This is a genomic window from Caballeronia sp. LP006 (assembly GCF_031450995.1).
Classification (GTDB): Bacteria; Pseudomonadota; Gammaproteobacteria; order Burkholderiales; family Burkholderiaceae; genus Caballeronia.
The window spans coordinates 459,732-575,074 of sequence record NZ_JARTVW010000002.1 but is presented as its reverse complement, the minus strand read 5'-3'; the positions used below and the strand labels follow the sequence as shown (position 1 = coordinate 575,074).

Annotated in this window: 98 protein-coding genes, 1 pseudogene and 1 riboswitch (1 of these 100 only partly in view); of the genes and pseudogenes, 37 read left to right on the top strand and 62 right to left on the bottom strand. The window is 62.4% G+C overall.

The window, feature by feature from the left end:
- Positions 1-277 precede the first annotated feature (277 nt).
- The 3 genes from P9250_RS03310 to P9250_RS03300 form a co-directional block, all read right to left on the bottom strand.
- Positions 278-1,000, bottom strand: coding sequence for an OmpW/AlkL family protein (locus P9250_RS03310; protein WP_409014804.1), 723 nt, complete (start codon positions 998-1,000; stop codon positions 278-280).
- A gap of 102 nt (positions 1,001-1,102) precedes the next feature.
- Positions 1,103-1,837 (bottom strand): iron-containing redox enzyme family protein, encoded by a 735-nt coding sequence (locus P9250_RS03305; protein ID WP_310391078.1) that lies wholly within the window; start codon positions 1,835-1,837, stop codon positions 1,103-1,105.
- 8 nt (positions 1,838-1,845) lie between these two features.
- Positions 1,846-4,200, bottom strand: coding sequence for an EAL domain-containing protein (locus tag P9250_RS03300; RefSeq protein WP_244831055.1), 2,355 nt, complete (start codon positions 4,198-4,200; stop codon positions 1,846-1,848).
- Between the two features lie 523 nt (positions 4,201-4,723).
- Here P9250_RS03300 and P9250_RS32580 point away from each other — a divergent pair.
- The 4 genes from P9250_RS32580 (at position 4,724) to P9250_RS03275 (ending at position 11,983) form a co-directional block, all read left to right on the top strand.
- Positions 4,724-5,533 (top strand): H-NS family nucleoid-associated regulatory protein, encoded by an 810-nt coding sequence (locus P9250_RS32580; RefSeq protein ID WP_284509405.1) that lies wholly within the window; start codon positions 4,724-4,726, stop codon positions 5,531-5,533.
- 198 nt (positions 5,534-5,731) lie between these two features.
- Positions 5,732-7,006, top strand: a complete 1,275-nt coding sequence (locus tag P9250_RS03285) for an extracellular solute-binding protein (protein ID WP_310391076.1) — start codon at positions 5,732-5,734, stop codon at positions 7,004-7,006.
- Positions 7,003-9,921: an EAL domain-containing protein gene (locus P9250_RS03280; RefSeq protein ID WP_310391074.1), complete on the top strand. Its 2,919-nt coding sequence runs from the start codon at positions 7,003-7,005 to the stop codon at positions 9,919-9,921. Before P9250_RS03285 ends, P9250_RS03280 begins: the two co-directional genes overlap by 4 nt.
- 226 nt (positions 9,922-10,147) lie before the next feature.
- A complete protein-coding gene (locus tag P9250_RS03275) occupies positions 10,148-11,983 on the top strand; it encodes a diguanylate cyclase domain-containing protein (RefSeq protein WP_250467771.1) in 1,836 nt (611 codons plus the stop codon).
- Between the two features lie 4 nt (positions 11,984-11,987).
- On the opposite strand, the gene P9250_RS03270 is transcribed toward P9250_RS03275, so the two are convergent.
- From P9250_RS03270 to P9250_RS03220, 11 genes are all read right to left on the bottom strand, one after another.
- A complete protein-coding gene (locus tag P9250_RS03270; RefSeq protein WP_244831924.1) occupies positions 11,988-12,737 on the bottom strand; it encodes a lipopolysaccharide assembly protein LapB in 750 nt (249 codons plus the stop codon).
- Positions 12,738-12,766: 29 nt separating this feature from the next.
- On the bottom strand, positions 12,767-13,741 hold the full coding sequence (locus P9250_RS03265) for a type II secretion system F family protein (RefSeq protein WP_244831923.1): 975 nt from the start codon (positions 13,739-13,741) through the stop codon (positions 12,767-12,769).
- Between the two features lie 8 nt (positions 13,742-13,749).
- A complete protein-coding gene (locus P9250_RS03260; protein ID WP_250467770.1) occupies positions 13,750-14,736 on the bottom strand; it encodes a type II secretion system F family protein in 987 nt (328 codons plus the stop codon).
- A complete protein-coding gene (locus P9250_RS03255; protein ID WP_250467769.1) occupies positions 14,729-16,111 on the bottom strand; it encodes a CpaF family protein in 1,383 nt (460 codons plus the stop codon). Before P9250_RS03255 ends, P9250_RS03260 begins: the two co-directional genes overlap by 8 nt.
- Before the next feature lie 3 nt (positions 16,112-16,114).
- Positions 16,115-17,407, bottom strand: a complete 1,293-nt coding sequence (locus P9250_RS03250) for a fimbrial protein (protein ID WP_250527103.1) — start codon at positions 17,405-17,407, stop codon at positions 16,115-16,117.
- Positions 17,404-18,816: a type II and III secretion system protein family protein gene (locus P9250_RS03245; RefSeq protein WP_310391068.1), complete on the bottom strand. Its 1,413-nt coding sequence runs from the start codon at positions 18,814-18,816 to the stop codon at positions 17,404-17,406. The genes P9250_RS03250 and P9250_RS03245 overlap by 4 nt, the downstream gene beginning before the upstream one ends.
- A 15-nt stretch (positions 18,817-18,831) precedes the next feature.
- Entirely contained in the window at positions 18,832-19,794 is a 963-nt protein-coding gene (cpaB, locus tag P9250_RS03240; RefSeq protein WP_310391066.1) for a Flp pilus assembly protein CpaB, read from the bottom strand.
- A 29-nt stretch (positions 19,795-19,823) separates the two neighbouring features.
- A complete protein-coding gene (locus P9250_RS03235) occupies positions 19,824-20,330 on the bottom strand; it encodes a pilus assembly protein (RefSeq protein WP_310391064.1) in 507 nt (168 codons plus the stop codon).
- Between the two features lie 109 nt (positions 20,331-20,439).
- A complete protein-coding gene (locus P9250_RS03230) occupies positions 20,440-22,155 on the bottom strand; it encodes a ShlB/FhaC/HecB family hemolysin secretion/activation protein (protein ID WP_409014803.1) in 1,716 nt (571 codons plus the stop codon).
- Between the two features lie 111 nt (positions 22,156-22,266).
- Complete coding sequence (locus tag P9250_RS03225) at positions 22,267-23,748, bottom strand: collagen-like triple helix repeat-containing protein (protein WP_310391060.1); 1,482 nt, start codon at positions 23,746-23,748, stop codon at positions 22,267-22,269.
- A gap of 255 nt (positions 23,749-24,003) precedes the next feature.
- Positions 24,004-24,177: a Flp family type IVb pilin gene (locus tag P9250_RS03220; protein ID WP_244831914.1), complete on the bottom strand. Its 174-nt coding sequence runs from the start codon at positions 24,175-24,177 to the stop codon at positions 24,004-24,006.
- Positions 24,178-24,551: 374 nt separating this feature from the next.
- Between P9250_RS03220 and P9250_RS03215 the strand changes: the two genes are divergently transcribed.
- Positions 24,552-24,908, top strand: coding sequence for a DUF3613 domain-containing protein (locus tag P9250_RS03215; RefSeq protein ID WP_310391057.1), 357 nt, complete (start codon positions 24,552-24,554; stop codon positions 24,906-24,908).
- 3 nt (positions 24,909-24,911) lie between these two features.
- On the opposite strand, the gene P9250_RS03210 is transcribed toward P9250_RS03215, so the two are convergent.
- Entirely contained in the window at positions 24,912-25,361 is a 450-nt protein-coding gene (locus P9250_RS03210) for a response regulator (RefSeq protein WP_310391428.1), read from the bottom strand.
- A gap of 293 nt (positions 25,362-25,654) precedes the next feature.
- Here P9250_RS03210 and P9250_RS03205 point away from each other — a divergent pair, with 293 nt between their 5' ends.
- Complete coding sequence (locus tag P9250_RS03205) at positions 25,655-26,089, top strand: NUDIX domain-containing protein (RefSeq protein ID WP_250493819.1); 435 nt, start codon at positions 25,655-25,657, stop codon at positions 26,087-26,089.
- A 28-nt stretch (positions 26,090-26,117) separates the two neighbouring features.
- Here P9250_RS03205 and P9250_RS03200 read toward each other — a convergent pair whose 3' ends face one another.
- A complete protein-coding gene (locus P9250_RS03200) occupies positions 26,118-27,209 on the bottom strand; it encodes a lipopolysaccharide biosynthesis protein (RefSeq protein WP_244831910.1) in 1,092 nt (363 codons plus the stop codon).
- A 744-nt stretch (positions 27,210-27,953) separates the two neighbouring features.
- Here P9250_RS03200 and P9250_RS03195 point away from each other — a divergent pair.
- From P9250_RS03195 to P9250_RS03180, 4 genes are all read left to right on the top strand, one after another.
- Positions 27,954-28,238, top strand: a complete 285-nt coding sequence (locus P9250_RS03195; RefSeq protein WP_250467763.1) for a hypothetical protein — start codon at positions 27,954-27,956, stop codon at positions 28,236-28,238.
- 27 nt (positions 28,239-28,265) lie between these two features.
- On the top strand, positions 28,266-30,377 hold the full coding sequence (locus P9250_RS03190) for a phosphocholine-specific phospholipase C (RefSeq protein WP_310391054.1): 2,112 nt from the start codon (positions 28,266-28,268) through the stop codon (positions 30,375-30,377).
- A gap of 88 nt (positions 30,378-30,465) precedes the next feature.
- Complete coding sequence (locus P9250_RS03185) at positions 30,466-31,278, top strand: AraC family transcriptional regulator (RefSeq protein WP_310391052.1); 813 nt, start codon at positions 30,466-30,468, stop codon at positions 31,276-31,278.
- 77 nt (positions 31,279-31,355) lie between these two features.
- Complete coding sequence (locus P9250_RS03180; protein ID WP_244831906.1) at positions 31,356-31,757, top strand: cupin domain-containing protein; 402 nt, start codon at positions 31,356-31,358, stop codon at positions 31,755-31,757.
- A 12-nt stretch (positions 31,758-31,769) separates the two neighbouring features.
- Here P9250_RS03180 and P9250_RS03175 read toward each other — a convergent pair whose 3' ends face one another.
- The gene (locus P9250_RS03175; RefSeq protein ID WP_244831905.1) at positions 31,770-32,423 is read right to left on the bottom strand and encodes a hypothetical protein; all 654 of its coding nucleotides are present in this window, start codon (positions 32,421-32,423) and stop codon (positions 31,770-31,772) included.
- 155 nt (positions 32,424-32,578) lie between these two features.
- Positions 32,579-34,903 (bottom strand): transglycosylase domain-containing protein, encoded by a 2,325-nt coding sequence (locus tag P9250_RS03170; protein WP_310391050.1) that lies wholly within the window; start codon positions 34,901-34,903, stop codon positions 32,579-32,581.
- 101 nt (positions 34,904-35,004) lie between these two features.
- On the opposite strand from P9250_RS03170, the gene P9250_RS03165 reads away from it, so the two are divergent.
- The 3 genes from P9250_RS03165 to P9250_RS03155 all read left to right on the top strand — a co-directional run bounded on the left by P9250_RS03165 (position 35,005) and on the right by P9250_RS03155 (position 37,384).
- Complete coding sequence (locus P9250_RS03165) at positions 35,005-35,463, top strand: cupin domain-containing protein (protein ID WP_244831903.1); 459 nt, start codon at positions 35,005-35,007, stop codon at positions 35,461-35,463.
- Between the two features lie 83 nt (positions 35,464-35,546).
- Positions 35,547-36,662 carry a nucleoside hydrolase gene (locus P9250_RS03160; RefSeq protein ID WP_310391048.1) on the top strand — a complete coding sequence of 372 codons (1,116 nt, stop codon included), beginning with the start codon at positions 35,547-35,549 and terminating at the stop codon, positions 36,660-36,662.
- A gap of 272 nt (positions 36,663-36,934) precedes the next feature.
- A complete protein-coding gene (locus P9250_RS03155; RefSeq protein ID WP_250511414.1) occupies positions 36,935-37,384 on the top strand; it encodes a DUF2628 domain-containing protein in 450 nt (149 codons plus the stop codon).
- 69 nt (positions 37,385-37,453) lie between these two features.
- Here the strand turns inward: P9250_RS03155 and P9250_RS03150 are convergent, their stop codons facing one another.
- The 5 genes from P9250_RS03150 to P9250_RS03130 all read right to left on the bottom strand — a co-directional run bounded on the left by P9250_RS03150 (position 37,454) and on the right by P9250_RS03130 (position 40,785).
- On the bottom strand, positions 37,454-37,774 hold the full coding sequence (locus P9250_RS03150) for a pyrimidine/purine nucleoside phosphorylase (protein WP_250467757.1): 321 nt from the start codon (positions 37,772-37,774) through the stop codon (positions 37,454-37,456).
- A gap of 61 nt (positions 37,775-37,835) precedes the next feature.
- Positions 37,836-38,375: a cytochrome b gene (locus P9250_RS03145; RefSeq protein WP_244831899.1), complete on the bottom strand. Its 540-nt coding sequence runs from the start codon at positions 38,373-38,375 to the stop codon at positions 37,836-37,838.
- Positions 38,372-39,424 carry a catalase family peroxidase gene (locus tag P9250_RS03140; protein ID WP_250467756.1) on the bottom strand — a complete coding sequence of 351 codons (1,053 nt, stop codon included), beginning with the start codon at positions 39,422-39,424 and terminating at the stop codon, positions 38,372-38,374. Before P9250_RS03140 ends, P9250_RS03145 begins: the two co-directional genes overlap by 4 nt.
- Before the next feature lie 158 nt (positions 39,425-39,582).
- Complete coding sequence (locus P9250_RS03135; RefSeq protein WP_310391046.1) at positions 39,583-40,362, bottom strand: alpha/beta hydrolase; 780 nt, start codon at positions 40,360-40,362, stop codon at positions 39,583-39,585.
- Between the two features lie 75 nt (positions 40,363-40,437).
- Entirely contained in the window at positions 40,438-40,785 is a 348-nt protein-coding gene (locus P9250_RS03130; protein ID WP_244831897.1) for a DUF4148 domain-containing protein, read from the bottom strand.
- A gap of 465 nt (positions 40,786-41,250) precedes the next feature.
- Between P9250_RS03130 and P9250_RS03125 the strand changes: the two genes are divergently transcribed.
- From P9250_RS03125 to P9250_RS03100, 6 genes are all read left to right on the top strand, one after another.
- On the top strand, positions 41,251-41,637 hold the full coding sequence (locus tag P9250_RS03125; protein ID WP_244831896.1) for a response regulator transcription factor: 387 nt from the start codon (positions 41,251-41,253) through the stop codon (positions 41,635-41,637).
- 125 nt (positions 41,638-41,762) lie between these two features.
- Positions 41,763-43,592 (top strand): PAS domain S-box protein, encoded by a 1,830-nt coding sequence (locus P9250_RS03120; protein ID WP_310391044.1) that lies wholly within the window; start codon positions 41,763-41,765, stop codon positions 43,590-43,592.
- Positions 43,576-44,250, top strand: a complete 675-nt coding sequence (locus tag P9250_RS03115) for a response regulator (protein ID WP_310391042.1) — start codon at positions 43,576-43,578, stop codon at positions 44,248-44,250. Before P9250_RS03120 ends, P9250_RS03115 begins: the two co-directional genes overlap by 17 nt.
- A 163-nt stretch (positions 44,251-44,413) precedes the next feature.
- Positions 44,414-44,653, top strand: coding sequence for a hypothetical protein (locus P9250_RS03110; protein WP_310391040.1), 240 nt, complete (start codon positions 44,414-44,416; stop codon positions 44,651-44,653).
- Between the two features lie 64 nt (positions 44,654-44,717).
- The gene (locus P9250_RS03105) at positions 44,718-45,110 is read left to right on the top strand and encodes a DUF3331 domain-containing protein (RefSeq protein WP_250493806.1); all 393 of its coding nucleotides are present in this window, start codon (positions 44,718-44,720) and stop codon (positions 45,108-45,110) included.
- A 745-nt stretch (positions 45,111-45,855) separates the two neighbouring features.
- Positions 45,856-46,596 (top strand): Crp/Fnr family transcriptional regulator, encoded by a 741-nt coding sequence (locus tag P9250_RS03100; RefSeq protein WP_244831892.1) that lies wholly within the window; start codon positions 45,856-45,858, stop codon positions 46,594-46,596.
- A gap of 18 nt (positions 46,597-46,614) precedes the next feature.
- On the opposite strand, the gene P9250_RS03095 is transcribed toward P9250_RS03100, so the two are convergent.
- Positions 46,615-47,676, bottom strand: coding sequence for an Ldh family oxidoreductase (locus tag P9250_RS03095; protein ID WP_310391037.1), 1,062 nt, complete (start codon positions 47,674-47,676; stop codon positions 46,615-46,617).
- Between the two features lie 363 nt (positions 47,677-48,039).
- On the opposite strand from P9250_RS03095, the gene P9250_RS03090 reads away from it, so the two are divergent.
- The 10 genes from P9250_RS03090 to P9250_RS03045 all read left to right on the top strand — a co-directional run bounded on the left by P9250_RS03090 (position 48,040) and on the right by P9250_RS03045 (position 59,335).
- Positions 48,040-49,134, top strand: coding sequence for a sugar ABC transporter substrate-binding protein (locus P9250_RS03090; RefSeq protein WP_244831890.1), 1,095 nt, complete (start codon positions 48,040-48,042; stop codon positions 49,132-49,134).
- Between the two features lie 72 nt (positions 49,135-49,206).
- Positions 49,207-50,781: a sugar ABC transporter ATP-binding protein gene (locus P9250_RS03085; RefSeq protein ID WP_250468123.1), complete on the top strand. Its 1,575-nt coding sequence runs from the start codon at positions 49,207-49,209 to the stop codon at positions 50,779-50,781.
- A gap of 11 nt (positions 50,782-50,792) precedes the next feature.
- Positions 50,793-51,812, top strand: coding sequence for an ABC transporter permease (locus P9250_RS03080; RefSeq protein ID WP_250468124.1), 1,020 nt, complete (start codon positions 50,793-50,795; stop codon positions 51,810-51,812).
- A gap of 22 nt (positions 51,813-51,834) precedes the next feature.
- Entirely contained in the window at positions 51,835-53,286 is a 1,452-nt protein-coding gene (locus P9250_RS03075) for an aldehyde dehydrogenase family protein (protein WP_310391034.1), read from the top strand.
- Between the two features lie 13 nt (positions 53,287-53,299).
- Positions 53,300-54,829, top strand: a complete 1,530-nt coding sequence (gene xylB / locus P9250_RS03070) for a xylulokinase (RefSeq protein WP_310391033.1) — start codon at positions 53,300-53,302, stop codon at positions 54,827-54,829.
- Entirely contained in the window at positions 54,826-55,527 is a 702-nt protein-coding gene (locus tag P9250_RS03065; protein ID WP_250468127.1) for an HAD-IA family hydrolase, read from the top strand. Before xylB ends, P9250_RS03065 begins: the two co-directional genes overlap by 4 nt.
- Positions 55,527-56,372 (top strand): MurR/RpiR family transcriptional regulator, encoded by an 846-nt coding sequence (locus P9250_RS03060; RefSeq protein WP_244831884.1) that lies wholly within the window; start codon positions 55,527-55,529, stop codon positions 56,370-56,372. Before P9250_RS03065 ends, P9250_RS03060 begins: the two co-directional genes overlap by 1 nt.
- A 20-nt stretch (positions 56,373-56,392) precedes the next feature.
- Complete coding sequence (gene rpiA / locus P9250_RS03055) at positions 56,393-57,157, top strand: ribose-5-phosphate isomerase RpiA (RefSeq protein WP_250468128.1); 765 nt, start codon at positions 56,393-56,395, stop codon at positions 57,155-57,157.
- Positions 57,154-57,915: an SDR family oxidoreductase gene (locus tag P9250_RS03050; protein ID WP_310391030.1), complete on the top strand. Its 762-nt coding sequence runs from the start codon at positions 57,154-57,156 to the stop codon at positions 57,913-57,915. The genes rpiA and P9250_RS03050 overlap by 4 nt, the downstream gene beginning before the upstream one ends.
- 31 nt (positions 57,916-57,946) lie before the next feature.
- A complete protein-coding gene (locus P9250_RS03045; RefSeq protein WP_310391028.1) occupies positions 57,947-59,335 on the top strand; it encodes an FAD-binding oxidoreductase in 1,389 nt (462 codons plus the stop codon).
- Between the two features lie 403 nt (positions 59,336-59,738).
- On the opposite strand, the gene P9250_RS03040 is transcribed toward P9250_RS03045, so the two are convergent.
- The gene (locus P9250_RS03040) at positions 59,739-59,999 is read right to left on the bottom strand and encodes a PAAR domain-containing protein (protein ID WP_250468131.1); all 261 of its coding nucleotides are present in this window, start codon (positions 59,997-59,999) and stop codon (positions 59,739-59,741) included.
- A gap of 224 nt (positions 60,000-60,223) precedes the next feature.
- Here P9250_RS03040 and P9250_RS32575 point away from each other — a divergent pair, with 224 nt between their 5' ends.
- Complete coding sequence (locus tag P9250_RS32575) at positions 60,224-60,304, top strand: SymE family type I addiction module toxin (protein ID WP_409014802.1); 81 nt, start codon at positions 60,224-60,226, stop codon at positions 60,302-60,304.
- Positions 60,305-60,337: 33 nt separating this feature from the next.
- Here the strand turns inward: P9250_RS32575 and P9250_RS03035 are convergent, their stop codons facing one another.
- The 5 genes and pseudogenes from P9250_RS03035 to P9250_RS03015 all read right to left on the bottom strand — a co-directional run bounded on the left by P9250_RS03035 (position 60,338) and on the right by P9250_RS03015 (position 69,561).
- Positions 60,338-60,862, bottom strand: a complete 525-nt coding sequence (locus P9250_RS03035; RefSeq protein WP_310391026.1) for a TNT domain-containing protein — start codon at positions 60,860-60,862, stop codon at positions 60,338-60,340.
- A gap of 46 nt (positions 60,863-60,908) precedes the next feature.
- Positions 60,909-61,079, bottom strand: a pseudogene (locus P9250_RS32570) (RHS repeat-associated core domain-containing protein); the annotation flags it as partial.
- A 173-nt stretch (positions 61,080-61,252) separates the two neighbouring features.
- The gene (locus P9250_RS03025) at positions 61,253-61,921 is read right to left on the bottom strand and encodes a hypothetical protein (RefSeq protein ID WP_310391022.1); all 669 of its coding nucleotides are present in this window, start codon (positions 61,919-61,921) and stop codon (positions 61,253-61,255) included.
- Positions 61,911-66,737: an RHS repeat-associated core domain-containing protein gene (locus P9250_RS03020; RefSeq protein WP_310391020.1), complete on the bottom strand. Its 4,827-nt coding sequence runs from the start codon at positions 66,735-66,737 to the stop codon at positions 61,911-61,913. Before P9250_RS03020 ends, P9250_RS03025 begins: the two co-directional genes overlap by 11 nt.
- A 46-nt stretch (positions 66,738-66,783) precedes the next feature.
- Complete coding sequence (locus P9250_RS03015; protein ID WP_310391018.1) at positions 66,784-69,561, bottom strand: type VI secretion system tip protein VgrG; 2,778 nt, start codon at positions 69,559-69,561, stop codon at positions 66,784-66,786.
- Between the two features lie 574 nt (positions 69,562-70,135).
- On the opposite strand from P9250_RS03015, the gene P9250_RS03010 reads away from it, so the two are divergent.
- Complete coding sequence (locus P9250_RS03010; protein ID WP_409014801.1) at positions 70,136-72,127, top strand: hypothetical protein; 1,992 nt, start codon at positions 70,136-70,138, stop codon at positions 72,125-72,127.
- A 50-nt stretch (positions 72,128-72,177) separates the two neighbouring features.
- Here P9250_RS03010 and P9250_RS03005 read toward each other — a convergent pair whose 3' ends face one another.
- The 17 genes from P9250_RS03005 to P9250_RS02925 all read right to left on the bottom strand — a co-directional run bounded on the left by P9250_RS03005 (position 72,178) and on the right by P9250_RS02925 (position 92,115).
- A complete protein-coding gene (locus P9250_RS03005; protein WP_309846353.1) occupies positions 72,178-73,290 on the bottom strand; it encodes a serine hydrolase in 1,113 nt (370 codons plus the stop codon).
- A 41-nt stretch (positions 73,291-73,331) separates the two neighbouring features.
- Entirely contained in the window at positions 73,332-73,724 is a 393-nt protein-coding gene (locus P9250_RS03000; RefSeq protein ID WP_250511750.1) for a DUF4150 domain-containing protein, read from the bottom strand.
- Positions 73,725-73,780: 56 nt separating this feature from the next.
- Complete coding sequence (locus tag P9250_RS02995; protein WP_250469931.1) at positions 73,781-74,482, bottom strand: DUF3540 domain-containing protein; 702 nt, start codon at positions 74,480-74,482, stop codon at positions 73,781-73,783.
- Between the two features lie 23 nt (positions 74,483-74,505).
- Positions 74,506-75,546 carry a pentapeptide repeat-containing protein gene (locus tag P9250_RS02990; RefSeq protein WP_250469932.1) on the bottom strand — a complete coding sequence of 347 codons (1,041 nt, stop codon included), beginning with the start codon at positions 75,544-75,546 and terminating at the stop codon, positions 74,506-74,508.
- On the bottom strand, positions 75,543-78,260 hold the full coding sequence (locus P9250_RS02985) for a DUF2169 domain-containing protein (RefSeq protein WP_310391013.1): 2,718 nt from the start codon (positions 78,258-78,260) through the stop codon (positions 75,543-75,545). Before P9250_RS02985 ends, P9250_RS02990 begins: the two co-directional genes overlap by 4 nt.
- A gap of 13 nt (positions 78,261-78,273) precedes the next feature.
- Entirely contained in the window at positions 78,274-79,317 is a 1,044-nt protein-coding gene (locus P9250_RS02980) for a hypothetical protein (RefSeq protein ID WP_250469934.1), read from the bottom strand.
- A gap of 78 nt (positions 79,318-79,395) precedes the next feature.
- A complete protein-coding gene (locus P9250_RS02975) occupies positions 79,396-80,973 on the bottom strand; it encodes a type VI secretion system Vgr family protein (RefSeq protein WP_250469935.1) in 1,578 nt (525 codons plus the stop codon).
- Positions 80,974-81,037: 64 nt separating this feature from the next.
- Positions 81,038-81,526 (bottom strand): Hcp family type VI secretion system effector, encoded by a 489-nt coding sequence (locus P9250_RS02970; protein WP_244831870.1) that lies wholly within the window; start codon positions 81,524-81,526, stop codon positions 81,038-81,040.
- Positions 81,527-81,688: 162 nt separating this feature from the next.
- Positions 81,689-82,468 carry a toll/interleukin-1 receptor domain-containing protein gene (locus P9250_RS02965; protein WP_250511756.1) on the bottom strand — a complete coding sequence of 260 codons (780 nt, stop codon included), beginning with the start codon at positions 82,466-82,468 and terminating at the stop codon, positions 81,689-81,691.
- A complete protein-coding gene (tssH, locus tag P9250_RS02960) occupies positions 82,465-85,149 on the bottom strand; it encodes a type VI secretion system ATPase TssH (protein ID WP_310391009.1) in 2,685 nt (894 codons plus the stop codon). Before tssH ends, P9250_RS02965 begins: the two co-directional genes overlap by 4 nt.
- 37 nt (positions 85,150-85,186) lie before the next feature.
- A complete protein-coding gene (gene tssG / locus P9250_RS02955) occupies positions 85,187-86,212 on the bottom strand; it encodes a type VI secretion system baseplate subunit TssG (RefSeq protein ID WP_310391008.1) in 1,026 nt (341 codons plus the stop codon).
- Positions 86,176-87,921 (bottom strand): type VI secretion system baseplate subunit TssF, encoded by a 1,746-nt coding sequence (tssF, locus tag P9250_RS02950; RefSeq protein ID WP_244831866.1) that lies wholly within the window; start codon positions 87,919-87,921, stop codon positions 86,176-86,178. The genes tssG and tssF overlap by 37 nt, the downstream gene beginning before the upstream one ends.
- Positions 87,922-87,951: 30 nt before the next feature.
- A complete protein-coding gene (tssE, locus tag P9250_RS02945) occupies positions 87,952-88,365 on the bottom strand; it encodes a type VI secretion system baseplate subunit TssE (protein WP_244831865.1) in 414 nt (137 codons plus the stop codon).
- Between the two features lie 63 nt (positions 88,366-88,428).
- The gene (locus P9250_RS02940; protein ID WP_244831864.1) at positions 88,429-88,917 is read right to left on the bottom strand and encodes an Hcp family type VI secretion system effector; all 489 of its coding nucleotides are present in this window, start codon (positions 88,915-88,917) and stop codon (positions 88,429-88,431) included.
- Positions 88,918-89,134: 217 nt separating this feature from the next.
- Positions 89,135-90,640, bottom strand: a complete 1,506-nt coding sequence (tssC, locus tag P9250_RS02935; protein WP_370652288.1) for a type VI secretion system contractile sheath large subunit — start codon at positions 90,638-90,640, stop codon at positions 89,135-89,137.
- 21 nt (positions 90,641-90,661) lie between these two features.
- Positions 90,662-91,156 carry a type VI secretion system contractile sheath small subunit gene (gene tssB / locus P9250_RS02930; RefSeq protein WP_244831862.1) on the bottom strand — a complete coding sequence of 165 codons (495 nt, stop codon included), beginning with the start codon at positions 91,154-91,156 and terminating at the stop codon, positions 90,662-90,664.
- 470 nt (positions 91,157-91,626) lie between these two features.
- Positions 91,627-92,115: an Hcp family type VI secretion system effector gene (locus P9250_RS02925; protein WP_250527492.1), complete on the bottom strand. Its 489-nt coding sequence runs from the start codon at positions 92,113-92,115 to the stop codon at positions 91,627-91,629.
- Between the two features lie 294 nt (positions 92,116-92,409).
- Between P9250_RS02925 and P9250_RS02920 the strand changes: the two genes are divergently transcribed.
- From P9250_RS02920 to tssA, 3 genes are read left to right on the top strand one after another with little or no spacing between them, the layout of a single operon-like run.
- Positions 92,410-94,701 carry an ATP-binding protein gene (locus P9250_RS02920; RefSeq protein WP_310391004.1) on the top strand — a complete coding sequence of 764 codons (2,292 nt, stop codon included), beginning with the start codon at positions 92,410-92,412 and terminating at the stop codon, positions 94,699-94,701.
- 4 nt (positions 94,702-94,705) lie between these two features.
- A complete protein-coding gene (locus P9250_RS02915) occupies positions 94,706-95,446 on the top strand; it encodes a response regulator transcription factor (RefSeq protein ID WP_244831859.1) in 741 nt (246 codons plus the stop codon).
- Positions 95,447-95,489: 43 nt separating this feature from the next.
- Positions 95,490-97,067 carry a type VI secretion system protein TssA gene (gene tssA, locus P9250_RS02910; protein ID WP_310391002.1) on the top strand — a complete coding sequence of 526 codons (1,578 nt, stop codon included), beginning with the start codon at positions 95,490-95,492 and terminating at the stop codon, positions 97,065-97,067.
- 355 nt (positions 97,068-97,422) lie between these two features.
- Here the strand turns inward: tssA and P9250_RS02905 are convergent, their stop codons facing one another.
- The gene (locus P9250_RS02905; protein ID WP_310391000.1) at positions 97,423-97,590 is read right to left on the bottom strand and encodes a hypothetical protein; all 168 of its coding nucleotides are present in this window, start codon (positions 97,588-97,590) and stop codon (positions 97,423-97,425) included.
- Between the two features lie 66 nt (positions 97,591-97,656).
- Between P9250_RS02905 and P9250_RS02900 the strand changes: the two genes are divergently transcribed.
- On the top strand, positions 97,657-97,803 hold the full coding sequence (locus P9250_RS02900) for a hypothetical protein (RefSeq protein WP_250527488.1): 147 nt from the start codon (positions 97,657-97,659) through the stop codon (positions 97,801-97,803).
- A 460-nt stretch (positions 97,804-98,263) separates the two neighbouring features.
- Here the strand turns inward: P9250_RS02900 and P9250_RS02895 are convergent, their stop codons facing one another.
- The 4 genes from P9250_RS02895 to P9250_RS02880 are packed head-to-tail and all read right to left on the bottom strand — an operon-like array spanning position 98,264 to position 105,479.
- Entirely contained in the window at positions 98,264-102,331 is a 4,068-nt protein-coding gene (locus tag P9250_RS02895) for a type VI secretion protein IcmF/TssM N-terminal domain-containing protein (RefSeq protein ID WP_310390997.1), read from the bottom strand.
- Positions 102,328-103,296, bottom strand: a complete 969-nt coding sequence (locus P9250_RS02890) for a DotU family type IV/VI secretion system protein (RefSeq protein ID WP_310390996.1) — start codon at positions 103,294-103,296, stop codon at positions 102,328-102,330. The genes P9250_RS02895 and P9250_RS02890 overlap by 4 nt, the downstream gene beginning before the upstream one ends.
- A gap of 1 nt (position 103,297) precedes the next feature.
- Positions 103,298-104,683 (bottom strand): type VI secretion system baseplate subunit TssK, encoded by a 1,386-nt coding sequence (tssK, locus tag P9250_RS02885; protein WP_310390994.1) that lies wholly within the window; start codon positions 104,681-104,683, stop codon positions 103,298-103,300.
- Between the two features lie 10 nt (positions 104,684-104,693).
- On the bottom strand, positions 104,694-105,479 hold the full coding sequence (locus P9250_RS02880) for a type VI secretion lipoprotein TssJ (RefSeq protein WP_244831854.1): 786 nt from the start codon (positions 105,477-105,479) through the stop codon (positions 104,694-104,696).
- Positions 105,480-105,639: 160 nt separating this feature from the next.
- Here P9250_RS02880 and P9250_RS02875 point away from each other — a divergent pair, with 160 nt between their 5' ends.
- The gene (locus P9250_RS02875) at positions 105,640-106,350 is read left to right on the top strand and encodes a hypothetical protein (RefSeq protein ID WP_244831853.1); all 711 of its coding nucleotides are present in this window, start codon (positions 105,640-105,642) and stop codon (positions 106,348-106,350) included.
- 279 nt (positions 106,351-106,629) lie between these two features.
- Positions 106,630-106,812, top strand: a complete 183-nt coding sequence (locus tag P9250_RS02870; protein WP_250495318.1) for a hypothetical protein — start codon at positions 106,630-106,632, stop codon at positions 106,810-106,812.
- A 232-nt stretch (positions 106,813-107,044) separates the two neighbouring features.
- Here the strand turns inward: P9250_RS02870 and P9250_RS02865 are convergent, their stop codons facing one another.
- From P9250_RS02865 to P9250_RS02820, 10 genes are all read right to left on the bottom strand, one after another.
- Entirely contained in the window at positions 107,045-107,548 is a 504-nt protein-coding gene (locus tag P9250_RS02865; RefSeq protein ID WP_310390991.1) for a 6,7-dimethyl-8-ribityllumazine synthase, read from the bottom strand.
- Between the two features lie 100 nt (positions 107,549-107,648).
- Positions 107,649-107,817: riboswitch (FMN riboswitch) on the bottom strand.
- A gap of 110 nt (positions 107,818-107,927) precedes the next feature.
- Complete coding sequence (locus P9250_RS02860) at positions 107,928-108,281, bottom strand: RidA family protein (protein ID WP_250468066.1); 354 nt, start codon at positions 108,279-108,281, stop codon at positions 107,928-107,930.
- A 59-nt stretch (positions 108,282-108,340) separates the two neighbouring features.
- Positions 108,341-109,516: an FAD-binding oxidoreductase gene (locus P9250_RS02855; protein WP_309846325.1), complete on the bottom strand. Its 1,176-nt coding sequence runs from the start codon at positions 109,514-109,516 to the stop codon at positions 108,341-108,343.
- On the bottom strand, positions 109,509-110,915 hold the full coding sequence (locus P9250_RS02850) for an FAD-dependent oxidoreductase (protein ID WP_310390987.1): 1,407 nt from the start codon (positions 110,913-110,915) through the stop codon (positions 109,509-109,511). The genes P9250_RS02855 and P9250_RS02850 overlap by 8 nt, the downstream gene beginning before the upstream one ends.
- Entirely contained in the window at positions 110,905-111,267 is a 363-nt protein-coding gene (locus P9250_RS02845; RefSeq protein WP_244831846.1) for a (2Fe-2S)-binding protein, read from the bottom strand. Before P9250_RS02845 ends, P9250_RS02850 begins: the two co-directional genes overlap by 11 nt.
- Before the next feature lie 7 nt (positions 111,268-111,274).
- On the bottom strand, positions 111,275-112,417 hold the full coding sequence (locus P9250_RS02840) for an FAD-binding oxidoreductase (RefSeq protein WP_244831845.1): 1,143 nt from the start codon (positions 112,415-112,417) through the stop codon (positions 111,275-111,277).
- Positions 112,414-113,211 carry an ABC transporter permease gene (locus tag P9250_RS02835; RefSeq protein WP_250468062.1) on the bottom strand — a complete coding sequence of 266 codons (798 nt, stop codon included), beginning with the start codon at positions 113,209-113,211 and terminating at the stop codon, positions 112,414-112,416. Before P9250_RS02835 ends, P9250_RS02840 begins: the two co-directional genes overlap by 4 nt.
- 14 nt (positions 113,212-113,225) lie before the next feature.
- Positions 113,226-114,098: an ABC transporter permease gene (locus tag P9250_RS02830; protein WP_244831844.1), complete on the bottom strand. Its 873-nt coding sequence runs from the start codon at positions 114,096-114,098 to the stop codon at positions 113,226-113,228.
- Positions 114,085-115,164, bottom strand: coding sequence for an ABC transporter ATP-binding protein (locus P9250_RS02825; protein WP_310390984.1), 1,080 nt, complete (start codon positions 115,162-115,164; stop codon positions 114,085-114,087). The genes P9250_RS02830 and P9250_RS02825 overlap by 14 nt, the downstream gene beginning before the upstream one ends.
- Positions 115,165-115,194: 30 nt before the next feature.
- Positions 115,195-115,343, bottom strand: partial view of an ABC transporter substrate-binding protein gene (locus tag P9250_RS02820; protein ID WP_244831842.1) — the 3' portion only. 907 nt of this gene lie beyond the right edge of the window; 149 of the gene's 1,056 nt are visible here — the last part of the coding sequence; its start codon lies off the right edge, out of view; it ends in the stop codon at positions 115,195-115,197.

Below are 115,343 nucleotides of genomic sequence, written 5' to 3'. Positions count from 1 at the left end.
CTCGGTCCTTCGGAAAGTTGGACACCAACAGCGACACACGCATCGGGTTTATTCAAAAAGTTCGTCGCAATACAAAGCCCTCGCGCGACGCTGATAAACCGTCGCTCATACCCAAGCACCCGCCGAACCCAATTTGACCCACGAAGAATCAAAGTCCCTAACCGAAGCGTCAACCATATCCACGAACAGCAACAACGCACTCACCCCGTCGCTAGATCGCCACCCGCGCATACGCCATCAACCAACACGACATCAAACACGACAAACAACGAACCCATCAAAACCGATACCCCACCGAAAGAAACGTCACGATTGGATCGAGCTTGATCTTCGATTCACTCCGCACCGTCCCCACCGCTGAATTCGTCGTCAACGTCGCTCGTGCCGACAGCCACATATAAGACACCGAAAACGCCGCCGACCAATGCTGCGTGAAGTTATAGGCGAAGCCCGCATTCACCACCGGCGCAAACGAACTGCTGATATGCGCCGTCGTCGGTCCAGTCAGCGCGGTTCCAAATTGCGGCGAGTAAAGAAACGCGCCATTTGACATCGCCGAACTGAGCTTTACATCCGAGAACCACACATAAGACGCGCCCGCGCCGACATAAGGCCGGAATTTGCTCTGCGCGCTCATGAAGTAGTACTTCAGCAAGAGGGTAGGACTCCACTCGCGCGCCGTGCCGAGTTCGCCCAGGCGTCCGAGGGTGCCCTTGCCATCGAGATGAAATTTCGGCGCCACGCCGGCGACTCCCTCGACCGCAATGTGATCGGTGAAGAAGTAAGCCGCCGTGAGTCCGAGCGTGTCCGAGTTACTGACGGAAGCGCCCGCGCCCGGCGATGTCATCGATTGTCCGAGCGCCGAGATGTTGAACGGATCGCTCGAATCCTGCGGCGCAAAGTGCATCCAGCCGGCGTTGAGCTGAATATCCCCGGCGGCCTGTGCGTGTGCACCCGTCGCGCAAAGCGCCGCCATTGCCGCACATGCCATCAATTTGATCTTCATTCTGCTGTTCCAGATTCGGTTCGGATTACGGCCGAGCGCATCCGAACCGCTCAGGCAGCGCCTGCGGAACCGGAGCACCACAAAGGAAAGCAAGCCTCAAAAACAGCAGTCGAGGCTCACCTTGAAATACTCGTAACTCATCTCGATGCTGCGCTTGACCGCATGCACTTCATCGACGCCTGGCGCATTGCCGAGCAACGTCGCCACGATCTCCAGCGCTTCCCACGGATGCGCATCGTCGTAATGGGCGTGCAGGCTGAGCCAGCGCATCGCCTTGCGACGCATCGACGGCGCAAAGCTCATCGCGTAGGTATCGGTGCTGCAAACCAGCGTGGACCATTCGCCCGTAACGCCTTCGATAGCGAAATTCGTCGCGGCGATGCTCGCAGCCAGCGCATCCGTGCTGCTGCTTTTCCAGCACCAGTGGCTGAGCGCATAAGCGAGCGACGGGCCATTGCCCTTCATCAACGCGCGCTTGCTGACATCGTGAGCCGCGGCCCAATCGACCCAATAATCCGCATGGTTTTGCTCGACGCGAATGTTGCGCGTCAGATAGCGACGCGCCAGATCTTCGCCGCGCGAATGTCCATAGCGCACCTTCTGCAGATTCATCGCCATGTATTGCGGAAACTGCTCGACGACCGGCCAGCCGTTCACGAGGAACGCTTCGGCCTGACGCGGTTCAAGACGCGCTTCACGCATCGCCGCGAAAATGGGATGGTCGACGACCCGTTGCTTGGCCGCATGTGTTTCAGCCAGGACATGCGCGAGCCATGCCGGATAGCTGGCAATGTCCTTGAGGTCACCAACCCGCTGAAAAGTGGGATCCAAAACTCCTCCTAGTTGATCGCAAGGAACTCGACGTTCTGCGCCCAGAGAGCCGGGCGGCCGACGTGAAAGCCCTGAACGAAATCGACGCCCATCGCGGCGAGTGCGCGCAAGATCGCTTCGCTCTCGACGTATTCCGCAATGGTCAAGCGTCCCATCGAATGGCCGATATCGTTGATTGCCGCCACCATGTCTCGGTTAACGGCATCCTTCAACATGTCCTTAATGAATCCTCCGTCGATCTTGATGTAGTCGACCGGAAGATGCTTCAAATAGCCGAACGAGGACATGCCCGCGCCGAAGTCGTCGAGCGAGAACTTGCAGCCGCGGCTCTTGAGTTCGCGGATAAAACGCGCGGCCGTCGCGAGGTTGGCCACGGCCGTCGTTTCCGTCACTTCGAAGCAGATCGACGAAGGCGCGATATGGCTGACCGCGAACTGATCGTTCAAGAACTGCAGGAAGCGCTCGTCGCCAATGGAGGCGCCCGAAAGATTGATCGCGTACTGCACGCCCTCGTGATTTCCGGTCTTCGCGAGCACCGCGAACACGGCGCGCACGACCCATCGATCGATGGCGGACATGAGGCCATAGCGCTCGGCCGCTGGCATGAAGAAGTTCGGCGGAATGATCTTGCCGCCTTCGCCCACCATGCGCAGCAGCACTTCCACATGCCGTGGATGCGACTCGCAGTGCTCGGGCGCAATCGCCCGAATCTCTTGCGCGTAGAGGCAAAAGCGATTGTTGGCGAGCGCGTCCTTGATGCGCCCGCACCACGACATCGCGCTTGCATGGCGCGTGAGTTCCGCGTCGCCGCGCAGCGCGAGATGAACGCGATCGCGTCCGCGTTCCTTCGCGAGATAGCAGGCAATATCGCCGAATCGCATGGCGGTTTCGACATCGAGTCCCTTGAGATCGACGAGGCCGATGCTCACGCTCGTCGATAACGTGTGCGTCTCGCACGACCACTCGAAAGCGGCTATTTCGCTGCGCAGACGTTCGGCGATCTGCAAGGCGTGGTTTTCGTGGCAGTCGAACATGAGCGCGGCGAATTCGTCGCCGCCCAGACGCGCGAGCGAATCTTCGTCGCGCAGACATTTTTTGATGAGCGCGGCCACTTCGCGCAGCATGGTGTCGCCGGCTGCGTGACCGTAGGTGTCGTTGACGACTTTGAACTGATCGAGATCGAGCATCATCAGCATGCAGGCGCGTTCGGTTGCGCTGTCCGCTTGCGGATCGAGCGATGCCGCGAGACGCCGTTCGAATTCCGTGCGGTTGAGCAGCCCCGTCAAGCCATCGTGCGATGCCTGCCACGAAAGGCTCGACACGTACTCGCGCTCGCGCGTCATGTTGCGCAAGAGCAGCACGACGCCGGTGATCGTTTCGGACGTATCGTGCACGAGCGACGTAATGGCCTGCACGACGGTTTCGACGCCATGCACGTTAGTCAGAATGAGATCGCCGCCCGGTTCTTCGCGATCCGCGCCGCGCAGCGCCTTCTCGATGAGATCGACAGGCCGTCTGTCCCATTCCCTGACGATGGTTACGAGATCCGTGAGCGGGCGCTTCACGCAAGCGGCGGCCTCGCGGCAAAGCAGGCGTTCGGCGGCGGGATTGATGAACTCGACCAGTCCCATCGGGCCGACTGAAATGACCGCTTCGCCAATCGACCCGAGTGTCGCTTTTGCGCGTGCCTCGCTTCGACGCAAGGCGTTTTCGGTGGCGATGCGTCCGGTGATGAAGCGCCGCGCGTACCACACCGACAGCGACACCAGAATGACGGCGACCAGCAGATTCAAGACGAACAAAAGCAGCGCGGTTTGCCGGAACGCGGCACCGAGAACATCGGCGAAAGCGCGCGAGATTGGCGCGATGGACGCGTTGATGTTCCACACTTCGCCCGTCAAATAGTCCACTTCATTGCGCGCCGAAACGCCCGCCGCCTTTGCGGTGCGCAACTCGCGCGCGGCGACGGTCAACCGTTCGACGTAAAGATCGCCGCTCGTCCAGTAGCCGACGGCCTGCTCGAAGTAACTCGCGCGGCGAAACGTGCGAAAGACCCAGATCACCGAACCGACATCCGCGGGATAGACGCCGCTTTCAAGCAGCGCGGCGCGCGCCGTTTCGACATCGGGATGAGCACGGTCGAGCGCGAGCCGCGCGCGCTTCAAATTGAGCGGGATTGCAATCGAGCTTTCATATTGCCGATATGCCTCTTCGTCGCCCGTTTGCGCGTAGCGGATGAGATAGAACACGGCGTCTTTCTGGCCTTTCGACCAAGTGCTTTCGCCACCGATATACGCGCGCACCGACGACATGATCGAAAGGCTCGTCGCCACGAGCGTGAGCAACGAGACCACCACGGCCACGAAGGGCCATGTCGTTCTGAACAGCTGTCGATTGGTTCGGGAGGCCGCAGGCATATCGAGCCTTTCTTTTCCGTTTTATTCCGGGGTGGGGCGATGCAGGTTTTGCCGCATGGCAGCCTTCTTGACCTCCGGCTAAGACTTTCTGCGCAGGAAAGGTCCTGTCGCTTCGAGTACTAACGGCACTTTCGGCGCAGAGTTGAGGCTCTATTTCGCAAGAAGCATGAATGGGAATAATAGCCGCGAAGCTAGCGGTTTTTTTAATTCGTAAGAAGAAATAGTGGCAACCGTTTTATCAGGCGGTAAGCCTTGCGAGGCGCGTCGTCCACGAGTGCGCGCTAAAAATGCTTCGTCCTCTTTAGCGAAAACACGCTTTGGTTCGCGCAACATTCACGTAAGCGAATCTTTATATGCGTGACGGGCAAGCTTAAAGTCCGGCGCCGCGTCTTGGACTTTATGAAGCGAGCTTTTATGCGTCCCGATTTGATGGCATAGTTCAGCACAAACATTCCAAAGGAACTGCGCCATGACGACCATCAAGCAGATTCAATCGAGAATACAAAAGCTGCAAAAGCAGGCCGATGCCATCATCGCAAAGCAGGCGCAGAAGGTGGTCGACCAGATTCGCAATCTCATGCTCGAGCATGGGCTCACAACATCCGACATTGGAAACGCCGCGCGCAAACGCAGACAGGGCACGGCGCTCGCATCGAAGGACACGGGCGATCAAACCGGGTCGGCTGGCAATAGCAAAGTCGCGGTCAAATATCGCAATCCGAAAACCGGTGAAACATGGAGCGGCCGCGCAAGACCGCCGAAATGGATTGCGAGCGTGAAGAATCGCAGCAAATTTCTGATCGATAAAAGCGAGGCTTTAGCAAGCAGTGTCGTCAAGACGGGCGCCAAAAAGCGCGCTTCCAGCAAAAACGCAGGCGTCGCGCAATATAGAGATCCCGAGAGCGGCGCGACTTGGACCGGACATGGCCGCGCACCTGGCTGGATCGCAAGCGCAAGCGATCGTTCTGTTTATCTAATCGGCAAAGCGGCTAAGACTGCTAAAAAAGCCGTGGAAAAGAAAGCGGCCGTCAAGAAAACCGCAGCAAAGAAAGCGGCTGTTAAAAAAACCGCCGTAAAGAAAACAGCGGCAAAGAAAACAGCGGCAAAGAAAACCAAAGCCAACGCGGCAAGCAAGACGGCACGCAAGGCGCCGACCGCGACAAAGCGCGTCGCGGTACCGCGAAAGAAATCGGCCGCGAGCAAACCGACTGGCGCGCTCGATCCGCAAAACGGCGCCGCATCGTCCACGCCCGAGAGCAACCAGGCGTCCGCGGCCTGAAGTCAACGAGCATCGCTGTCGCGCAATAGCGGCGCGCAGTCACTAAAGAACTGAAATTGTTTGCCGATAAGCAGTGCTGGTGCTGCATCGGCAAATTGCGTCGCGACACCGCTGCCGATCCGGTCCAACAACAACACAAACACAACGAGCGAAGCGCAAGTGCGACGAATCGGGCTTGCTTCCCTGCTGGCGGGTTTCTTGAGCCTGATACTGCTGTCCTTCGCGGGCTGCCGTCAGGACGACCGCGCCACGTCCGCTGATCCCGCGAATGACGCGGCGGCCGCGCACGAGGTCACGACGATCTCCGCGCTCGTCTGGGCGCCCGACTGGACGGAAGAAATGCTCCAGATCGCGGCGCAATTCAACAAGTTGAATCCCGATATCCGCGTGAACGTGCAGTTCATGATCGGCAATTCGGTCGAAGAAAATATCAAGCCGCGCGTGGCATCGGGCAATCTGCCGGATTTCGTGAGCGTCAATCCAAACGCTTACGCCGCCGAATTGGCCGATCAAGGCATTCTCGCGGATGTCGGGAATACGGCGGCTTGGAAAGCCATGCTCACGCCGCTCAAGAGCGATTGGACGAGCCGTCAAGGCCGGCACTTCGGCATATCCGGCGGCGTGGCGACGACGCTCATCTATTACAACGAGGCGATGTTCGCACTCGCCGGCATAAAACAGCCGCCGACCAATTTCCGCGAGTTTCTCGCCGCCTGCGCACAACTCAAACGCGCGGGATTCACACCGATCATGTGGAACGGCGGTTTTCCGAACATGCTCGGTAATGGTCCTTTCGGCTCCGGCTTCGCGGATAACGTCGTAGCCCGCGATCCGGCATGGAAAGCGAGAATCGCGGACGGTACGCTCGATCTGAATACGCCCGAAGTCGCCGATATCTTCTCGAAGATTCTTTTATTGCCCGCGCGTCACTACGTGCAGGACGGTTATATGGCAACCGATTACGACGAAGGCATCCGTCTATTCAAGGACGGCGAAGTCGCGATGGCGTTTCATGGAAGCTGGGCCGCCGGTCTTTTGCTGCACGGCAATCCCTTCGAAGTCGGCGTATTCGTGCCGCCGTGGAATGCGCCGGGCAAGGAAGCGGTGCCGGTCGTCGGCAGCGAGACGGGCTTCGCGGTTTGCGAAACGGCGAATAAAGCGGCTGCCACGCGTTTCCTGGATTTCATCGCGGGCAGGGGCTTTTCGGTGATGCAGAGAAAACGCCGCAATATCGCGCCATTCACGCAGGCGTCGGACGCCAGTCTGAGCGATCCGAAAATTGCCGAATACACCGTCATGGTCAGTCATTACCCCGTGACATCCAGCCCGTATTATTCGGTGCTGCCGTCCAATTCGATCGAGCGGCTGCATCGTCTGATGCAGGATGTGCTGCTCGGAAAGATCACGCCCCGGCAGGCCGCGCGCCTCCTGGATGAGTCCGTCAAGAACGAAGCAAAGATGCATTACAAATGAGCTCAATCCTTGGTTCGCTACGACGCGCGTTCGAATTGCTGTCTCTAGATCTTCTGAGACGCGTCGAGATTCGCTATCGCCTTATCGCGGCATTCATTCTGGTTGCGCTGCTGCCCATTCTGATTTCGGGCTATATCTCCTACGTGGAATCGACGGCCGCGATCAAACAGAATGCGGAGATGTTTTCGAAGGAAGTGGTGAAGCAGGTATCGCGCAATATCGCGCTGCGCATGGAGCAACTGGAAACGGAAAGTGCATTGCTCGTGTTGTCGGATCGCGTGCAGGGTGCATTGACCAAGGCTGCGAATGGCAGCGCAAAGGAACGCAGCGAAGCGCGGCAGGACATGACGCGCCTCTTGCTGGATCACTATGGTTCGCTCGGTTATATCAACCAGAAGTATTTGCTGGATCAGCATAACCGCATCATGGATACACAGGCGTTCGCGCAATTGTCGCGCGGCGTCACGCGTCTAGTCGCTCAGGTGCCCGATCGTAACGGACGCCCTTATTGGGGCAGTTATGACGACGGCGTCGGCCAGCAAAATCTCGGCATGGTGCGCGCGATCTTTGGCAAGAACAACAATCGGCAAATCGGGAATCTCGTGCTGGTGATTCGCCCCGAGCATTTCTCGACGATCTTCTCCGACGTCGCGCTCGGCAACAAGACCGAAATCTATGTACTCGATGCCGGCAACAACAAGGTGATCGTGCGCGCGGAAGGCGGCGCAAGCACCGATGCATCCGCCGCGAAAGACCTCGTCGAGAAGATCGCGCACACGCGGGATGGCGCGCAGCCGAACGGTTTCGTGCCCTTTGAAGGCACGCGGCAGGACCGCTATTTCGCGGCTTACACGCGCATTCCCGGCACCAACTGGTTCGTGGTCAGCACCATTCCCGAGGAGAAACTGACCGCGCAAGTGCAGTCCGTGCGCAACCAGATCATGCTGGTCGGTATCTCGGGCTTTCTGCTTTCGATCATCCTCGCGTACTTCATCTCTTACAGCATCTCGGCGCCGCTCAAGGACCTCGTGCGCAAGATGAACGATGCCGGCACCGACGCAGGCGCGCCTTCGCAAGACCATACGGACGACGCGAAAGACGAACTCGGCCGGCTCGCGCAACGCTTCGAGAAAATGCGCGAAGCGATCAAGCAGAAGATCCAGAAGATCAACGAGATCAACACGACGCTCGAACAGGCTGTCATCGAACGCACGGCGGAACTGGTGACGCGCGAACAGGAATCGCGCACGCTCATCACGAACTCGCCGGACACGATCACGCGATACGACCGCAATCTGAGGCGTATCTATGCCAATCCGGCGTTCTGTGCGTGGACCGGGCGCAATCCTGGCGAACTGCTCGGCAGGCGGCCTTCCGAAATTCCGGGCGGTCCGAACGCGCAACTCTACGAGGAACGCGTACGCGAAGTGATTGCGAGCGCACGAAGCGCGCAATTCGAACTGCGCGCGGTGACGAGCGACGGCGAGGAGCAGTGCACGCACTTTCGCCTGACGCCGGAAATCGACTGGTCGGGCAAGGTAATCTCCGTGCTCGTGGTGGGCCGCGATATCTCCGAACGCGTGGCTTTCGAAGCGACCATCTGGAAGCAGGCCAACTTCGATGCGCTCACGCATCTTCCAAACCGGCAGATGTTCCTGAGCCGGCTGGAATACGAAGCGCGCATGTCGCGTCTGTCGGGGCGGCGCATGGCGCTGATGTTGATCGACCTCGACCGCTTCAAGGAAGTGAACGACTCGCTTGGTCACGACACGGGCGATGTCCTGCTGATCGAAGCCGCGCGCCGCATCACGTCCTGCGTGCGCGGCACCGATACGGTCGCCCGTCTGGGCGGCGACGAATTCACGGTAATCGTGCCGAACGTGGATGACGACAGCGAAAGCATCGAAGAGATGGCGCGCACGATCATCGACACCTTGGCGGAGCCGTTCACGCTCGGTCCCGACGAGGCGTTCATTTCCGCAAGCGTGGGTGTGACGTTTTATCCGGACGACGCGGGCGAACTCGACGTGCTCTTCAAGAATGCCGATCAAGCGATGTACGCGGCCAAGAACGCCGGGCGCAATCGCTTCAGCTACTTCACGCCCGACCTGCAAGTGGCAGCGGAAAAGCGCCTGCGGCTTACGAGCGATCTGCGCACCGCCTTGGCCGAAGAGCAATTCCGCGTCTATTACCAACCGATCGTCGATCTCGCGACCGGGGAAATTCATAAGGCCGAGGCGCTGATTCGCTGGCTGCATCCGGAACGCGGCACCATCAGCCCGCTGGAGTTCATTCCGCTTGCCGAGGATACGGGGCTGATCGTGCCCATCGGCGACTGGGTGTTCAGGCAGGCGGCGCATCAGGCGAGCGACTGGCGCGAGCGCTTTCATCAAGACTTCCAGATCAGTATCAACATGTCGCCGGTGCAGATTCGGCACGACAGCCAGATTTGCACGGAGTGGTCCGACTATCTCGCCCGCCACGGCATGTCTGCGCAAAGCGTCGCGGTGGAGATCACCGAAGGTCTGTTGCTGCATGCCGAAGCAAACATCGACGAAAAGCTGCTGGCTTTCCGCGATGCGGGCATCCGCATTTCCATCGACGACTTCGGCACCGGCTATTCATCGCTGGCTTACCTGACGCGCTTCGACATCGATTATCTGAAGATCGACCGCTCGTTCGTGCACAACCTCGATTCCGACCGGGACAACCAGGCGCTTTGCGAAGCGATGGTCGGACTCGCGCACAAGCTCGGCCTGAAGGTGATTGCCGAAGGCGTGGAGACGATCGAGCAACGCGATTTCCTCGCGGCCGTGGGCTGCGATTTCGCGCAAGGTTTCCTATATTCGGAGCCCGTGCCGCCCGCGCAGTTCGAGCTGCTGATGTGGCCCGACGCGGTGATCGTCGACGTTTGAACTTCACGAAGCGCCGGATAAACGGCGTGAAAAAGCCCCTAATCGGCGAATTGGTTTTCATTCGAGAACGTTAGAGTGCGATGCAAGAAACCCCCGTTGCGTCGCCAGACAGCGCAACGGTTCATCGCAACCGTAACGAGCATTCGACCGATCGTGAATACATGGCATGTAGCGCCGCTGCCCGCGAACGAAAAAAAAGAGGCTGCGATTATTGCGGAGTATCGACGTGCTCGATACGCCGCCAGAAGAAGTATTCGACCGCATTACGCGCGTCGTCGCGGAGCTGTTGCAGGTGCCTATCGTGCTGGTGTCGCTCGTCGATGAACACCGGCAGTGGTTCAAGTCGCGAGTAGGGCTCGACGTGTGCGAAACCGCGCGCGACGTATCGTTCTGTTCGCATGCGGTGCATTCCGAGGCGCTTCTCGTCGTCGATGATGCCCTCGCGGATGAACGCTTCGCGAGCAATCCGCTCGTCACGGGCGAGCCCTTCGTGCGCTTTTATGCGGGCGTGCCGCTGCGTTCGGCCGAAGGTCTCGTGCTCGGCACACTCTGCGCCATCGATACGAAGCCGCGCACGTTGTCCGCCAATCTGCGTGCCGCGCTGTGCGATCTGGCGGCGACAGTCGAGCGCGAACTCGTGCAACGCGAAGCGGCCCGCGATACGCGCGAAGTCCAGGAGAACGACCGCCGCCGTTTGAGGCTTTCGGAAACGCGCTTCCATACGATCTTCCAGCAGACGCCGACGGGCAAGGCTATCGTCGATCTCGACGGGCGCTTCATCGAAGTGAATCCGAAGCTGTGCGAGATCACCGGCTACAGCGCGAGCGAACTCGTGCACATGACCTTCCAGGAGATCACGGAAGAAGCGGACCTTGCCGCCGACTTGCAACTCGTCGCGGAACTGCTGAGTGGTGCGCGTCAAACGTATTCGCTTGAAAAACGCTATCGCAAACGAGATGGCGGCACCGTGTGGATTCACCTGAGCGTCGCGCTATTGCGTGATCACGACGGCACGCCGAGCCACTTCGTGAGTGTCATGCAGGACATCACGAGCCGCAAACATAGTGAGCAGCTTTTGCGCGACTATCAGCAGGAACTCGAACGCCGCGTACTCGAACGCACCTGCGAACTGACGAGCAGCCGCATGGCGTTGCAGACGATCACGGACAACCTGCCGATTCTGATCGCTCACGTCGATGCGAATCTCTGCTACCGCTTCAACAACGAGGTGTATCGCGATGTATTCGGCTTCGATCCCATGGCGCTGCGCGGCAAGTCTGTTCGCGAGACCGTGGGCGATGAAGTTTTCGAGCGCAGTTATCCGCTGTTCCAGCGCGTGCTGGCAGGCGAGCGCGTGACGCATGAGGATATCGTCTACAACGTGGAATCCGGACGTGTGTGGAGCGCGACTTATATTCCCGACATGGAGCGCGGCAAGGTGGTCGGCTTCTATGTGATGTCGCAGGACATCACGGAGCGCAAGCAGCGCGAGAATCAAATGCATTCGGAAATCATGCTCGATGCATTGACCGGCCTGCCGAACCGCCGCGCGTTACAAGAGCAGCTGTCGCTGGCGGTGCACTCCGCGCGCGATGAGGAAATTCCGTTTGCGCTCTTCTTCATGGACCTCGACGGTTTTAAAGCCATCAACGACCAGTACGGTCACGACGCGGGCGATGCCTTGCTGAGACAAGTCGCGCACCGCCTGAAGAAAGCGACGCGCGCGACCGATCTGGTCTGCCGCCTCGCGGGCGACGAGTTTGTCTTGCTGGCGCGCGACATTGCATCGGCGAGTGCTTGCAGCCGTATCGCGCAGGATATTTGCCGCGCTATCGGCAAGACGTTCGATCTGGGTCAGCGCGAGGCGCAGCTCGGCACGAGCGTGGGTATCGCGATGTGCGCGGCGGGTTATGCGACATCCACGGAAACGATGCTCGCGGAAGCCGACCGCGCCATGTACGAAGCCAAGCGCAAGGGCCGCAACGGCTTTCGCTTCGCGCCCATATCGGCCGAAGCCGAACTCGCGGCGCGGCGCGTGGCGGCCGTCAGCGCCGCGGCGTAGTTCCTCACAGCGCTGCGCTGGCCATGCTTGCCGGGCGATGCGAGCGCGCCGCATCCGCGACGCGTTTTGCATCGTCGGCAATAGCCTGCTGCGCGTTCGGCGAAAATTTCTGCTGCGTCATCAGGCTCTGCGCATTCGCGGCCTGACCGCTCGCGAGCAGATACAACGCCACATTGCTCATGGTCTTCGTGCTGTTCGGCGCGAGTTCGGACGCCTTCATCAGCGGCACGCGCGCGCCCTCCACATCGCCTGCACGCAGCAGTGCATAACCGAGATCGGAAAGAATCGGCGCATCGGTCGGGGCGAGATCGGAGGCGTGCGCGAATTGCGCGGCGGCCGCGTCGAAATCGCCTGACTGACCCGACAGCAAGCCCAGTCCGCGATAGCCACGCGCGGCGAGCGGCGTCGACAAAAGCGCTTCGTACGCGGTGCGGCTCGCGGCCGCTTGTCCCGTCTGCCGCAATGCATCGGCGCGGCGCAAGGTGGAATCGGCGGAGCGGTTGAAGCGCTTCTCGTAAGCGTCGATATGCGCGAGCGATGCATAGAACATCCCTTCGCTCTGCATCTTGTCGATCAACGCCAGATACATGCCGGGCGTGTCGGGCAACGCGCTCTCACGGTTCGTGCGTTCGAGCGTTGCTTCGTGCTCGGCCTGCGCGCCGAGACCATAGCCGCGATCCTGCTTCGAGGCGCATGCGCCAAGCAAGGCACAGAGAAGAATGGCGCCGATGCGCGCGTGGGTCGTGAAGTTCATGTCTGATCTCGTTGAAAAGGTTGGCCGCGTTACCTGTGCAAGCCGGCCAGCGAATGGAATACGGCGATGAAGCCCGGCCCCGCCGTCATGATGAGAAGCGCGGGCAAGAGCGTCAGCACCATCACGCCCGTCATCTTCACGGTCAATTTGCCGATGCGTTCGCGCAGGCCCGTGCGGCGCATTTCGCGCAGCCGGTCGCCGAATTGCCGCAGCGGTTCCTGCACCGCGCCGCCATGCTGTTCGATTTGAATCATGAGGCGCAGCACGGCGGCGAGATCGTCGCTTTCGTAGCTCGTGGCAAGGCGTTTCATGGCCTGCTCACGCGTGCGGCCCGTCGCGTATTGCCGTTGCGCGAGCGCGAGTTCCTGCGTGAGAATCGGCATCACCTTGGCAAAGTCGCTGACGATGACCGAGATGCTCTGATCGAGCGAAAGTCCCACGCCCTGAAGGATGCGCAACAGGTCGACGAACATTGGCAATTCACCGATGATCGACCGTTGCCGCTTCGTTGCCTTGCGCTTCACATACCACTTCGGCGCCATGAAGCCTACGAGGAGCGCGGCGAAGCACGTCAGCATGAAGCGCGAGCCGTGCACATTGCCGTGCGATGCGAACACGACGAAGGCCGGTAGCACGATCGATGCAACGAGCCGCGCGGCGAGAAAGCGGGCGCGGGAGCTTGCATCGGTATGGCCGCAGCGGTCGAGCAGGCGGCGGTCTTCGTCGGCGACGATCATCCGTCCGAGCCGCGATTCGAGCCACTTCGAGCCGACGACATGAGCCATTCCCGTGAGCGAGAAAAAGCGCGGAAATGGTCGCCGATTTGCGTCGTCTTTTTGCACGGGCGCACTCTGACGGTCGAGCGCGCGTTCGAGCACGCCGGACGCGCGGCGCGAGCGTAAGGTCCGCGAGAACGCGTTCACGCCGATAAGCACGCAACCGAGTGCGGCGGCGACGGCGGCAAGCGCGATAACGAATTGAGCGGGCACGATGCTGTTGTCCATGTGTTGTTTCAATCGCGCAGACGCGCGAGGCGATACAGCAGGAACGCGCCGAGCGTCTGCAGAGCGAACGCGCCGTAGACGAGCTTCTTGCCGAGCACGTCCGTCCACATTGCATCGAAATAGGCGGGGTTCAGCAGGATGATCGCGGCGCCGAGTCCGACCGGCAGCGAGCCGAGTACCCACGACGAAAGCCGCGTCTCGGTGGATAGCGCGACGAGTTCACGATCCGCCTGTTCGAGATCGCGCATGAACGCGGCCATGCGTTCGAGCATTACGTCCGAACGGCCACCGAATTTGACCGAGATGCGCAACACCGAGCCGATCAGTTCGAACTGCTCCACGCGATACATGCGCGCGACGGCCGTCAACGCCTGATCGATATCCGCGCCGCCCTTCAGACGCGGCATGACCTGTTCGAGGCACTCGCGCAATGGATCGTCGGCGGATGCGGCCGCGCCTTGAAAAGCCGCCGGAACGCTATTGCCGATGGTCACGAGCCGCACGATGCCTTCGAGAAACGAAGGCAACTGGCGCACGATGCGCTGATTGCGTTTCTGCGCGCGCCACGTGAGGATCGCGTAGAAGCCGACCGCCGACATCGCGATGGCAACGAGCGCCATCACCATGCCGATACGCGTCCAGCATACGAGCGCCGCCACGCCAGTGAACGCCGCCCACATGGTGAGCGCCGCGCGCGGCTTGCGCACGCTTGCGCGATGAAAGAGCGCGCCGAGTTCGCCCATGACGCGCTCTATCGCGCGATGAACGTCGCTGCGCGGCGCGACGGCTTCACCCGCTTGCCGATGCTGCGCTTGCGCCACGCGCGCGGAAAGCGGCGGCAACGGTGTCTGCGTACCTGCCGTTTGCATCTGACGCGTGAAGAAATGCTGCGCGAGGCGTGCGTCGCGTTTTTGCAAGCCGCGCATCCACAGCAGCATGCCGCTTGCGGCGCACAGCACGGCGATCATGCAGACGAGTGCGATTCCGCTAGACACCGAAGCCTCCGCTGAAATTGAAGCGGCCTTCCTGCGGTGGGAAGTCTTCGGCGCGCGTCAAGGCGGCAAGCGACTGACGGAACTTCGCGAGCTTCGGTGAATGCGGTTGCAGTCCGAGCGAGGCCCAGTTGTCCGTATCGACGCCATCCGCCGACGTGACCGCTTCATAGTGATAAAGCTCTTGCGTCGCGATGATGTCGTCTGACAGGCCGGTCACTTCCGTCACCGAGAGAATGCGCCGCTTGCCGTTCGAGAGCCGCCCGATTTGCACGATGAAGTCGATGGCATTGGCGATCTGCCGGCGCAAGCTGGCTTCGGTGCCCTGAAAGCCGGCAAAACCCGCAAGCATCTCCAGTCGATAAAGACACTCGCGCGGCGAACTCGCGTGCACGGTTCCCATCGAGCCATCGTGGCCGGTGTTCATCGCCTGAAGCATTTCGAGCACTTCGCCGCCGCGCACTTCGCCCACGATGATGCGGTCCGGCCGCATCCGCAACGTATTGCGCAAGAGATCGCGGATAGCGACGACGCCCGCGCCATCGAAGCCGCCCGGACGGCTTTCGAGCCGCACCACATGCGGATGATTGAGCGACAACTCGGCCGTGTCCTCGATAGTCACGACGCGTTCGTGCTTCGGAATGAAGAACGCGAGCGCGTTGAGCAGCGATGTCTTGCCCGAACTCGTGCCGCCCGAGACCAAAATATTGCAGCGCGCTTCGACGGCAGCCTTCAGCACCGCCGAGATGTTTTCATCGAACGTGCCGTTGGCTAGCAGATCGTCGGGACGCAAAGGGTCGCGGCGAAACTTGCGGATGGAGATTACTGGTCCGTCTATCGACAACGGTTCGATGATCACGTTCAGGCGGCCGCCATCGGGCAGACGCGCGTCGACCATCGGGTTCGACTCGTCGAGCCGTCTGCCGATAGGCGCGAGAATGCGCCGCACGATACGCAGCAAATGCGCATTGTCCGCGAAACGCACGGGCACTTTTTCGAGCATGCCGTGACGCGAAACGTACACGTCGCTATAGCCGTTGATGAGGATGTCTTCCACGGCGGCATCGGCGAGCAAGTCTTCTATCGGACCGAAACCTGCGAGCTCTTTAGTCAACGCGGCGGCGACCAGGCGCACTTCGCTTTCGTTGAGCGGTATGCGCCGTTGCCGCACGAAGCTGTCCATTTCCGTATCGACGAACTGTTGAATCGCCTGACGCGACCAGCGGCCGAACTCGGCGCCCAATTCCTCGATGCGCGTAAGCAGATGCTCGTGCGCGGCGCTCGCCACATCCTGGAACTGTTGCGAGTGAGCGAAGGCCACGGTTTCGGGGCCTGCTTCGCTCGCGAAGGCAACATCCTGATCGAAGGAAGAGATCATCGCTTAGGCTCGCTTGAAAAGTCTGGCCGACAAACGGGCGAGGCTTGCGGGCGCGACATCGTTCGACGCGCGCACGGGCTCTCCCGCGAGTTGCGCGGCGAGGGCATCGACGGCGCGGACGTAGGGATCGGCGGGCGCGGTATCGCCGAGCAATTGACCTTGATTCACCGCGCGCACGAGTGCTTGCGCACGCGCGGGCAACGTCGCCACGAGCGGCAGCCCAAGACGCGCGGCGAGCGCCTCGGGTCCGAGATTGCAGGCCGGATCGTGCTTGTTGACGATGAGTTCCGGCTTGCGATGACTCGTGCTTTCGGCATCGCGCGCGCTTTCGAGCGCCGTGCAAAGACTCGCCGCCGATACCGCCGACGCGATGTTGGCATCGCAGACGAGCCAGAGCGTGTCGGCGGCTTCGATCAGATGGCTCACGAATTCGAGATTCGAGAAGCCACCGAGATCGACGACCTGATGATCGAAGAACGCGCGCAAGCGTTCGAGCGTTTTGACCGCGGCCGCGTAAGAGACGGTGCGCATCTCGGCGAGATCGGCGGGCAGCGTCATCAACGCAAGGCCGCTCGCGTGACGCGCGAATGCGGTATGCACGAAGGTTTCATCGAAGCGGCGCAGGTTGTGCACTGCGTCGTGAAAATGCAGTTCGCTGCGCGTGTCGAGCAGCAGCGTGCTGTCGGCGGCGGGCAGGCCGAGGTCGAGCAGCGCCGCGCCCTGGTTGCGTTTGCCAAGGCGTTTTTGCAGCAGCACCGAAAGGTTTGCCGCGAGCGTGCTGACGCCCGCGCCCGTGCGTGCGCCGAGCAGTACCGTGAGCTTGCCGCGCCTTGCAGGCGCGCTCATTGCCGATGCTTGCGCCATGATGCGGCTCACCATGTCGAGCGCGCGCAAGGCGGCGATCTGCATGGCTTCGGGCGTCGCGTGGCGGGGTTCGATGTCGAGCAGATCGCGTGCGCCCGCGCGCATTGCGGCAAGCGCGATTTCACCGACGGCTTCCGAACCGAGCGCGATCACGGGCAGCAATGGAAACGCGCGATGAACCTCGGCGACGAGCATCGTGGCTTCCGCGGGCGTATCGAAGTCGATGAACACGAGCGCGGGCGCGGCCGATGCAATCTCTTGCACGAGTTGCGCGGCATCGGTCGAGGCGAGCATGACTTCGCCTACCGTGGCGAGCGCGGCGGCGAGACGCGCGATGCGTCCGGGTTGCGCGCTTGCACACAAAAGTCGAGGGCGTGCGCGCTCATCCGCCGATACGGCTTCAGGCGCGAAGCTTTGCGTGGCTGCGGTCATTTGGAGAATCCCGGTGCTTCGTCATCGGATGCCGCGCCTGCCGCGAAGCTGCGCCACACGTTGCCGTCGCGTTGCTCGGACGCGCCCGGCAACGGCGGCACGACTGCGCCCTTGGCGATAGGCGTGACGAGATGCGGCGTGACGAGAATCACGAGTTCGCGATCCGTCTGCGAGTACTGCAAAGTCTTGAAAAACGTGCCGATGATCGGCAGATCGCCGAGCAGCGGCACCTTGCTCACGTTCGATGCGGTCTCGCGATCCACGAGTCCGCCGATCACGAAGCTCTCGCCATCGCCGAGTTCGACGGTGGTTTCGGCGCGGCGCGTGGTGAGCGCCGGCACCGAGACGCCATCCAGCGTGATGGCGTGTGCGAAGTCGAGCTGGCTTGCTTCGGGCGCGACCTTGAGCGCAATGCGATGCGGTCCGAGCACGGTCGGTGTCAACGTGAGACCCACGCCATACGGCTTGTACGTGATGGTCGTGGTGCCGAGCGACTGCGGCACCGGCACGGGAATTTCACCGCCTGCGAGGAAGTTGGCGCTTTGTCCGGAGAGCGCGACGAGCGTCGGTTGCGCGAGCACGCGCGCGAGATTATTGCTTTCCAGAAGGCTCAAATTGGCGAACAGACCACGCGAACTCGAATTGAGCAGCAGGTTGAACGCGGCGCCGATGGGCGAGGCGGACGTGACATCGAGTGTGCCGCCCGCATTGCGCGACGCGCTGCCGAGTGAACTCGGCGCGAACGTACCGAACGCAAAGCCCGCGTTGTTCTGCGAGAACAGGTTGAAGCCCGCTTCCTTTAACACCGACTTGCTGAACTCGACCACTTTGACATCGACCTGAACGACGCTCTTGGTGGCAACGATGGAGGTATCGACGACCGCGCCGTCCTTGCCCACCGATGCCTTCGCCGCCGCGACCGCGCGTTCATGCGTTTCCATCGTCGCGGCCGAGCCTTGCACGAGCGCCGTGTTGCCGAGCACGTTGACGGTGGGCGTCGCGCCATCGACGAGTGCCGCGCTTGCTTGAGACTCGACTTGCACATGCCAGGTGAGCGGCGTCTTGCGGCCTGGTTCCCACAGCATGACGTCGGTGTTGCCGGGCGCTTTGCCGACCAGCATCACGCCGTCGTTGCCCTTCAGCACGAGCACGTCCGCGACGGCTGGATCGCCCACGGCGACGCGTTGCAACGCGCGTCCCAGCATGAGCGGCTTCTGTGCGCCGCTGGTCAGTTTGATGGCTTCGGCTTGCGCGGGCGACTGGTTTGGCGTCGTCTGCGGCTTCTGTGCGTTCGGCTTCTTCGAGGACGCGTGCGAATGACGCGCTTCTGCGGGCGTGGCCGCAAGCATCGAGAGTGCGCAGGCGAATGCGATACGACGCGCGGCGCGGGAAAGAGGAAGTTGATACATGATCTCGATGGCCAATCAGGGGTTCGACACGGTTTCGCTATGCGAGCCGCGAATGACTTCGATGCCGCTCGCCGACGCGACCTTGCGCGACGCAACTGCACCGCCGGTTGCGAGCGCGGCGGGAAGCGGCGGGAGCATCGGCGCGGCGGCGAGCATCGCGGAAGCTGGTGGCGCAGGGCGCGATGTGCCGCCCGAAAGTGTCGCGAGCGAGACGCCCGCCGCGGCGCGCGCTATCGGCGACTGAGCGGATGCATTGCGTGCCTGCGAGTCCGTGCTGGCCGTATCGGCGGGGTTACGCAGCGCGAGCAAGAGACGGCCGCTGTTTTCTGCAAGCGTGAGCGTGTCGATGTCATCCACGCGCACGCCGAGCACGGCGGTACGCGCGGCCGTTGCATGGTTCGTTGCGTTGGTGGCATTAGCGGCATTAGTGGCCGCATCGCCCGCGATGACGCTGTCGCCAAAGCCGAGCACGCGCACTTTCGAAAGCAGCAAGCGTGCGTGGCTCGCGGGGATTTCTCCGTCCGTCACGGAATCGCGCTTGAACACGACGAAGACATCGACGGCATCGCCCGGCTTCACGAGATCGTTCACCGCGTTCGATTCGTCGACGCGAATCGCGATTGCGCGCTCGCCCGGTTCTATAGCCGCCGTGAGTCCGCCCGCGAGCACACCATCGGTCAACGCGCTGCCAGCCGGGACGCGTACAACCGGCACACGGCCAAGCAATATGGATGCCGAACTAAATGCATCCGTGGGCAGAACGGCTTGCGCCTGCATGGTGAGATCGTCGGCGGTGAGCGCCTTGCCGGGCAAGAGATCGTGCGCCGCGACGATCACCGTCACCGCGGGCGAAGCAGCCGGCATGACGAGTGGCGCGCGTGGCGCGGGCGCGGCGCGCGTCAACGTGACGGCATAGAGGCCGAGCAGTGCAGCCAGCGCGAACAGTGCGATTGCAATGATGCGGGAAACGTTGGCCATGACATCGGTTCTTCAAAAAAAGTCAGCGTTCAAAGCACGCTGTCGGGATTGAGTTGCACGCTCGCGTTCGCCGTGAGTTTCGCCGGCAACGCTAGCGATAAAAGCGGCAGCGTCGGTACGAGCGGATTCGATGCGTAGTCGTAAGACAGCGCGACGGCGACGCATTGCATCGTCGTGTCGTAGGTGCACGGCGCGCGGCTCGCCGTACACGTCGATGCAGAGCCGAGCCAGTTCTTCAGGCCGTTAGCCGTGGTGCAGGTTGCAGCGGTGCGTAGATCGAGCGCTTGCGCCGCGGTGGTCGCGCCACGCTGATAACGCAACGCGGCGCGCGCACCTTCTTCCGCCGAGAGCGTGAGCGACTGCTGCGCGACGAAGATGAGGCTATACGTGACGATCGCGTAGAAGATGAGAAAGAAGAGCGGAAACACGATCGCGAATTCGAGGGCCGTGGCGCCTGCTTCATCACGCGCGAAACGCGGCACGAAGCGACTTGCGGTCGATTCGTCGTGCGTGTTTCGGATCGTGGTGTCGTTCATGGTTCTCTGCTCGCCAATGCTCTGTTATGTGCGACTGCTCATAAGTACTTAACGGTACTGAGTACCTGTCCTTGAGCGCGATAAACGCCGTAAAAACAGGCCTTCTCGCTCAATTCAACTGGTACGAGAATGTTGCGTTGACACGCGGACTACGCGATGAACTTTCGATGGGCGCATCGCCTATGGCACGCGCCACCGAGAGGTCGATGTTGTAGTGCTTCGCATCCGAAATGCGGAAGCCGATGCCCACTGAAGACAAGCGACGCGGCGTCGGCGTACCGCCATGCAGGAAGATGCGCGCCATGTCGACGGATGCATACGGCGTGAGCGATTTCAAATACGCCCATTCGAGCGGCAGCGGCCGGTTCACTTCGAAGGACGCGCCCCAGCCCGAATCGCCCGACACTTCGCCCGGTTGATAACCCAGCGCGAAGCGCTGTGCACCGAACGAAATCTGTTCGGAGGTCGGCAAGGTATCTGGCGAGAACTGCCCCGTCATGGCGACCACCGTGCCGATCTTGAACGGCCAGTCGTTGGTCTGCGTGTAGGTGGCGCCCGTGCGCAGGAAGGTCAGCGAAACCGGGTTCTGCAGTTGCAGGCCGGCGATGTTGCTTTCCGCCGTCTTAGATGCGCCGAGCACATCGAATGCCTTCGCTATCTGAACATTCACGCGACGCGTGACGCCTGTCTGAATGCCGGTGTAGTCGAGCGACAACTGCGCGACGCGAATTTGCGAACGTTGCGTAAGTTGCGGATTGCCCGCGACAATCATGTTCTTCAAGCGGTCTTCGTCATGCGTGGCATACACGGTCGCCGTGCCGAGCAGACTCTTCGAGTTGCTCAAAATGAACGGATAGATCGCTGACAGCGCGAGCTTGTCGTTCACCACGGTGCGCTCGATATACGAAGGCAGGCCGGGGTTATCGACTGGATGGCCGTAGTAATGCGAGGCATCGACTTTCATTGCGAAGCCATCGGAACCGACGGGCGCCATCGCATTGATGCCGTAGTAAGTCGAATCGTTGCGGCCCTTCGGTGCGAGCGCGGATGCCGTGATCGATTCGCCGAGTCCCAGCAGCCCGTTCTCCGTCGCACTGAAAATGCCCTGCAGCCCCGGATGATTCACGTCGATACCCGTGCTCACGTTGAAGCGTTTGCGCGTGACGTTGAGCTCCATCGTCGTGGCGCCGTTGGTGTTCTGCGGCGGCGCGACGGTGGCATCGATCTTCGCGCCGGGAATCATGCCGAGCACGTTGATATAGCGCTCGAAAGTGGCTTGACGCAAGGGACGGTCGGCGGCAATGCGCTCTGCGATCGCACGAATGCGCTTCTCGAGATTGCCGGGCTCGCCCTTGATCTTGATGTCCGATACGTAGCCCTCGACGATCGTCACGCGCACGACGCCTTTCTCGAAGGTCTGCGCCGGCACGAACGCGAACGAGAGTGCGTAGCCGCGTTCCTTGTAGAGCGCGGTCACGCCGTTCGCGGTTTCCACCAGTTGCCCGATGGTGATGTCGGTGCCCACGAACGACGTGAAACGTTTGGCGACTTCATCGAAGGGAATCGACTTCACACCTTCGATCTGAATCGACGATGGCGTGATGTGCCGCGCGAGCAGCTCCTGAAGCTGTTGTTGCGGCGCCTTGACTTCGACTTCGACCGAGGGCGGTCGCGCCGGAGCGTTCACTTGCGGTAAAGCGTCGAGCGGGTTGCTGCCGACGCTCGAGCGCGGCGCGGCGGCCGGTGTCTGGGCGTGCGCAATCTGCGTCATTGCGAGTGCGGCCACGAGTGCGGTCGTTTTCCAGGTACCCATTTCAGTTCCGATTCTCTTCGTATGTCGTCTGACTGTTGATCGCGCGACGCACGCCTCGCGAAGTTGCGGTGATTTGCAGGATCGCGAGGCTGCGTGTCTTGCTTCGTGCTTCGTTGCTTCGACTTAGCGACGCAGGCCGCCGAGCGCGCCGCCGAGCGTCGTGGTGACGCCCGTCAGCAGGCCGCCCACGACGCCGCCGTTGGTCGAACCCGTGCTCGCCGTTGCGCCCACGCCAGCAGTGACAGTTGCCGTCGTGGTCGTGGCGGCGGCTGCGGGCGCGGTCGTCGTCGCGGGCGCGGTTCTTACGCCGCTCGTGACCGGCGCGAGCACCGTGCTGACCACGGTCGTGACCGGAGCCAGCAGCGAGGTCGTCGCAGGCGATGACGTCACGGTGTTGACGGTGCCCGCCACGGTGGATACGACACCGCTCACGACGCCCGCGACCGGTGTGGTGCCGGTTGCAGTCGTCACGCCGGTGACGGTGTTGCCAAGCGAAGTGCCGAGCGTCGTTGCCGGTTTGCCGCCGACGAGCGTGCCCGTGGTCGCGACCGTCGTACCGACAGCCGAAACCAGCGTGCCCGTGCCGGACGTGACCGGATTCGAGCTCGCGGTCAGCTTCTGGCCGCCCGCGGCGAGGTTCGAACCGAGCGCAGTCAAAAGACCAGCGGCAGGTGCGCCGACACCGGTTGCCGTGCCGACGGTCTGCGTCGCGGTGCCGATCATCGAGGTGATCGGAGCGATGGCGGTCGTCGCTTGCGTCGTCAGTTGCTGGACAGGTGCGCTGGACAACGCGGCCGTCAGATTGCCGCCGGTTTGCGAGACCACGCCGCCGACACCGCTCGTGAGCGCGCCAACGGGCGTCGTGATGGCGGCGAGCGGAGCAAGCGGGCCGCTGCCGAGGCTCGTGACGGCGTTACCGCCGCTCGTGACGGCATCGCCGAGTTTTTGCACCACGCCGCCGACGCTTGTCACGGTCGTGCCGACTGCGTTCGGGTTGGAGCCGAGCGAGCCGATGCCATTGCCCACGCCGTCGCCGAGCGTCGAGACCGCCGCGCCCACGTTTTGCACGACGCCGCCGAGGTTCTTGGTGGTGCCGTCGGAGAGGCCGGGCACTTTTGCACCGCCAACAGCCGTGCCGAGACCGGTGACGGTTTCGCCTGCGGCGGTCACGATGTTGCTAGCCTTGTCGACCACTTGCGCGACCGGCTGCGGCGTGACGGTGGGCGTGCCGCCGTTGCCACCATTGCCGCCGCCACCGCCTCCGCCGCCGTTACCACCACCGCCATTACCGTTACCGCCACCGCCGTTACCGCCGCCCGTACCGGTCTTGACCGTCGCGCCGACAGTACCGCCTGCGCTGGCTTCGATTGTCGTGGCGTTTGCGTCGGTGTTCGACGCGGTGCTGGTATCGCGTGCGCCCGTCGTGGGATGCTCCTGCTGCGTGCCGTCGGTCGAAGCGGTGGCAGCCGGATGGCTGGCTGCTCCGCCCGTCGATTTGTTGACCGAGCCCGAGCCCCCGCAGGCGCTCAACGCCAGAAGCAGGGCCACGGCCGCGGCTGCCCCGGTCATGCGAATGGTTTCGCCTTTGAGACTGGATGTCTTCATTTTTCTCTCAGATATATATTTTTGATTCGACGGCGATCCGTGGTAATTGCATCGAGCAATTACCGGTTTGAATGCCGCTTTTTAAAAGCACGTCATTTGCGCGCGGATGAAATCGGAGATTCGATTGCGCGTAAATAAACGCGCGCCGGCCTGCGGAATGGCTACAGGCGTGCACGGACCACCGCGACTTGTGATCGCGGTTCATCGACGGCAAGGCGCTTCCCGACGGAAATGGCGGGAGTACGACGTCCGGACTTAATGGACGGTCGCTAGCTTGGCCGTGATGCTGTTGAAAGTGGTCTCGAGTTGACCGGCAAGGCCGCCGACAGCGGTCATGATGCCAAGCGCAAGTACGCCGGCGATCAAGCCGTATTCGATGGCGGTAATGCCGCGCGTATCCTTGAGATAGCGCTTGAAGAAGTGCGTCATGATGATCCTCGGGTTCTACGTTTTGCTGTCTTCTGCCCGGTGCACGGGAGTCTTCGTCTGCATCGGTAGCCGCCTCTCTCAGTTGACGGATCCGAAGTTTGTGTGTGCGCAGACGCTTCGTCTAATGCCCAGGCCTCTCTAAGGCTCTGGTATTACTCTCGCCCGTTATGTCGGACGACTAGAAGTAACGGTTATCGAGTTCGGCATGCTGCTGGCGGAACCGCAACCTGACTTCATATTTTTGATTACGGCCGTCAACTTGAGGACATTAGGTTTTTTGTGGAAATTTTTGGACCGCACGGTTAACGCTTACTTCGTTTTTACCGATTAGCCGTTTTTAAAGACTTGTCTCGTTGTAAATCCTGTCTTTTGGCTTGAATCAGCCGATAAAACATATGTCGGCGCGCGTTGATTTGGCACGTGCGTCCGGATTCATGTTTAACGCGGATATTCAAAAAATGAAACGGCTTATATTCAGCTTGATGGGCGCTGCGCTGGTAACGAACGCGGGCGCTGTCTTTTCGGAAGAGCAAGAAGCGAGAATAGGCGATGCCGCCAGCGCGTGGTTTGCCATGCAGGCGCAGGGAAGCGCGTCGGCACCATATGAACCGATGCTCGGTGTCGAGGCGAGCGCCGCCCGTGCGCGCTACCTCAAAACCTTCGAAAAAGAGATTCCAGATCGGTTCGGATCGACGGTGAAAGACAGCGGCGCGTCGAACGGCGGAGGTTGAGCCTTATGGTTCGCGGCGGGGAGAACCGGGCGGCGTCTCGTTGAGCACGGCCCAGAACATCCCCAGATCGCTGATCGCGCGGAAGAACTCGGCAAGCTCGACCGGCTTCACGACGTAGGCGTTCACGCCGAGTTCATAGCTGCGGATGAGATCGCGTTCTTCGCGCGACGAAGTCAGCATGACGACGGGAATGGTTTTCAGCGACGCGTTCGCGCGGATCATCTGCAGCAATTCGAGTCCGTCGATTTTCGGCAGCTTCAGATCGAGCAGGATGACGGCGGGATTGCCCGGCACGCGTTCGCGCCACTCGCCATCGCCAAGAAGATAGTCGAGGCCTTCCTGGCCGTCACGCGCCACCACGATGTCGTTGGCGAGATGGGTCTTTGCAAGCGCAAGCAGCGTGAGTTCGAGATCATTCGGGTTGTCCTCGACGAGCAGGATCGGCTTGAACATCATGGTCTCTGCGGTGGCGGCTCGTGAGGGTGCGCGCATTATGGCGCAAGTGGCGTGTGCTTCAAACCGTTGTGCAACGTTCCGCCCGCCGTGTTTGCATAACAAGCCGCAAGACCCGGCAAATACGCCTCATATCAAGTTACTTTCGGTCAATATGACGGCCATAGCGGCGTCACGGGTTGCATCGCATGCACGTTCTGCGTTAAAAGAAACGATGCCCGCCGAATCTGGAATCATTCTCAGACGAGCGCGGCCAAAGCAAGCATGCAAATCACGACTGGGAGACGGGGACAATGAGGGTTCGCGCAACTGTGCTGGTGGTTCGCCATGACGCGGTGTTGCTCGTCAGACAACGCGGTGGCCCGTGGTATCTGCCGGGCGGTGAAGTAAGGCATAACGAGTTGGTGATGGCCGCGGCGATCCGCGAACTGCACGAGGGAACCGGCGCCGAGGCGAGCGCGGCGGCCTTTATGTGGCAGCACGTATCCGCGCAGCATCTGCATCATGTTTTTCGCGTCGCCATTCCAGCGGATGCTCGGCTGTTCACGAATCCGGGGCAGGGCGTCGACGAGGTGCGCTGGGTCAACATCCCCCTGCTGCACACCATGCCGGTTACGCCCGGCACCAAGGCGATCCTTGCACGCGCCGCCGGTATCAACGGCAGCGTGGGCCGTGCACCGCCGTGGGCGAACAAGGGTTTCGGCGCGGGCAGACCGGCCGACTTCTGAAGCCGGCGCGGTCCGCCCGCTCTCTGCATCACCTCGGGTTGCTCTGCACGAAGCTCCGGTAGGCCCAGTACGCGTCCTTCTGCGTCTTGCCGTCCGCTTGCAGCATGCCGTAGTTGCCTTCGCTGTCGTCGTATAGCTCGTACGCCTGGATCGACTGGATGTTGTATTTCGACGCCACGCTTACGAACTGCGCCATCATGTCATTGCCCGTCAGATACGACGCGATCTGCTGATCCGAGCCATAGTTCGGACGCACGCCAAACTCGTTGATCCAGATCGGTTTGCCCATGTTGTGAAGCACGGCGAGCACATCGTGACAGCCCGTGCCGCCGCATGCGTTCGTGATGTCGCCTTCGTTCGAATACCAGTGCCATGCGGTGATGTCCCAGCTGACTGTCGGATGGCCCCATGTGCCGTCAGGCTGCGAGCCGTCCGCAAGCATCTGGTAGAACGAGTAGTGCAGCCACGTTCCGCCAAGCACGATCTGTCCGCCGCTATCCACCGAGCGCACGCCCGCAATCAGGCCGCGAATGACACCGCGTGCAACCTGATACTGGTGGTTGTTGTACTGCTGCCAGAAAACGCCGTCGACGTTGCCATTCAGCGTATTGGCTTCGAGTTCGTTGGAGATCTCGTAGTACGGGTAGTGATACGCGTTGGCCGTTTGCTGGCCGAGCGTGAACGCGGCGTTGTAGGCGTCGTCTTCGCTGTTGAAGTCGATACCCATCATCATCACGGGATACACCGTCACGCCGCCGTCGGCCATCGTCTTTGCAATGCCGGCGAGCTTAGTCGCGGATGCCTGGTTGTACACCTCGTTGCGATAAATCTTCGCGCCCAAATCCTGCAATTGCGACAACTGTTGCTGCGGGCTGGATGCGTCGTAGGCGCCGCCGCCGTTGTTGTGGCCGTTCATGCCGTAGAAAATCGAACCATTGTTCGCGGCTTTCGACGTGGCTTTGAGCTCGGACGCGCTCTTGCCCGTGGCGGCATCCACTGCGCTGTCGCTGCTGCCGCCGCATGCCGCGAGCAACAAGCTCGTTGCGACGGCGGCAGCGATAACCGTGGCCTTAGGCGTGGCGAAGTAAGGAAAAACCGGAAGCGATGTAAGTTTCTTCATAAGATTTCGGCGTACTAATGAAAGTATGGGCGTCCATACGCGAAAAGGCGCTTGTCGATGCTGCATGCGGCAGGATGGATGCCTCGACGACCGCCAACTACATGTCCCATTACTACGGGATGCGAACGGTCGTTAGCAGAACGAACCATTCGTTTCTGCAGTTGAAAAGGGGCTGACCTGCGCCAGACGGATAAACGTTGGCGGGCAACCGCGGCGGCAATACGTATGTGCTGATGCGGCTCATGCCTGCCGCTGCCCGACGGATGACAGCCTGTGAAGCGCATGTCTTCAAAGGCTCGTCGAAGGTCGTGCAAGACGGTCGAGGAGATACGCGCGGAGTCCGCCAGTCATGGCAGCCCGCCCGTGTACCGCACTGCAAAACAGCAATCTTGCTGTTGAAGATTTACCGATTTTTCCGCTGCTTCGGCAAGGCTTGCCGAAACTCCTGCAGCGGTCGAAAGAGTACTGCCTCCGGAACTCGATGTAAACCGATGTCACATTTTTTACGCATTATTCCGTCACCGACCAGCCATTTTTGCTTGGTCATATCATCAGTTGGAATCTGTTAAATCCGGTAATTAATAAATCGGAAAACTAATCAATTTACCAAATGGCCGAGATGTATCGACATCGTTACATTTGAGAATTGAATGATGCGGGAAAGAATCGTCATATTGCTTACATAAGCGACCGATAAGCTTCCCGGCGCTGTGAGACCTTCACGCGCTTTGCGGGAGCCAGATCATGTCGACTTCATCACGTCGCTACTTCAGCGTGGCGCGCTTCGCTATTTGCGCCTGCGCAATCGTTGGCCTGAGTGCCTGCGGCGATTCGAACTCGACCGACATCAAGCCGCCGGCATCCGTCTCAGCAGCCAGCAGCGAAGCGCCCACGACAAACGCAACGAGCGATCTCGAGGACTGGGCGAAACAAGCCACGTCCGGTGCTCCGGTGCAAGCCGAGCAAAGAGGTATTGCGCGGGCTTCATCGGAAGTGCTCGCAACCCCGGTGATCCATACGGTCGACTAGCATCCCTTCTACTTCCCCACTACTCAAATGACGAAGAACCGACGTGAATTTCTGCGCACGGCGATGGAGGCCGCAGGCGCAGCGGCAGCGCTCAACGTAATGCCGCTCGGCATTCGCCAGGCGCTTGCCATTCCAGCGAATCAGCGACATGGCTCGATCGAGGATATCGAGCATATCGTCGTGTTGATGCAGGAGAACCGCTCGTTCGATCATTACTTCGGAACCTTGCGCGGCGTGCGCGGATTCGGCGATAAAGCCGCCGTCACGCTGCCGAACGGCAAGCCGGTTTATCACCAGCCTATCGCGGCGGGTGCGGGCGAAGTACTGCCGTTTCATCCGGGCGCATCGAATCTCGGCTTGCAGTTTCTGCAGGACTTGCCGCATGACTGGGTAAGCGGACAGGGCGCGTTCCATAACGGTCTTTACGATCAGTGGGTGCCGTACAAGGGCACGACGACAATGGCGCATCTGCGTCGCGACGACATTCCGTTCCACTATCAACTCGCCGACGCCTTCACGATCTGCGACGCGTATCACTGCTCGACGAATACATCCACCGATCCGAATCGCTATTACATGTGGACCGGTTATGTGGGCAACGACGGCACGGGCGGCGGGCCGGTGGTCGATAACGCAGAAGCGGGCTACGGCTGGTCCACGTTTCCCGAAGTGTTGGAACGTGCGGGCATCTCGTGGAAGGTCTATCAGGATCAGGGCACGGGACTGGATTCGAAAGGTTCGTGGGGCTGGACCGACGACGCCTATATCGGCAACTACGGCGACAACTCGCTTCTCTACTTCACGCAATATCAGAACGCGCAGCCCGGCAATCCGCTCTATGAAAAGGCGCGGCGCGGCACGAATGCCGCCGCGGGCGACGACTATTTCTCCATTCTGAAAAACGACGTGCAGAGCGGCTCGCTGCCGCAAGTCTCGTGGATCGTCGCGCCCGAAGCCTTCTCCGAGCATCCGAACTGGCCCGCAAACTATGGTGCGTGGTACATCGATCAAGTGCTGCAAGTGCTGACGGCGAATCCGGAGGTGTGGAGCAAGACGGCGCTGCTCATCAACTACGACGAGAACGATGGTTTCTTCGACCATATCGTCCCGCCGTTCCCGCCTTCATCGAACGCGAACGGTCTTTCCACTGTCGATACGAGTCTCGAGATTTTCCCCGGCAGCGCGAAGTATGCGAGCGGCCCGTATGGCCTCGGCGCACGCGTGCCGATGCTCGTCGTCTCGCCGTGGTCCAGAGGCGGCTGGGTGTGTTCGGAGACGTTCGACCACACGTCGGTGATCCGCTTCATTCAGAAGCGCTTCGGCCGCGCGCATGGACTGGCCGAGCCGAATATCTCGCCGTGGCGTCGCGCGATTTGCGGCGATCTGACCTCCGCGTTCGACTTCCGCAATCCCAACAGCAAGCTGCCGACGCTGCCTGCCACGACCTCTTACGTTCCGCCCGACAAGGCGCGTCATCCGGATTACGTGCCGCTGCCGCCCGTCGATCAGAAATTGCCCGTGCAAGAGCCCGGCGTGCGTCCGTCGCGTGCATTGCCTTACGAATTGTTCGTGCGCTCGAAGCCGGATGCATCGAAGGGCGCGGTGTCGTTCGACTTCATCAACACGGGCGATGCAGGCGCGGTCTTTTTGCTGTATCGCAATGCCAGTACTGCTGTTCCGCACACTTACACGGTCGAAGCGCACAAGCGCCTGTCGGATCGTATCGATGCAAACGCGGATGGCAGCTTCGACTTCGTCGTGCATGGGCCGAACGGTTTCTTGCGCCGTGTCGCGGGCAAGGCGAAGGCGCAACATGGCGGCTGGTGGTCGCACGATGACGCCGCGCCGGAAGTCGCGGAAGGCTACGACGTCGCTAACGGCAACCTGCAATTGAGGCTGGAAAACAAGGGCTCGGGCGCGTGCACCTTCAGTATCGTGAATGCCTACGATGCCGCGAAGACCATCACCAAGCGTGTGCGAGGCGGCGACACCGCGCAGCTGTATCTCGACTTGCGCAGCGCGCACGGCTGGTACGACATCGAGGTCAAGGCGGACACGGACAGCGCCTTTCTGCGCCGCTTTGCGGGCCACGTCGAAACGGGCAAGGACAGCCTGAGCGATCCGGCACTGGGCGGCTGATCGCGCCGCCGCGCCGCGCGAACAGTCTCGCGCGGCGTTTTTCACATTCGGGCATATCATTGCGTATCGTCTCTGCGATACCGCAACCATGAACCGACGCGCCGCTCCACAGAATTCCGACTGGGTCCGCCATGCCGAATCATCGGCGGGCATCGAACGGATCGAAGCCTTTTTCGGCGGCAAGGCATACGGCTGGCATCGGCACGACACCTATGCCATCGGCCGCACCATGACGGGCGTGCAGAGCTTCAATTACCGGCGCAAATTGCGTCACAGCTTGCCCGGCCAGACGATGGTGCTTCATCCCGACGAAGCACATGACGGCCACGCGGGCACCGGCGATGGCTTTCGGTATCGCATGCTCTATGTGGAACCCGCGATGATCCAGGCCGCGCTCGGCGGTCGCGCGTTGCCGTTCATCTCCGGTGGAACGACGATGGATGCGCGCGTCAGCGCCGCCACCGAAGCGCTGCTCGCACAGACGCTGCGCGAACCGCTCGCACAAAACGATGCACTTGCCGAACTCGCATTCGCGCTGGCGCAAGCAGCGGGCGTGACCACCTCGCGCGACACGGGCGACTACGCAAGCGCCGTGCTGGCGAAAGACTTTCTGCACGCCAATTGCGATCGTATCGTCACGATGGAGGAACTCGAACGCGCGACGGGACGCGACCGCTACAGCTTGTCGCGCGACTTCAGGCTCTTTTTTGGCACGAGCCCTTACCGCTATCTGACGATGCGCCGTCTCGATGTCGCGCGCCGTCTCGTGCTCACGGGCGCATCGTTGGCAGATGTCGCCGCGAGCGCCGGTTTCGCCGATCAGAGCCATATGACGCGGCAATTCACACGCACCTTCGGCATGCCGCCCGCGCGTTGGCGGGCCTGCGTTAGTACGCGTTAGAGCTTGCACGATCGTTCAAGACCCTTTACGTGTGACAGCGGTAGCCTTGAACGAATTCATCGTCAGGGAGCCGCATCATGCAAACACACGCAGCGACAGCCGAAGCTACACGTGGCCAGCGCGCCGCCATCGATCCATTAAAAAAAGCGCGTTTGATCGACGGCTTCTGGCAGCAACGCGTGATCGCTGAGATGAACGACTATCAGTTCAAGGTCGCGCGTCTGGAAGGCGAGTTTCTGTGGCACGCGCACGCCGATACCGACGAGACGTTCATCGTGCTGGAAGGCGAATTGCGCATCGACTTTCGCGATGGCGAGATGGTGCTGAGAGCAGGGGAGATGGGAATCGTGCCGAAGGGCGTCGAGCACAAACCCCATGCCGCGCGCGAAGTGAAGATCATGCTGATCGAGCCGCGCGGCGTCGTCAACACCGGCGACTCGCGAAACGAGCGCACGGTGCCGAACGACTTGTGGATCTGAAGCGAAAGCCGCTTAGAAGCGATACGTCACGCCGACCTTGACGATCGGATAAAAGCGCAACTTGTCGGCCTTGTCCTGCAAGTCCTGCTTTTCCTGATCGACGAAAGCCTGACCAGTGATCGCGACGACTTCGGCGGGCACGTCGTAATCGACATGCGGACGGCCAAAAGCCACACCTGCATCGAAGAACGCGGAGAAGCCTTTCTGCGCCACCGGCGTGTGACCGAAGCCGATGCCGACATACGGGCGCACGGTCGGGAATCGCGCCTTCGCGTGGATCTGCTCGCCGGCCACGTTGTAGGTCGTGCCGTGATACGTGTAGGTGTCGGTCGGGCTCGTCGCGACGGCGTCCACGTTGTCGCCGCCGATCAGCGCGCCAGCGGTCAGGCGGAAGGCCACCGTGTTCGGTGCGGGAAAGAAGTCGAGATAAAGACCGCCGTGATAGATGTGCGCGGTGCCGTCGTAATGCAGCCCGCCCGCATTGAAGTTGTGCGAGAAGGCGATGCCGTTGAATTCGGCGCGCACGTTATCGCGCGTGCCAAGCGGTTCCGAATAGCCGATACCCACGCCTTCGGTGCCGACTTGTCCATAGATTTCGCGTGCGTGCGCGAGAGGGGCGGAAAGCGCGGCGATACCCGCCGCAAGCGCGACCAACGTTTTCATCATTGCAAGAATTCCTTGAGGATAAGACCCGAGCGCGTCTGTGCGATATGGCAAGAATTGCCGCCGGAGAGGCGGACGCCATGATTCACGCGGTCATGTCAGGAGACATCCGAGTTAACGGAGCGGTACAAGGAAACTTTAGAAAACGTTTGCTAACCTTATTCCTGACGTGTCGACGAGGCCGGTTCCGCAGGCGCGGGAAGTATCGGCGGCAATGTGTCGAAGACGGGCGGCTGCGCTTTTTCTTCCGTGACTTCAGCAGCGGGCGCGGTACGCGTGGCGGGTGAACGACGCGCGCGCGGTGCGTGCTGAGGCGTCTGCGCGGGTTTCGGCGCTTTCGAAAACGTCTCGGCAAACCACGTCTTCACACGCGTCGCCATGATGTCCCACATGCCCGGCACTTCCTGCGTATCGAAGCGCGCACGGGCATCGATCAGATGCGAACGCATCGCCCGTTGCGTGAAGTCGCCGATCATCGGCAATGCGCTGTGTGCGCCTTGTCCCCAGTAATCGCTACGCAAGGTCACGCGGCTGTCGTTGAAGCCGACCCAAGCGCCCGCCACGAGTTGCGGTTGCATCAGGATGAACCAGCCGTCCGCGTTGTCTTGCGTCGTGCCGGTCTTTCCCGCGACGTCGCCGCGAATGCCGAAGCGCGTGCGGATCAGCGTGCCCGTGCCGCGATTGATGACATCCCGCATGACGTCGACGAGCTTGCGCGTGGCATCGACCGACAGCGCGCGTTCCGGCTTGCTTTCGAATTGCGCGAGCACCTCGCCATCCTTGTTCTCGATGCGCGTCACGAGCAGCGGCTCCATGTAGTTGCCGTCGTTGGCGATGGTGCCGTAAGCCGCCACCATCTCCTTGAGCGTCACCGGACTCGTGCCGAGCGCAAGCGAAGGCACCACGTCGAGATGACTTTCGCGCACGCCCATGTCGCGCGCGAGTCGCGCCACGCGCGCCGGACCCACTTGCTGCATCAGTTGCGCGGTGATGCGGTTCTTCGAATACGCGATGCCGTCGCGCAGACTCACCGGCCGGCCGCTTGGCGGCGAATCGTCGGTGGGACGCCAGGTCTCCTCGCCCTTGATGGGAATCTCCACCGCCTGATCGATGATCGTATCCGTGGGCTTCGAGCCGCGCGCGAAGGCCGCGCCGTACACGAACGGCTTGAATGTCGAGCCCGGCTGACGGCGCGCCTGTTGCACATGATCGAACGGGTCTTGCGTGAAGTCGCGGCTGCCGACCCACGCCTTGATCTGCCCGTTGCGCGGATCTAGCGCTAAAAAGCCGGCCTGCACGCGCGTCTTGTTCTCGCATAACGCCTGCATGAACGTGCGATTCGCGCTAAGGCTCTTGATGACGTCGGCGTCGTTCGCGCCGCCATCGCGCGCCACGCGATACTCGCTCGTCTCGCGGATGAACGCATGTGCAAGGTCCGCGTTCGCATTCGCGCAGCCACCGCGCCCGCCCCAAGCCGCATTGGCGATGGACTGCAACTGATTGCCTTGCCACGTAAGCGATTGTGTGGCCATCGTCTGCAAACGCGAGTCGAGCGTCGTGCGCACGACGAGACCATCGGAATAGATGTTGAAGTCGTTGTCGTCGGCCCACGCGATCAGCCACTTGCGTAACTGTTGCGCGAAATGCGGCGCGCGTCCCGGCTCCTCGGTCTGACGTTCGAAGTCGATGCGCAACGGCTTCTTCTGCAACGCTTCGAGCTTCGCAGGCGCGAGATGGCCGAAGCGCACCATCTGCCCGAGCACGATATTGCGTCTGTCGAGCGCGCGTTCAGGGTTGATCACAGGGTTGTAGTAGCTGTTGCCCTTCAGCATGCCGATAAGCGTCGCGCTTTCGAGCACGTCGAGTTCGCTCGCGGATTTATCGAAGTAAGTGCGTGCGGCCATCTCGATGCCATACGCGTTATACAAGAACGGCACCGTGTTCAGATACGTTTCGAGAATCTCTTCCTTCGAATAGACCGCTTCGATCTTGAACGCGGTGATGGCCTCCTTCACTTTGCGCGTGAGCGTCTGCGAGCGGCCGATGTCATCGGGATAAAGATTGCGCGCGAGCTGCTGCGTAAGCGTGGAACCGCCCTGTTTCTGGCCTTTGAACGTATGCAGCGCGGCCGATGCCGTGCGTCGCCAGTCAATACCATGATGCTCATGAAATCGCCTGTCTTCAGTTGCGATGAGCGCGTCGATCACTTGCGGCGAGACGTCTTTGAGGCTCACCCATTCGCGATGCGTTGGCTTGAATTCGGCGAGCAGCTTGCCATCGGCGGAATAGATTTGCGCGGGTTGATCCACCTTCGCGCGGCGCAGGTCGCGAATGCCGGGCGTAAAGGGAATCAGCACCAGCACATAGAGCACGAAAAGCGCGGGCAATAGCAGCAGCGTGCGCACACGCGCATGCGGGCGAAGCTTGACGGCAAGGCGAACGAGGAATGCGCGCGCCAGGGCTTTGAATTCAGAAGCGGTCACGAAGATACGGCGGGCTTGCGAAGAAAACGTGCATCGTAGCGTATTCTTTCTACACCCTTGCACAAGCGCTTTTTCCGCGACTTTCCAGAACGAGCCGCATCATGCCGAAAATCGATCTTGCCAATGTGCCCGAGCACCAAGGCTCCGGCTATCCACCGCCTTACGATCAACCATGCGCCGCGCGCATCCGTCGGCGTCTTGGCGATGCTGGCGGCTTGACGGACTTCGGCGTGAATCTGATGCACTTGCCGCCGGGAAGCTGGTCGAGTCAGCGTCACTGGCATTCGCACGAGGACGAGTTCGTATATGTGCTGCAGGGCGAACTCGTGCTGATCGAAGACGAAGGCGAAACCATGTTGCGTGCGGGCGATTGCGCCGCGTTCGCTAAAGGCACGGGCAACGGGCATCACATGATCAACCGGTCGCGGGAAATGGCGGTGTATCTCGAAGTCGGCTCGCGCGCGTGGCCCGATCTCACCACGTGTTCCGACATCGACATGATGAGTGCCAACGCCGATGGCCGGTTCGTGCGCAAGGACGGCTCGCCGATCGAAGCGTAGTCGTATCTGCTCAAACGGTCGTAGAATGAATCACCGTCCGCGATGACGTGATCACTCGAATATAACGATCCGGAGACAGCATCATGCGACGTTGCACTGCAGCAGGCTTGACTCTTTCCCTTTGTGTCGTCGCGGTGCTTGCCGCTTGCGGCGGCTCATCCGACGACCACAACGCATACACGAACGCGCCGAAGATCGTGATCGACTCCGACTTCAACACCATGGGCGACGACGGCCAGCTCTTCGCCATGACCACGCAGTTGATGGGACAGGGCAAGGTGAATCTGCTCGGCCTGTGCGTGGTGACGGGCAACGACTGGTTGCTGCAAGAAGAAGCCGATGCGTTGAAGGCCGTCGAACGCATGGGCGTGCAGAACGAGGTCGGCGTGTACGGCGGCGCGGATTATCCGCTGCAATACGATGTGACGAGCATCCGCGCGCAGCAGGCCGCGAATCCGAACGGATACTTCGGCGCGTGGTCGCGTCCCGAGCCGACTTCGCAAGCGCAGCTCACCGCGCCGCCGGACGGCTTCGCAACTTCGACCAAGATACAGACGCAAGCCGCCGCCGACTTTCTCATCGACACGATCAAACGTTATCCGCATGAAGTGACGATTCTCGAAGTCGGGCCGCCCACCAATCTCGCGACGGCGGTGCAGAAGGCGCCGGAGATCGTGCCGCTCATCAAGCAGATCGTCTACATGGGCGGCGCGATGAACGTGCCGGGCAACGCCAATGCAGTCGGCGAGCTCAACTGGTGGTTCGATCCGCTCGCGGTGCGCACGCTCTTGCAGACGTCGATTCCGCAAACCGTCATTCCGCTCGATGTGACCAACACCGTGCCGTTGACCGAGAGCATCTACAACCAGATCGTCAACCCGCCGACCGGGCAGACGGCCGTGACGAAGGCGTATGCAACCGTGAATGCGGGTGCGTTCGCATCGAGCACGGATCTCTACGACACGCTGACCATCGCTTACTTCAGCGATCCAACTTACGCGACGCAGACTCAGAGCGCGTACCTGGATATCGACACGACGCCCGGCGAGGACCAGGGCCATGTGCGGGTGTATCCGGACACGCCTGCTGCGGGGGCATCGCCGCAAAAGATCACGTATGTCACGAAGTTCGATAATGATCGATTCTTCAAGCTGTACGTGGACTTGCTGACGAGGCCGGTGCCCGTGGTGTTTCAGTGAGCGGTCTGGCTTCGAAGCTCGCCTGAACACGGCGACAAGCAAGCGCAAATTTTTGTAAGGCTCGCGCGTCCTGACTTTTCAAGTGCGGGTCGCGCGTGTATTGTCTGCTGCCCGAATTAAACGCGTTCTAAACGTCGTTCGCATTCGGTAATTCGAGTCCGCTTCCATGCGGACAGATGCAACAGCAACTAAAGCAAGACATGGAATTCGATAACAACGAAGGCATCAAGGGAACGGTTACGACTGCGGCAGCGGCTGGCTTGGATAAGGATATGGCCGCTTTTGTCGGAAAGAACGTGGAGTATTACGCGGGGAAGTGGTCAGCCAAGGACAAGAATGGAAACATTAAGCCGACGTGGAATGTCGCGGCGTTCTTTGGCGGTCCCGTATGGTTTGCGTATCGCAAGATGTACTGGCAGGCGGTCGCGGTCTTCGTTGGCGGCACGTTGCTGAACCTGCTGCTCGGCTTGATGAGCGATTCGCTTGGCGAGGTGTCGAGTTATGCATTGATGTTCGCGTGGGCTTTTTCAGGCAACTTGATTTATCGCGCGCATGTCGAGAAAGCAGTCGAACGGATCAAGGCTGAGGTGTTGCTGCCGGGCGAGCGCGCAGAGCAACTGAAGCTGCGCGGCGGAACGAGCGCGATGGCCGGCTGGATAGCGTCGGCAGTCTCTCTCGCGATTCTCATCTTCAGCGTCTGGTCGATGATCGGTGCTGTCTGACCGCAGCCGCCGAAAAAGAACGGCCAATCACGCCGGATCAGCCGCTTCGCCCCTAGCCTCTAAACCAGGTCAAAGATAACTGCAAACATAATCCAGCGTCTCGACCACTTCTATATCGAAGCGGCTCTTCCCCGGCACCGAGAAAGACTCGCCGGCGCCGTAGGTCTTCCATTCATCGCTACCTTGAAGACGGATACGGCATTGGCCCGCCTGCACTTCCATCAGTTCCGGCGCATCGGTGCCGAAGTCGAGCGTGCCGGGCAGAATCACGCCAAGCGTCTTCTTCGAGCCGTCGGCGAAAAGCACCGTATGCGAGACGCACTTGCCATCGAAATAAACGTTCGCGCGCTTGATGACGGAAACCTGATCGAATTGCGATGCTGCGCTCATGGCGATGAATCCTCGAATGATGGTGGTCCGCCATCATACAGAAGCGCCGCCTGTGTACGCGTCAGCGATCGCTCCACGGCGCCATTGCCTGAAACACGCCGTCGCGCCGGACGAGCGCATGAAACAGCGCCGCCGCGAGATGCACGACGATCAGCGCGAAGAAGCAAAGCGCCAGGTATTTGTGCGCGTCCCAAAGCAGCGAATGCAGCGAGTTGCTATGCGGAAGAATGGAGGGCAATCGCACGCCGAACACCACGACCGGATAATCCGCCGCCGACAACATGCCATAGCCGATGAGCGGCAAGCCGATCATCAGCGCATAAAACGCGAGATGCGAGAGGTGGGCGGCGAGCTTCATCGGCTCCGGCATATTGGCGGGCAACGGTGGCGCGCCGCGCACGAGCCGCACGACCAGCCGGATCAGTGCGAGCACGAGAATCGTCACGCCGAGCGGCTTGTGGATCGACACCAGCGTGAGATAGTCGGGCCGCACGGTGGACACCATGCCGACGCCGATGAACAGCATTGCCAGAATGCAAATCGCCATGAGCCAGTGCAGCGCGCGTTGCAGGGGCGAGAAGCGTGTGTGGATCGTGCTCATTGATTCGCTCCTTGCGCCGGTTGATGCGGATAGTCCTTGTCCTCGGCGGTTCTCCGGTTGAACGACACCGAGTAGGCAGCCGAACGCGCGGCAGGGAACGGATCGTCGGAAACGTGCATGCCGGGCGGAAGCACCACCGGATCGAAATTCAGATCGCGGCATGGGCCATCCGGTTCGGCCTCGATCGCGGTAACGACCAGCGTGCCCGCTTCGACCTTCTGGCGATCGTCCGGCCACGCCTTGCTCGGGTCCGCCGTGGGGTCGCCGGGATTGGCCACCGTCACGACCATGGTCCAGCGTTGCGGCCCGCTCTGCACGCGCTGCGTGATGTCGGCATCGAGAAAGTTCGCGCCTTTCTGCTTCAGCTGATCGCCCGTCAAGGTCTCGGGCTTGGCCACCGGCACGAACGACCAGCGCACGACGCGGTCTTGCCCGGAGGCGTCCGTGAAGACGAAGCTATTGAGGCTGTTGTACTGATCGTCCGCGAAGGAGCCGGTGAACGGCGCGCTCGACGCCCATTTGCCGAATGCGCCGATCTCCGGATGCGCGGCGGCGAACTGCTTCATCGCGTCAGGATCGTCCTTGCGGGCGGATGCGCGCTGCAGTTCATAGAACGCTTCCGGCGTGGCGACGGGGAAGAAGGGCGCGTCGATCATCGCGGAGCGCCACTCGCTGTGGTCCGGCATGACGATTCGCAAGCTCAGTCCGCGCACGCGCGCCGATGAATCGGCGGTCTTCGGGTCGGGCGTCGCAAGGTTGAATCGGCCGGTCACGGGGTAATTGCCAGGCGCGAAAAGCTGCGCCTTGGATAGCGAAGCCGCGCCGCCATTCGACTCGAAGTTGCCCGTGAAGCAGACGCCCTTCGCATGGTTGCGTCTGAAGCCGAGCGCGGGTCCGCCCGGTGGCGCGAGGCTATTGACGATCTTCGCAGGCGTGAGTCGCGTAGGCGACAGCCAGCCGGCGGTGTACGCGAACGCGGCGACCACGACGGCCACGACGATAGCGATAAGAATGAGCGGGCGTATTGGGGATGCGGGTTGTTCAGCCATCGGATTCTCTCGATCGGTGGTTTGGCTGGCCCCTAATTTAACAGCAGAAGAAAAACCGCGCCTGAATCCTGCACAGTCGCGGCTCGAGCGCCATGCAAAAGACATCGGCACCTTTGAAGTGTCGATGTCTCGTCTATCCAAGGTCGCGTTATTGTGCGTTATTGCGCTTGCTTCGCGGCGTCCTCGATCACGGCGGCCACCTTAACCGGCTGCGATTCGTACACCGAGTGGCTCGCGCCCGGAATCACGGTCATGTGGCTATGCGCGCGCTCGTAGTACCAGCGCTCCAGATCCGGATTGATAATCTTGTCCGCGCCCGCGACGATGCCCCAGCTCGGCTTCGTGGTCCACGCAGCGGACGTGAGCGGCTCCGAGAAGACTTTCGCTGCGGTCAGCATTTGCGAATGCGCTTCGAAGGTCGCTTCCTTTGGAGAAAGATCGGCGGCAAAGTCCTTGGGAAACGCAGAAGGATTCAGGAACGTATAACCGTCGCTCGTCTTCTCGATCGCGCCGGCCTGCTTCGAGGTGAAGCTCGGCTTGCCCTTGCCGAGCGTGCTTTCGTCCTCGCCGACATTCGGCGCATGCGCGGCCACGTACACGAGTCCGACCACATCCGGATGCTCGCCTGCCTCGGTGATCACCGAACCGCCATAACTGTGTCCGACGAGGATCGTCGGTCCGTGCTGCAAGTCGAGCACGCGCTTGGTGGCGGCGACGTCGTCATCGAGCGAAGTCAGCGGCTCCTGCACGATGCTGACGTGGTAGCCGTCCTTCTTGAGAATGTCGTAGACCGGCTGCCAGCCGGAACCGTCGACCCAGGCGCCGTGCACGAGCACGATGTTCTTCACGGGCTTTTCGCCTTGCGCCATGACGGGCGCCGAGGTGAGAAAAGCGGCGGATACCGCGAACATCGCGGCAGAGAGCAACAGGTTTTTCATGTGGAACTCCGAGTGGCATTCAGTACGCGTGTGCGGTCCGGCATGCCGCAGTGACCGGCGCCGGACCGCTTGGCTTTAGCTGCCGAAATACGGCACGCAGTAGTCCGCGGGGCCGACGCAGTTTCTGGAAGCGGCGGACACCTTCGAGCCGCTGGCGGACGCACCGGTCAATGCCACGCCGCCTACATCGCTCGTGCCGTGCGTGGCCGCGTAGCTCGCCGCGACCTTGGCTTCGGCTGCCTGGATGTCTGCGGGGTAAGTTGCGTCGTCGTTCACTGCGGGCTTGTACCCGGCCTTCTCCAGGCGCACGAGATCGGCGCGCACTTCGGCGCGCGTCACCGGCTGATTCGACTGCGCATACGACATGGCGGGAGCGGCAACGGCGCTGACTGCGAAAGCGAGACTGACGAGAAACTTGTTCATTGTGATACTCCTTTAAAGGCTCGGCGTTTCCGTGTGGAGCCGAATGACGTAATGGACAGATGGCATTACTTAGGAAACCGATTCACTGGCTTCGCATACGATGAGGTCGTCTGCTTGAGCGGTGGAGCTTTCGTTGCTGCGACCTTGGAGTAACTTTATGTCCGGATGCGCGGTGAGCCTATCCCTACGTGCGTTCGCTCATGCGGCCGTTAGAGATGACGCGCCTAAACCTTTGCATGAGTAGTCGGCACGGCGTCGTTGCCTGCGCCGAATGGTTAGGCCGCGCGTATGAAGCGGTATGAGACGCAAGGTTAAACGGCTCATACGAAGGTATTAGACCGGCTTCGTCTCATACATAAATATGATTTTCACGTCCGATGCTTTTACTTAACATGGCATCACGGTCGACGGCCCGCCGCCTGGTTTATCGCCGCCACCGCACACTAGGCCCGAGGACTTTGTTGCGTGTTCAATAACCCAGTCGTTTCGATCATCGACGATGACGAATCCGTCCGCATCGCGACCTCAAGCCTGGTTCGCTCGCTTGGCTGGGAGGTTCGGCTCTACGACTCCGGCGAAGCGTTCCTGAATTCGGGTTCGATCGCGGATGTCGCGTGTATCATTTCGGATGTCCAGATGCCAGGCATCTCGGGCGTGGAGATGTACCGCAGACTCGTCGATCGCGGCGTCGCGCCACCTATCATCTTCATCTCCGCGTTCGCTTCGGACGCCATGCGCAAACAGGCGCTGGACGTCGGCGCGCTGTGCGTGCTCGGCAAGCCTGTCGACGGCGCACAGGTAATGCACTGTCTCGACGACATCCGGGCCAGCGGCGCTGGCGCTCATCCTTGAAGTGGCCCGCTTTCCGGGCTCAGGCTCTCTCGTCCTATGAAAGATCCGCGCAATGTGAATCTGGGCAGTCCGTTACTCGGGCCAGCGGGCATGAATGAGCGGCCGCTTTCCGCAATGAGGCCGCGATGAAGCTCGACCAAGCAGCCGAGCAGTCTTTCCTCGGCAATCCCACCACCCTCAAGGCGATGGCCACGGTAGTCGGCCTCGCGGTGTTTCTCATCGACGCATTCACGCCGCTCGATATCGCCATTGCCGTGCTGTATGTCGTAGTGGTGCTGCTCGTGGCTTCGGTCGCATCGCGGCCTGTCACGATTGCAGTCGCGTGGGCCTGCGTCGCGGCGACGGTGCTCGGCTTCATGCTCTCGCACAACGCGCAGGACCCTGGCAGTTCCATCGCGCGTTGCGGTGTGAGTCTCATCGCCATTCTGACCGTGTCGTTTCTCGCGCTGCGCAATCAGACGAGCACCGCCACCTTGCGCAAGCAGGTCGAACTGCTCAATCTCACGCACGACGCGGTGGTCGTGTACGACATGGACGACCGCATCACGTTCTGGAATCAGGGCGCGGAACGGCTGTACGGATGGACTTCCGAGCAGGCTATCGGCCAGCCCATTCACGGACTCACGCAGACGGATGCGGCCATGCCCGTGGACGACATTCGCCGCGAAACGCTTACGCGTGGGAGCTGGCAAGGTGAACTCAAGCGCGTGAAGAAGAGCGGCGAGACGGTGGTCGTGTCGAGCCGCTGGACGCTTTCGCGCGACAAATGGGGCAAGCCGCTCGCCATTCTCGCGACGAACAACGACATCACCGACGCCAAGCGCATGGAAGGCGAGCTGTTGCGCCAGAAGAACGAACTGCGCGCGACCATCGACGCCATTCCCGGCATGGTGTGGAGTTCATCGAACGATGGCCGCCTCATTTATCTCAACCGCCGCTGGAACGAGTACGGCGTGAAGCTCGCGGACGACGGCCACGACATCTGGCAGGAGATCGTGCATGCGGAAGACTTCGCCGCGTTGCAGGCCGCGTGGCGCGAAGCGCTCGCCACCAGCAGCGGCTTCGAAGTGACGGCGCGCATCCGGCGCGGCGACGGCGTGTTTCGCTGGATGCACATCGGTGCCGCGCCGCTGCGCGATTCCGAAGGCAATCTCGTGCGCTGGTATGGCGTGAACACCGACATCGAGGAACGCAAGCGCGCGGAACAGGCGCTCGACCGCTCGCGCTCGGAACTCGCGCATGTCACGCGCGTGACGACGCTCGGTGAGATGGCCGCGTCGATTGCGCACGAAGTCACGCAGCCGCTCGCCGCCATCGTAACCGCGGGCGACGCCGCGTTGCGCTGGCTCAACCGTCAGCCGCCGAATGTACACGAGGCGGTGCAGTCGATCAGTCAGATGACGAGCGACGCCAAGCGCGCGACGGACATCATTCGCCAGATTCGTTCCATGGCGCAAAAGCGCGATCCGCAACCCGCGCTGGTCGATCTGAATATGATCGTGAGAGAATCGGTCGAACTCGTGCGGCGCGAATTGCAAAGCCAGCGCGTCGAGCTTTCCGCTGCGTTTGCCGAGCCCGCGCCAGTGGTTTGCGGCGACCGCGTGCAGCTTCAGCAAGTCGTCATCAATCTGCTGATGAACGGCGTGCAGGCCATGTCCGGCGTGAGCGGACGCAAGCGCCTCATGCGCGTCGCCACCCGGCTCGCGGACGAGCGTCACGCGCAGCTTTCGGTCGAAGATTCGGGCATTGGCATCAGCGAGAAAGATGCGGGCTCGCTCTTCAACCCGTTTTTCACCACCAAGAAAGATGGCATGGGCATGGGGCTGTCGATCTGCCGATCCATCGTCGAGGCACACGGCGGCCGCATCTGGGCCGAATCGCAGGAAGGTCAGGGCGCGTCGATGCAGTTCGTCTTGCCGCTCGAAGAGGAGACATGCAGTGAGCCACGAAACTGAGGAAGGCGCGAGCCAGTCGATCGCCTACGTGGTCGACGACGACGACTCCATGCGCACCGCGCTCACCATGCTGCTGCGCTCGGTCGGCCTGCAGGTGCAGGCGTTCGCGTCCGCGCAGGAGTTCATGGCCTTCGACATGCCGGACGTTCCGAGCTGCCTCATTCTCGACGTGCGCCTCAAAGGGCAGAGCGGGCTTGCCGTGCAGGAGCAGATTGCGGCGGGCGACCTGTCCGTGCCGATCATCTTCATCACGGCGCACGGCGATATCGCCATGTCGGTGAAGGCGATGAAAGGCGGCGCCATCGACTTTCTCGCCAAGCCGTTCCGCGATCAGGACATGCTCGACGCCGTGGCGAACGCGCTCTCGAAAGACGAAGTGCGGCGCAACGAAGACCGCTCCGTGGCGGACTTGCGCCGCTGCTACGCTCGCCTTACGCCGCGTGAACGCGAGGTGATGGCATTCGTCGCGAGTGGTCTGATGAACAAGCAGATCGCCGCCGAGATGAACCTGAGCGAGATCACGGTGAAGATTCATCGCGGCGCGGCGATGAAGAAGATGGAGTCGCGCTCGCTCGCCGACTTCGTGCTCAAGGCCGAAGCGCTCGGCGTGAAGCCATCCGCGTCCGCGACCACGCCGTCGCGCGTGCAGCGCACCTGAGCATCAACCACACTAAACCTTGATATAGGTTGTCCAAACCTTTCAGCGACGCCGGCAACCCAAGGTACGGCTAGTCGCAGCGGGTTCGTTTGATTAACTTTGATGCATGGGTTCCGGTCTTCCGACCGAGCCGGCAAGCCTCAAGGAAACGAACGGATTCGCCATGATTCTCTTCCAGGAAACTTCAGGCAGCGGCGATTTGCGTCACCGCATCGCGAAGCGCGCACGTCATTCGGTGCGGTGCATCGAACAGGCGCGAGAACTGCTCTTCTTATCGCAGCACATCATCGATATCGCGCTTTCGTGCGGTATTCGTTTTCAGCCTCGTCACACCTCGGCATTCAAGCGAACGAACGGTCAGCGCCACATCAGCGGGCGCGTGAAGACGCGCGCTCTGGTCTGACGTTTCATACGCCATTTGCAAATTCTTAATCGAGCAGGTTCATCCATTTTTGAGGAGTCAGACCATGCAGGCAAGCGCGAAGATCATGGACCCGTGGGCACGGACCATTTTCATGCTGGGCGTGAAGACAGAAGATGCGAGTTTGAGCGGCATCTTGAAGAAGCCGCCCGAGCGTCTGACCAAAAGCGATCTGCTGGAAAAGCGCGGGTTGTCGATCAGCCTGATCGAACGTCCTTCGTCGACGACGGCGATCATCGCGTGGCGCGATTCCACGCACTGCTGTTATGGCGATCAAATGTGGCGCGTCTCGCATGCACGCACCACCGGCGTCTGCGCAATGAGCGGCCAGCCGGTATTGATCGGCGACGCGGTGTATCGGCCGAGTCGGCGCACCGCGCCACGCAACGCCCACGCGATGATTCTGGCATCGGTTCTCGAAGGCGAACTGGTGGAGTAAGCAACATGGACGCGCGATGCCGATTGGACCTTCGCGCTTCGACAAAACCTTGCTCTCTCAAAAGTGGTTCAGTCTTGAACACTTTCTGCCGATATCGCGGAAGAGCCGCAGCGCTCTTGTGCGCGATGCAACACTTTCAGCAATTTCGCTTGCGGGCCGCCTGGCATCGTTCACAACCCGCCAGGCAAACGGTCGAAGTCGCGCCGAGCGCGCCTCACCGGGCTACTGGCCACATTCTTGCTCGTGCTCCGCGACTCGCGCCTTCGCGGAATGAACAGGTTTGCAACATTTTTGGCCGTTCCCGCTGACGCGTGCTTCCAGGCACGTTTGCATCGCGCGCAATCTACGTTTGATAAGGTGAAACGCGCCGGAAACCTAAGCCCGGCAAGGCATCCCACAGACAAAAGCCATTTCGGCCGGTCGTGCCCCGCCATTTGCGCCCCTTCAGCAAATGTTCAGAATTGAATCAAAAATGCATCGCGCGCTTGGCCGCCGGCCGCGCATCTTCCGTGCATCGCCGTCTATGCCTTATCGGACATAGATCGGACACTTCCTGGCACGTCTCTCGCTTATGTACGACAAAGCACGAACATCACTGTAGCCGATGACGGCACGAAGCGGCGATGCAAGGCTCACGGGGCTGGCCCCACATGTTTCGATGTACGCCACCAGATGCGCTCACGAAACCTGCGAGCGGACCAGATAAAAGTACGGCGCGAAAGCGCTCTTATAAAGCGAATAAAAAATGTTGACCCTTCAATCCGATCTGCATGGCAACCATCTGCTGGCCGCACTTCCGACTCAGGAATGGCAGGCTCTCGCTCCCCATCTGGAACTCGTCCAGTTGCGCACGGAGCAGTTGCTTTGCGATTCCGGACAACGCATTCACCACGTGTACTTCCCGACCACGGCTATCGTCTCGCTTCTGCATACGATGGAAGACGGCGGCTCGGTGGAAGTCGCGGCAGTGGGCCGTGAAGGCATGACGGGTGTTCCGGTGCTCACGGGCGGCGACACCATGCCGACGCGCGTTCAAGTGCAGTGCGCGGGTTTTGCGTATCGCATGAGCGCGGGCGCATTGCGTGAACACTTCGGCAAGTCGGACTTTCTGCGTCGTGTGATGCTGCTGTATATGCAAGCCCTGCTGACGCAAGTCGCGCAAACGGCCGCTTGCAATCGTCACCATTCGCTCTCGAAGCAACTGTGCCGCTGGCTCCTGATTCAAACGGACCGCACCCCGTCGGATCAACTGCGCGTGACGCAGCAAATGATCGCGGACATGCTCGGCGTGCGTCGCGAAGGCGTGACGGAAGCCGCAGGCAAGCTGCACGACGCGGGTCTGATCCATCACAGCCGTGGCTGTATCAAGGTGCTCGACCGCGCCGGTCTGGAAGAGCGTGCGTGCGAATGCTACGGCATCGTCAAGCGTGAGTTCGACCGGATGCTGCCGCGCGCCGCTCGCCAGAACGAAGCGACGTTTGCCTGAACGACGCGTCTCACGCGGTCAGTCGCGCGCCACGATCTTCACGTTGGCTTCGGCGGCGACCGCGTCCAGCCCGGCGATGGTATCGGCGGGCAGCCACAATCCTTCTTCGAGTTGAGTCTGCTGGGCGCGCGTTTCCTTCTCGCCCGGATAGAACACTTCGTCGACACCCTCGGCGAGCGGCGCGGCCTTGAGCGCTTCCACATAGCGCTCCATACGCGCGTTGAACTCGGCGAGCGGCTGAAATGCGGCGACATTCAGCGCGATCATCAGATGCCCCGCGCGGCTGCGATTCACCGGATCGTACGGACCGTGCACGTCCGTCAGACACCCGCTGCCCGAGAGGACGCCGGAAAGCACGTCGACCATCGTTCCGATCGCATACCCTTTGTGCTCTGCCATCGGCAGGATGAAACCCTTGAGGCCTTCCACAGGGTCGGTCGTCGGGCGGCCGCGTGAATCCACGGCCCAGCCGAGTGGAATCGGTTCGTGACGCATCTGCGCGAGAAAGATTTTGCCGCGCGCGACGCCCGAGTTCGCCACGTCCATCACCATCGGTTCATAACGTCCGGCGGGCGCGGCCACGGACCACGGATTGGTGCCGATCATCTTCTTGAGCCCGCCCCACGGCGCCATGTTCGGGCCGCCGTTGGTCATGCACAGCATGATGCAGCCGTCGTTCGCCGCCATCCGCGTGAAATACATGCACGTGCCGAAATGATTCGAGTTGCGCACCGATACCGCGCCGATGCCATGCGCCTTCGCGCGGCGGATTGCGTCGAGCGTCGCCGCGCGTCCCACCACCGGACCTATGCTGTCGCCGCCGTCCATGACCGCGACGGCGCCTGCATCGACGGGAAAACTCAGGCTGGTCGACGCCTTCATGGCGCCCGAACGCAACCGCGCGTAGTACCAGCCGAGCCGCAACACCCCATGCGACTGATGACCCCAGAGGTCGGCCTGCACCATTGCATCGGCGGCGATGTGCGCGTCCTCGGCGTTCGCGCCCACGCTTCTATAAACCTCGGCGACGAACGCGCGCAAGGCGTCCGGATTCACGCGATAACGCGTGGCGTCGTTCATGTGGTGTCTCCTTGAGTGAGCAAGCGTGCTGGTCTTATCTCTACCAGCTTCAGCTTTCGCGCGCCCTGATGCCTTCGTCGGCGAAATGAAGGGTTGCCGTAGTCCGTTCGCTCGACATCATGTCAAAAAATAGTAACGCTACGTTTGCAACGGACACTTTATTTGCGCTGAAAATTCGCCGAAAGGCTTGCTGCATATAGTATTGCAGCGCGTCAGCTAGTAAACCCTATCTTGTCGCCCGCCCACAGCGTTTTGTATATTTTGTTCGTATTACTACGGTCAAAAAGAAATTTACTACCTGACCCAAGGCGCAAGTCCCGTGGCGAATGTCGCTGCCATATCGGTGTTGAGGAGACAACAACTATGGAAGAAGCACTGGAAGTCGCATCGCGTAGAAAGTTCCTGGCGGGACTTGCCGCCACGGCCGGTTCGGTCGCGCTTTCGTCGGTCTCGGGCAAGGCTTTCGCCCAGCAGAAAGTGTTCGTTCCTTATAGCAACAAGAGTCTGGATTACTACTTCTTCGCCACGCAGCAGGAAGCGGTGAAGCGCGCCGTCGAAGCGAAGGGCTGGACGTTTCAGGCCGTCAACGCCAACTTCAGCAACACGACGCAGCTCGAACAGTGGAACAGCCTGATGTTGAAGAACCCGTCGGCGATCATCGCGGACCCGATCGACAGCCAGGCTATCGTCAGCGTCATCAAGAAGTACAACATGAAGAAGATCCCCGTCGGCATTATCGATACCCCCGCGCTCGGCGGCGATGTCGCGGTGACGGTGGACTTCGACAATCATCAGGGCGGCATCATGGCGGCGGAAGCCATTGTCGGTCTGCTCAAGAAGAAGCACGGGTCGGCAAAGGGCTCGGTGCTCAACTGCTACGGCGCCCTGCAATCGGTGGCGTGGCGGCTGCGCAAGGAAGGCTTCGAGGAGACGATGAAGAAGTATCCGGACGTCAAGCTCATCAGCCGTCCGACCGAAGGGCTTCTGAAGAACATGTTGTCCGTCACGCTCTCGACACTCTCCGAGTATCCCGATCTCGACGCCGTCCACGCGCCGAGCGATTCGCCCGCGCGCGGCATCGTCACGGCCTTGCAGCAAAAGGGCAAGTGGAAGAAGGTCGGCGAGCAGGGACACGTGATCTTCGTGAATATCGACGGCGAGCCGGCCGCGCTGCAGTGGATCGCGGACGGCTACATGGATGCGGTGGTTTCGCAAGACCCGATCGCCTACGCGCAGATCACCGTCGACATGCTCGACAAGTATTCGCTGAAGGGCCAGCCGGTGCCGCTCGGGCCGTATCAGAACAGCCAGTACTTTTGGGAGAAAGCGCAGATCACCAAATCGGAGACCGGCCCGAGTCTCGTGATCCAGCCGTTTATCGTCGATGCCTCCTCGGTGAAGGACAAACGCCAGTGGGGCAACATCGCCTATAACGAATGGGGACTGCGTTACTCCTGATGCACCGGTGATTCACGTTGAGCAGGGTGGCGCGCGAGCTTCGCGCGCCATCGCCAAACGGAGGTTCGCTTCATGGCGGATATGAGCAGCAACGAGTACATCCTGAGAACGCACGATGTCGTCAAGCGCTACAAGGCGGTAGTCGCGCTGGATCGCGTGTCGGTCAACATCCGGCGCGGCACCATTCACGGTCTGCTCGGCGAAAACGGCGCGGGCAAATCGACGCTCGTGCGGCTCATTTCCGGCCAGACGGCGCCGACCGAAGGCAGCATCACCTTCGACGGCGAGGACATGCAAGGCTCGGACGTCAAGCAGATGGAAGCGCGCGGCGTGTTCCTCGTGACGCAGGAACCGATGATCGTCGACTCCATGTCGGTCGCTGACAATCTCATGCTGGGCCGCTGGCCGGTCAAGCGCGGCCTCTTGAAACAGGTGGACCAGCGCGCGCAGATGCAAAGCGTCGAGATCGCGCTCGAAGGAACGGGTTTCGATCCACGCATGCCCGCGCGTTTGCTGTCGGCGGTCGCCAAGCGCAAGCTCAACATCCTGCGTGCGCTGCATAGCGGCGGCAAGCTGCTGATTCTCGACGAACCCACGACCGCGCTGACGCTCGCCGACCGCGAACATCTGTTCGACTTCATGCGCAGCCTGAAGGCGCGCGGCGTGACCTTCGTCTTCATCTCGCACTACAACGAAGAGATTCTCGATATCTGCGACGGCGTCTCCGTGCTGCGCAACGGCAAACTCGCGGGCGAGCACGACGACCTCTCGCAGATCGACTCCGACGGCCTGTCCGAACTCGTGATCGGCCGCGACGTGCCGCTTTTCTATCGCGACCGCGAAGCCACCCGTGCACGCGGCGCAGGCGACGCGGCGGGCGCCGCGTGGCTCGTCGAAGACCTGGTCGCACCGGGCGTGGACGTGGAGCGCTTCTCGATTGCGCCGGGGGAGATCGTCGGCTTCGCGGGCTTGCCGGGATCGGGCGCGAAGGAGTTCGCGCTGGCGCTCTTCGGCTTGAATCGCGCAAAAAGCGGTCGCGTCTCGCACGACGGCCGCACAAGCGTCATGCCGAATCATCCGGGTCCGGCGTTCGAGCGCGGCATCGCGTATTTGTCGGACGACCGGCATCGCGATGGCCTCGTCGGTCTGCAGAGCATCGCGCACAACATCACGCTGTCGAGTCTCGCGGATGTCTCGCACGGCGGCGTGATCGACGCGGGCGCGGAACGTCACGTCGTCAAACGCTATTTCGAACACTTTCGCGTGAAGGCGGCCACGCCCGAAGTGCTGCTCGGCACGCTCTCGGGCGGCAATCAGCAAAAGGTGTGTCTCGGCCGCGTGCTCGCCACGTCGCCGCGCCTTCTGATTCTCGATGAACCCACGCGCGGCATCGACGTCGGCGTGAAGGAAGAAGTCCACCGAATCATCGATACGCTGACGCGCGAAGGCCTCTCGGTGATCGTCATCACGAGCGATCTCGACGAGATGGTGCGCATGGTGGACCGCGTCTGCGTGTTCGTGGGCGGGCGCATCGAGCGTGAATACACGGGCGCGCAGATCGAGAAGGACGCGATCCTGCAATCGGCGTTCAACGTCGAAAGCGCGTCGGTACAAACCGAGCCGGAACCGCTCGCGAGCCAAACATGAGGAGAGAGTCCATGCAATCAGGTAGCGATATCACGCCGGCGCCGGCCACGTTGTCGAAGGCGGGCGCGGCGCCGGGCACGAAGCGCAGCAGAGCGGGCGTGCAGTGGGTCTTTCAGAACGTCGTGTGGCTCTGGCTCGCGGCGCTCGTGATCGTGTTCGGCGTACTCAATCCGTTCTTCTTCACGCTCTCGAATCTGCAGAACGTGCTCGTGCAGGCAACCGTGCTCGGCTTGCTCGCGCTCGCGGTTTCGTTGCCGCTGATGGTCGCGGAGATCGACCTCTCGATCGCCAGCAACATGGGCTTTTCGGCGGCCATCGGCGCGATCGTTTCGACGCGGCTCGGCTTGTCGCCCGCTGTCGGCGTGCCGGTGGGCATCGCGGCGGCGACGGCTATCGGTTTTTTCAACGGCATGTGCGTGACGCGCCTCAAGATGGTCTCGCTGATCCAGACGCTCGCCGTGATGATCGTGCTGCAAGGCTCGCTGCTTGCGGTCACGCAGGGCAACACCATCTCCGATATGTCCGCCGGCTATATTTGGATCGGGCAGTACACCATCAACAACTGGCCGGTCATGCCTATCGTGTTTCTCGTCGTGCTGCTGGGCATGGGCTTTTTGCTGCGCAAGACCGTGCTCGGACGTTATCTGTATGCGACCGGCGGCAACGCGCTCGCGGCCAACTCGGCGGGCATTCGCGTGAATCGCGTGAAGGTGATCGCCTTTACGTTGTCGGGCTTTCTTTCGGGCGTCGCGGGTTATCTGCTTGCCGCGTGGCAAATGGCCATTACCTCGGATCAGGGCGAAGGCTTCCTGCTGTATGCGATTGCCGCGCCGATCATTGGTGGCGTGAGCGTGTTCGGCGGACGCGGCGGCGCGCTCGGCATTCTCGGCGGCGTGCTGCTGCTCACGGTGATCCACGTTGGTCTCGCGATCACCGAAGTGCCGTCGTTCTACGTGCAGATGATCGGCGGCATTCTGATTTTCGTCGCGGTGGCCGTCGACGCGATCCGCGTCAACTTCGTCTCGCAATAAACGCATTCACCACTTTTTCGCCATGACAGAACCACGACACTGCGAGATGTATATCGATGGACGCTTCACGCAAGAAGGCGTGAGCGAATGGATCGACGTAACGAATCCGAGCACGGAGCAAGTCGTTTCCCGCGCGCCGGATGCGAGCCAGGACGTGATCGATTCCGCAATCGAAGCCGCCTCGCGCGCGTTCAAAACATGGCGGCGCGTGAATCCGTTCGAACGCTCGCGCCTGCTGCACGCTATCGCCGATGAAATCGCGAAGGACGAACGCGCGATCGCTATGTCGATCACGGTGGAAATGGGCAAGCCATTGGCCGAAGCACAAGGCGAAGCGCGCAAACTCGCGAAGGCGTTTCACTATTACGCGGAAGAGGCGGTGCGTATCTATGGCGAAACCATTCCGAACGAAGAGGATGGCTTCGTCAGTTTCGTGGAGAAGGAACCGGTCGGCGTGGTCGCGGCTATCGCGCCGTGGAATTATCCGGTCGAACTGATCGGCTGGAAGCTCGCGGCTTCGCTGGCGGCGGGTTGCACGATCGTCGTGAAGCCTTCCGAGCACACGCCTTCGAGCGCGGAAGCCGTGTTTCGCTGCGTGGATCGCGCGGGCCTGCCAGCAGGCGTCGCCAACCTGGTGATGGGCGCGCGCGAGGCGGGCAAGCGGCTCGTCGGGCATCCGCGTATCGATAAGGTGGCGTTCACGGGTTCGGGCGCGGCGGGGGAGGACATCTATCGCACGGTGCGCGGCATCACAGGTCTGTCGCTGGAACTCGGCGGCAGTTGTCCGCTCATCGTGACCGCGCATGCCGATATCGATCTCGCCGTCGCGGGCACGTTGCGGCGCGCGTTTCGCAATGCCGGGCAAATCTGCATCTCGATCAATCGCGCGTATGTGCAAGAGTCGGTCTACGACGCGTTTCTCGCGCGGCTAACCGAAGGCGCGAACAAACTCGTCGTCGCCGATGGCGTGGCCAACGAACGCGCGGATATCGGACCAATGGCCACGCGCGCGGGCGTCGTCAAGGTAGAGCGGCATCTGGACGATGCACGCGAGCGCGGCGCGCGCATTCTCTGCGGCGGCGGGCGTCCTTCCGCGCTCGGTTCCGGCGCGGGCCTGTTTCTCGCGCCGACCGTCATCGCCGATGGCACGCCCGAGATGCTCGTCATGCACGAGGAAACCTTCGGCCCGGTGATCGGCGTTGCGCCTTACAAGACGCTCGACGAAGCCATCGATGCAGCCAACGGCACGCCCGCCGGACTCGCGGCCTATGCGTACACGGAGCACGTGAAGGAGAGCTTCACGCTTTCGCGCGAACTCGACTTCGGCAACGTCGCCATCAATCACGTCGATGCGGGCATCATGAACGCGCCCTACGGCGGCCGCAAACAGAGCGGCACGGGCTACGAGCACGGCCGCGAAGGCATGGAAGGGTATCTGCATCTGAAGCACGTGCGTTTGCGACACGGCGCCTGAGCGGAGAGCGACGATGGAACGCTATCTTCTCGGCATCGACGTGGGGACGTCCGCGTGCAAGGTCATCGCGGTGGATGGCAATGGGCGCGTGGCGGCGAAGGCGCTCGCGTCTTATCCGCTCGTCTCGCCGCGTCCGGGCTGGGCGGAACAAGACCCGGAGCACTGGTGGCAGGCCACGCAAAGCGCGCTGGCCGAAGTGCTCGCCGCGCTGCCGGATCGCCGTGCGGTGGCTGGCATCGGCCTGTCGGGTCAGATGCATGGTCTTGCCGCGCTCGACGAAGCCGACAACGTGCTGCGCCCCGCTATTCTCTGGTGCGACCAACGCGCGGCGCCCCATTGCGATGAGATCACCGCGCGCGCGGGCGGTCGCGACGGCTTGCTTGCGATGGTTCAGAACCGCATGCTGCCGGGTTTCACTGCGGGCAAGCTCTTGTGGATGCGCGAGCACGAGCCCGAACTCTTCGCGCGCATGAGGCGCATGCTGAACCCGAAGGATTATCTGCGCCTGCGTCTGACGGGCGAACATATCACCGATGTATCCGATGCATCCGGTACCGGCCTCTTCGATGTAAAGCGCCGCGCCTGGTCGCAAGCGCTGCTCTCGCTGCTCGACCTGCCCGCGAGCCTCGTGCCGGAGGTCGTGGAATCGACCGAACGCGCGGGCGTCTTGCGGCTTGAGCTTGCGCAAGCGTGGGGCCTGTCCGCCGATACACCCGTCTTCGGCGGCGGCGGCGATTCGGTGATCCAGACCACGTCGATGGGCGCGATCGATACCGGACCGCTCGGCGTGACCATCGGCACGGCGGGTATCGTCGCGGGCGGCATGCGGGAGTGTCCGGTGGCGACAGGCCAGTTGCAGATTTCGTGCGGCAACGCGCCGGGCCGCTGGCATGTGATGGGCGTGACGCTGTCGGCGGGCGGCGCGTTCGAATGGCTGCGCGGTGCGCTAAGACGCATGACGTCCGCGCTGTCGTTCTCGGAGATGACCGATCTCGCCAAAGCCGCCGCGCCCGGATCGGACGGCTTGCTGTTTTTGCCTTATCTGCTCGGCGAACGCTGTCCGCACGTTGCCGCCGACGGCCGTGCCGCGTGGATCGGCCTCACCTCGATGCACGACGCCTCGCACCTCGTGCGCAGCGTCATGGAAGGCGTTTTGTTGAACATTCGCGCCATCGCGGCGCTGGGGTCAAGCGCAGGCCTCGCCTGCGACGAAGTGCGGGTGTCCGGTGGCGCGACCGCCGAGCCCTTCTGGCTGCGCCTGCTTGCCGACGTGCTGCAACGCGAAGTCACCACCGTCACGGGCGCGTCGGAAGGCGGCGCATACGGCGCGGTGCTCGCGGCCGGCGTGGGCGCGGGCTGGTGGATTACGCTCGACGAAGCCGTCAGCACCTTGCGCGTGACGGAGCGCATCAGTCCCGACGCGCGGCTCGGGCCGCTCTACGACGCACGTTTCGAAACCTTCCGCACGCTGTACGACACGTTGCGCCCGGTCTATGAGCGTATCGCAGCCGAACCCGCCTACCCGGAGAGCACCAACCGATGACCGTCAATCTCGCGGAAGTTCCTGTCGATGCCATCGTGTTCGACCTCGATGGCACGCTCGTCGACACGGCGCCCGATATCGCCAACGCGGTGAATCGGCTGCTCGCGACGCATGGCCTGCCGCCGCAGACGGTGAGCTTCGTGGCGCAGTACATCGGCGAAGGCTCGTTCGGGCTGATCGACAAGTTGTATAAGGGCTTGGGTCTCACGCTCGATCATGATCGCGTGAGCGCCGACGTCGAAGCGTATTTGTCCATTTACAAGCAGCACCCGGTTGGCGAAGCGACCGTGTACGCCGACGCGCTCACCGCAGTTCCCGCGCTGCATGCGGCGGGCATCAAGCTCGGCGTATGCACGAACAAGGCACAGCATCTGGCGCAGGCAGTGCTCGCGCATTTCGGCATCGAGCAGTACTTCAGCTCGGTGATCGGAGGCGATATGCTTGCACAGAGAAAGCCGCATCCCCGGCATCTGCTCGCGACGCTCGAAGCGCTCGACGTCGCGCCCGAGCATGCGCTCTATATCGGCGATACGCGCATCGACGCCGAATGCGCCGAACGTGCGCAGGTGCGTTGCCTGATCGTCAACTGGGGCACGGGACCCGACGTTCCCGTCGCCGAGGATGCCCGGCTCGACTCGTTCGCCGATCTAGTAACAAGGTGCGCCGCGCTCAATGCGTCGCGCCTGCCGGGAGCCTGATGAGAAACGACCTGTTGCGGCGCATTGCGCTCGAACACCCTGCGCTGACGGGCGCGACCTTGCGTATCGCCGATGTCTTGTTGGGCGCGCCCGAAGCCGCGCTCAAGATGAGCATGGCCGAGTTGTCCGAAGCGGCGCAGACGAGCGACCCGACCGTGGTGCGTTTTTTCCGGCGCTTCGAGTGCGCGGACTATCAGGACTTCAAGGTGCGTCTGGGCCAGGGTCTGATTCCGCAAGCGCCCTTCGATTACGAAGCGATCACCAACGCCGACGCGCCCGAGAACGTCTGCAACAAGATCATCAACAACTCGTTGCACGCCATTCAGCGCTTCGCCAAGGATGTCGATGCGAGCGCCATCGAGCGCGCGGCCAAGTATCTGATCGAAGCGAAGGGCATCTTTCTGTTCGGCCTCGGCATCTCCGAAACCATTGCCTTCGATGCCGAACACAAGTTCTTTCGCTTGGGGCTGCATTGCCGCGTAGTGCTCGAAAGCCAGCGTCAGTTGCTGCTCGCGCCAACCTTGCGCAACGACGAAGTGGCCGTGTTCTTCTCGCATTCCGGCTCGACCAAGTCGCTCGTGATGGCCGCCGCCATGGCCAAGGGCAAGGGTGCAATCACCATCGCCATTTGCGCGCCCGGCTCGCGGCTCGCGCAGACGTGCGATCTGACCATTGCCGTGCCCGCCTATGAGAACACCGAGCTGTACACGCCGCTCACGGCGCGGATCAACCATCTGCTCGTGGTGAACATGCTCGTGGCGATGCTCGGCCTCGCTCAAGGCCGCGAGTTGCCCGACAATCTCGCCGCGCTCGACCCGTGGTTCACCGACAAATTCATGGACTAAGCAAGTCAACGGAGACGCAATTGGCTACGTATATCGAACCGGGCTATGCCCAGCTCAAACCCGCATCGAAACAGGACGAAGCAAAACTCGTTTCTGGCAACAAGGCGGTCGATCACTATCTGAAGCCGGGCATGAAGGTGGGTCTCGGTTCGGGCACGACCTCGCACTGGTTCGTGCGTGCGCTCGCGCCGCGCGTGAAGGACGGGCTGGATGTCGTCGGCGTGCCGACGTCGAACGCCACGCGTGAGCTTGCGCTCGAACTCGGTGTGCCGTTGACCGATCTAGGGCAGATCGACCGGCTCGACGTGACTATCGACGGCGCGGACGAGATCGATCATCAGGGCAGCATGATCAAGGGCGGCGGCGCGTGTCTTCTATGGGAAAAGATCGTGGCGGCGGCATCGCGCAAGATGGTCGCTGTCGTCGACGATAAGAAAGTCTTCGATACGCTGGGACGCTTTCCCTTGCCTATCGAGATCATCCAGTTCGGCTGGCAGAGCACGGAGCGTTTGCTGCGCGATCTGTTCGTCTCGGCGGGCTTCGACGAAAGCGTCCGTATCGAGCGGCGCGTGAAGAACGGCGAACTCGTCGTCACCGACAGCGGCAACTGGATTCTCGACTGTCATCTCGAAGCCATTCCCGAGCCGCTCGCGCTGTCGCCGCGCTTCAACGCCATTCCGGGCGTGGTCGAACACGGCCTCTTCACTGGCATTGCAAGCGAGATGATCGTCGGTCACGCGGATGGCACGGCGGATATCGTCGTCTTCGAAGGAGCGCGCACATGAGTTCGACACTGGATGCCTTCCGTCTGGATGGCGATGTCTGCGTGGTGACGGGCGCGGCGCAAGGCATCGGCTTTGCGATTGCGACAGGCTTGAAGAGCGCGGGCGCGACGGTCGTCGTCGCGGATCGCGATGAAACGCTCGGACAAAAGGCCGCGCAGGAAATCGGCGGCACGTTCGTCGCACTGGACGTGACGGATTCATCGTCTGTCGATCAAGCCTTCGATACCGTCGTCGCGCGTCACGGCAAGCTCGACGTGCTCGTGAACAACGCGGGCATCGTAAAGAATGCCTCCGCGCTCGAAACCGACGATGCCGCCTGGCGCGCGGTGCTCGCGGTCAACCTCGACGGCGTGTTCTATTGCTGCCGAAGCGCCGCGCGGCACATGACGCGGCAGAAGTCCGGGCGCATTGTGAACATCGCGAGCATGAGCGGGTCGATCGCCAACAAGCCGCAGCCGCAGGCGTCGTACAACGCATCGAAGGCGGGCGTGATTCATTTGACGCGCTCGCTCGCGGCGGAATGGGCCGCGGATGGCGTGCGCGTCAATTCGATATCGCCGGGATATGTCGGCACCGAACTCACGAAACGCGGTTTCGAAAACGAAACGTGGCGCAAGGTGTGGATCGACGGCACGCCGCTCGCCCGCATGGCGACGCCCGATGAAATCGCGCCCGGCGTGGTGTTCCTCGCTTCGCGCGCGAGCGCCTTCGTGACCGGTTCGGACCTCGTCATGGACGGTGGCTACACTGTCTGGTGATCCGCAAAAACAGCATGGAGACGAGCATCAAATGACCGCACGCGAAGCAGTGAGCGCCTTGCGCGAAACCCTTGGCGCGGAAGTCGTCGCGTTGCCCGAAGAGTTCGGCGACCGGCGCGTCGTGGACTGGAGCGGGTTGCCGGGCGCGACGCCTTCGGCCATCGTCCGGCCGCGCAACACGGAGGAAGCCGCCAAGGCGCTCGCTCTCTGCACGAAATACAAGCAGGCGGTCGTCACGCAAGGCGGGCTCACCGGGCTCGTGGGCGGCGCGAACGTGCTGACGGACGAAGTCGTGCTCAGTCTCGACCGCATGAACCGCATCCTCGAGATCGATGAAGTCTCCGCGACCATGACGGTGGAAGCGGGCACGCCGTTGCAAGTGGTGCAGGAAGCGGCGAGCGCGGCGGGCTTTTACTTTCCGCTGGATCTCGGCGCGCGCGGCAGTTGTTCCATTGGCGGCAATCTTGCCACCAACGCGGGCGGCAACCGCGTCATCAAGTACGGGATGATGCGAGATCAGGTACTCGGCGTCGAAGCGGTGCTGGCGAGCGGGAAGGTCATCGGCGACTTGAACAAGATGATCAAGAACAACAGCGGCTATGACTTGCGGCATTTGTTGATCGGCAGCGAAGGCACGCTCGCGATCATCACACGTGTCGTGCTGCGATTGCGGCCGAAGCCAACGGCGACCGCCACCGCGTGGTGCGGCTTGCCGGACTTTCGCGCGGTGACCACGCTGCTGACGCGTGCGCAGGCGGGGCTGGCCGCAGGGGTATCCGCGTTCGAAGTGATGTGGGCGGGTTATCACGATGCCGTTATCGGCAACCTCAGGAACCTGCGCGCGCCGCTCGCGGATGCGCATCCGTTCTACGTGCTGTTGGAGAGCGTCGGCACCGATCCGGTCCGTCACGGCGATGCCTTCGAAGAGTTTCTCGGCGCGATGCTGGAAGACGGCGTGGTGACGGACGCCGCGATTGCGTCGTCGGAAGCGCACGCGCGCGACTTCTGGTCCATTCGCGATGCGCCCGGCGAGTATCAGCGCTTCATTCCGAATCACGCGGCGTACGACGTGAGCTTTTCGATCGCGCAAGTGGGCGATGCCGCGCAAAAGTGCGAGGCGCGTCTTCGCGAACGCTGGCCGCAAGCGCTCGTCCTGACGTATGGGCATCTTGGCGATGGCAACATTCATATCGTCGTGGACGTGCCGGGCATGGGCAAGCACGATCACGACGAGATCGACAGTGTGATCTACGACGTGACGCGCGAGTTCGCGGGATCGATTTCGGCCGAGCATGGAATCGGCGTGAAGAAGCGGCACTTCTTGCCGCAGAGCCGTCGCGAGACCGATCTCGAAGCCATGCGCGCGATCAAGGCGGCGCTCGATCCGGATGGGATTCTCAATCCGGGGAAGGTGATTTAGGGCTTTGTTTGGCAGTTCAGGCGGTGGTTTGGGCAGATCCGGCGAATCGGTTATCTTGCCCCGATCGCAATTAATACGTTCGACGTGATTCCGCCGTTTAGCATGAGCGTGAAGAATGGCTACTCGGTGCCATGAAGTCGCTCGGGTCTCTCGGTCGTGGATGCAGACTTATCGGCTTCCAGCAGTTTTGGCAGTCGTGAGTCGTAGTGGCAATCTTCTGGGGCCTGCTTGCCGACCTTGCGAGCACTGAGCGTTCCTTTGGGTCGCGCTCGTAGCGTGTCTCGACACCAGCTTCCGTCGATGCCGCCAGCCGACATCGTCCCACGGAAATAGTTGATGTTGGGCACGTCGAACCCGGTCTGCTCGTACCTGCCCGAGCGCGTGATCTCACGCTCAGAGCTAGTCAATCAATCGAGCCATGATCGCCCAAGGCAATTATTTGACTACCGCACGCTGTCAGATGGCCATCCAGCGCAACGTGTTCGCCGTTGGTGTCGGTTAGCAAGTCCGAGCCTTGAATGATGGGATTGACGCCGTGTTCGGGACATGACACGAGATCGCCCACGCGCGCGCCTTTGCGTCCGTCGATGTCCATCGTGTCTGATCCAGTGATGATGCGGCCGCCGTGGGTGGTGCTGTCGCCTACGCATGCGATTGATGTCATTTTGTCTCTAACTTAAGTCAAGAAAATTGTTATGGTCGGCATAGTGATTGAGGCATCGAATCACTTCCTCCGTGGTCGCATTTGGCTTTTGCTCATGGGCTAAATCAACAACCGCCTGAAAGTTCTCGTCAGGGTAAAGAAAGGCGAGGCTGCGGTCGTTCACTTGGTCTGGCAACGTCCCGAGCAGCCGCTTTTATCCGTAGCTCAAGCTCGCCGGGCGGCCGATCGAGCAGGCAGGCTTTGAAGCAGGGCAGCGCGTGAGAATCACTGTCGAACACGGTCGCCTCACCATCACCTCCGAATAAATGAACGAAGGGCCGCGCAAGCGGCTTTTCGTTCTAGATGCGAAGCATCTTTCGAAGTCGCGCTAAAAAGGCAGTGCAGGCAAGTACCTCTGCACCGAACAATTGCTCTTCTGTTCGATGTCCACGTTCACTGTAAAACACACTCCAGCGCCCATAATTTTCAACAAGACATAATGCCTCGTCTTTTTCGCGTCCTATGCAAAAGCTGTCTGGTGGTGCATTTAGTGAAGCAAGCGTGTTCTGTAGCTCTTGGCTATTCACCGCACCCCTTTTCAAATGACCAGATTCCACTAAATCACCGACGGATTTAGGAAGCTTGTACTGCGTCCCAAGACCTAGCTCGCCAAACCACGGTGCAATTCGTCCCTCTGCCACGTTCTCGATTGGCTTTGTCACCTCGTACACGTTATATGGCTTCTCGTTTGATCCAGGCGGAAGTGCTCTCGCTCCATATGGGGTCCCAGCCGGTGGAACATATGAGCCGCCTTCGTAACCATATCGGTCAACCTTCGATCCTGGCTGCAAGGTAACGCTTTTCTCTACCCAGCGATCCGTCATTGGGTGGCCAATACGTCGCTAGAGCTGTACACGGACAACATTTCTCCGTCAGCCCGAGCGGATCAACCCACTGCACCGGATTAGGCGAGTACTGGAACGGATTCAGTCCACCGGCCAACCCAATCGGGTCCTTGCTGATGAATCTTGCACTGCTCGGATTGTAGTAACGGTTTCGTTTGTAGTGCAGCCCCGTCTCTTCATCAACATATTGCCCCTGGCTGTTCATTTACCATGAAATTAGGCTCCAGAGAAAGTTAGTAAATATTTAAATTAATTACTCTTGCCACTAATTTTCCAGTGGAAAGAGGAATACAAAAATATTTATTCAGGCATTTTCCATCCCTACTCTTTCAACCATTTCAGTCGCGCAGGGGCACGAATATACCCGATTCATGCAGGTAAATCGAAACCTCTTGCCGCTGAGAAACATCGTTCAATAAAGGCTGGCTTAGCCAATGCGACCGCCCCGCCTTCCATGTCATCGAACTCTCCCAGCGGAGCTAGAAAGAACATTGACTCCTGTTCTACGGAACGAAGTATTGATGTAGGAAATTTTCTTATATCGTACGACCATCCGTCTTTTAACAATTTCAGCACTGAGTTTTCGTTTTCAGACATCACTATGTGAACCGAGGAGCGCAAAGCCATTACCTTCAAAATTTCCCCGAAACAGGGGGTATTCAAGCAAATTGCCCCAAAATATTGGATTCCTTGATTGCCTTCGACAATGTATTCTTGCGTCCGATTTCCTTCCGGCAACTGGACTCCATTTTTTTCTAATGCTTTCCATAACCCGTAATGTCGTACGATTCTGCTTTCCGGGACTTTCCCACCATTGCTGATGACGAGCCATATAGGATGTGTCGAAAAATATCTGTTTATCCGACGGTACAGCCCTGTTAGAGCATTTTCATGGAGACTAGCGAGGGGACGTCCAGTGTATAGCTTCACAGCTGCCGAAAGCTGAAAGTCTTCTTCGAGGCTTTTTTGCGGAACATTGAAGACTTCGTTTTCAACGAATACATTCGCGGCTATTTCGAATTTACTATCAGTAGTCATAGTGTCCTTCGTTCTGGTCGTTAAAATGCGATCCCCGATTCTGCAAATTGTTAGCGCCGAAATCGTGACCACCGGCATCATCGCGTATGGTGGTTGTAATTGTTTCTCCAGCTGAGTTTTTCTGGTCGAAGTCATACGTCCGGCCCGGTTGTACTTTGCCTCGACGATCCAGATTAGGGCCAACCCGTGTTGGGCACATACATACGGGCACACCGCTGTTGCGTTTAGCCTGCCGGAATGCCCCATGTCTTCCTGCCCCGAGCGGGCTTAAATTGGGTGGTGGTTCACCCGACAGCCCCAGCGGATCAACCCAGCTTATGGGATTTTTGCCATAAGCATAGACATTAATCCCACCGGCCAAACCAATCGGGTCCTGCGAGATGTAGCGCCCCGTCGCCGGATCGTAGTAACGGTTTCGATTGTAGTGCAGCCCCGTCTCTTCATCGACATATTGCCCCTGAAACCGGATCGCGTTATCCGTCTCAGCCGGGTCTTCCTTACCATAGGGCGCACCCTTTCGCCCGCCCCACGCCTTATAGCGCGCAAGCCAAACCACCTTGCCAGACTCATCGAGCAACTCCTGCGGCGTGCCCAGATGATCGTTCTGATAGAACACCGTCGCATGCTTCGACTTCGCGGGCACCTGCACAAAACGCCCGTCCGTGCCGGTGGCGAGGAACGCCGGTTCGACCAGTTTCTCATCGAGCCGCGCCAGCGGCACGAACGTCCCCGGCTCATGCAGATAGAGCGAGGCGCGCATCCACTGGTACTCCGCGTCGAGCGTGTGCATGCGCTGCGCGACCGGTAGCGAGTACGCGTCCTGCGCATCCTCCCGCACCATCGCGTACCGCGCATTCTCCGATCTGCGCTCGAAGCCGCGTTCACGCGGCAACGCCTCGAAGCGCTCTTCCATCAAGAGCACGTCGCCATCCCACGTGAAGACCGTCAGTTCGGCGGGGCCGCTTGCGTGCTGGAGTTCCTTGGCAATGCGCCGGCCAAACGCGTCGTAGGAGAACCGAACCACGAGTTCGGGCTTGGGCGGGCTGTCGTCCCGTGGCGCATGGTGGCTGCGTTCCCACGGCGCGGGCGGTCGCGCATAGCGGCTGGCCTCTATTAGCCGGTTCTGTTCGTCATATCGGTATCGCCACGGCGCGTGAGCGCCGCCCGATTTCGTGATCAGATTGCCGCGCTCGTCGTAGTCGTAGCTCGTCGAGTCCAATTCCCTCAGTACGTTGCCGATGCACTTGGGCAGCGACCTCCACCACGCCCCGAAGTTGCTCGTGTCCTCCGAGCCGCGCCAGCGCATTGGCGCGCTTCGGCCGGCGCGCTTCAATGCCGCGTCTTCTTCATCCTCCCGGGCATGGCGCGCGGCACGCGCCTCGGCCGTCTCGATCGCCGGGCGCGGTGGAACCTTGTCGGCATCGACCGGATTGCCCGCCGGATCGAACGCAAAGATTTCGGTCAGGTCGGGCGTCGCCGACTTGAGCAGCCGGCCTACCGGATCGTAGGTGTAATCGGTCACCCCGCGCACACGGTCCTCGATGCGCGTCAGGTTGCCCGCCGTGCTGTACCCATAGGTGCGCTCGGCCAGCACATCGAGCAAATTCACCGAACTCACATGGCGCACCGACATCTGTGCGAGCCGTCCGACCGGATCGTACTGGCGCGCCTGCGTGAAGCTGCGGTGCGTGCGCTTGATTTCCCGATGCAGCTTGTCGCGCTCGAAGTCCATCAGCGGCTTGCCGTCGAGCATGACGCCGTGGACGTGGCCCGAGCCATAACGCAGCCAGTCGATGGAGCGTGTATTCGGCAGGATGGTCTTCGTGCGATTGCCGAGCACATCGTATTGGTGGCGCGTGACGGTCGAATACTGGCCCCGGTAATACGGGCGAACGTGCTGCTCTTCGGCGATCAGGTTGTCCGCATCGTCGTAGTGCAGGCGGGTCGTGCTGCCAGCGGCCGTGGCGGTCGCGAGCCGTCCGCGCGCGTCGTAGTAAAAACTCTCGGTCGCTTGCTTGCCGATCGTGCGCGCGGTGAGCCGTCCCATCGGGTCGCGCTCGTAGCGCGTCTCGACGCCGGCTTCAGTCGATGCCGCCAGCCGCCCGGCATCGTCCCATGCATAGGCGACGCTGCGCCCGTCGAACCCCGTCTGCTCGATGACCTGACCGAGCGCGTCATAACGAAACTCGGTAGATTCGTGGTTCTCGTTGTTCAGCGTGGTTAGCCGCCCCTGCTTGTCGTAGCGGTACGCGACGCGGCCCCAATCGTCGCCTTTCACGTCGGTTTGGCGCACGCTCAACTGATTTAGCGCGTCGTACCAATACAGCGTTTCAACGCCCGCGCCATCGCGGTAAGCAACGAGGTTGCCGTTGCCGTCCCAGCGAAACTGTTCCTCGACGCCATCGGCGCGTGTGATGGTCTTGATCTGCCCGCGCGCGTCACGCCGGTAGCGGGTTTCATGGCCTTCGGCGTCGGTTATGTGTGAGAGATAGCCGCGTTCGTCGTAGCCGTAATGCGTCGCGTTGTTCGAACAGTCCGTCGCTTGGGTCAGCCGTCCCGCAGGGTCATAGCTGAACTGCTTCACGCCGCCCTTGGGGTCGGTCAGCGCGGTCAGGCGCCCCTTGCTGTTCCAAGCGTATTGCGTGGTGCGGCCGGCCGGATCGGTGACGGACATGGGCCGCCCGAGCGCGTCATAATCGGTCGTCGTCACGTCGCCGATGGCGTCGGTTACTTTGACCGGCAGACCAGCGGCGCTGTACTCGGTGCGCGTGGTCATCGAGAGCGCGTCGGTCACGGCCGTGACGCGCCCCTGACCGTCATACTCGAAGCGCTGAATTTGCCCCAGCGCGTTCTTCATGCTGACGAGCTGGTTGTTCTCGCTCCAGTTAAACGATTCACTCGTGCCATCGGGATGCTCGACCAGCACGATACGGTTATGTTGGTCGTAGCGGTGAATCGTGCTGTTGCCCTCGCCGTCCGTGACCTTGGTGTACCAGTGCTCGCGGTGGTACTCGAAACGCGTGTCTTGCTTCGGCGCGAGCTCATGGATATTTATCTCCCGGTCGATCACCTCGTCCTTGGCAATCCATGTGCGCACGCAGCGCGCTTGCGCGGACGTGTGCGCGTCTGCGCCACGGGCGTCCCATTCGAGGTTGGCCGGGTTGCCGTTGAAGTCGGTATAGCGCGTGAGCAGGTGATGCTGATAGACGTACTTGCGCGCGTAGCCGAGCACGTCGCGGTGCTCGGTCAGGTCGCCCTCGGGACTATAGGCATAGCGGGCGATTGCTTCGTCCGCGCTCCCAAGCAACCCGATCCGGTAGATAACCGCGACGCGCCCGTTCTCGTAGTCGATGCGGATCGTGTTCTCCGCGCCGTCCGTCATGCCCGTCAGTTCGTCCTTAGAGTTGTAGGACAAGGTCAGACCGAGGCCATCGCGGCCTATGCGAGAGATAAGCCGATAACGTGAACCGGCAAGGGTGCGGCTCTGTTCGTAACGTTCGCGCGATCCGTCCGCATAGGCAAGCTCCACGCTGCGCGCATCTGGACGGCTCACCGTCAACTGTTCCGTCGGCACCTCGACCGAATCGCCGATCGCAACTTTCGGCAAGGGCACGGCGCGCGCGTCCGGGTCGAAGAACGTAAGCACGCCGTCGCGCTGTTCGAGCGAGAGGTGATACGGACTCGTCCAGCGTGCGCCGAGCGCGCTGTCATCGTAAGCGGCAAGGCTTGACCGATAGCGCCGCGTCCACACGATCGGCGCGACGCCGTCGAGCGCAAAGTCGGTTTGTTCGAGGTTCTCGTCACCCATTACGAGGTCGACGGGTTTGCCGGTCTTGGTAACGGGGCAGCCGCAGCCGTCCTTAGCGGGCACGTCGCTCGCCTTCGCTCCTTTCTGCGTGTGCTCGGTATGCGTGCCGGGCTTGACGTGCGGTTCGTGCATCGTGCCGGGGGCGGCGTGCGCAACATGCGATGGCGTGCTGCGTGCCTTGCGGAACTTGATCTCCTCGCCAATCTGCGCGGCCATGAAGATCAACGAACCTGCCGTCGCCGCATCGCCGAACGCGCGCCTGAGCATGGCGTCGCGATTGCGGTCGAATTCATCGAGCCACTTAAGAATGGTCGTGCGCTGGCCGGATACCTTCAGCAACTGATCGATGCCGTGCAGCGCGATCGTCTCCCCGGACGGGACCCACGACAAAAAGCCCTCGTTGTGCTTGATGCGGCCCATTTGTTCAGCCGCCGAGACCGGATTCTCGACAAAGCGGCGCACCATGCGCGATGCGTCGGAGATGCCGCGCGAGATTTCTTCGCGCCACTGCGTGAGCTTCTGATCGAGTTTCTCCATGAACGCAACCGCGTCGCCGCCCGCCGTCGCCCAGAACAGGTCAACCAGCACGGAGGCCGCCGCGCCCTTGGCAAAGGCAAGGAGGACTTCCTTGACGACCGCGCGCATCGGCCGGCTGGCATTGCCCGCCGCCGGAATCACGCCGATAGCGTCAATGGCGAGGATGCCCCAGCTCGTCAGGCTACTGGCCTTCTCGGCGCTGCTGCAAATGCCATAGATGTCGGTCCCGACGTCGTACAGCGACATCGCGTTGCCGACCACCGGCAACATGTAGAGGCACTGAACGAATATCTCGTGGCTGTGATTCTCGACCGATTCGATGCCCAACTGCGTCAGGTTCGGCGTCGTCTTCGGCGCGGGATTCGCGGGCGTGATGTCGTAACTGATGCGCCGCCGTTCTTCAGCGTTCTGTTTAATGCCTTGCGGTATTTGACGCGGGGCGGGTGCTGCGGGTGTGTCCGTTGCTGCCATGTTTCTGTTCGTTGTTGTTGTGTTGACTATGAGGTTGGGCGGCGGGTCAGGTCGAAGTCAGCGACTTGGCAAGACTCGGCATCGGCGCGTGCTCTGCCGAACTCGCCGCGGTGCGAACGGCCGTCTGCGCCGCCGCGCTTGCGCCGCCCGAGACGGCGGCACGCGCCAAGGCGGGCACCTGCGAGGCGAGCGCTTGAAGCGCTGGCGGAGCTGCTGCCTGAGTCAGCGCCTGCGCGGCGCTCGCCATGGCCGCGCCCGTCAAGCTTGGCGGTGCGGCTTCGGTCTCACCAGGCGTGCTCGGGTCCGTTGGTGTTTGCGGCGCGTTCTTCGGCTGCGCCCACTTGCGCTTGTCGCTTTGCAAGCCGTAACCATCCTCGAAGTACTGGATATGACCGCCCCCGCGCGGGACGTCAGTCAGCATCCCGCGCCCGTTTTCATCGAGCTTTCCTGTGCGCGACGAGCCGTCCGGGAAGCCAACCCGATACCATGCGTTCTTCACTGGCTGGCCGTTGGGGTAGGCGTGCCATAACTGCATGCCGACCGGCTCCTGCTTGGGCATCAACGGCAACGCGTTCTGTTTGGTTGCCGACTTGCCGATACGCATCGGCCCCTTCAGCAGGATGTCGTGGGGGCTGCCTATCTCCACGCCCGTATTGGTCAGCTTGACGTATGAGCCACCGCAGTAGAGCGTCAGTGCGGTCTTGGCGGTGAGCGTGATGGCGTCCTCGGTGCTTGCGATCGTCACGCCCTTGAGTGCGGCGAGATTGAGTGCATCGCCTTGCGCCTGTACGTCCACCTTGCCTTCCGCGGCGGTGACTTTGACGCCCTGCGTGTTCGCGAAGAGCGACACCGCATTGCCCGCCGCGACCGTGTAATTGCCGCCGATCGCCGCGTCGGCATTGCCGCCCGTGGTGGTGAACAAATGCCCGGCCGCCGAGAACTGCATGTGCTCGCCGCTCGTGAGCGCCACACCATGCGGAGCCGACGCCAGCAGGACCGCCTGCTGCAAGTCCTTGAGTTGCGTTTCAAGAAGCGTCTTCTGTGCCTCGCAGTCGGCGACCACGGCTTGTGCCTTCTTGACCGCTTCGGAAAGACTTTGCATACGCGCTTGTGCTGACTGCAATTGCGCGAGCGCGGCCGACATATCGAGCGCCTGAGCGCCTGCACGCGGCTGTTTGTCAGCGCTCAGGAACAGACCCTTGCCGCCGCGCAACGAACCCCAATCGTCCGAGCGCAGTTCGAATCCCTCGCCGCGCTTCTTTCTCTCGGAATCGACCAGATAGCCCATGTTCAACTGGGTCTTGCCGCCGTACTCGGTCGAGAGCTTGATGCCTTCCTTGCCGCGTTCGTCTTCCAGCCTGAGCTTGTTATTGCTGCTTGTGCGCATGACGTTGCGCGTGTCCCAGCCGTCGCGCCCGATCACGAGGTCGGTTGCCTGACTGTGATGATGGACATGGGCGATGTAGGGGAACCGGGGGTCGCCTCCGATAAAGGCGACGCCGGCCTCCGTCTCGCGCAACAGCGGAAAGTGAAAGCCCGTCTGGTTCGCCCCGGCGAACGGCTTGGCCAAGCGTAGCGGTACGCTTTCGCCACCTTGCGGCCAGTCATCGAAGTCGAAGTCAAAGCGCACCGTGTAATGGCCTTGCGCATTGGGCTGGGCGTACTCGATTTCACTGCGCGTGGTAATGCGCGCCGAGAGCGTGCCCGCGATCTTGGGCCAGTTCGCTTCGTCAAGCGGTAGACGATAAGGCCGGTCGCACGGAATCGCCTTGAACGAGTTGAAGTAATCCCGCTCGCGGCTTGCTTCGTGAATGACCTCGGTCATCAGCAAGCCATGCGGCGCGTCCGGCAACGTCTCGTCAACCCGCACCACGAGCCCGGCATGCAGGTCGTGGTTGGTGCTTTTGCCGTCGAACCTGATTTGCTGCGAGAGCGCCGCCTCATGGCGCAAACGCGCTTCCCACTGTGCGCTTGCCGCATCGAGGTGGTGAGTGCCGTAGGTATAGGTTTCGCCGTAAGTGGTCTGATCGCCGAGCGCGAGGTTGATATCGGCGGCGAGCCGTTCCCACGCGAGCGCGGGGTTGTAATTCGCGACCCGTACCGATGCCGGTATCTGCTGGCTATGCGCCTCGAGCTGATAGATCGCCTCTTGAGCCGACAGAAGCCCCGAGATCTCACGGTAAGGGACAGTGACGTCTGGGCGATAAACGTAGCCATCCACGTCATCGGCAAACTGCACCACCTCGCCAAACTTGCTGGTGCGCGTGTAGCAGAACAGTCCGGCCTGCTGCATGACCAGATGCAGGAATGCCCAGTCGGACATCTGATACTGCATGTGAAACGCGAGCTTGGGGAACGACTTGCGCAGCTTGAGCGAGTATTGGTGCGGCAGAAACTGGTGACGCTCGAGTATTGCAATGACGATCTCGGGCGCGGACATGTCCTGATAGATGCGCGTCGCCTGAGTGAGATTCAGACGCGCCAGCGTCGATTCGACAATGAGGCGGTACGCAGTGAAATCGCGAGTCTTGCGGGTCCGCGTAAAGCGCGTCACGCAGCCGTCGAAGATGCGTGGCTCGCCACTATCGGCGGGCGGCTCGATCGTGAACTTGGCGCGCTTGCCGAGATAGTCCGCGCGCGCGAGTTCGGTCTTGGCGGTGAGTTCGAGCGTAATGCGGTAGGGCTCGCCGAGCCGCTCGACGGCATGGACTGAGAAAATGGATAAGTTATCCGTCTCGGGCGCGCCGCCGACTTTGAGAAAGTACGATTGACGCCCGGTGATCCAGCGCGCGAGTGCGCTGGTGGGCTTGGCTTGTGCTTCCATTCAAGTCTTCCGTGCGACGCAGGACGATGACTGGCCGTAACGCCTGACGATCTCCTACGCCATGAGGGTTGAAGAGGAGAACAGGCTACGACACGCGCAGTTGTTCCGAAAGCACGACAACAGAATGTGACAATCGATTAGATGAGTCGATCATCAGGAATTTAGAAGCGTCGATTGCTCACACATAACTGGTGCGAGTACGTATCTTCTTGGGGCTTCGTGAATGCGTCGTCGCCAGCAGCTTGTGCAAGAGATACCGTTCAAAACCCTCGCCCAGGCGTTCGCCCATTGACGAACGCCCTTTGCACCGCTTTCACTTAACCGCTTCAATCTTCGGAAATGGACGTGGTTTGTAAGGCTTATCGGCCATTTGCCGTTGACGGCCTTCACCTACGCTAGTGACATGCCGTAAAGGCATCAGTCACGCGCCAGTCTTCGTGGTGCCCAGTTCCCTTTCTGCAAGGTTATCGTGAAGCCCGTTCTTCTTACTGTCGCGGCAAGCACCGCGCTCTCGCTCGCTCTCGCCGCATGCGGCGGCGGCAGCTCGTCGCCGTCCACTTCAGGTGGCGTGTACATGGGTCCCGTTGCGAACGCAGCGGTGGCGGTGTATCAACTCGCCGCCGACGGCACCGTTTCCGACAAGCCGCTCGCCACTGCCACGACCAACAACGACGGCACCTTCGCGCTCAAGGGCAGCCTGCACTATCCGCTCTTCGTGCGCGTAACGGGCGGCAGCTATCAGGAAGAAGCGACCGGCACCAACACAAGCCTTTCCACTGAAATCGACGCCGTGTATCTCAACGCGCCTTCGCAGATGGTCGTCTCGGCGTATTCGAACGCAATCGTCGCCGATGCACGCGCGGCCGGCGGCCTCAGCGCCGACAACATCAACGCCGCAGTCGCGCGCGTGAACGCGTTCGCGGGCGACATCGACGTCCAGCAGACCACGCCGACGCTCGTCACCGCAGGCACGACCGGAACGGTCACGGATGGCGCCAAGATGAGTCTCGCGCTCGGCGCCGAATCGCAAAGCCGCACGACGGATGGCTCTTCCATCGATACCAGCACGCAGAACATCGTCGCACAGGCAGCCAATGGCGATACGCTCGCGTCCTGTCACGCAGGCTCGGGCGATATCGCCGATGACGGCACCGTCGCGGCACCCTCGGGCGGCAACTGCACGATCACGCAAGGCGCCGCGACTTATGCGGGCAGCGCGGGCAACCGCTCGGGCATTACGTCGATGGCGCAGTTCGCGCCGGTCGTGCCAGGCGCGGCGCAAACGGCTATTGGCAGCGCGGCCACTTGCGGCGACCGCATCGCCTTGCTCAGGGACAACGCCGCGATCTTCGCGGGCCGTCAGAACGACGTGCAGGCAAAGCTCACCGGCGGTCTTACCAAGACCAATTGGGCGACCTATCTGACCGCCAGTAGCTGGGGGCCGCTCGCCGCTCAGTACGGCGCGATCAAGGCGCCTGCAGGATGCACCGATACCGACACGTTTTATCGCGAACTCGTGATGGCGGTGGAAAACTTCTGGGTCGATCAGGACATCAACTATTGCCATCATCATGTGCCGGGCTGGCTGCCGCCGGACGATTCGGGCGGGACCGATCCGAAGTACCGCAATTCGTCGGCGGGCAGCACGTCGGGTGCGGCCGCGAGCGCGAGCGGCGCCAAGACGCCAAAGTACGGCATGACCTGCACCGGTCAACGCAGCGCTACCGGTTCGCAGCAGATCCAGGCGAGCGGTGTCACCGCCACGAACACGCCGGCTTACAAGCCTGCCGAGGTCATGTGGCATGGCGTGGATTGCTCGGACTTCACGTCTTGGGTCTACAACTTCGCGGGGCTCACGGGCAGTACGGAAGTCGAAACCGGCGTGACCACGCAGGCGTGCATGACGCCCGCGGGCGCAACCAGCACGCCTGATTGGGCGGGACCGAAGCAAGCGGGCGTTCTGCTCGATATCAACAGCGGCAACTTCGACACCACGTCGCAGTATCTGCTGCCGGGCGACTTGCTCTATATCACCGCGTCGCCGATCGTCAAAGGCAAGATGGTTCCCTTTACGCCGACGAGCACCATTGGCCTCACGCACGTCGTGACCTGGACCGGCAAGAAGTGGTCCGATTTGCGCAATGGACCGGATGCCTGGCGCTATGATCCGGCGCATATCGGCGAGCCAGGTTCGCGTCTTGGCGGCGATCTTGCGTCCATCCTCCAGAACGACAACGTGCTGGAGGCGCTCGACAAACTCGATCCGTGGATGATCATCGACAGCCACTATGCGGGGCCTTCGTATCGCCCGTTCATTGGCTGGTATCGGTCGAGCGTGTCGGATGTCCGGCGGATCATCGGTCAGGACGCGGCGCGCGCGAATCCCGATCTCAAGAATCTGATCATCGAACAGCAGCCGACTAAGGCCACGCTGGCCTCGAAGACTCAGTTGGGACAGATCGTGCTCGCCTCGAAGCAAGGGCTCGCGAACGGCTACATCATGCACTACACCCAGGTGCCGAAAAACGGCTTGCCGGCGTGCGAGCGCGTGGGTATTCCGAAGTAAAAGCGCCGAAATAAAACGCATGATGCGATGCGCCACTCCGGCGCTTCGCATCAAGGCAGATGCCGTCCGATGGCAATCGCCACTGGCGCGGGCGGCGTCTCGCCCTGATTGACCGCGATAAAAATCGCCGCGTCTTTGTGCGGATTCACGAGAATTACCGAGCTGAATCCCGCCGTTCCACCGTTCTTCAAAATCTCCGGATGCAAGCCGGGCGAGCCGTTGCCGTTGTTCGTGACCCACGCCATGCCTTGCTGCGCGATGCCGTTCGGCAACGTGTAGCGCGGCGCTTGAGCCGCGTGCATCGCCGAGATCAGTTCGGCGGGCACCGGACGTCCGTCTATTTCACCGTGTCCGAGATTGGCCTCGCCGAAGCGCAACATGTCGGCGGCGGTGGAGCGCATGGCACCTGCCGCGTACCACGCGTAGAGCGGCCATTGCGGCGCGCGCTGCCCGTCTCGAAGATGCCCTTCGGCCGTGCGCCCTGGCACGTCGACTGGTCCCGAGAACGAACTCGTCATGCCGAGCGGTTGCAGGATATCCGTCGATAGCTGATCGGCCCACGCGCGCCCCGTTGCCTGCACGAGCGTCACGCCGAGCACGCCGACGCCTGCGTTCGAATACATGTAGGGACGTGGCAGGGGACCGTCCGGCGACCACGACGATACCCAGCGAAAGAAGTCCGCCGATGTGTAGTGGTCGATACCGCGATAACGCAGATTGCGCGGTGCGTCGGGCGGATTGTCGGGCATGCCGGAAGTGAAGTCGGCGAGCTGCATCGGCGTGACGTTCTGGGCGGCGCTTTGCAGCGTGACGCCGTTGGGCATGTAGCGCTGTATCGACGAATCCGGAGCGATCTGATGCCGGCCGATGGCGAGCGCGAAGAGCGTGGTTGTGAAGACTTTCGTGCACGAGCCGATCTCGACGATGCTATCGGCCGTGAAGGGCGCGCCGTTGTCGTTGGCCGAGCCGTATGCGTAGTAGTAACGCTTGCCGTGCAGCGACACGCCGACGATCGCCCCCGCCGCCTGATGCGACGAGAGCAGCGGCTGCAGGTAGGTATCGACGACTTGCCGGATGGCGGCGCTGTCGTCGGCGGGTTGCTGGGCCGCGGCGGGAAGCGTGGCGCAGGCGGTGAGGAGAAGGGCGAGGGCGGTGTGGCGCATGGTCGTTGTTGTGGCTGCTTGAGGCGGTTTGGCTCGTGGGGTCAGCTCATGATCATCACGGTAGGCTGGCTCGGCACCAGTACGACGCCGATGGCGTTACTTTGATTTTGCGTCGTCGGCGAAGTAAGCCGAACGGCGGGATTGCCGGCCACCATTACCTTCATGCTGCCCTCGGTGAAGCGCGCCGGGCCCATGATCGTGCCCGAGGCCACGCCGCCTGCCACGCCGGCCTGATCGCCATTGGTCAACGGAATCTCTGAGCCGAGATTGAGTGCGGGCGCTCCGCAGATCAGCACGGTCTCGGCCGTCGGCGTGCCCATCATGGGCATGGCGATATTCGGAAACGGCGTCGGTACCGGTCCAGCGGGCGTCGGCACTTGGCAGACATCGGGTTCGGCGATCATCTCGCCAGCAGCTATGGTCACTGCAAACACGGCATACCTCCGTTTGTGCGATTGTCTCGTCGCGTCTTGTCGACTGGGGCCGGGCCTCAGCCCAGTTCTATCTTCGAGCCGTCGATGCGCGTCATCTCGTCGGAGACGAGGGTCGTGTGGCGAGTGTGCAAGTGCGCGTCGCCGCTTACGCGCCAGCGAGCCGTGCCCGCACGCAATTCGTCGTTACCCTCAATCCATCGCGAACTGTCGTTTGCACGGAAGATGGCACGTCCGACGGTCGAGAGAAAATGGCGCGCGACTAGCGTAAGACGTTCGATACCCGCGTCGAGCGACGCTATGCGCGCGCTGGCCTGGTGGCTCGTGACCGCTGTCGAAACCGCGTCGAGCGAGAACGCGCGCGTGCTGGCATCGACGGCCTCCTCGCCGTTCAGCGCGATACGCGTGGCACAAAGCCGCAAGTCGCCGTCGGCGGATTCGATCCTTGCGCCGCCCGGCAGCATCATGGTGCCGGCGTCGGGTTGGGCACGGGTCAGCACCGCGAGGAGATACGGCACCGTGGTCGTTGCTGTCACGCCGTCGGCTGCAGCCTGTGCGGGCAACGCGCCGCAGACGAGGACGAGATCGCCCGCTTGCGGTTCGAGCAGACAGCTTTGAGCCTGCAAGGCACGCTCGGCGTGACTGTCGAGCAAAAACCATGGTCCTGCGCGGCCGGTCACCGTGGCGGCACGCAGGGTCGTGCTGACTGCTGGCGCGCAGCCGGCGGGAACGTCGTTAGGGGTAAGTGGCAGCGTATCCATGTCGTGCTCCAAGACAGTAGAAGTCAAACACCCCAGGTTTCGGCGCGCAGCCGAACCGGATCGGTGGGACGTGTGTGGTTGCGCGACGCGCCCGCCCAATGCGTACGCGAGTCGATCAGCGCATGGAAGTCGGCATTGCCGAAATCCGCGCGTGCGCAATCGGATTCCGTCAGATCGACGTGTGACAGATCGCAGTCCGTGAAGCGTGCCGCCGTCAACGTCGAACGTTGCCAGATGGCGCGCGTGAAGACCGCCTGCGTCCAACTCGCGCCGTCGCAGCGCGACCCGGTCAGCGTCGCGCCGCTGAAATCGGCCACGACGAATTCGGCATCGGTCAGATCGGCACCGGACAAGTCGGCTTGCGCAAAGCGCGCGTATCGGCCGGATGCGCCCGCAAAGCGCGCCGCGTTGAGCTTCGCGCGATCAAAACGCGTCTGCACGAGCTCTGCACCGGTGAAATCGGAGCCGGAAAGGTTCGCATTCGTGAACTGGCACTGATGGAGGTTGCATTGGTCGAAGCGCTGGCCGGCAAGATCGCCGTTCAGAAAGAAAGCTTGTACGAGTTCAGTGCGCAAGAACGTTACCCGCGCGAGCGCGGCGTCGCGGGCCGTAAAGCGCGTGAGATCGGCGTCGGTGAAGTCGGCGCCGTCGAACTTGCAGGCAAGCGCATCGCTGCGATAGACGCGAGCGCCGGCGAAGGTCGCGGCGCTCAAATCGCAGCCGTCGAACATCGCGCGCTCGATCTGCGCGCTCGTAAAGTCGGTGCGTCCGAAGCCGACACGCGTAAAGAACACCCGTGTGGCTTGCGTCTCACGCAGACTCGCACCGGCAACTTGCGTGTTGTGCCATTGGGAACCATCGAGAACGCTGGCATTCAGATTCGCACCCGAAAGATCGCATTGGCGGATGCGCGCCCCATTCAGCTTCGTGCGCGAAAGGTCGGCGCCGCGCAAATCGACGCCCTCCAGCAGACAGCCGCTTAGGTCGCGCCCGGCGAGGTCCGCGCCTGCCAGGCTGGTTCTGGACAGCGCCGCGCCCGGCACGAGTTCGGGAAGCGCGCTCATAAGCGCACCTCACCTTCCACGCGGCCGGGAATCTGCAGCAGCGTGCGATCCACGTTGGCGCCGTCGAGCACGCTGTTGCCGATCGTTGATCCGTAGCATTGCGCACCGTAAAGATTGCTCGAGACGAAGCGCACGCCGTCGAGGCGGGCGCGTCGCAAGTTGGCGTTCATCAGGTTGGCGCGGCTGAAATCGGCACCGCTCAAATCGGCCTTGGACAGACGGATAGACACCGCACGCGCGTTGACGAAGCGCGCGCCACGGGCTATGACGCCGCTGAAATTCACGTGATCGAGCGCACTTTGGTCGAAGTTTGCCTGAGATATGTCAATGTCAAGCCATACGGCCGCGTTCAGCCGCGCGCCCACGAAACTCGCGCCGCTGAGGTTTGCGGCGAGGCCCGCGCGCGATTGCGATAGGTTGGCGTTGTCGAAACGCGCGCCCGCGCCCTGGGTGCCGAACAGACGGAGAACGGAGCAGTCCGCATCGACGAAACTGGCGCCCGCGATTGACGCATGATCGAATACCGCGTTCGCGAGATTTGCCCCGGTGAAGTCGGCGCCCGCAAGGACCGCGCGCGAAAAACTAGCTTTCGCCGCGCCGCATCTGGACGCCTTCACGCCCATCATCTTCGCGTTGCTGAAGATGGCGCGGGCGAGTTGCGCGCCCTCCAGATTCGCCGCCGAAAAGTCCGCGTCCGCGAAGTCACTCGCACTTAGAGACGCGCGTTGCAACTGCGCACCGCCGAAGTTGGCGTTGCGGGCGCTGACGTTGTCGAGCTTCGCGTCGTGCAGTTGCGCCCCGACGAGATCGGCGCCAGCGAGCATCGCGCCCGACAGATCGGTGCCGGAGAGCCGCGCGCCAGTGAGACGGACGTCGTTGAGCACGGCGAGGCGCAAGTCGGCGCGCTCGAGCATCGCGCCTGACAAATCGAGGCCGCTCAGATTCAGGCTGGCAAGCGAATGACCAGCCGCGGCGCGCGCTATCACATCGTCGCGATTCAGCCGTAGCGGTAGAGACGGCTGCGGCGCTCCGAGCACGGCGCTCGCAGGCGGTTGCGTCGCGGGCGCAGCAGCGGTCGGAGATGCGCCAAGGGTCGAAAGCGCGCCCACGATGCTCTCGAAGTCGATGCTCGCCGCTTCGTTCAGTGCGGCGACCGTCTCAGGGTCGGTGACCTGTGCGGCAAGACCGGTGATCGAACTGCCGCGCGCCGCGAGCGCCTGTTGAGTCTGCGCGAACGCTGCGCGCAACTGCCCGGCGAGCGTCGCCGCGTCGGCGGGCGCGCTGGCGCCGTTCGCGCCGAGCACGGGTGCGGTTAGTTTCTCGACATCGGCTGGCGTGAGTTCGTAGCGCTTCATCAGATCAGCGGCGCTGCTTTCTAGCGTTTGCGTCAGCGATTGAAGGTCACGCTGCATGGATGCCGCATCGCCACCCGACTTGATGTCGAACGGCGGCATGCCCGCTTGCGGTAAGTGTGCTTCGAGCTCGCTTGCTTGCATGCCGTGCTTCGACAACAGATTCTGAGTCGTCGATTCGATCTGCGCAGTGAGCGATTCGAGTTCGGCGAACGCAGCCGGATCGCTCGGTCCCGCTACGGCGGGTGCATCAGGTGCATCGGGTGCTTTCAGGGCAGGCGGGGTGGCGACGGCCGCCGCAGGGGCGGGCGACGCACTTGCGGCGGCTGGCACGGGAGGCGTCAGACTGAGCCGCGCTTGCAGGCGATCTCGATAGTATTCGGCGGGTAACGGCGCGCTTGTCATGCTCTCGAAGTCGACCATCAACTGCGCGATGTCGTCCGCGTCTTCATCGCCGAGCGCTGCAACCGCGCGATATAACACGATGCCCTGTCCGATCTCCGGCAGGATCCAGACGGTTTCCGGGCGCGCGGCGCACTCCTCGAAGCGCATATCGCCAGCAATACGACGGGTCACGAAGCAGCGCGCCCTGAGTGCCGGAAGGCGCGCCGCCAGATGCGGCTGATCGGGATGCATGTAATCGACAACAATGCGCTCGTCGCCTTGCCAGAATCCCGCGATACGCTGGTCGTGCGGCGCCGTGCAAAAGTAATCGGTCCGGGTGTCAGCCGGAAGATGCGGCCATTGCTTTGCGAGCCAGTCGTCATCGAAGGCGCCGAGCAACGCGGTCCGTTGCGGAGACGTGGCGGGCAATGCCCAATATCCGGCGGGTTCGCGGACATCGCTGGGCGAAGCGATCAGCGCGTCCGGCGTCTCGACGTTAGGTAACATGCGGTCCGAGTCGCCGGCGAACACCGCGCCGCGCCCGGCGGGATTGGCGGCGTGTTCAGGACCGCCGAACGCGCGCGTGGCATCGAGCGGCATGCGGTGGAAAGGCTCGGGGGCCGAGATCGTTCCGAGCGGGCCGAAGCGGCGATCGCCATACACAAAGAGCGATTTTCGCGAAGCGCCTACTTGCACGGTCGTTTCGACGAGTGTCGCGGTCGTGCCTGCCGGCGCGTGGGCTGCGCCATAAGCGAGCCATTCGCCGCATGGCTTCGGGAAGCCGGCGTCGAGCGGGCCGTCTCCCGTCGCGCTGGCGCCTGCCTTCCACAAGTCCGGTTCGGAGGCGAGACGTGGCGGTCCATCGTGCGGCGCATCGAGAGCGAACATCACGAGCACGCCCATGGAAAGTAGATCGCGCTCGTTGAAACGCAACGTGCGATAGACGAGTCCGGCGGTATCCGGTTTGAGGATTTTCATGATCGTTCGTCGCCTAGCCGAGCTTGATGAATGCGGAATCGGCCTCGATCGCCTCGGGGCTGATTAGCATCATGGCGCCGGGCGCGGACGCGACGAACACTTCCTGAGCCATGTTGAGTGTGCAACCCGACGACTCGACGAGAAAATCTTCGGGTGTCATGTTCAGAGCGCTCGCGCCGACCTGCGCCGTCAACGTAGCGGGCGTAACGAGCACGCTGCTGTCGCCGCCGCGCAGGGTTGCCTGGTCCGGGCCCATCAGCAACGAAGATGCGCCTGCTGGCCCGGTGAAGTCGAGCGACGAAGCGCCGTCGCTGAAATTCAGCGAGCCTGTGTCGATGCCTACGCGCTTGAACCCCGCAGTGGCATTCGTCAATGAGATGGAACTCTGGCCGGCCGGCGTGGTTCGTGTCAGCGTGGTTTCTGCAAGCGACATTCCGAGCGTGCTCTGGGAAGCTGGCAGAAAGTCCGTTCCGAGCGACACGCCGGTCTGTCCCAAGGTCAGGGTCGATGTCTGGCGCAGCGCCTCGCACAGTGTCGAGAGTCGCTTGACGACGACGACCAGGAGCGCGGTGAGCAGCGCATTGCTCACGCCTATGGACGCGGCCTCGGCCGCTTGCTGTTTCACCTTGTCCTTGCTGACGTCGGTGGCGTCGAGCACACCGAGCGCGGTGCCGTACACGAGATTAATCGCGACAGTCACGCCGATCAGCGCCTTGGTCGCCGTCATCGCGGCCTTGAGGATGGCGAGTGCGGACATGCCGAGAGGATGAATGCCGCCCTTGAGGGCTACGGTTCCTTGTGCCTGCGTGGAGGTGGAGTCGCTAAAATCGACCGTTGCACCGTCCTGCATGCCCAGCGTGGTCCCATAAGTCCATGTGACGTTGTTGCCGAGCACTGCAGCCAGATATGTGCCGAGCGTCACCGAATTGTTGGTCGTTGCTGTGAGTGCGGTTTGGCCGGTACAAAACGCGGAGTTGACTTCCCCGACCGCGAGGTTGTTGGTGGTTCCGACCGTCATCGTGTTGACGTCTTCCAGTGTGAACTGAGTGAAGCTCATGACTGTTATCTCCTGAAAGCGCAGATGCGTGGCTGTCGATGCAATGAAAGGAACATGGAAACGCGTGCCTATCGCGCCTTAGTCGCGCGCGCCGATAAAAATATGTGTCGCGCCGTTCGGCGAGAAAAGATGGATCGTCTGGCCACCATCCTTATCTGACATCTCCAAGATGTTTCCACCCTTCGTCACCATTCGATTCATCGCCGGATTCCCCTGATTCACCACACTCGAATTCACCGAATTCGGCACCGTCCCGACAATCACCGGCTGATCCGGATCGCCGTCGCTGAATGCAAGCAACACCTCCGCGCCCTTCAGCAGCGGAAAATGCATGCCGTGTCCATCGCCGGAATAAGGCGTCGCCATGCGAACGCGCGCCGAGCCTTTCGCCGCCGCCTTGTCCGTGCGGTCGAACGGCAACTGCACCGTGTACTGTCCGTATTCGTCGAGCTCGGCATATTCGCCGCTGCCCTCCGCATCGACGGTCGCGTTCAGCGTGCCCGCGATAGTCGGCCGCGCCGTGTCGCGCGGCGCGCGATACTGAACGTCCGCCTTGATCGCCGAAAACGAGTTGCGGTAGATGATCTCTTCACGCGCCGCGCCGTTTTCGCTAAACGGCGTCTTGATGCCCGCGAGCAGCGCGCCCGCCTGCGATCCTTCATGCGTGATCTCGGTCACGAGATAGCGGCCGTTGAAGTCGTCGCGATAGTGATGCGACATCTGCATGAAATAGCCGCTGCGCAAGCCCACCGCCGTGGCCTGACCATGAAATCGGACGCCGCCGCAAAGAATCCCCTCTGCGCGCAGCTTCGCGTAACGCGTGCCTTCGTCGGCGTCGCGGAAGTTGTCGCCGTAGAACATCGCTTCGCCGAAACCTTGCGCGGATACATCCGCCTGCGCGACGAGCGGCAACGACGCCTTGCGATAGTTGTAGTCCTGCAGCACCACCTTCGCGGGCAGCGGCTTCGTGCGGCACACGAAGCTCTGCACCGAGTCCGGCGCGACGCCCGTATCCAGCTCGTCGGCGGGGCGGTAGTTGACCGGCAGCGCGTCGGCGGCGTGCATGGCGCGGTCATCGACGATGGTCAACGTGTCCGCCTCGCCGCTCTGCGCGAAGTAGTAGTACATGCCTTCCTTTTCCATCCAGCGCGACACGAAGTCGAAGTGGCTTTCCTGGAACTGGCACACATAGCTGCGCGGACGATACTCGCCCGTCAGCTTCAGATCGACGGCGTTGCCCGTGAGCTGCGCGTCGCGCAACACGCCGCCCAGAATCTGCGGGATGGTCTGCTCGTTCAGATAGACCTCGCAGGTGCGCGTAAGCGTAAGCCGCCACGCACGCGGCACGAGCACCGCGCGATAAAACGTGTAGCCGCCCGCATGATGCAACTGGTCGAATTCGGCGAGCATGCCGGAATATGGCGTGGTGCGCGAACTGTCATCGGGTGCGCCGATACTGAAGGTCGCGTTGTTCTGCAACATCTTCGTCAGATCGATGGCGGCGTCGTCGGCGACGAGCGTCACTTCGAATCGAAAGAGTTGCGAGATCGCCTCGCGCCCGTGCATGCGCACCACCGAGAACGTGTCGGCCGCGTAAGCATCGGAGACGAAGCTGAAGCGCTGATTGTTGGCGAGTCGTGCGGAGAGCGAAGTCATGGCGTTTTATCTGCCGTTCAAGCGAGGAGCGCGCCGCGGTCAGGCCGCGGCGCGACGCGTTACATCAAGCCTTGGGAGCAAGCCAAGAATCTTCGGCTTCGATGCCGTCCGGCTCGTACGTCCACGTGATTTTTTCGTAGGTGAACGCGAGGTCTTCCATGTGGCCCATCTGACGGTTGTTCGGGTCCAGGCAATTGGGCGTCCACGACTGCATGTGCGTGAGGATCGCGTTTTCGAGCTTGGCCGTGTAGTACTTTTCTTCCGTGCCCTTGGGCGAAATGCGGTAGAACTCGAGCGTCACCGACTTCAACTGTTCGCCCGACGTCAGCGCTTGATACAGCTTCGGGCTCGACTTGTCGATTTCCTTCGTCACCGTCATTGCGCCATGCACGCGCTTGCCGGTCGGCAGACCAGTTTGCGGGCTCTTCGGAATTTCGATGGTGTGATCCACGGCTTGCACGAGGATCTTGCCTTCGTGGCCTTGAACCTTGGTGGAGCCTTCGATCTTTCCTTGGTTCTGGCCTTCGAGGGTGAGGTAGCAGGGCATCGGCATGATGATTAATCTCCAGTTAGTTTGGGTTGGCGGCGCGCTGTGTGTTTGCCTGGCCGCTTGCGCCTTCGATCTCGTTCAGCGCATGAGTACAGATTAAGGTCGCCGCGTTGCGGCTTCGTTTCGAGTGGGGCGCGGGTTTGTTACATCCGAAACATGGCGGTGTTATCCGAGCCGAACGATCGTCGCTTCGACGTCGTCGCCTTCGGGATAAGGCATGAGCAGCAGCGTGGCCGGGCAGCCGCGCACGCGCACGAAGTACGAATCGTCCGGGCCGATCGCATTCCTCACCGCCCAGCTCACGTAATCCGTGCCGCCAATCTGCATGCGCAAACCCTCCTGTGCGTATTCGAGCGTGGTCTTTGCCGGCAGCGCGCCGCGTGCGCCGACCGCCTGAAAGTCGATCGATACTTCGTCGCTGCGCGGCACGCCGAACGCGAAGCCCGCAAGCGGCCCTTCGAGCGAGCCGATCTCGAACCACTGACCGATGTTCTCGTCGCCCCACAGCGTCAGGCGATAGCCGCCGAGCGCCGCCAACGGCGCCTGCTTCGGCGCACGTGCGAGCGCGGCGACGAGCTTCGCGGGCCACGCGGCGTTCCGATCGGCGAAGGTGAGCGCACCGGCGAACAACGGTGGCGGCACGGTATCGCCCGAAGCGGTGAGGAACAGCACCGGCGGCGCCGCGCCGCGCGATGCCTGCAGGCTCGCGTACAAAAGCGACAAGCCATAGCGCACGGATGGTTTGGCGAGCGCCGCTTCATCGACGAGGACGATCCACGCGTCGGCCGCCTGCATCGCGTCGAGCACGACACGCGCGACGGCCTTGTCCGGTTCGTCGAGCCATACGTGGCCTTGCGCCGCGATCCCGTAGCGCTTGAGCGTCGCCGCCACTTGCGCGATGCGCGCTTCGTCTTTGGCGAGCGCCGTGACCCATACTTGCTTCATTGCGCTTCTTCCTCGATGACAGCGGCTTTCGCCTCGGCAGGCTCGAAACCGAACGACACGACGAACACGCCTTCGTCGTTCACGTCGAGCTCGGCGTGCGTCGGCTGCTCGGCTTCGCTCATGCGGATAAGGATCTCGTGCGAGAGCATCGGCATGACGGTGCCGCGCAGAATGAAGTCGATGTTGCGCGCGCCCGTTTCCACTTCCGTGCAGCGCGCGGCGATGGTGTCCACGACCTTGTCCGTGTACGCGAGACGAATCTTGTTGGCGCCCAGGAGACGCTTCACGATCTTGTCGAGCTTCAGGCGCACGATGCCCGCGAGCGCATCCGTCGGCAGCGTGTAGTACGGAATCACGGTCATGCGCGCGAGCAGCGCGGGCTTGAAGTGCGCGGAGAGGATCGGCCGCACGGCGGCGAGAATGGTCTCGTCGTCGGGACGCTCGCCGTTCGCCGTGAGTTCGGTGATGACATCGGTGGCGAGGTTCGAAGTCAGGAACACGACCGTGTTGGAGAAGTCGATTTCCTTGCCTTCGCCGTCCGAGAGCATGCCCTTGTCGAACACCTGGTAAAACAGGTTCATCACGTCGAGATGCGCCTTCTCGGTTTCGTCGAGCAACACGACCGAGTAAGGACGCTGACGCACGGCTTCGGTCAGAAGACCGCCTTCGCCATAGCCGACATAACCCGGCGGCGAGCCGATCAGACGGCTCACGTTATGGCGCTCCTGGAACTCGCTCATGTTGACGGTGACGGTGGACTTCTCGTCGCCGAAGAGAATGTCGGCGACAGTCAGCGCCGTTTCCGTCTTGCCGACGCCCGACGGTCCCGCGAGCAGGAACACGCCCATCGGTTGCTCGGGGTCCTTCAACCCCGCCGCCGACGACTTCAGCACTTCGGCGATCTGATGCATCGCGTGATCCTGACCGCGCACGCGTCTGGCGAGCGTCGTTTCCATGTTCAGGATGGTCTGCGCCTGATCGCGCTGCACCTTGCCGAGCGGAATGCCGGTCCAGTCGCTGACGACCTTCGCGACCACGTCGGGATCGACGTCCACGCGCACCATCGGCTGATCGCCCTGGGCCTCGCGCAAATCGGCTTCGGCGCGCTTGGCGGCGTCGCGCAGGGCGTCGATCTGCGCTTCGGGTTGCGCGGCGGCGCGTGCGGCGGCCACGGCTCCCCGTGCCGCGACGAGCGCCTCGCCCGCTTCCTTCTGCGCGAGCCAGCGCACGCGCAAATCCGCCGCGCGGGCTTCGAGCGAAGGCAGGGCATCGGCGATGGCGGCGAGGCGTTCGTCGTCCACCGGCTGCATGTTGTCGCGATCGCGTTCGAGTCCGCGCCGTTCGCGCTCCAACGCCTGAATGCGGCGCTCGGTGTCTTCGAGCACATCGGGTTTCGCGCTTTGCAGCACCTTGACGCGGGCGCACGCGGTATCGAGCAGATCGACGGCCTTGTCCGGCAACTGGCGCCCGGTGATATAGCGGCTCGACAATTCGGCGGCGGCCACGATGGCGTCGTCGCGCATCACGACTTTGTGCACGTCTTCGTAACGTTCCTTCAGGCCGCGCAGGATCAGCACCGCGGTCGGCAAGTCGGGTTCGTCGAGCTTCACGAGCTGGAAGCGCCGCGCGAGCGCCGCGTCTTTTTCGAAGTACTTCTTGTACTCGGCCCAGGTGGTCGCCGCGATGGTGCGCAACTCGCCGCGCGCGAGCGCCGGCTTGAAGAGGTTCGCGGCGTCCGACGTGCCCGCCTGACCGCCCGCGCCGATCAGCGTATGCGCCTCGTCGATGAACAGGATCACCGGCTTCACCGATGCCTTGATCTCGTTGATGATGCCCTTCAGCCGGTTTTCGAATTCGCCCTTGACGCTCGCGCCCGCCTGCAACATGCCCATGTCCAGACCGAGGATGGTCACGTCGCGCAACGACTCGGGCACGTCGCCATCGACGATACGCAGCGCCAGTCCTTCGACCACCGCCGTCTTGCCGACGCCCGGATCGCCCACGCAGATCGGGTTGTTCTTGCGCCGCCGCGCGAGGATATCGACCATTTGGCGGATTTCGGCGTCGCGTCCGAAAACAGGATCGATCTTGCCCTCGCGCGCCTTCTCGGTGAAGTTCTCGCAGTACTTGGCGATTGCGCTGCCGTCCGAACCGGCCGCCGCGTTCGCGCCGCCTTCCGATGCCGACGAAGTGCCCGCCGCCGTCTGCTCTATCGACGCCGCCGACGCCGCGCCGAAGCGCGCGAGCAAGCTCTCGCGGTTGATCGGCCGCAGCATGTCGGCATAGCCGCCGGTTGCATAGAAAGTGGCGCGTGCGAGGAACGCGAGCAGGATCGCACCGGAACGCACGCGCGTTTCGAGCAAGTCCACCGAGGCGATCAGCCACGCATCCTGAAGCAGTTCGAGCAGCACCGGCGAGAACACCGGCCGGCCCGTATTGCCGCCGCGCAAATCTTCTATCGACTGATCGAGCGCGCGGCGAAAGAGCGCGGCATCGATGTTCTGTTCGCGCAGCAAAAGCGGGATATCGCTTTGCGGATCGTCGAGCAGCTTGACGAGCATGTGCTCGACGGAAATCTCGTATTGGCCGCGCGAGATGCACAGACCGGCGCTGTTTTCGAGCGCTTGCCGGCAGTAGCCGTTGAGCCGGCTCACCAGCGGTTTCAGATCGACCAGCAACATGGCTTGGGCTCCTCTCGTGTCTCTTGATATCGGTGGTTCAGATCGCGAAGCTGACCGGACGCTGCACGGCATTCGCGCGCGGCGCGAGCCACGTGTCGCGGCCCAGCGCGTTCCATTGCATGCCGCCCGTGCGGGCGTTCTCGGCGAGACCCGCGCGCAGTTCGAGAAGCACCGTCACGTCGAACGGTTCGGTCAGGTAATAGCGCGTGAAAAAACGCAGACGCTCGTACTCGCGCCGGCCTGGCTGCAACGCTTCGAACAGAGCCAGCGGCAGGCCGCGCAACTCGATTCGCACATGATTGTTGGCATCGCGGCTCTCTTGTCCGAGATAGCATTCGACGCCGAGCGCATGACGGCCATCGCCGAGCGTGAGACGCTGATCGTCGGGAATCGGCAGCCAGCTTTCCACGCAATTGACGATATGCACGTCGGCGGGCGCGAAGGCATCGGCGAGCAGCGTTTTCAGGCCAAGCGCCGAATGCGGGCGCTGCGAGAAGAGGCCCGCGTAGCGCAGCATGTCGGAGACGCCGGGCGTGTCGTCGCGGCGCATGGAGCGCTCGTGCAGGCCGACGAACGCATACAGGCGTTCGAGCATCGCCGTGTCGCCTTCCTCGACCACGCGCACGTGCGGCCGGTACTTGACCCAGCTTTCGAACAACAGCGGATACAGCGTGTAATGCAGGATGTCGAGAAACTCGCGCATCCCGCTGCGGCCTTCGCGTTCTTCCTCGATCAGGTCTTCGGTATAGAAGCTCGGCAGCGGCGAGGACACGCCGTATAGCCCGAAGAAGTTCGCGGTAATTCGCGGCGTCGGCGCGGGCTCGGGCGCGTCGTCGTCGAGATCGGCATGACGGCGCGGCAGATCGCGCTCGATCTGGTCGATATCGCTTTCGGGAAAGCCGAGCGCAAGACGCGGACGCACGCGCAGGCGTTCCGGATCGTCGCCCGCAAGACGCGCGCGGCGGCGCAGCAGGCGCACCGCCTGAAAATACGCAAAGCGTTCGCCTTGCTCAAATAGCGCGTCGTCTAGAGCAGAGCTTGTTGACCGAGCCGCGGCGTCCATCTGAATACCTCTCCGGAGAAAATGTCTTCCAGCTCGAATCGCGTGTACGTGTTCATGCTTGCGTAGGCGCCGAGAAAACGGTCCAGCACGCTGCCGAACACGTAGAGATCGCCCGCGCCCGCGAAGTGATCCATCTCGCAGCGCACGCGGATCAGCTGACCGCGAAGCATGTTGCGCCCGAAGAGCCGCACTTCGGGCGTGACGCTCATCTCCTTCAGGCCCGCGATGCGTCTGCGGTTCGCCGCCTCGTGGCCTTGCTCCTGGCGCTCAGAGAACACGTAGAGCGAGAGGAGGGCGCGCAGGTTGGCGGCATCCGCGAGCGAGAGGAAGTTGAGCGCGGCGTGACCGAGCAGCCGCCAACGCAACGCCTCGCCGACGGGCGGATTGACCACCGGTGTCATCGGCCGGATATTGCGGAACTTGAGGCGCTCGGGCGAACTGCTGGTTGGCTCGCTGAGATCGCCGTAACGCAGGCTCTCGGGCAGATAGCGGTTGGTGCAGGTCAGCTCGATGGAAAGCGTTTCGGTCTGCGGCGTGGCCTCGGGCGGATACGCCACCGAGAGATACAGCTCAGTCTCGTTGCCGACGGCGGCGGGGCGCAACGACGTGTGATAGACGAGATCGCCCGGCGCGCGCTGGTCTTCGCTCGCCGTCGCGGCGGATGCCGCGTGCCCGAGCACGCCGAATGGCCGGTACACGCGCTGCTGCGCCACGCCTTGCCGATACGACGTGACCTTGTCGACTGAATGAATCTGGTAATGCTGACGGTTCGCGCCTTCCGGGCTCACGCGATAGTCCATTTGCCGATGATCCAGCGTGATCGGATTGGCGTGATGCTCGAACAGATTGATGACGGGCGTCACGTTGAGCATGAAGGCGTCGGCGCTCAATTCGGTGAGCCATACGGGCAAACGTTTGAGGCACAGCGTGACCGAGAACGTCGTGCCGGTGGCGCCGCGCAGCTTGTCGATCCCGTTCAGGTCGAGGAACAGGAATTTCTCCGGCTGCACGAAGAACTCTTGCAGACTGCGATACCCCGGAAACGCGTGACTCGGATACGGCACGAGCTCGCTGTCGAAGCCCGACGGGACGAGCGAACGCGCGCCCAGTTCCGTCGATACCCCGCTAGCCGTCAGCCGCACCGACGTCACTTCGGTCATGAGCAGCATCAGGAGTTTGGAGGCATCGCTGTAGCCGCCCGCCAGAAAGAGCCGCAGCGACTTCGTCTGCCAGCGCGCGAGATCGAGCCCGCGCAAGCTGAAGTCGAGATCGATGGAAGGCGTGCGTCCTTCGCCCGCTGAAAGCCGCGCGGCGAGCGTGAGCGGATGCACGTCCACGGCCTGGGTCGTGCGGAAACGGCAGGGCGTGCCGTCCACCGGCGCCGATGCCAGCTCCACGCCCGCCGCCACGCTCGCGGTTTCCGTGAGCGCGCCGCGCGGCTCGAACAGCACCATCGTCGTCGCGGGAACCGGACGCAGATAGTGCGGAAACAGCAGCGTGGAGAGTTCCTGGATGAACTCCGGGAACTCGTCGTCGAGCTTCTGGCGCGCAAGACCCGTGAGGAAGGCCACGCCTTCGAGCAGGCGTTCGACGTCCGGGTCGGTCGAGCGGCCTGCGAGCATCGGCGCGAGCGCCGGATTGGCCTCGGCAAACTCGACGGCAAGCGTCTTCAGCTTGGTGAGTTCGTTTTCGTAATAGCGATTGAGCATCGTCGGGATCGGTCGCGGGCCGTCAAGGCGTCAAAGCACGGTGACGCGGCCATCGGAATTCACGGTGGTGGACAGGCGCAGTGGAATCTCGCGATCGTTCACGGCGAGCGTGCCATCGAGACTGAAGCGGATCGACATCACGTCGCTGCGGTCGCTCAAAAGATGCACTTTCGGGTTGAGCACGCGCGGTTCGTAACGCGACACCATGCGTTGAATCTCTTCCTCGATTTCGCCCGTCGATCCGCCTTCCAGCCCGCCCGCGATATTCGTGAAATCGGGCACGCCGAATTGCGGATCGAGCTGCACGCTGCCCTGTCTCGTATTGAGGATGCGCGACAGATGCTCCATCACGGATCTCACGAGCACCTCGGTGCTGGTCTCGTTGGTGCGCACCGCGCCCTGTTCCCAGCCGGATATGCGTTCCAGCAGCCTGCGCTCTCTCATCGACGGTCCCGATCGACGCAGCGGCGTAAGTCCGCCGCCGCGTCATGCGTGATTTGGAATGCGTCAGGCCTTCGGCGCGAGCCACGAGTCTTCGGCTTCGATGCCGTCCGGCTCGTAGGTCCACGTGATCTTTTCGTAGGTGAACGCGAGATCTTCCATGTGACCCATCTGTTTGTTGTTCGGGTCGAGGCAGTTCGGCGTCCAGGACTGCATGTGCGTGAGGATCGCGTTCTCGAGTTTGGCGGTGTAGTACTTCTCTTCCGTGCCCTTCGGCGAAATGCGATAGAACTCCAGCGTCACGGTCTTCATTTGCTCGCCGGAGGTGAGCGCCTGATAGAGCTTCGGGCTGGACTTGTCGATTTCCTTGGTCACCGACATCGCGCCATGCACGCGCTTGCCCGTGGGCAGACCCGTTTGCGGGCTCTTCGGGATCTCGATGGTGTGATCCACGGCCTGCACGAGGATCTTGCCTTCGTGGCCCTGAACCTTCGTGGAACCTTCGATCTTTCCTTGATTCTGACCTTCGAGGGTCAGGTAGCATGGCATCGGCATGGTGGCCTCCAGTTGCCGTTATGGTTTGTCCGCGTGTCGCTTCTTGACTTGATGCATCGACTCGATGCGCCCATTTACGTGTAGGTGTCGGAGCGCATGAACACAGTGTGAGCGCGGGCGGTTACCGCCTCGTTGCAGGTGACCGCCCGCGTGTTACGGATGAAACCTGGCCGAAGCGCCGCTTATGTTCGCGGCTGCCTCGAACCCGATGCGCGCATCAGGCAGTTTCCAGCTTGCCGACGAGCGACAGCGTGAACGACGCGCCCATGTACTTGAAGTGCGGACGCACCTTCATGTCGACCTTGTACCAGCCCGGTTCGCCTTCCACGTCGAGCACGTTGATTTCGGCCTGACGCAACGGGCGGCGGCTGCGCACGCCCGGACTCGGGTTGTCCATGTCGGCGACGTACTGGCGAATCCAGTTGTTGAGTTCCTTCTCCAGATCGCCGCGCTCCTTCCACGTGCCGATGTTCTCGCGCTGCATTACCTTGATGTAGTGCGCCATGCGGCTCATGACGAACATGTACGGCAATTGCGTGCTGAGCTTGTAATTGAGCTCGGCTTCCTTGCCTTCTTTCGACTGGCCGAAGAACTTCGGTTTCTGCGCCGAGTTGGCGGAGAAGAACGCGGCGTTGTCGCTGTCCTTGCGCATGGTGAGCGCCATGAAACCTTGCTCGGCCAGCTCGAACTCGCGTCGTTCGGAAATCAGGATTTCGGTCGGGATCTTGTTCTGGATCTCGCCCATGGATTCGAACGAATACACCGGCAAGTCCTGCACCGTGCCGCCGCCTTGCGGGCCGATCACGTTGGCGCACCAGCGGTAGTCCGCGAAGCTTTCGGTGAGACGCGTGGCAAACGCGAAGGCCGCGTTGCCCCACAGGAACTGGTCGTTACCGCTCGAGACGTCTTCCTTGTAGTTGAATTTCTTCGAAGGCGCCGTTTCCGGGCCGTACGGCACGCGCAGGAGGAAATGCGGTGCGGTCAGGCCGACGTAGCGCGCATCTTCGCTTTCGCGGAAGGCGTTCCACTTGACGTACTTCGGACCTTCGAAGATGGACGACAGATCTTTCAGGTTCGGCAACTGATCGAACGAGTCGATGCCGAAGAAATCCGCGCCGGCGGCGGCGACGAAAGGCGTGTGACCCATCGCGGCGACGCTTGCCGAATATTGCAGCAGTTTGACATCGGGCGCGCTTGCATTGAACTCGTAGTTAGCGATAATCGCGCCGAACGGCTGGCCGCCGAACTGGCCGTATTCGGCCGTATAGACGTTCTTGTACAGCCCTGACTTGGTGATCTCGGGCGCGTCCTGGAAGTCGTCGAGCAGCTTCTGCTTGCTCACGCTCATCAACTGAATCTTGATGTTCTCGCGGAAGTTGGTGCGGTCCACCAGAAACTTGAGCGAGCGCCACGACGACTCCAGCTTCTGGAAGTCATCGTGATGCAGGATGGCATCGACCTGCGCGCACAGCTTGCGGTCGAGGCTCGCGATCATGTCGTCCACGGTCGCGGCCGTGACGCGTTCGACCGAACGCTGCGGTTCGAGCAATTGCGCGACGAACGCCTGAATACCCTGGCGCGTGATCGAGTACGCTTCGTCGCCCGGCTTGATGCGGGCCGACTCCACCAGTTGATCGAGCAGCGAGACTTCGCCCGCCGCGGCCTCTGCCGGCGCCGCTGCGCCGGATTGCTGTTGTTCGTCGCTCAATTCAATCTCCTTCATCTACGAAGTGCTGGTTCCGCGTTACTTGTCTTGTGCGCCGAGTTCGCCGAGCAGCCGCGCGCGCACGCCTTCGTCCTGGATCAGCTCTTGCAGACGCTTGCGGAAGTCGGGCAGATTGCCGATCGGGCTTTTCAGCGCCTTCAGGGCGTCGCGCAGTTCGAGCATCTGACGCAGTTCGGGAATGCGTTCCGCGAGCGCATCGGGCGTGAAGTCGTTGATCGAGTCGAACTTCAGGTCGAGCGAGAGCACGTCGTCGGGACCGGCTTTCTCGTCGAGCTTGTTCGGCACCGAGAGTTGCAGGCCGAGCTTTTGGCCTTTCAGCACTTCGTTGAAGTTGTCCTTGTCGACGTTGATCGGCTTCATGTCTTCGATCGGTACGTCGTCCTGACGCAACGTGAAGTCGCCGAGCACGAGCAACTTGAGCGGCAGTTCCACTTCTGCCTGCGCGTCTCCCGTGGCCGGGCGATAGACGATATTGACGCGTTCCTTCGGAGCAACCGAACCATCATTTGCCATTTCCATCTCCAGATTCACGGCGCCGCGCTGGCAGTGCGGACATCGATGAAAACGCGTCTCGCGCACCGTGCGACTGACGCGGGCCGCCGCCACTGCATACGCTCGGGCGGGCAGCCATCGCCTGAGCACGGGATAACTAACGAAATTGCGTGATACGGAATGCGGGGTGCGGCGCGGGGCGGATGTGAGCCGCTTCAGACTGTCGGATGCTCTGCCCGCGATTGAGCGAAAGGATCGGCGAGTCCGGATGGGAAACGGTCCTTGAGGCGTGAGTGCCTGTCCCGGAATTGAGTGCGAGCCATTATAAACAGACGTATCTCAAAAACCCAACGCATTTTTATCAGTTCATATGCTCTAAAGATCGTCCTCGACAAGCCGTATACGGCGGCCTCCGAAGACGCGGCTTCAGCGCTCGAAAACCCTTGTGCGACAAGGCTTTCGAGCGTATGTCCAGCAGCTGTCCATGTGGCTCAGGCCTTCGGCGCGAGCCATGAATCCTCGGCTTCGATACCGTCCGGCTCGTAGGTCCAGGTAATCTTTTCGTAGGTGAACGCGAGGTCCTCCATGTGTCCGATCTGCCGGTTGTTCGGGTCGAGGCAGTTCGGTGTCCATGACTTCATGTTGGTCAGGATCGCGTTCTCGAGCTTGGCGGTGTAGTACTTTTCCTCCGTGCCTTTCGGCGAGATGCGATAGAACTCGAGCGTGACGGTCTTCAACTGTTCGCCGGACGTCAACGCCTGATAAAGCTTCGGGCTCGACTTGTCGATCTCCTTGCTCACCTTCATCGCGCCATGCACGCGCTTGCCGGTGGGCAGTCCGGTCTGCGGGCTTTTCGGAATTTCGATGGTGTGATCCACGGCTTGCACGAGGATCTTGCCTTCGTGACCTTGCACCTTCGTGGCGCCTTCGATTTTTCCCTGGTTTTGACCTTCGACGGTCAGATAGCACGGCATCGGCATGATTCACCTCTTCTAGGTTGTTCGGGTTGGAGCGCCGTTCTCTTCAGGTCCGGCGCATGTTTGTAGTGTCGGCGGGCGCCGTTGCAGCCGTGTTGCGCCAAGGGCGCCGCATGTTTCATCCGTAACGAACGCGCAACTGCCTGGGTTCGCGAACGTTCGGTCGCCTGTTGCGCGATTTGTGCGCTGCGTTGTGCGTTGCTTTAGCCCGCATTACACTTGCGACCATTTCTAAGATAAATCTCAGGTCGTATCGGAATGCTTATCGCCGATGCGCTCGCTCAACCGGGGGCCACTGTGACCAATGACGTTCGTGCGGCCGCCGCCGCGCCGCACGGTCTGCCCGCTACCGGCGCGCGTCACTATGTGGCGGGCTTGCGGCGCGCCCTGTTTTTGGGCGTGGTTTACGGCGTCCTTTCGACACCGCTCGACACGCTCGGCACCGGTTCGGCGTTGGCGGCGGTGGTGTGGCCCGCCCCGGCGATGGCGGTGGCCTATCTCTGGCGTCGGCCGCTCGGCGAATGGCCGGCCGCGCTCGTCGCGATCTTCATCGCGATGGTCATCGTCGGTCAGTTCGACGTGTTCCCGCTTTGGGTCGATGCGTCCTTCGCGCTCGTCAACGTGCTCGGCGTGGGCGTGGGCGTCGGGCTTGCTTGGCGCTTTGTGAGCCGCCGCGCGCGTCTCGATACCACCGCGCGCTTCACACGCTTCCTGCTATTGCTGCCGTTTGGCACCGTTTTCGCGATGGCGCTCGCGGGTAGCGCGCTATCGCATGCGATTGGCGGTCGCGATCTCATCGATGTCTGGCGCACCATCATGGGCAGCAACGGTCTGGCGATGCTCGTCCTCGTGCCCGGTCTGCTCGCGTGGACTACGCCGCCCGATCCGGATGCGCGGCCGGTGCGCGCGTGGGTCGTCGTCGTGCCGGCGCTGTGCGGCGCGGCGCTGATGATCGAGGCGTTCCGCATCCAGCTTCCTGACGAGACCGAGCATTTGCTGCTGATTCTGCTGCTCGTCTGGGCGGCGGTCGCCGGGTCGATCCGCGCGGCGACGCTCGCGGCTTTCGTCATCGTGACGACAGGCGTGGCGCTCACGGTGACGGGCAATGGTTCGTACCATCAAAACGGCATCGTCGGCGTGCGGCAGTTGCAGATCGACCTCGCCGTGCTGTGCACGCTGGTGTTTTACGTGGCGGTCGCGCTGCTCGAACGGCGTGGTTACGAGGCGCGTCTGCAACGCGTGCAGAAGCTCGAATCGCTCGGCCTTTTGGTGAGCGGCATTGCACACGATTTCAACAATGTGCTGGGCGCCGTGCGCGGCCACGCCGAATACGCCGATGAACTTCTTCCCGCCGATGCCGATGCGCGCCGTCCGCTGCAACACGTGCTGGCGGCAGTCAGAAGCGGCACCGCGATGACCGAGCAGATGCTGCTCGCGGTCGGGCGCGGCAGTCCGCGACGTAGCGAACCGGTGTCGATGCGCGTGGTCATCGACGAGGCGGTGGGTTTGGCGACGGCGGATCATCGCGGGCCGGTGACGATTGCCGTGGAATACGACGACGTTCGCCTGGGCGCCAGCGGCATCGATGCGTGGCCTGTCGCGGGCGATCATGCGCAGCTCGTGCGGGTGCTTTTGAACCTGCTGCGCAACGCGGCGCAGGCGGCGCGCAGCTGGGTGATCCTGCGCGTGTCGGCGGGCGTGCCGCGCGAGGAAATCGCGGATGTCGGGCGCGTGCCGGAGCGCACCGCGGTGATTCTGGAAGTGCACGACGATGGGCCCGGGATTGCGCCGGATATCGCATCGCGGATTTTCGACCCGTTCTTTTCGACCAAGCGCAAGCAGAGCGGGCATGGGTTGGGGTTGTCGATCGCGGCGGGAATCGTCGCGGATCACGACGGCGGGATTACGGTCGGAAACGGGCCGCTGGGTGGGGCGATGTTTCGGGTGTTGTTGCCGGCGAAGCGCGTGAAGGGTGTGGCGACGGGGCCGCGCGGTGGCCTGGGCGACGGGGGAATGCGTGAGGCTAGTGATGCGGATGCGGTTTATGTGACGCCGCCGCGGTCGACTATCGGAACCGATGCGTCGCCGTCGGATGGAGAAAAGGCTAACGCGGATTATTTGGCGACAGCGCCGAGCATTGCGTCCATGTCGCGAGCGATCGATGCGGCTCACGCGCCGGGCACGCCCTGCACCGAGCCCAACGCTCCCATCGGCCAAGGCGAGCCCGTCCTCCTTGTCGAAGACGACGACACCCTCCGCGCGCTCCTCGAAGACTGGCTCGCCGAATCCGGCTTCGAGCCTGCGAGCTACGCGTCGCCCGCCACCGCGCTCGACGCATTGCAAGCCGATCCGCACGGCTTCGCGTTCCTCGTCAGCGACATCGAAATGGATGACCTGCGCGGCGACGAACTCATCGTCGCCGCGCGCGAACGCAGTCCCGCGCTGCCCGCGCTCTTGATCAGCGGGGCGCGGCAGGGCGCGCATATCGCCGCGGGCGTGAGCGTGCCGTTTCTCGCCAAACCGTTTGGCCGCGCCGATTTTTCGCGCGCGGTGCAGGCGCTTTATCACTCACACGAAGCCACGCGCTAACGCCATGCCGAGTTCACCCCGCATATTGATCGTCGACGATGACCATTCCTTGCGTGTTCTGCTCGTTGAATATCTAGCCGGACACGGCATGACGACCGAAGGCGCGGCATCCGCCGCCGAAGCGCGCGAATGCCTCGCCGCCGATACCTTCGATCTCGTGTTGCTCGACCTCGGCCTGCCCGACGGCGACGGCCTCGAACTCGCGCGCGAATGGCGCGCGGGCGGCGAGGGCGGTGCCATGCCGATCATCTGCCTCACGGGCCGCACCGAGGAAGCCGACCGCGTGATGGGCCTCGAACTCGGCGCGGACGATTACGTCACCAAGCCGTTTTCGCCGCGCGAAGTGCTCGCCCGCGTGCGCGCCGTGCTGCGGCGTACGGGCGCGGGCGCGGCGCAGGGCGCGCCGATCACGCGCGGAAAGCTGCCGCGCGCGTATCGCTTCGGCGGCTGGACGCTGAATCTGAACACGCGCCGCCTCAAGTCGCAGGACGACGAGACCGTTACCCTCACCAACGCCGAGTTCAATTTGCTGGTCGTGCTGCTCGGCGCGCCTAATCGCGTGGTGTCGCGCGAACACATGATCGAGCGCACCCGCGCGTTCGACGATGTCTATGACCGCGCCATCGACGTCCAGATCTTGCGGCTGCGTCGCAAGATCGAGGAAGATGCGCGCGCGCCCAAGCTGCTGTGCACGGAACGCGGCGCGGGCTACTACCTGAATGCGGAAATCGAGGAAGTGTGGTGATCGACCTTTGCGTGTTTCCCGATTTATCCTCGACGAATAAGCCATGAGTCCTCCTTTCGATACGCTCGGTTCCGCGCCCATTACGCCGGACAACCCCGCTGGCGGCGATGTCCGCGACGATCCCGACTTCGATCGCTTGCAGACCGAGATCGACAAACTCAACAGCCCGAGCGCGGCGGCCGGCACGGACTGGGACGTGGTGCAGCGCGCTGCCACCGTGCTGCTCGCCGAACGCGGCAAGGACTTGCTCGTCGCGTGTTATCTCGCGGGCGCACTCATGCGCCGTTCCGGCCTCGAAGGCCTTGCGAGCGGCTTGACGGTCATCGACGATCTGCTCGCGAATTACTGGGAAACGCTGCATCCGGGCCTCTCGCGCTTGCGGGCGCGGCGCAACGCGTTGTCGTGGATTTTCGAGCGGGCGGTTCAGTTCGTCGTGGACAAGGTGGACCGCGATACGCAGCAGGAGCGCGCATTGATCGATGCGTTGCAGATGCGCCTCGAAGCCATCGATACGCGTCTTGCCGAGAAAGACCCGGACGCGCCGAGCGTGCGGCCGTTGCTCAATCAGATTCGCACGTTGCCGGTTCGGGAAGCTGTGCCCGAGCCCGTGCCTGCTGTAGACGCGCCTGTCGCGTCGGCGGAGACACGACCAGCACAAATCTCGCGTCCTTCTGCGCCGGCCGCTGCCGCATCGCTTGCCGTCGCGCCGCTTTCGAGCGCGGCCATTGTGTCCGATGCCGATGCCGACCGCGCCTTCGAGCAGATCGCCGAGCGGCTGGTGACGCTGGCGGGCTTCCGGCGTGGCAATCGGGCGAGCGATGCGCAGGCGTATCGGCTGAATCGGCTTGCGGCGTGGGGCGCGATCGAAACCGCGCCGCTTGCCGAGCGTGGCCAGACGCGCATTCCGGGGCCGATCGCGGAACTGGCGATTGCCTTGGACCGCCTGCAATCCGGCGATGCGCCCGAGGACACGCTCACGTTCGCAGAGGCGAACTTGCCGGCGTTTCCGTTCTGGATGGATTTGAATCGCGCGAGCGCGCAGGCGCTTGTGAATCTTGGCGAGCCGTTCGCGGACGCGCTCGCCGAAGTGAACGCGGCGACGCTGCAACTGTTGCGCCGCGCCCCGGAGTTGCCGAATCTGACTTTCGCGGATGGCAAGCCTTTCGCGGATGGCGCGACGCTCGAATGGATCACGAGCCTGCAACGCAATGCGGCGACGGGTTCGGGCGGCGGCGCGGCGCCGGATGCGCTCGCGGTGGCGCTCGGCACGGCGCGCTCGCTCGCCGCGGCGGGCGACCTCGAAGCGGCGGCAGTGGCGCTCCAGGGCGCGACGTTGGGCACGAATCCGGAACAACGCCTGCGCGCGACCATCCACTTGAGCGAATTGATGCTGGCGCATCGGCCGAACGCGCCGCTGCGGCCGTTCGCGCAGATGATCGTCGGCGAAGTGGATCGGCATGAGCTCGACCGCTGGACGCCGCAACTCGCGCTGGAGGCGTTGAGCGCGGCGCACGCGCTGTATCAGCAAAACGATGCGCATGCCGAAGCGACTGCACTGGTCGCGCGCATTGCGAAGATCGATGCGGCTGCGGCGGTGAAGTTGGCGTTGGGGGGCGTGTAGGGGAAGGCGGTCGCGCGCGACGCGTGACGACGGCCGCCTGACAACGCCTCGTTCGCTTGCTCAACGCGCGCCACCCACGGTTCCAGTAGCCCGCCTATTCAAGCCATCGTCCAGTGAGGCAAATCCAGAGAACATAGGTTGGAAACTTGGGCGCAGGCCGCCGTTCGAAGCTGCTGTGATACTGCTTATGCCAGTTGGTTGTGCTCGCAGGAGAGCTGCTGCACTGTCAGCACCCGTTCCGCGACAGGCGAACGTGCTTTAGGATCGGCGTTAGTCATATTCAGGCCGTCAAGTGAACTGGTCAGCGGGCCGCGAGTGTTAACTCCCAGCCGCGCTCCATTTACCGCTGTGGTCCCTACCCCTTCTTACTGTCTTTACGCGCGAGCTGCTTCTCACTCTCGGTCACGCGCGTCATTGCGCGCGCCTGATTCTTGAAGATCAACGCATCGAGCACGCCGCGCACGAGTTGCTGATCCTGCTCGGGCATGCGCGCAATGGTTTCGAACTGACAACGCGACATCATCGGGGCCGCGCTCGCCTTCATCAGAAATTAGCGCATCTAAATTAACGCCGAGCCCGATAGCGAAGCATGGCACTTCCTGGCGATACCGCCGCTTCGCTCTTAGCAACGAAGAATGCCGAAGCAGACAAGGACGCGCATTCAAAATATTCAGAAAATACTGGCATTGAAAAAATTAGCGGACAGCCTGATGTCTATGCGGCAGTAAGAACTTAGTTTCCATTAATTTAGTCGAGGAATTTATTGTGAAGAAGCACGCTTATGTTGCGCATAGGCCGTTATCAAATGAAAAGGGTAAGGGCACGACGCATCACGTGGTAATCGTTGACCGAAAAGAGGTAAAGGAAACTAAAACGCAGAAAGAGGCAGCGGATTGGGCACTGTCAATGAACTACTCGGTACACGTTGCACGAGAGCGGCATTTGCAGGATCAGGATAAGCCCGCGCATTGGCGGCAGTATCCTTGAGAAGATGTAGCAGAGCGGAAATATCTAGATAAGGCGGCACGGAAGTTTACTCCGTGCCGCTTGAATGGCGAGAGCGCGAGATGATGCGCGACTAAGAAAGGGAAGAACGAAGAACCAGCGTCGTTGCCGGTGTCATAGTGTATTCAGCAATAAAGAAGAGCCGGCCCGTTGCCGCGTCCCAAGCCCCGCCCAGATACCAAACACCGAACTCAAGACCCCGCCCCCGACAACCCCGGCACTGTCGGCAAAACCGGCAAGATCGGCAACGGCGGCACGTCCGGCGCCGTCATCGGTCCTGACTGAATCGGTGCAAACGAAGGCGCCGCCGCCGTCACCAACGGGCCGCGCGCTTCCAGCAGACTATCGAAACGCGCTTGCAGCGTCTGCGTTCCAGCCGGAGAAGCCGGCGCATTCCAGCACATCCCGATCTGCTGCGGCAACGACACGCGTAGCGGCTGCGGCGTCGTCCCGCCACCATTACCCGCCAGCTTGATCAGCAACAACTGCTGCGTCTGCGCCGCAAGCGTATCGATCGCTTGCTGGCGCAGCTGCGTCTCTTTCTGCTGCGCGTCCTGCAATTGCGCCAGCTGCGTCGCGCCATCGATGATCGCGTCCTCGCCACGGAACTCGTAACGCACCGTTATCTGGTCGATGCCGCGCTGCGCGAGCGCCGCCGCCGACGACGGAAAATCCTGCGGCGTGAACAATCGGTGCCCATCGCGGAAGTCGCGCAGGAAACTGACCACGCCCGCATCGCCGCGATAACGCTTGGAGAGCGTCAGGCCATCGAAACGAATCAGCAAACTCACCTCGCCACACTGGCCGAGTGTCCAGTTGAAAGTGTCGCTCACCGGGAAGTTGAAGTTGGTCAACGTGCGCGCGCCCGCCGCACACTGCACCGTCAGCACGGTCGCGAATGGCCGCATGCGCGCTGAAGGATTCACGTCGATAGGCTGCGCCGTAATCGTCAACGGATACGCCTTCGCCTGCGCCGCCGCAATCTGCTGCTTCACACTCGCAATGGCCTGCTCCGCATTGGCCTGCTGCTGCTTCGCCTGCTCTTGCGCCGCCTGCGCCTGCGCTGCGTCGGCTTCGGCGCGGGACTTGGCGCGCTGTGCTTCCATCAGCTGCGCGGTGCGCTTGCCGACCGCCGAATTGAGCGTCGGCAGGAACGCGGCGGTGAAGGGCACGCTGTAATCGGCCGTCTGCACTTCAGAAATCGCGCTCGCCGAATGCGTCAGGAACGGCTTGGCCGGCCCATCGACAAAACTCCACACCGAACCCTGCGGACCGTACAACTGATCGACGACCTGCGTCATGCTGGTCGCCGCCTGCAACGGCCAATACACCTTGCTGTCCCAATCCGATTGCAACGCGCACGAAGTCTCTTCTTCCGTATAAGCCAGCACGAAATGCAGCGGCCCGCCGATCAGATGCCAGATGGCCTGATCAGCCGCGCCGTTGGAATCGACTTCGTCACGCAGGCGCAGGAGGGCGCGCGCGGCATCGTGTACAGGCGATGTCTTCACCGCCGGATCGACGCCAAAGCCATGAAACGCAGCCGATACGCCATATGCCTTCGCGGTGCCATCGGTGACGGTGGCCGCGATCTGATCGATGTCCTGAAAATAGTCGCGCATGGCGGATGCCGCCCGCGCATTGACGCGCACCGCCGCCGCGCCCGCCAGCGGACTGCTCGCGATGCTGTCGCGGATCGCCTGGCCGCCGAACGAGTTGATGCTTTGCACGATGCCACCCGCACGGCTCGCGATCAGCGCGCCGGTGGCATCGCGCCGCAGGCGGCCCATGCGTCGAGCGGTCTGCAGCCAGTCGGGCAACTGGGCGTCGGCCACGCCTTCGAACTCGTCGTTGACGCGATCGAGCGCGCGCAGATAAGGGCTCGCGTTCTGCGTGATGGTCGCGAGCCGTCCGCGCCAGGCGTCGCGGCCCGGTAGCATGCGTTCGCCCTGCGGCACGGTTTGCACGAAGCTCTGCCACGCCTGAAAGCGCTCGATCTGATAGTCGTGGTCGAAGAACGCCTGTTGCTGCGCGAGTTGCGCATCGTCGACGACCGCCTGGTGAATCTCCTTCAGATAGCCGTCGATATCCACCCGTCCCGCGCGCGTGTACGCGGCCGGCACCTTGATCTCCGCGAGCCGGTTCGCTTCGGCGAGTTGCGCGTCGGTGCGCGCGGCTTCCACGGCCTTCGAATCGGGCGCCGTTGCACGGCTCGACGCCGCCGTGATGCGCCCGCCCGCGACATTGCCCGCAACCGGAGCATCCACGTTTGCCAGACGCAGGGATTGCGCGCGCGCCGAGTTCGCGTCGAGCCAGAAGTCGGCGAGCGAGACATCGTGCAGATGCGGGTCGATCGGCGCAAGCTGCGTGAGCCAGTGCATGCGGTTCTGGTACAGCGCCTGGGCAAGCGTCGCCTGCTGTTGCGCCACGCGCGTCACGATGTCGCGCGCATTCGTCGCCGACCACGCGATATAGGAAATGCGCAAGTCGTTGATCTGGTCGAAGAGTTGCGACGACCACGGCGCCATGTCGCTATAAAGCGGCTGAGGCATCGCGGCAAGTTCCGGACGATCCGCGCCCGCCACTTTCGCGCGCAGCAGATTCGTCACGCGCACTTCGTTGAGGATGCTAAGCGGCAGCGTGCCGTCGGTATCGTTGACGAGATCGCGCCGCAAATCCAGATCGAAATCGCGTTCGACGGCTGGTCGGATGTACTGCAGATATTGCTGCGTGTATTGCTGGCGCAGCCGTTCCTGCAAGCGGTCGATATGGCCGGAGATCATCCAGCGCGAACGCCAGTTGCGGTTGCGGCGATCGATCTCGCGCAGCGCGGTGTTGCTGCGCGTGAGGGTAGCGGCGTCATCGACGAGCAAGCCGTCGAAGCGCTGATGAAATGGATAGCTGCGCTCGATCTGCGTCAGCGTGTTGACGTTGCGGATGAACGACATCGTGATCAGCAAGCCGAACGCAACGGCCAACATCACCCACGCGAGCATGCCTAGATGCTGGGTCGCGGCGAACCAGCGATTGACGAGCGCGGCAGGTTTGCCGACGTTGCGGTCTTGCGGCAGGATGCGGCCGAAGAGATCGTGCAGGAACACGCCGGTCGTCGAGGGTTCGTGCGGCGGCATCGGGCGCAGCGTCTCCGGCAGCACCGCAGAGCGCGCGCCGCCGGCCTGCAGGCCGCTCGAAAAGAACAGTCCGCGCAAGAACGGCGATTCCAGATACGGGCTGTTACCAAGGCACGCCTTCACGAAGAGTTCGGTGCCCGCGCGCAGGCGGTCGAGTTCGTTCGGAAACAGCAGCAGTTCCACCGCCGATTGCGGATGCCGCGCAACCAGCGCAACCCGCATCGCGCGTAGTCGTTCGACGATGGCATCGAAGGCCAGTGAGAGGAAGCGCTCGGTCGGCGGATCGTCGGCGGTGGCGGGCGCGAGATGACCCATCGCCTGATTCAACGCGGTCTCGGGCAAGAGCGTGCTCCAGCTTTCGAAGCCATAGAGCTGATCGCACTTGGTGACGAGCACGTACACCGGAAAGCGCCGCCCGAAAAGGCGGATCAACTGTTCTATGCGCGCACGGATCACGCGCGCTTCCTGATCGATCGCCTCGCGGTCCGGCGTGACGAGCCGGTCGGCGGAGATGGCGAGCACGAGTCCGTTGATGCCTTCGCGTCCGCGATAGCGCGACAGCAGGTCCAGCACCAGATTCCACTCGCGGCGGTCGGCGTCTTCGTTGTCGGCATCGACATAACGGCCCGCGCAGTCGAGCACGATGGAGCGGTCGAAGTACCACCAGTCGCAATTTTCGGTTTGCGGGACCGGCGCGCCTTGTTGCGTGTGATCCTGCAGCGAAGTGGACAGCCGCGAGCGCGCAAGCGCCGTGGTCTTGCCCGCGCCCGGTCTGCCGATCACCATGTACCAGGGCAGCACGTAGAGCGGATTGCCGAGACGCTTCAGGCTCGAACCGCGCAGGAGCGCCGCGGCATCGCGGAACTTGCGGCGCAAGGCGCCCGTGCGCGACCCGCGCTGCGCGGCTTCCTGTTCGGCACGCCGCTGCCGCGCGATGATGCTGCGGGAACGATACGCAAGCGTCAGGCGCCGCAGGAAGATCAACATGAAGAACATGCCGAGCGCGCCGAAGAAAATCGCGGCGGACGCCCACAACGGCCATTCGAGATACAGCGTCAGCCCCCAGCTGACGAGCGCCAGCACGACGAGCGCAAGGAGCCACAGCAGAACGGTGCGCAGGACTTTCATTGGATGAGCGGAAGAAGAGCGTTCACCATCTGCACGATGATCAGGTGATAGGTGCCGTAGAGCACGGCGAGCACGACCACGGGCAAGCCGAAGCCGATGAGCGTCTGCCGGCGAAGCCGCCAGCGCACCCGGCGCGCCGCCGGTTCGACGCCGGTTTGCGCCGCGCGCGCCGATTCCTCGCTGACATACGCTTGCGGAAAGAGCACCGCGCCGGTGGCGGCCGGAACGCCGCCTTCGTCGAGCACTTTCTGAAGCGTGACGCGGCGGCGTTCGTCGAGCTGACGCGAGCTGCGCTCCTGCGCATAGCGACCCTTGAAGCCGAGCGCGAGACACAGCGCAAAGACTTCGCGCACATCGGCCTGATCGTCGCGCAGATCGTCGAGACGCGCGTAGAACGAGACGCCGGCGGTCGTAGTGTTGAAGTGGCGGCGCTGCATCAGATGACGCTGCCAGTGCGGCGCGCCAGCCCATTCGGATGAGATCAGCACTTCGTCGGCCCAGGCGAGCACGGCGAAAAGCGCGTTGTCGAAATCCGATGGCACGAAATTGTGAATGCGCGCGTCGTGCCGCGCCTGGTCGATAGCTTCGTCGATCGCTTCGGCGAGTGCGCGTGCGCGCGCGGCGTCCTCGGCGGGCGTGCCGCTCGATGCGTTCGATACACTCGCCCGTGGCGCGAGCGAAGGAAGCGGCGCGGGCGCCGGCGGGGCATCGGCGATGGCGACGGCGTTGGCGTAAGCGTTAGCGCTTGCATTGCCATTGGCGGCCATCTCGCCGATAGGCTGCGGCGCAAACGGCGAACCGCCAGCGGAAGCAGGCTGCGATGCAACCGGACGCGGCGCGGCGGGCAAGGGCCTTGGAACGGCAGGCGCCGCCGTCGACGGCCGCAAGAAGGCCGGGGCGGCGGCCGTATCGATCGTCTGCCGCACCAGCGCGATGACGGGGATCAAAGTGTCGGTCAGATGCACGTCATCTCCGCAGGATCACGATCTCGGCGCGCAGATCGGCGGGGGCGTCGAGCCAGTGAAGAGCGATATCGCCTTCGCGCTCGACGAGTTCCCACTGCTCGCTCACCTGTTCGATACGGAAGTAGAACGAATGCGCGCGACGCGGCAAACCCTGCGGCGCGTGCGGCATATGAATCAGTTCGAGGCCGGGCAGGGCATGGCGCACGAGCGTCGGAATCTCGCCGAGCGCGGACAAACGCGCGCCGTTGACGATGCCATCCACCACCCATTGCGGATCTTCCTGCGTCCGCACGACGAGATAAAAGCGGTTGCGGTTGCCGAACACGCTGCGCGGCACTTGTCCGTGATAGACGCCGTCGCGTGGCTCCAGCACGACCAGAAACTCCGGCCCGACCGTGATCTCGTTGAGCAGATGCCCGATGGTCACGCGCGCGCGCCCGAAGCAGCCGTCGAGGTCGAGGTGATCGTAAGCGGGCAGACCGGCGCCGCCGTCCATCTCGCCGAGCATGGTGAAGCGCTCGGAGAACGAGCTCAGTTCGCCGACGAGTTGCCGCAACACGCCGTATGCGAGCCACGGATGCACCTGTTCGCTCTCGATCAGATGGAACAGGCTCGGCGAAAAGCGATTGAGCGATCGCAACGCGAGCAGGAACAGCATGTACGACGCGTCGAACTCGGCCTTCTGCATCTCGCGCGGATTCTTGTACTCCTGCAACTGGCGGGCGCGTCCTGCAAGCTCGTCGCGGATCTCGCGCAGCATCGTGCGCAGCGCATCGGAACCGGCGAGCGCGTAACTCGGCGGGATGAAGCGGTCGGCGAGCACGACGGTGTCGCCATCGCGCACCAGCCGCGCGATGGGAATCAGCTCGTACTGATCCAGATGATCCAGCTCCGATTCGAAGAACACCTTCAGCACATAGCGCAGCGTTTGCAGCGGCGCGTCGGGGCCTTCGGAATAGAGATCGGGCGTCTCGGGAACGGACATCACCGTGGCGAAGCGTGTGGCGACGTTCGCGGCGTCGGCGAGCGTGCCGACTTCGGTGACGTTCTTTTCCTGCTCGCTCGCGCGGCGCACGCCGAGATAGACGTTGAGCGGACGGTCGCCCTGCACCCAGCTTGCCTCGAAGGTGCGCGGCGCGATCACCGCGTTCTCGGGATACTCGGCATAGTGATGATCGCGGAACAGAAGACGCGCGCGCTGCACGTCGATGGTGCGATTCGCGATGGCGCTTCTCGACAGTTCGAGCGCGCCGACGCCCCAGAAATGCGGCACGCCGGCTTCGTAAAGCGGCGTCTGCGTGAAACGGCTGTGCTGATCCGCGAGCTGAAAATGCTGCGGCTGCAGAAACATTCCCTGATGCCAGTAGACGGCTTGCTTGTCTTCCACGTCGGGCTCGTCAGTTGGGGAGTTTGATGGTGGCGGTATCGGCTGCGCCGTTCGATGGCGTGAGCGGCACTTCCTTGCCGCCGCCGTCGAGCGGCACGATCTGCTGCTTCGCCTGTGCGCGTTTTTGCGCGGCGACGATCTGCGGCGGTTCCGGATTCAGACGCGCGGCGTCGCTGATCGCATCACGTCCGAGCGACAGGCGCAACGCAAGCGTTTGCGGTTGCGCCGCATAATCGTGGCCGACGAACGCCTGATTCGATATGGCGAGCGGAATCTCGAAGAGACGCGCGCTGGACGCCGGGTCCATCGTGTAGAAGCCCGCGATCAGCCCGACCATCTTCGCTTTCGCGGCGCGATCGATCGAGAGGATCGTGTGACCGCCCGGCTGCACGACGTAGCGCGTGAGCTGAAGGATCGCGGGATTCGGCGCCGCTTCGCCGAGCGTCGAGGCGAGCGTGCCGGCATCGGCCGACAGTTTGCGAAACGAATCGGCGTCGGCGGTCTGCACCACGCCGAGCAGGAGCGTATGCGGCTCGTTGTTGTATTCGTTGAGTAGATCGTCGGCGTCGAGCTGCACGAGGATGGCGTCGCCCGCCGCGCTCCAGTCGACGGCCGCGACGGCCTGCTTCGCGCTCGTGCCGCTGAACATGGAGCAGCCCGCGAGTACCAAGCCGAAGGCGAGCGCGCAGACGGTGAGTACGCGTTGCGCCGCGCGTCGCAACGTGGGGGCGACGCGAATCGTCTGCTCTGCTACGCTTGCGGCAAATTCGGCTTGCCTGAGAGTCGGTCTACTCATGTCCCTCGATCTTTCCCGTCGTAATCGTAGTCGTAGTCATGGTCTGGCCAAGCGATCCTTGCCGCCGAAGCCGGCCTTGCGCCGTCTTGCCGTCGCGACCGCATGCTTGATGACTTTCGCGATGCTTTCGGCCACCGCACCCGGATGCAGGGCCGCCGATATGGCTAACACGGTTAACGGCAGCGACACCGCTCAACCTGAGGTGCAATCGACCGAAGTTGCGCACACGGGCCTGCCCGTCACCGTGCCGGTCGTTTCCGTCAGCACGCTCACCACGACCACGCTCGCCAGTCAGCACGAGTGCCGCCCGACGCTCACCACCGTGCGCGAGTTCGAGGTGGCGCAGGCGAATGCGCGCCCGTGGTTCGTGCGGCATATCGAAGGTCTGACTGGCGCTCCGCTCGGGGCGGCGGGCGCGGCGTGGCTCGCGGCGCATTTTCTGGCGGAGCGCATTTGGATTTTGCCGGCCGCGCTCGCGGGCGGCGCCGTGGGCTGGGTGGTCGGACCGTTCGGCATCCTGCTGGGTGCGGGCGGCGGCGTGCTTGGGCACGCGCTGACGCACAAGATATCGGTGACGGTCGCCGGCGGCGTGGCGGGCGGCCTTATCGGCATGGCGCTCTGGCATTTCCTGATTCCCCCGCCGAAGCCGGCCACGCCCGATTCACCCGTCGACGTGCCGGTGGAGCACTTCGTGACGAACGACCAATGCGGCGATGTCCAGCACGCCCGCTTTCGCGGCGGCGATCTCTACAAGGTTGATTTCATGCTCGACGGCAAGCCGATGTCCGCCGATCTGCCATACGACCCGGGCAACACGCTCGCGGTGTATCCCGATGGCCAGCCGGTCGTGCGCAACTTGCCGATTCCTTGATTCCCTGATTCCGTGACCGGATGCCAGTACTCCCTAAAGACGATTTGGCGGATCGGGCAAGAGGAATTGTCTTAAAAAAGCGAACCGAGTGTAACACGCGTTTCGCTTGATTTTTGGCGGAAATCGGCGTGACGTTGCGGCGTTGCAGCCTTGATGGGCGTGTAACGGAGCTATGTTTCAGATGAAACCCCCGTGCTTCCTTTTGCTAACGCTCGTGTAACTCTGCTGGCGCAAAGTGCGCTTCATGGAGTCATTCGAGAAGCATGAGCGGGGAACATCATGAAAAAGCGTCTGGGATGGGTGGCGGGTGTGGTGCTGGCGGCGTTGCTAATAGCGGGCTTCGCGACGGTCGGCAATGACGATTTACAGTCGGCGGGGCTCTGCGTGGTGTCGTCGGATGGAGAGGTGTTGCAGGCGCTGGATTCCATGCGCGCGGTGAAACCAGGGGATTCGGCAAGTTGAGTGGATCGCGGCGTAACGCAAAGTCCGCCGTGTTGCGGGTTCCGGCCGTGATTGCGTGCGCTGAGCTCAACGCCGTAGTGAAATCCGCTCATCCCGATGCCGCGCGGATCGTGGTTCCGGAACCGATATCGTGGTGTGGGATCGGCGGCTGTTCGCGGTCGGCGATTGAAGAACGTCGCTTTGCGATTAAAGCGGGCCTTCGTCAAAAAGCCCGCTCATCTGCTTCGAATGCTCAACCCGCCACCGGCAACGCACTCAACTTGGCGATCGTATCCGCGCAAGCATGCGCCGCTTCCGCACCCTTCACGAGAAAGTGCTCCTTGAAGAAGCCGATATGCTCTTCGCCATGATGAAAATGATGCGGCGTAAGCACGGCCGAAAAAACCGGCGTGCCGGTTTCGAGTTGCACCTGCATCAAGCCGTTGATGACAGCCGTCGCGACGAACTCGTGCCGATAAATTCCGCCATCGACCACCAGTCCCGCCGCGACAATGCCCACGTATTGGCCGCTTAGTGCAAGACGTTTGGCGTGCAGCGGAATCTCGAATGCGCCAGCGACTTCGTAGAGATCGATATCGTCCGCTGTGTAACCGCGCTTCTGCATGGCTTCGATGAACGAGGTCTTGCATTGATCGACGATATCGCGATGCCAGCAAGCTTGCACGAAAGCGACGCGCGCACGAGTGGAGCCTGCAGCCGATACTGCTTGGGTTTCGTTCGAATTGGAAAAGTTCATGGACATCAGCCTGTTTGGTGTGAACAGGGCGAAGGACGGCCAATGGCCTTCGCACGCGACAAAATAAGCGCGAACGAAGCGTGACGAAGCACACTGACTGTCCTGTTCTCTTTCATCCGGACTATACCGTCGGCCCCGGAATCAAACCGGGTCTGCTGACCTCTCCGACCGTGAAAACCGGAGAGCGCTCGCGGGCTACGTCTCTTCCGTGGAAACATCGGGAAACGATTACCGCCGGTGGGGAATCTCACCCCGCCCCGAGAACTCGCTCATCGCAACCGTGCGATGAACAGGCTGGAAGTTACCATGAAACGTGGCTTTTTGTGCGGTGCGTTTCGCACATTCAAATCACGAAAAGCGATAAGCGGTAGCAGCCCGTTCACGCCAACGCCACCACCGCGATCTCCACCAGCAACTCGGGCGTTGCCAATTGCGCTTGCACCGTCGCGCGGGTCGGCGCATGCCCTTGCGGCACCCACGCATCCCACACTTCGTTCATGCCGCTGAAATCGCGGGAAATATCCGCAAGCCACACTTGTGCCGACACGAGACGCGTCTTGTCGATGCCCGCTTTCTCCAGAAAGCCGTCGATCTTTTCGAGCACCTTGGCGGTTTGCAGTTTGATATCCGGCGAATGATCGGCGGAAGTCTGGCCGCCGATAAACACGAGACCCGCTGCCTTGACGACGCGGCTCATCCGCTGATTGGTGTCGATGCGAACGATATCGCCCATGATTTTTTTCCTTGAACGTTGAGATTGAAACGAAGTCGCCGCGCGAAAACGCGCGGCATTCAATGCGCGACGAGACGCGCGGTATTCGCATCCGAAGAAGAAGCGGCCGCGCGCCCGAAGCGATCGATGGCGAATGCATCGAGTGAAATGGACGGCGCGCCATCGAGCATGAGTTCGGAGACGAGCTTGCCGCAGCCCGGCCCGAGCTGAAAACCGCTGCCGCAATAGCCAAACGAGTAATAGAGATTCGATGCCTTGCGGCTTGCAGAGATCACTGGAAGCTCATCCTCGGTGAATGCCTCAACACCGGCCCACGCGCGATTGACGCCCAGATGGCGCAGATGCGGGAACAGATCGGTGACGGTTTTCGCGCTGCGCACGAGGCGCACGAAATCCACTTCGCCATGACGCGCAAGCAGGTCCGCAATGCCGATCAGCTTGCCGCCGATCACCACCGTGCCGTTATCGAACTGCTTGAAGGACAGCGGCCGTCCCGTTGCGCCGAGTGTCGCGCGACAGAAGGGCGCGACGCGATGCGTGACCATCAGCATCAGACCTTCGGGATGCACCGGCACCGGCTCGCCCACCTGTTTCGCGAGTTCGCCGGACCACGCGCCCGCCGTGACGAGCAGCTTTTCCGCACTGAACGTGCCGTGCGGCGTGTAGGCGAACCAGCGCGCGCCGCGTTGCTCGATACGACGCACCGGCGTGCCTTCCAGAAAGCGCGCGCCGAGTTTTTGCGCGGCGAGCCGGAAGGCCGTGGTCGTGCGATACGGCAGCGCGAAGCCATCGCGCTCGACCCAGATGCCGCCCGTGACATGCCGAGCCAGCGCGGGTTCGAGTTCGAGCACGGCCTCTCGGTCTATCACTTTCTCGTGCGTGAAGCCATGCGATTCGAGCAGGGCGACGCGCTCGCGGCATGCTTCGAGTTCATCGTCCGTCTCGGCTATCTTGAGCTGGCCCGATGGCACGAAGCCGCCATCCTCGCCAATCAGATCGCGCATGCCATGCCAGATTTCACGCGACATCAGCGCGAGCGGAATCTCGGGCAGCGCGCGTCCGAGCGTGCGTACGCCGCCCGCATTCACGCCGGACGAATGACGCGCGACGTAATCGGCTTCGAGCACGATCACCTTCGCGCCGCGCCGCGCCATGTGGAACGCGCTGCTCGTGCCGTGCAGTCCGCCGCCAACCACGAGCACATCGGCTTCCTGAACGTCGGTTGCGTCATTCACCGGCGAGTTCTCCGAGCGTGAGCGGCTTGATCGGCGGACGAATGCGGTAGTAGCCGACTTCGGCGGGCGTGACGCGCCGCGCATCCGCGATGACTTCGGTCACCGTGAGACCGCACATGCGGCCCTGACACGGACCCATGCCGCAACGTCCAAACGACTTCGCCTGATTCGGTCCGACGCAACCCATCTCGACGAATTTGCGCAATTCGCCCGCCGTGACTTCCTCGCAGCGGCACACGATAGTCTCGTTGCGCGGAATGCGGTTGATATCGCGCGGACGATAAAGGCTGTCGAGAAATGGCCGGATGCGCAGCACGCCCGCCAGCGCGCGGCGCTGCCCGGCCGCTTCGGCGTCGCGCGTGGCGGCGTTCAGCGCGCCGAGTTGCGCCGCGACCGCGAGGCCCGCGAGCGAGCCCTGCAAGGCCGCCGCCTGCGCGCCGCCGATACCCGCGCCGTCGCCCGCGACGAAGATGCCGGGCACATCCAGCTCGCCCCACGCATCGACTTTGGGCGTGAAGCAAAGCTGCGCGTCGTCCCAGCGATGCGACGCCCGCAAAGCCTGCGTGAACTGCGTATTCGGCACGACGCCCTGATGCAGCAGGATCACGTCCGCTTCAAGGCGGTGCGCCGCGCCTTGCGTCGTGAAGTGAAGCGCGGCCGCATGCTCGACGTTATCCGCGCCGATGCGCCCTTCCACGCGCAGATCGTCGGCCGCTTCGAAGATCGGCACGCCGGCGTCGCGCAAGGTGCGGATCAGTTGCAGGCCCTTGCTCAGGAAGGGCCACGCGCGCAACGCGGACAGCATGTGACGCTTCGCGCGCCAGCGGTCTTCGTGACGCGTGGTATCGACGAGCGCGCGAATCGGCACGCCGGCGCGCACATATTGCCAGCCAAGCAGATACAGCAACGGCCCGCAGCCCGCGAGAACCGGTGGCGCGGCAGGCACTTCGCCCGCGCTCTTCAGGAGAATCTGCGCGGCACCCGCCGTCAGCACGCCGGGCAGCGTCCAGCCGGGAATCGGGAAGGGCCGCTCCAGCGCGCCGCTTGCGAGAACCACGCGTTGCGCGTCGAAGCTGCCGATCTTGCCGTCCTTCAGATAGTTGATGCCGCGCTCGCGCGTGACTTGCCAGACGCTCGCATTGGTCACGTGACGCGCGCCCGATGCCGCGAACGCACGGGCGATCTCCGCGCCCGCCGCGTAGTCGGGGCCAAGTATTTCCTTGCGACGCGCATCGGCGTGAGCGATGCCACGATAAATCTGGCCGCCCACGGCGTCCTGTTCATCGATCAACACGGTTTTGAGGCCCGCGCGGGCGGTGCGCGTGGCCGCGCTCATGCCGGCCGGTCCAGCGCCGATCACGACCACATCGACGGCTTCGGAGGCGAAATCAGCGGCCATGCGCGTTCTCCAGCGGGGTATCGGCGAGTGTCATGGGCGGCAGATCGCGCGCGCCTTCCTGCGAGCGGATACGCATGCCCGCCTGCACTTCGACCATGCAACTCTGACGGCTCGGAATGCCGTCGATTTCGACGAGGCATTCGAAGCACGCGCCCATCATGCAATACGGCGCGCGCGGCGCACCCGACACCGGCGTCGCACGAAAGCGCGAGACGCCCGCCGCGAGCAGCGCGGCCGCGACGGAACGGCCGCCTGGCACGGACAAAGGCTGATCGTTGAAGAAGATCTCGATGGCCGCGGCGGATTCCCCCGGCAGCGGCTTGAACAGCGTGTGAGTCGATTGGGAAGTCATGTCGAATTCAGTGTGCGGGAATCGGTTCTTGAGCGTTCTCGAAGCGGCGTGCGGAGAAGGTCGGCAATTCCTCGGGCACGGGTGCACCGGTGATCCACGGCGCCACGCGCATGGCATGCGCGGCGGCGAGCGTCACGCCGCTATGGCAAGTGACGACGAACGCGCCAGGATGCGCTTCCGACCGGTCGTAGATCGGAAAGCCGTCCGCGCTGTAGACGCGCAGCGCGGCCCACATCCGCACGAGCCGCACGTGCTGCAACATCGGGAACGCGCGCACGCCGCGCCGCGCGATATCGGCGAGCACATGCGTGGTCGTGAAATCGTTGAAGCCGACTTCTTCCATCGAATCGCCGAACTGCACGCTGCCTTCGTCGGTCTGGCGCACGTTGAGCGTCGGATAGTCGAGAAACGGCGCGACGCGTTCGCTCACCAGCACCTGCCCGCGATTCGGCGCGACCGGCGCGTTCAATCCGACGAACGGCGCGAGCATGCGGTTTCCGAGGCCAGCCGCAAGCACGACACGCCCCGCGCGATACGTTCCGCGCTTGCCATGCACGACGAAGCCTTGGCCGTTCGCGTCCGGTTCGATGCGTTCCGCGCGTTCGCCCGAGACGAGCTTCACGCCGCGCGCCTGCATCGCCGAATGAAGCGCGCGCAAGAGCTTGAGCGGGTTCACATGGCCGTCCATCGGCGTGTAGCTCGCGCCGATCACTTGCGGGCCGATCTGCGGAATGCGCTCGCGAATCTCGGCGGCATCGAGCATCTGATACGGGTAGTCGCCGATCTCGGCCTTGAGCGTCGAGAGACGCTTCTCGCGGTCGGCGAGTTCGTCGTCGTTGAAGCAAAAGTGGAAGCCGCCCGGCTGGCGCAAGGCCACGTCGATGCCCGTTTCGTTCAAGAGGCTCTCGGCGAGTCCGGGCCAGCGCGTGGCCGAACTGCGCGACCAGCGTGCGTAAGGCGAGAGGCCGTAGCCCTTGCCTTGAATCCATACGAGGCCGAAGTTGCCGCGCGAGGCGCGAAAGCCGCCGTCGTCTTCGTCGAGCACGGTCACGCGCGCGCCTTCGCGGGCAAGACCGTAAGCCACGGCGGAACCGACCAGGCCGCCGCCGAGCACGAGCACGTCGGGGCTGGCGGAGGTTGAAAGTGTCATCGCGCTTCTCCGATCAGAATGCGGTCCAGTCCGACCATGCGGTCGAGCAGGATCATCAGCAACACCGTGCCGACGATCAGCACCGCCGAGACCGAGGCGACCAGCGGATCGATCGTCTGCGCGATCTGGTTGTACATGGCGACGGGCAGCGTGGTCGTGCCGGGCGTCGCGACGAAAATGGTCATCGTGAGTTCGTCGAAACTCTGGATGAACGAGAGCACCCAGCCGCCTGCCACGCCGGTGCGGATCATCGGCAGGACCACGCGGCGGAATGCGGTGAAGCGGCTCGCGCCACATGAAAGCGCGGCGCGTTCGGCATCGCGATCCAGGCCGACGGCGGACGAAAGCGCAAGCCGCAACGCATACGGCAAGACGATGATGACGTGCGCGCATACCAGCGACCAGAACGATCCCGACAGATGCAGCAGCGACAGAAAGCGCAGGAACGCGATGCCGAGCACGACGGCGGGGATCATCATCGGCGAGAGGAAAAAGCTCGTGAGCGCGGCGCGGCCGGGAAAGCGATAACGCGCGATGGCCAGCGCCGCGGGCACCGCGAGCAGCACGCCGATGGTCGCCGCCGCGAACGCGAGGCGGATCGACAGCCAGAACGCCGAAACGATGTCGCCGTTCTCGACGATCGCGCGGAACCAGCGCAGCGACGCGCCATCGAAAGGCATCGAGATGAAGCCTTTGTCGGTGAAGGCGACGAGCATCACGACCACGAGCGGCGCCATGATGAAGGTCAGGAAGAACGCGTTGTAGACGAGCCCGAGAATGCCGTTCTGTTTCATGATCGTCGTCCGCGTTAGTCGAAGATATGCCGGAACCGGCGTTCGGCGAGGCGGCTGCAACCCATGACGATTGCCACGTTCGCGATCAGCAACAACACGGCGATACTCGCGCCGAGCGGCCAGTTGAGCGTGCCGAGAAACTCGTCGTAGGCAGCGGTGGCGACGACCTTCAGACGCCGTCCGCCGATCAGCGCTGGCGTGGCGAACGCCGATGCCGACAGCGCGAACACGATGATCGATCCCGACAGCACGCCCGGCATGATCTGCGGCAGCACCACGCGGCGGAACACCGCGAACGACGAGCCGCCGAGCGAGCGTCCGGCCCATTCCACTTGCGGGTCGAGCTTTTGCATGGTGGCCCACACGGACATCACCATGAAGGGCACCAGAACGTGCGTGAGCGCGATGATCATGCCGGTCATCGTGAAGACGAGGCGGATGGGTTCATCGGTGATTTTCAGCGCTTGCAGCACGTTGTTGAGCACGCCGTTGTTGCCGAGCAGGATCTGCCAGCCGAGCGTGCGCACCACGACCGAGATCAGGAGCGGGCCGAGCACGACGAGAAGACACAGCGACTGCCACGGCTTCTTCATGCGCGCGAGCACGATAGTTTCCGGCACGCCAAGCACGATGGAGAGCAGCGTGACCGCGAAGGCGAGGCCGGCAGTGCGCAGAAAGATGGTGTGGTAGTACGGGTCGCTCACTACTTCCCAATAGTTCGTGAGCGTGTAGGCGGCGGTGACGCCGGCCGTGTCGCTGAAAACGCGAAACGACAGCACGAGCGTGAGCGCGAGCGGCGCCAGCAGCAAGCCGACAAAAAGCAGCAGCGCGGGGCCGGACAGGAGCCACGGCGCGGCGCCGGGACGGTCGTCGTCAAGCGTGGCCATGAGCGCCCTCCGGAGCATCTTGCGTGAGCACGCGCAGATCGTCGTCGGTCCAGGCAAGGCCGACTTCGTGACCTTCCTCGGGCGGCGGAGCACCGTGATTCGGCTGCGCGACACGCAGCTTGCCGAGTTCCGTTTCCACTTCGAGCAGCCACTGATTGCCGACGAACACGCGCGTTGCAATACGTCCGCGCACGCGCGCTGCGCCATTGGCGATATGCACCTTCTCCGGGCGGATATAAACGTTGACCGCGCCGTTCACATGACGGCCTTCGTGCGGCACGTGCAGCGTGGTGCCGAGTACATCGACTTCGGCGCAACGCGGATTGCGCCGCAGGACTTCGCCGGAAAACGTATTGGTGCGCCCGAGAAAGGTCGATGCGAACGGCGTGGCGGGACGCTCGTAGGCGTCGTATGGCGTGCTCAATTGAGCGATGGTTCCGCGATGCATCACCGCAATGCGATCGCTCATGGTCATGGCTTCGACCTGATCGTGCGTGACGAGGATCGTCGTGATGCCGAGGCGCTTTTGAATCGCCCGCAGTTCGATATGCATTTCCTCGCGCAGCTTGGCATCGAGATTGGACATCGGTTCGTCGAGCAAGAGCAGTTCGGGCTGCATGGCGATGGCGCGTGCAATGGCCACGCGCTGCCGCTGGCCGCCCGACAACTCCTTCGGATAGCGATGCCCGAGTCCCTTTAGACGCACGAGCGCGAGTGCTTCTTCCACGCGCTCTTCGCGTTCGCGGCGCTTGACCTTGCGCATTTCCAGACCGAAGCCGACGTTGCCCGCCACCGTCATGTGCGGAAAGAGCGCATAGCTTTGAAACACCACGCCGATGCCGCGTTTCTCCGGACGTTCGTGCGTGATGTCGCGGCCATCGAGCAGAATGCGGCCCGTGGTCGGCGTGACGAACCCCGCCACCATTTGCAGCGTGGTCGTCTTGCCGCAACCCGAAGGTCCGAGCAGCGCGAGAAGTTCGCCGCGTTCGACATCGAGATCGAGTTGTTCGATCGCCGTGAAATCGCTGTAGCGTTTCGAGATACCTTGCAGAGTCAGGAAGGCCATGCGCCTCGCTCCTTCATGCCGGTGTGGGGTTCAACGCTCGACCGAACGGTTCCAGCGCTCCGTCCACTCGGTGCGATGCTGGTTGATCGTGGTCCAGTCCATCGCGGTCAGTTTCGCGATCTGGTCGGGACCGTAAGGCACGCGCGCGGCGATTTCCGGCGTCAGCTTGACCGTCTTGT

Coding starts and splice junctions, on each gene's coding strand:
- P9250_RS32580 (WP_284509405.1), top strand. CDS start 4,724: ATGACGACCATCAAGCAGATTCAATCGAGAATACAAAAGCTGCAAAAG.
- P9250_RS03280 (WP_310391074.1), top strand. CDS start 7,003: ATGAGCTCAATCCTTGGTTCGCTACGACGCGCGTTCGAATTGCTGTCT.
- P9250_RS03270 (WP_244831924.1), bottom strand. CDS start 12,737: ATGAACTTCACGACCCACGCGCGCATCGGCGCCATTCTTCTCTGTGCC.
- P9250_RS03265 (WP_244831923.1), bottom strand. CDS start 13,741: ATGGACAACAGCATCGTGCCCGCTCAATTCGTTATCGCGCTTGCCGCC.
- P9250_RS03255 (WP_250467769.1), bottom strand. CDS start 16,111: ATGATCTCTTCCTTCGATCAGGATGTTGCCTTCGCGAGCGAAGCAGGC.
- P9250_RS03250 (WP_250527103.1), bottom strand. CDS start 17,407: ATGACCGCAGCCACGCAAAGCTTCGCGCCTGAAGCCGTATCGGCGGAT.
- P9250_RS03245 (WP_310391068.1), bottom strand. CDS start 18,816: ATGTATCAACTTCCTCTTTCCCGCGCCGCGCGTCGTATCGCATTCGCC.
- cpaB (WP_310391066.1), bottom strand. CDS start 19,794: ATGGCCAACGTTTCCCGCATCATTGCAATCGCACTGTTCGCGCTGGCT.
- P9250_RS03235 (WP_310391064.1), bottom strand. CDS start 20,330: ATGAACGACACCACGATCCGAAACACGCACGACGAATCGACCGCAAGT.
- P9250_RS03225 (WP_310391060.1), bottom strand. CDS start 23,748: ATGAAGACATCCAGTCTCAAAGGCGAAACCATTCGCATGACCGGGGCA.
- P9250_RS03220 (WP_244831914.1), bottom strand. CDS start 24,177: ATGACGCACTTCTTCAAGCGCTATCTCAAGGATACGCGCGGCATTACC.
- P9250_RS03210 (WP_310391428.1), bottom strand. CDS start 25,361: ATGTTCAAGCCGATCCTGCTCGTCGAGGACAACCCGAATGATCTCGAA.
- P9250_RS03205 (WP_250493819.1), top strand. CDS start 25,655: ATGAGGGTTCGCGCAACTGTGCTGGTGGTTCGCCATGACGCGGTGTTG.
- P9250_RS03200 (WP_244831910.1), bottom strand. CDS start 27,209: ATGAAGAAACTTACATCGCTTCCGGTTTTTCCTTACTTCGCCACGCCT.
- P9250_RS03195 (WP_250467763.1), top strand. CDS start 27,954: ATGTCGACTTCATCACGTCGCTACTTCAGCGTGGCGCGCTTCGCTATT.
- P9250_RS03190 (WP_310391054.1), top strand. CDS start 28,266: ATGACGAAGAACCGACGTGAATTTCTGCGCACGGCGATGGAGGCCGCA.
- P9250_RS03185 (WP_310391052.1), top strand. CDS start 30,466: ATGAACCGACGCGCCGCTCCACAGAATTCCGACTGGGTCCGCCATGCC.
- P9250_RS03180 (WP_244831906.1), top strand. CDS start 31,356: ATGCAAACACACGCAGCGACAGCCGAAGCTACACGTGGCCAGCGCGCC.
- P9250_RS03175 (WP_244831905.1), bottom strand. CDS start 32,423: ATGATGAAAACGTTGGTCGCGCTTGCGGCGGGTATCGCCGCGCTTTCC.
- P9250_RS03165 (WP_244831903.1), top strand. CDS start 35,005: ATGCCGAAAATCGATCTTGCCAATGTGCCCGAGCACCAAGGCTCCGGC.
- P9250_RS03160 (WP_310391048.1), top strand. CDS start 35,547: ATGCGACGTTGCACTGCAGCAGGCTTGACTCTTTCCCTTTGTGTCGTC.
- P9250_RS03155 (WP_250511414.1), top strand. CDS start 36,935: ATGGCCGCTTTTGTCGGAAAGAACGTGGAGTATTACGCGGGGAAGTGG.
- P9250_RS03150 (WP_250467757.1), bottom strand. CDS start 37,774: ATGAGCGCAGCATCGCAATTCGATCAGGTTTCCGTCATCAAGCGCGCG.
- P9250_RS03145 (WP_244831899.1), bottom strand. CDS start 38,375: ATGAGCACGATCCACACACGCTTCTCGCCCCTGCAACGCGCGCTGCAC.
- P9250_RS03140 (WP_250467756.1), bottom strand. CDS start 39,424: ATGGCTGAACAACCCGCATCCCCAATACGCCCGCTCATTCTTATCGCT.
- P9250_RS03135 (WP_310391046.1), bottom strand. CDS start 40,362: ATGAAAAACCTGTTGCTCTCTGCCGCGATGTTCGCGGTATCCGCCGCT.
- P9250_RS03130 (WP_244831897.1), bottom strand. CDS start 40,785: ATGAACAAGTTTCTCGTCAGTCTCGCTTTCGCAGTCAGCGCCGTTGCC.
- P9250_RS03120 (WP_310391044.1), top strand. CDS start 41,763: ATGAAGCTCGACCAAGCAGCCGAGCAGTCTTTCCTCGGCAATCCCACC.
- P9250_RS03110 (WP_310391040.1), top strand. CDS start 44,414: ATGATTCTCTTCCAGGAAACTTCAGGCAGCGGCGATTTGCGTCACCGC.
- P9250_RS03105 (WP_250493806.1), top strand. CDS start 44,718: ATGCAGGCAAGCGCGAAGATCATGGACCCGTGGGCACGGACCATTTTC.
- P9250_RS03100 (WP_244831892.1), top strand. CDS start 45,856: ATGTTGACCCTTCAATCCGATCTGCATGGCAACCATCTGCTGGCCGCA.
- P9250_RS03095 (WP_310391037.1), bottom strand. CDS start 47,676: ATGAACGACGCCACGCGTTATCGCGTGAATCCGGACGCCTTGCGCGCG.
- P9250_RS03090 (WP_244831890.1), top strand. CDS start 48,040: ATGGAAGAAGCACTGGAAGTCGCATCGCGTAGAAAGTTCCTGGCGGGA.
- P9250_RS03085 (WP_250468123.1), top strand. CDS start 49,207: ATGGCGGATATGAGCAGCAACGAGTACATCCTGAGAACGCACGATGTC.
- P9250_RS03080 (WP_250468124.1), top strand. CDS start 50,793: ATGCAATCAGGTAGCGATATCACGCCGGCGCCGGCCACGTTGTCGAAG.
- P9250_RS03075 (WP_310391034.1), top strand. CDS start 51,835: ATGACAGAACCACGACACTGCGAGATGTATATCGATGGACGCTTCACG.
- xylB (WP_310391033.1), top strand. CDS start 53,300: ATGGAACGCTATCTTCTCGGCATCGACGTGGGGACGTCCGCGTGCAAG.
- P9250_RS03065 (WP_250468127.1), top strand. CDS start 54,826: ATGACCGTCAATCTCGCGGAAGTTCCTGTCGATGCCATCGTGTTCGAC.
- P9250_RS03060 (WP_244831884.1), top strand. CDS start 55,527: ATGAGAAACGACCTGTTGCGGCGCATTGCGCTCGAACACCCTGCGCTG.
- P9250_RS03050 (WP_310391030.1), top strand. CDS start 57,154: ATGAGTTCGACACTGGATGCCTTCCGTCTGGATGGCGATGTCTGCGTG.
- P9250_RS03045 (WP_310391028.1), top strand. CDS start 57,947: ATGACCGCACGCGAAGCAGTGAGCGCCTTGCGCGAAACCCTTGGCGCG.
- P9250_RS03040 (WP_250468131.1), bottom strand. CDS start 59,999: ATGACATCAATCGCATGCGTAGGCGACAGCACCACCCACGGCGGCCGC.
- P9250_RS03035 (WP_310391026.1), bottom strand. CDS start 60,862: ATGACGGATCGCTGGGTAGAGAAAAGCGTTACCTTGCAGCCAGGATCG.
- P9250_RS03025 (WP_310391022.1), bottom strand. CDS start 61,921: ATGACTACTGATAGTAAATTCGAAATAGCCGCGAATGTATTCGTTGAA.
- P9250_RS03020 (WP_310391020.1), bottom strand. CDS start 66,737: ATGGCAGCAACGGACACACCCGCAGCACCCGCCCCGCGTCAAATACCG.
- P9250_RS03015 (WP_310391018.1), bottom strand. CDS start 69,561: ATGGAAGCACAAGCCAAGCCCACCAGCGCACTCGCGCGCTGGATCACC.
- P9250_RS03010 (WP_409014801.1), top strand. CDS start 70,136: ATGGGTCCCGTTGCGAACGCAGCGGTGGCGGTGTATCAACTCGCCGCC.
- P9250_RS03005 (WP_309846353.1), bottom strand. CDS start 73,290: ATGCGCCACACCGCCCTCGCCCTTCTCCTCACCGCCTGCGCCACGCTT.
- P9250_RS02995 (WP_250469931.1), bottom strand. CDS start 74,482: ATGGATACGCTGCCACTTACCCCTAACGACGTTCCCGCCGGCTGCGCG.
- P9250_RS02990 (WP_250469932.1), bottom strand. CDS start 75,546: ATGAGCGCGCTTCCCGAACTCGTGCCGGGCGCGGCGCTGTCCAGAACC.
- P9250_RS02985 (WP_310391013.1), bottom strand. CDS start 78,260: ATGAAAATCCTCAAACCGGATACCGCCGGACTCGTCTATCGCACGTTG.
- P9250_RS02980 (WP_250469934.1), bottom strand. CDS start 79,317: ATGAGCTTCACTCAGTTCACACTGGAAGACGTCAACACGATGACGGTC.
- P9250_RS02975 (WP_250469935.1), bottom strand. CDS start 80,973: ATGACTTCGCTCTCCGCACGACTCGCCAACAATCAGCGCTTCAGCTTC.
- P9250_RS02970 (WP_244831870.1), bottom strand. CDS start 81,526: ATGCCGATGCCCTGCTACCTCACCCTCGAAGGCCAGAACCAAGGAAAG.
- P9250_RS02965 (WP_250511756.1), bottom strand. CDS start 82,468: ATGAAGCAAGTATGGGTCACGGCGCTCGCCAAAGACGAAGCGCGCATC.
- tssH (WP_310391009.1), bottom strand. CDS start 85,149: ATGTTGCTGGTCGATCTGAAACCGCTGGTGAGCCGGCTCAACGGCTAC.
- tssG (WP_310391008.1), bottom strand. CDS start 86,212: ATGGACGCCGCGGCTCGGTCAACAAGCTCTGCTCTAGACGACGCGCTA.
- tssF (WP_244831866.1), bottom strand. CDS start 87,921: ATGCTCAATCGCTATTACGAAAACGAACTCACCAAGCTGAAGACGCTT.
- tssE (WP_244831865.1), bottom strand. CDS start 88,365: ATGAGAGAGCGCAGGCTGCTGGAACGCATATCCGGCTGGGAACAGGGC.
- P9250_RS02940 (WP_244831864.1), bottom strand. CDS start 88,917: ATGCCGATGCCATGCTACCTGACCCTCGAAGGTCAGAATCAAGGAAAG.
- tssC (WP_370652288.1), bottom strand. CDS start 90,640: ATGAAGGAGATTGAATTGAGCGACGAACAACAGCAATCCGGCGCAGCG.
- tssB (WP_244831862.1), bottom strand. CDS start 91,156: ATGGCAAATGATGGTTCGGTTGCTCCGAAGGAACGCGTCAATATCGTC.
- P9250_RS02925 (WP_250527492.1), bottom strand. CDS start 92,115: ATGCCGATGCCGTGCTATCTGACCGTCGAAGGTCAAAACCAGGGAAAA.
- P9250_RS02915 (WP_244831859.1), top strand. CDS start 94,706: ATGCCGAGTTCACCCCGCATATTGATCGTCGACGATGACCATTCCTTG.
- tssA (WP_310391002.1), top strand. CDS start 95,490: ATGAGTCCTCCTTTCGATACGCTCGGTTCCGCGCCCATTACGCCGGAC.
- P9250_RS02905 (WP_310391000.1), bottom strand. CDS start 97,590: ATGATGTCGCGTTGTCAGTTCGAAACCATTGCGCGCATGCCCGAGCAG.
- P9250_RS02900 (WP_250527488.1), top strand. CDS start 97,657: ATGGCACTTCCTGGCGATACCGCCGCTTCGCTCTTAGCAACGAAGAAT.
- P9250_RS02895 (WP_310390997.1), bottom strand. CDS start 102,331: ATGAAAGTCCTGCGCACCGTTCTGCTGTGGCTCCTTGCGCTCGTCGTG.
- P9250_RS02880 (WP_244831854.1), bottom strand. CDS start 105,479: ATGAGTAGACCGACTCTCAGGCAAGCCGAATTTGCCGCAAGCGTAGCA.
- P9250_RS02875 (WP_244831853.1), top strand. CDS start 105,640: ATGGCTAACACGGTTAACGGCAGCGACACCGCTCAACCTGAGGTGCAA.
- P9250_RS02870 (WP_250495318.1), top strand. CDS start 106,630: ATGAAAAAGCGTCTGGGATGGGTGGCGGGTGTGGTGCTGGCGGCGTTG.
- P9250_RS02865 (WP_310390991.1), bottom strand. CDS start 107,548: ATGAACTTTTCCAATTCGAACGAAACCCAAGCAGTATCGGCTGCAGGC.
- P9250_RS02860 (WP_250468066.1), bottom strand. CDS start 108,281: ATGGGCGATATCGTTCGCATCGACACCAATCAGCGGATGAGCCGCGTC.
- P9250_RS02850 (WP_310390987.1), bottom strand. CDS start 110,915: ATGGCCGCTGATTTCGCCTCCGAAGCCGTCGATGTGGTCGTGATCGGC.
- P9250_RS02845 (WP_244831846.1), bottom strand. CDS start 111,267: ATGACTTCCCAATCGACTCACACGCTGTTCAAGCCGCTGCCGGGGGAA.
- P9250_RS02840 (WP_244831845.1), bottom strand. CDS start 112,417: ATGACACTTTCAACCTCCGCCAGCCCCGACGTGCTCGTGCTCGGCGGC.
- P9250_RS02835 (WP_250468062.1), bottom strand. CDS start 113,211: ATGAAACAGAACGGCATTCTCGGGCTCGTCTACAACGCGTTCTTCCTG.
- P9250_RS02830 (WP_244831844.1), bottom strand. CDS start 114,098: ATGGCCACGCTTGACGACGACCGTCCCGGCGCCGCGCCGTGGCTCCTG.
- P9250_RS02825 (WP_310390984.1), bottom strand. CDS start 115,164: ATGGCCTTCCTGACTCTGCAAGGTATCTCGAAACGCTACAGCGATTTC.